The 115,343-nt window shown below is 55.5% G+C and carries 103 protein-coding genes and 1 pseudogene (2 of these 104 only partly in view); 37 read left to right on the top strand and 67 right to left on the bottom strand.

Annotated elements, in window-relative coordinates; translation table 11 throughout:
• The 3 genes from ATK06_RS08310 to dut all read right to left on the bottom strand — a co-directional run.
• Positions 1–1,122, bottom strand: partial view of a class I SAM-dependent RNA methyltransferase gene (locus tag ATK06_RS08310; protein ID WP_282957064.1) — the 5' portion only. It extends 189 nt beyond the left edge of the window; the window shows 1,122 of its 1,311 coding nt (coding positions 1–1,122); it begins with the start codon at positions 1,120–1,122; the stop codon falls past the left edge of the window.
• Between the two features lie 116 nt (positions 1,123–1,238).
• A complete protein-coding gene (locus ATK06_RS08305) occupies positions 1,239–2,048 on the bottom strand; it encodes a DUF3710 domain-containing protein (RefSeq protein WP_048379147.1) in 810 nt (269 codons plus the stop codon).
• 139 nt (positions 2,049–2,187) lie between these two features.
• Positions 2,188–2,640: a dUTP diphosphatase gene (gene dut, locus ATK06_RS08300; protein WP_048379149.1), complete on the bottom strand. Its 453-nt coding sequence runs from the start codon at positions 2,638–2,640 to the stop codon at positions 2,188–2,190.
• Positions 2,641–2,915: 275 nt separating this feature from the next.
• Here dut and ATK06_RS08295 point away from each other — a divergent pair, with 275 nt between their 5' ends.
• Positions 2,916–3,473, top strand: coding sequence for a DUF3093 domain-containing protein (locus tag ATK06_RS08295; protein WP_048379150.1), 558 nt, complete (start codon positions 2,916–2,918; stop codon positions 3,471–3,473).
• 88 nt (positions 3,474–3,561) lie between these two features.
• On the opposite strand, the gene ATK06_RS08290 is transcribed toward ATK06_RS08295, so the two are convergent.
• Together ATK06_RS08290 and ATK06_RS08285 are read right to left on the bottom strand one after the other, a co-directional pair.
• A complete protein-coding gene (locus ATK06_RS08290; protein WP_048379152.1) occupies positions 3,562–3,855 on the bottom strand; it encodes a DUF4193 domain-containing protein in 294 nt (97 codons plus the stop codon).
• Between the two features lie 224 nt (positions 3,856–4,079).
• Complete coding sequence (locus ATK06_RS08285) at positions 4,080–4,937, bottom strand: inositol monophosphatase family protein (RefSeq protein ID WP_098389173.1); 858 nt, start codon at positions 4,935–4,937, stop codon at positions 4,080–4,082.
• A gap of 86 nt (positions 4,938–5,023) precedes the next feature.
• On the opposite strand from ATK06_RS08285, the gene ppgK reads away from it, so the two are divergent.
• Together ppgK and ATK06_RS08275 are read left to right on the top strand one after the other, a co-directional pair.
• Positions 5,024–5,791 carry a polyphosphate--glucose phosphotransferase gene (gene ppgK, locus ATK06_RS08280; RefSeq protein WP_048379156.1) on the top strand — a complete coding sequence of 256 codons (768 nt, stop codon included), beginning with the start codon at positions 5,024–5,026 and terminating at the stop codon, positions 5,789–5,791.
• Between the two features lie 245 nt (positions 5,792–6,036).
• Positions 6,037–7,605: an RNA polymerase sigma factor gene (locus ATK06_RS08275; protein ID WP_098389172.1), complete on the top strand. Its 1,569-nt coding sequence runs from the start codon at positions 6,037–6,039 to the stop codon at positions 7,603–7,605.
• 78 nt (positions 7,606–7,683) lie between these two features.
• On the opposite strand, the gene ATK06_RS08270 is transcribed toward ATK06_RS08275, so the two are convergent.
• The 4 genes from ATK06_RS08270 to ATK06_RS08255 all read right to left on the bottom strand — a co-directional run bounded on the left by ATK06_RS08270 (position 7,684) and on the right by ATK06_RS08255 (position 11,944).
• Positions 7,684–8,901 (bottom strand): DUF418 domain-containing protein, encoded by a 1,218-nt coding sequence (locus tag ATK06_RS08270; protein WP_169916286.1) that lies wholly within the window; start codon positions 8,899–8,901, stop codon positions 7,684–7,686.
• A 102-nt stretch (positions 8,902–9,003) separates the two neighbouring features.
• Positions 9,004–9,678 (bottom strand): DUF4190 domain-containing protein, encoded by a 675-nt coding sequence (locus tag ATK06_RS08265; RefSeq protein WP_053072608.1) that lies wholly within the window; start codon positions 9,676–9,678, stop codon positions 9,004–9,006.
• Positions 9,679–9,811: 133 nt separating this feature from the next.
• Positions 9,812–11,521: a DEAD/DEAH box helicase gene (locus ATK06_RS08260; protein WP_048379635.1), complete on the bottom strand. Its 1,710-nt coding sequence runs from the start codon at positions 11,519–11,521 to the stop codon at positions 9,812–9,814.
• Positions 11,522–11,704: 183 nt separating this feature from the next.
• Positions 11,705–11,944 carry a DUF3039 domain-containing protein gene (locus tag ATK06_RS08255; RefSeq protein WP_172607414.1) on the bottom strand — a complete coding sequence of 80 codons (240 nt, stop codon included), beginning with the start codon at positions 11,942–11,944 and terminating at the stop codon, positions 11,705–11,707.
• 60 nt (positions 11,945–12,004) lie between these two features.
• On the opposite strand from ATK06_RS08255, the gene ATK06_RS08250 reads away from it, so the two are divergent.
• The 5 genes and pseudogenes from ATK06_RS08250 to ATK06_RS08230 all read left to right on the top strand — a co-directional run bounded on the left by ATK06_RS08250 (position 12,005) and on the right by ATK06_RS08230 (position 16,647).
• Positions 12,005–12,535 (top strand): DUF3099 domain-containing protein, encoded by a 531-nt coding sequence (locus tag ATK06_RS08250; RefSeq protein WP_083985890.1) that lies wholly within the window; start codon positions 12,005–12,007, stop codon positions 12,533–12,535.
• A gap of 4 nt (positions 12,536–12,539) precedes the next feature.
• Positions 12,540–14,087 (top strand): DUF7782 domain-containing protein, encoded by a 1,548-nt coding sequence (locus tag ATK06_RS08245; RefSeq protein ID WP_098389170.1) that lies wholly within the window; start codon positions 12,540–12,542, stop codon positions 14,085–14,087.
• Positions 14,088–14,117: 30 nt separating this feature from the next.
• Complete coding sequence (dtd, locus tag ATK06_RS08240) at positions 14,118–14,558, top strand: D-aminoacyl-tRNA deacylase (RefSeq protein ID WP_048379157.1); 441 nt, start codon at positions 14,118–14,120, stop codon at positions 14,556–14,558.
• 109 nt (positions 14,559–14,667) lie between these two features.
• Positions 14,668–15,687, top strand: a pseudogene (locus tag ATK06_RS08235) (sigma-70 family RNA polymerase sigma factor); the annotation flags it as partial.
• Between the two features lie 273 nt (positions 15,688–15,960).
• Positions 15,961–16,647 carry a metal-dependent transcriptional regulator gene (locus tag ATK06_RS08230; protein WP_098389169.1) on the top strand — a complete coding sequence of 229 codons (687 nt, stop codon included), beginning with the start codon at positions 15,961–15,963 and terminating at the stop codon, positions 16,645–16,647.
• Between the two features lie 76 nt (positions 16,648–16,723).
• Here the strand turns inward: ATK06_RS08230 and ATK06_RS08225 are convergent, their stop codons facing one another.
• Entirely contained in the window at positions 16,724–17,866 is a 1,143-nt protein-coding gene (locus ATK06_RS08225) for a DUF4192 family protein (protein ID WP_111704142.1), read from the bottom strand.
• Between the two features lie 315 nt (positions 17,867–18,181).
• On the opposite strand from ATK06_RS08225, the gene ATK06_RS08220 reads away from it, so the two are divergent.
• The 3 genes from ATK06_RS08220 to ATK06_RS08210 all read left to right on the top strand — a co-directional run bounded on the left by ATK06_RS08220 (position 18,182) and on the right by ATK06_RS08210 (position 22,939).
• Positions 18,182–19,237, top strand: a complete 1,056-nt coding sequence (locus ATK06_RS08220) for a PAC2 family protein (protein WP_098389168.1) — start codon at positions 18,182–18,184, stop codon at positions 19,235–19,237.
• Positions 19,238–19,315: 78 nt separating this feature from the next.
• Positions 19,316–21,859 carry a DEAD/DEAH box helicase gene (locus ATK06_RS08215; RefSeq protein WP_169916283.1) on the top strand — a complete coding sequence of 848 codons (2,544 nt, stop codon included), beginning with the start codon at positions 19,316–19,318 and terminating at the stop codon, positions 21,857–21,859.
• Positions 21,860–21,979: 120 nt separating this feature from the next.
• Complete coding sequence (locus ATK06_RS08210; protein ID WP_048379165.1) at positions 21,980–22,939, top strand: hydrogen peroxide-inducible genes activator; 960 nt, start codon at positions 21,980–21,982, stop codon at positions 22,937–22,939.
• A 62-nt stretch (positions 22,940–23,001) separates the two neighbouring features.
• Here the strand turns inward: ATK06_RS08210 and ATK06_RS08205 are convergent, their stop codons facing one another.
• Complete coding sequence (locus tag ATK06_RS08205; protein WP_048379167.1) at positions 23,002–23,940, bottom strand: hypothetical protein; 939 nt, start codon at positions 23,938–23,940, stop codon at positions 23,002–23,004.
• 150 nt (positions 23,941–24,090) lie between these two features.
• Between ATK06_RS08205 and hrpA the strand changes: the two genes are divergently transcribed.
• Positions 24,091–28,014: an ATP-dependent RNA helicase HrpA gene (gene hrpA / locus ATK06_RS08200; protein WP_048379168.1), complete on the top strand. Its 3,924-nt coding sequence runs from the start codon at positions 24,091–24,093 to the stop codon at positions 28,012–28,014.
• Here hrpA and nrdR read toward each other — a convergent pair.
• A complete protein-coding gene (gene nrdR / locus ATK06_RS08195; RefSeq protein ID WP_048379169.1) occupies positions 28,011–28,463 on the bottom strand; it encodes a transcriptional regulator NrdR in 453 nt (150 codons plus the stop codon). The genes hrpA and nrdR overlap by 4 nt on opposite strands.
• Before the next feature lie 663 nt (positions 28,464–29,126).
• Between nrdR and lexA the strand changes: the two genes are divergently transcribed.
• Positions 29,127–29,819, top strand: a complete 693-nt coding sequence (lexA, locus tag ATK06_RS08190) for a transcriptional repressor LexA (RefSeq protein WP_048379170.1) — start codon at positions 29,127–29,129, stop codon at positions 29,817–29,819.
• Positions 29,820–30,053: 234 nt separating this feature from the next.
• Positions 30,054–30,833 carry a DeoR/GlpR family DNA-binding transcription regulator gene (locus ATK06_RS08185; protein WP_098389167.1) on the top strand — a complete coding sequence of 260 codons (780 nt, stop codon included), beginning with the start codon at positions 30,054–30,056 and terminating at the stop codon, positions 30,831–30,833.
• A 68-nt stretch (positions 30,834–30,901) separates the two neighbouring features.
• On the opposite strand, the gene ptsP is transcribed toward ATK06_RS08185, so the two are convergent.
• The gene (gene ptsP / locus ATK06_RS08180) at positions 30,902–32,584 is read right to left on the bottom strand and encodes a phosphoenolpyruvate--protein phosphotransferase (RefSeq protein ID WP_098389166.1); all 1,683 of its coding nucleotides are present in this window, start codon (positions 32,582–32,584) and stop codon (positions 30,902–30,904) included.
• Between the two features lie 258 nt (positions 32,585–32,842).
• Between ptsP and ATK06_RS08175 the strand changes: the two genes are divergently transcribed.
• The 3 genes from ATK06_RS08175 (at position 32,843) to ATK06_RS08165 (ending at position 36,346) form a co-directional block, all read left to right on the top strand.
• Complete coding sequence (locus tag ATK06_RS08175; protein ID WP_048379176.1) at positions 32,843–33,823, top strand: 1-phosphofructokinase family hexose kinase; 981 nt, start codon at positions 32,843–32,845, stop codon at positions 33,821–33,823.
• Between the two features lie 14 nt (positions 33,824–33,837).
• On the top strand, positions 33,838–35,910 hold the full coding sequence (locus ATK06_RS08170; protein WP_048379178.1) for a PTS fructose transporter subunit IIABC: 2,073 nt from the start codon (positions 33,838–33,840) through the stop codon (positions 35,908–35,910).
• Between the two features lie 163 nt (positions 35,911–36,073).
• A complete protein-coding gene (locus ATK06_RS08165) occupies positions 36,074–36,346 on the top strand; it encodes an HPr family phosphocarrier protein (protein ID WP_048379180.1) in 273 nt (90 codons plus the stop codon).
• A gap of 77 nt (positions 36,347–36,423) precedes the next feature.
• Here ATK06_RS08165 and ATK06_RS08160 read toward each other — a convergent pair whose 3' ends face one another.
• Both ATK06_RS08160 and hflX read right to left on the bottom strand, forming a co-directional pair.
• Positions 36,424–37,704 carry a uracil-xanthine permease family protein gene (locus ATK06_RS08160; protein WP_048379182.1) on the bottom strand — a complete coding sequence of 427 codons (1,281 nt, stop codon included), beginning with the start codon at positions 37,702–37,704 and terminating at the stop codon, positions 36,424–36,426.
• A gap of 39 nt (positions 37,705–37,743) precedes the next feature.
• Positions 37,744–39,231, bottom strand: a complete 1,488-nt coding sequence (hflX, locus tag ATK06_RS08155; RefSeq protein ID WP_083985891.1) for a GTPase HflX — start codon at positions 39,229–39,231, stop codon at positions 37,744–37,746.
• Positions 39,232–39,354: 123 nt separating this feature from the next.
• On the opposite strand from hflX, the gene ATK06_RS08150 reads away from it, so the two are divergent.
• Both ATK06_RS08150 and ATK06_RS08145 read left to right on the top strand, forming a co-directional pair.
• Positions 39,355–40,095, top strand: coding sequence for a hypothetical protein (locus ATK06_RS08150; RefSeq protein WP_098389165.1), 741 nt, complete (start codon positions 39,355–39,357; stop codon positions 40,093–40,095).
• Between the two features lie 21 nt (positions 40,096–40,116).
• Positions 40,117–40,641 (top strand): hypothetical protein, encoded by a 525-nt coding sequence (locus ATK06_RS08145; protein ID WP_048379187.1) that lies wholly within the window; start codon positions 40,117–40,119, stop codon positions 40,639–40,641.
• On the opposite strand, the gene miaA is transcribed toward ATK06_RS08145, so the two are convergent.
• Together miaA and ATK06_RS08135 are read right to left on the bottom strand one after the other, a co-directional pair.
• Positions 40,638–41,564 carry a tRNA (adenosine(37)-N6)-dimethylallyltransferase MiaA gene (gene miaA / locus ATK06_RS08140; protein ID WP_231913510.1) on the bottom strand — a complete coding sequence of 309 codons (927 nt, stop codon included), beginning with the start codon at positions 41,562–41,564 and terminating at the stop codon, positions 40,638–40,640. The two genes, ATK06_RS08145 and miaA, sit on opposite strands and share 4 nt — an antisense overlap.
• Positions 41,564–42,160, bottom strand: coding sequence for a hypothetical protein (locus ATK06_RS08135; protein WP_053072609.1), 597 nt, complete (start codon positions 42,158–42,160; stop codon positions 41,564–41,566). The genes miaA and ATK06_RS08135 overlap by 1 nt, the downstream gene beginning before the upstream one ends.
• 130 nt (positions 42,161–42,290) lie before the next feature.
• Between ATK06_RS08135 and ATK06_RS08130 the strand changes: the two genes are divergently transcribed.
• Together ATK06_RS08130 and ATK06_RS11120 are read left to right on the top strand one after the other, a co-directional pair.
• Positions 42,291–43,646, top strand: a complete 1,356-nt coding sequence (locus ATK06_RS08130) for a DUF349 domain-containing protein (protein WP_098389163.1) — start codon at positions 42,291–42,293, stop codon at positions 43,644–43,646.
• 8 nt (positions 43,647–43,654) lie between these two features.
• Positions 43,655–44,779 carry a hypothetical protein gene (locus tag ATK06_RS11120; protein ID WP_143341411.1) on the top strand — a complete coding sequence of 375 codons (1,125 nt, stop codon included), beginning with the start codon at positions 43,655–43,657 and terminating at the stop codon, positions 44,777–44,779.
• Here ATK06_RS11120 and ATK06_RS08120 read toward each other — a convergent pair whose 3' ends face one another.
• From ATK06_RS08120 to ATK06_RS08100, 5 genes are all read right to left on the bottom strand, one after another.
• Positions 44,780–45,439 carry an Rv2732c family membrane protein gene (locus tag ATK06_RS08120; protein ID WP_098389161.1) on the bottom strand — a complete coding sequence of 220 codons (660 nt, stop codon included), beginning with the start codon at positions 45,437–45,439 and terminating at the stop codon, positions 44,780–44,782.
• A gap of 92 nt (positions 45,440–45,531) precedes the next feature.
• A complete protein-coding gene (gene miaB, locus ATK06_RS08115; protein ID WP_048379196.1) occupies positions 45,532–47,082 on the bottom strand; it encodes a tRNA (N6-isopentenyl adenosine(37)-C2)-methylthiotransferase MiaB in 1,551 nt (516 codons plus the stop codon).
• A 75-nt stretch (positions 47,083–47,157) separates the two neighbouring features.
• Positions 47,158–47,757: a regulatory protein RecX gene (locus tag ATK06_RS08110; protein ID WP_048379198.1), complete on the bottom strand. Its 600-nt coding sequence runs from the start codon at positions 47,755–47,757 to the stop codon at positions 47,158–47,160.
• Between the two features lie 14 nt (positions 47,758–47,771).
• Positions 47,772–48,899 (bottom strand): recombinase RecA, encoded by a 1,128-nt coding sequence (gene recA, locus ATK06_RS08105; protein WP_048379200.1) that lies wholly within the window; start codon positions 48,897–48,899, stop codon positions 47,772–47,774.
• Positions 48,900–49,082: 183 nt separating this feature from the next.
• Positions 49,083–49,289 (bottom strand): DUF3046 domain-containing protein, encoded by a 207-nt coding sequence (locus ATK06_RS08100; protein WP_048379202.1) that lies wholly within the window; start codon positions 49,287–49,289, stop codon positions 49,083–49,085.
• Between the two features lie 95 nt (positions 49,290–49,384).
• On the opposite strand from ATK06_RS08100, the gene ATK06_RS08095 reads away from it, so the two are divergent.
• Genes ATK06_RS08095 through ATK06_RS08085 form a run of 3 tightly spaced genes read left to right on the top strand, consistent with a single transcriptional unit; the run spans position 49,385 to position 51,348 of the window.
• Positions 49,385–49,990, top strand: a complete 606-nt coding sequence (locus tag ATK06_RS08095) for a biotin transporter BioY (protein ID WP_048379204.1) — start codon at positions 49,385–49,387, stop codon at positions 49,988–49,990.
• A 30-nt stretch (positions 49,991–50,020) separates the two neighbouring features.
• On the top strand, positions 50,021–50,737 hold the full coding sequence (locus ATK06_RS08090; RefSeq protein WP_048379206.1) for an energy-coupling factor ABC transporter ATP-binding protein: 717 nt from the start codon (positions 50,021–50,023) through the stop codon (positions 50,735–50,737).
• The gene (locus ATK06_RS08085; protein ID WP_053072610.1) at positions 50,734–51,348 is read left to right on the top strand and encodes an energy-coupling factor transporter transmembrane component T family protein; all 615 of its coding nucleotides are present in this window, start codon (positions 50,734–50,736) and stop codon (positions 51,346–51,348) included. The genes ATK06_RS08090 and ATK06_RS08085 overlap by 4 nt, the downstream gene beginning before the upstream one ends.
• Before the next feature lie 4 nt (positions 51,349–51,352).
• Here ATK06_RS08085 and ATK06_RS08080 read toward each other — a convergent pair whose 3' ends face one another.
• Entirely contained in the window at positions 51,353–52,186 is an 834-nt protein-coding gene (locus ATK06_RS08080; protein WP_048379210.1) for a PspA/IM30 family protein, read from the bottom strand.
• Between the two features lie 170 nt (positions 52,187–52,356).
• Between ATK06_RS08080 and ATK06_RS08075 the strand changes: the two genes are divergently transcribed.
• Entirely contained in the window at positions 52,357–52,758 is a 402-nt protein-coding gene (locus ATK06_RS08075) for a helix-turn-helix domain-containing protein (RefSeq protein ID WP_083985893.1), read from the top strand.
• A gap of 62 nt (positions 52,759–52,820) precedes the next feature.
• Here the strand turns inward: ATK06_RS08075 and ATK06_RS08070 are convergent, their stop codons facing one another.
• The 13 genes from ATK06_RS08070 to ATK06_RS08010 all read right to left on the bottom strand — a co-directional run bounded on the left by ATK06_RS08070 (position 52,821) and on the right by ATK06_RS08010 (position 68,963).
• Positions 52,821–53,363 (bottom strand): CinA family protein, encoded by a 543-nt coding sequence (locus ATK06_RS08070; protein WP_231913512.1) that lies wholly within the window; start codon positions 53,361–53,363, stop codon positions 52,821–52,823.
• Positions 53,363–53,956: a CDP-diacylglycerol--glycerol-3-phosphate 3-phosphatidyltransferase gene (gene pgsA, locus ATK06_RS08065; RefSeq protein WP_098389160.1), complete on the bottom strand. Its 594-nt coding sequence runs from the start codon at positions 53,954–53,956 to the stop codon at positions 53,363–53,365. Before pgsA ends, ATK06_RS08070 begins: the two co-directional genes overlap by 1 nt.
• Positions 53,957–54,088: 132 nt before the next feature.
• Positions 54,089–55,099 carry a TerC family protein gene (locus ATK06_RS08060; protein ID WP_048379214.1) on the bottom strand — a complete coding sequence of 337 codons (1,011 nt, stop codon included), beginning with the start codon at positions 55,097–55,099 and terminating at the stop codon, positions 54,089–54,091.
• Positions 55,100–55,333: 234 nt separating this feature from the next.
• On the bottom strand, positions 55,334–58,483 hold the full coding sequence (locus ATK06_RS08055) for an FtsK/SpoIIIE family DNA translocase (protein ID WP_098389159.1): 3,150 nt from the start codon (positions 58,481–58,483) through the stop codon (positions 55,334–55,336).
• An 85-nt stretch (positions 58,484–58,568) separates the two neighbouring features.
• On the bottom strand, positions 58,569–59,210 hold the full coding sequence (locus ATK06_RS08050; RefSeq protein WP_098389158.1) for a TIGR03085 family metal-binding protein: 642 nt from the start codon (positions 59,208–59,210) through the stop codon (positions 58,569–58,571).
• Between the two features lie 88 nt (positions 59,211–59,298).
• Entirely contained in the window at positions 59,299–61,413 is a 2,115-nt protein-coding gene (locus ATK06_RS08045) for a ribonuclease J (RefSeq protein WP_098389157.1), read from the bottom strand.
• 2 nt (positions 61,414–61,415) lie between these two features.
• Positions 61,416–62,321: a 4-hydroxy-tetrahydrodipicolinate synthase gene (gene dapA, locus ATK06_RS08040; protein WP_048379224.1), complete on the bottom strand. Its 906-nt coding sequence runs from the start codon at positions 62,319–62,321 to the stop codon at positions 61,416–61,418.
• A gap of 69 nt (positions 62,322–62,390) precedes the next feature.
• Positions 62,391–63,014, bottom strand: a complete 624-nt coding sequence (locus ATK06_RS08035; RefSeq protein ID WP_169916281.1) for an FAD-dependent thymidylate synthase — start codon at positions 63,012–63,014, stop codon at positions 62,391–62,393.
• Positions 63,015–63,114: 100 nt separating this feature from the next.
• A complete protein-coding gene (gene dapB / locus ATK06_RS08030) occupies positions 63,115–63,861 on the bottom strand; it encodes a 4-hydroxy-tetrahydrodipicolinate reductase (protein ID WP_048379227.1) in 747 nt (248 codons plus the stop codon).
• A 166-nt stretch (positions 63,862–64,027) separates the two neighbouring features.
• The gene (locus tag ATK06_RS08025) at positions 64,028–66,358 is read right to left on the bottom strand and encodes a polyribonucleotide nucleotidyltransferase (RefSeq protein ID WP_098389156.1); all 2,331 of its coding nucleotides are present in this window, start codon (positions 66,356–66,358) and stop codon (positions 64,028–64,030) included.
• A gap of 179 nt (positions 66,359–66,537) precedes the next feature.
• A complete protein-coding gene (rpsO, locus tag ATK06_RS08020; RefSeq protein WP_048379231.1) occupies positions 66,538–66,807 on the bottom strand; it encodes a 30S ribosomal protein S15 in 270 nt (89 codons plus the stop codon).
• Positions 66,808–66,900: 93 nt separating this feature from the next.
• Complete coding sequence (locus ATK06_RS08015; protein ID WP_048379233.1) at positions 66,901–67,869, bottom strand: nucleoside hydrolase; 969 nt, start codon at positions 67,867–67,869, stop codon at positions 66,901–66,903.
• A 68-nt stretch (positions 67,870–67,937) separates the two neighbouring features.
• On the bottom strand, positions 67,938–68,963 hold the full coding sequence (locus ATK06_RS08010) for a bifunctional riboflavin kinase/FAD synthetase (RefSeq protein WP_098389155.1): 1,026 nt from the start codon (positions 68,961–68,963) through the stop codon (positions 67,938–67,940).
• A gap of 71 nt (positions 68,964–69,034) precedes the next feature.
• Here ATK06_RS08010 and truB point away from each other — a divergent pair, with 71 nt between their 5' ends.
• Positions 69,035–69,928, top strand: coding sequence for a tRNA pseudouridine(55) synthase TruB (gene truB / locus ATK06_RS08005; protein WP_048379235.1), 894 nt, complete (start codon positions 69,035–69,037; stop codon positions 69,926–69,928).
• Positions 69,929–69,956: 28 nt separating this feature from the next.
• Here truB and ATK06_RS08000 read toward each other — a convergent pair whose 3' ends face one another.
• The 9 genes from ATK06_RS08000 to rimP form a co-directional block, all read right to left on the bottom strand.
• Positions 69,957–70,655 carry a 4'-phosphopantetheinyl transferase family protein gene (locus tag ATK06_RS08000; protein ID WP_098389154.1) on the bottom strand — a complete coding sequence of 233 codons (699 nt, stop codon included), beginning with the start codon at positions 70,653–70,655 and terminating at the stop codon, positions 69,957–69,959.
• 1 nt (position 70,656) lies between these two features.
• Positions 70,657–71,475 carry a metallophosphoesterase family protein gene (locus ATK06_RS07995; protein ID WP_048379239.1) on the bottom strand — a complete coding sequence of 273 codons (819 nt, stop codon included), beginning with the start codon at positions 71,473–71,475 and terminating at the stop codon, positions 70,657–70,659.
• 43 nt (positions 71,476–71,518) lie between these two features.
• Positions 71,519–72,853, bottom strand: a complete 1,335-nt coding sequence (locus ATK06_RS07990; RefSeq protein WP_048379241.1) for an MATE family efflux transporter — start codon at positions 72,851–72,853, stop codon at positions 71,519–71,521.
• Positions 72,853–73,854, bottom strand: coding sequence for a DHH family phosphoesterase (locus ATK06_RS07985; protein WP_098389153.1), 1,002 nt, complete (start codon positions 73,852–73,854; stop codon positions 72,853–72,855). Before ATK06_RS07985 ends, ATK06_RS07990 begins: the two co-directional genes overlap by 1 nt.
• A gap of 18 nt (positions 73,855–73,872) precedes the next feature.
• The gene (rbfA, locus tag ATK06_RS07980; RefSeq protein ID WP_048379649.1) at positions 73,873–74,310 is read right to left on the bottom strand and encodes a 30S ribosome-binding factor RbfA; all 438 of its coding nucleotides are present in this window, start codon (positions 74,308–74,310) and stop codon (positions 73,873–73,875) included.
• A gap of 226 nt (positions 74,311–74,536) precedes the next feature.
• Positions 74,537–77,335 carry a translation initiation factor IF-2 gene (infB, locus tag ATK06_RS07975; protein WP_048379243.1) on the bottom strand — a complete coding sequence of 933 codons (2,799 nt, stop codon included), beginning with the start codon at positions 77,333–77,335 and terminating at the stop codon, positions 74,537–74,539.
• Between the two features lie 129 nt (positions 77,336–77,464).
• Positions 77,465–77,839: a YlxR family protein gene (locus tag ATK06_RS07970; RefSeq protein ID WP_083985894.1), complete on the bottom strand. Its 375-nt coding sequence runs from the start codon at positions 77,837–77,839 to the stop codon at positions 77,465–77,467.
• Between the two features lie 144 nt (positions 77,840–77,983).
• Positions 77,984–79,042, bottom strand: coding sequence for a transcription termination factor NusA (gene nusA / locus ATK06_RS07965; RefSeq protein ID WP_048379245.1), 1,059 nt, complete (start codon positions 79,040–79,042; stop codon positions 77,984–77,986).
• 11 nt (positions 79,043–79,053) lie between these two features.
• Positions 79,054–79,638, bottom strand: coding sequence for a ribosome maturation factor RimP (rimP, locus tag ATK06_RS07960; protein ID WP_048379246.1), 585 nt, complete (start codon positions 79,636–79,638; stop codon positions 79,054–79,056).
• Positions 79,639–79,675: 37 nt separating this feature from the next.
• Between rimP and ATK06_RS07955 the strand changes: the two genes are divergently transcribed.
• Positions 79,676–80,569: a hypothetical protein gene (locus tag ATK06_RS07955; protein WP_098389152.1), complete on the top strand. Its 894-nt coding sequence runs from the start codon at positions 79,676–79,678 to the stop codon at positions 80,567–80,569.
• 81 nt (positions 80,570–80,650) lie between these two features.
• Here ATK06_RS07955 and ATK06_RS07950 read toward each other — a convergent pair whose 3' ends face one another.
• Entirely contained in the window at positions 80,651–82,411 is a 1,761-nt protein-coding gene (locus tag ATK06_RS07950; protein ID WP_048379249.1) for a proline--tRNA ligase, read from the bottom strand.
• Positions 82,412–82,442: 31 nt separating this feature from the next.
• On the opposite strand from ATK06_RS07950, the gene ATK06_RS07945 reads away from it, so the two are divergent.
• Both ATK06_RS07945 and ATK06_RS07940 read left to right on the top strand, forming a co-directional pair.
• On the top strand, positions 82,443–83,171 hold the full coding sequence (locus tag ATK06_RS07945) for a YaaA family protein (protein ID WP_098389151.1): 729 nt from the start codon (positions 82,443–82,445) through the stop codon (positions 83,169–83,171).
• Between the two features lie 13 nt (positions 83,172–83,184).
• On the top strand, positions 83,185–84,438 hold the full coding sequence (locus ATK06_RS07940; RefSeq protein ID WP_048379251.1) for a protein adenylyltransferase SelO family protein: 1,254 nt from the start codon (positions 83,185–83,187) through the stop codon (positions 84,436–84,438).
• 49 nt (positions 84,439–84,487) lie between these two features.
• Here ATK06_RS07940 and mqo read toward each other — a convergent pair whose 3' ends face one another.
• Complete coding sequence (mqo, locus tag ATK06_RS07935) at positions 84,488–85,990, bottom strand: malate dehydrogenase (quinone) (RefSeq protein ID WP_098389150.1); 1,503 nt, start codon at positions 85,988–85,990, stop codon at positions 84,488–84,490.
• Positions 85,991–86,326: 336 nt separating this feature from the next.
• Between mqo and ATK06_RS07930 the strand changes: the two genes are divergently transcribed.
• The 4 genes from ATK06_RS07930 to ATK06_RS07915 all read left to right on the top strand — a co-directional run bounded on the left by ATK06_RS07930 (position 86,327) and on the right by ATK06_RS07915 (position 89,858).
• Complete coding sequence (locus ATK06_RS07930) at positions 86,327–87,334, top strand: alpha/beta hydrolase (protein WP_169916279.1); 1,008 nt, start codon at positions 86,327–86,329, stop codon at positions 87,332–87,334.
• An 11-nt stretch (positions 87,335–87,345) separates the two neighbouring features.
• Positions 87,346–88,725, top strand: coding sequence for a mycothione reductase (gene mtr / locus ATK06_RS07925; protein ID WP_048379253.1), 1,380 nt, complete (start codon positions 87,346–87,348; stop codon positions 88,723–88,725).
• A 219-nt stretch (positions 88,726–88,944) separates the two neighbouring features.
• Complete coding sequence (locus ATK06_RS07920; protein WP_098389148.1) at positions 88,945–89,406, top strand: hypothetical protein; 462 nt, start codon at positions 88,945–88,947, stop codon at positions 89,404–89,406.
• Between the two features lie 41 nt (positions 89,407–89,447).
• Positions 89,448–89,858 carry a hypothetical protein gene (locus ATK06_RS07915; protein ID WP_048379256.1) on the top strand — a complete coding sequence of 137 codons (411 nt, stop codon included), beginning with the start codon at positions 89,448–89,450 and terminating at the stop codon, positions 89,856–89,858.
• A 120-nt stretch (positions 89,859–89,978) separates the two neighbouring features.
• On the opposite strand, the gene map is transcribed toward ATK06_RS07915, so the two are convergent.
• From map to dxr, 4 genes are all read right to left on the bottom strand, one after another.
• Positions 89,979–90,857 carry a type I methionyl aminopeptidase gene (map, locus tag ATK06_RS07910; RefSeq protein WP_048379259.1) on the bottom strand — a complete coding sequence of 293 codons (879 nt, stop codon included), beginning with the start codon at positions 90,855–90,857 and terminating at the stop codon, positions 89,979–89,981.
• A gap of 112 nt (positions 90,858–90,969) precedes the next feature.
• Positions 90,970–92,148: a flavodoxin-dependent (E)-4-hydroxy-3-methylbut-2-enyl-diphosphate synthase gene (gene ispG / locus ATK06_RS07905; protein WP_048379260.1), complete on the bottom strand. Its 1,179-nt coding sequence runs from the start codon at positions 92,146–92,148 to the stop codon at positions 90,970–90,972.
• A gap of 115 nt (positions 92,149–92,263) precedes the next feature.
• A complete protein-coding gene (locus tag ATK06_RS07900; protein WP_048379261.1) occupies positions 92,264–93,475 on the bottom strand; it encodes a M50 family metallopeptidase in 1,212 nt (403 codons plus the stop codon).
• 59 nt (positions 93,476–93,534) lie between these two features.
• On the bottom strand, positions 93,535–94,713 hold the full coding sequence (dxr, locus tag ATK06_RS07895; RefSeq protein WP_048379262.1) for a 1-deoxy-D-xylulose-5-phosphate reductoisomerase: 1,179 nt from the start codon (positions 94,711–94,713) through the stop codon (positions 93,535–93,537).
• Between the two features lie 216 nt (positions 94,714–94,929).
• Here dxr and ATK06_RS07890 point away from each other — a divergent pair, with 216 nt between their 5' ends.
• A complete protein-coding gene (locus ATK06_RS07890; protein WP_048379263.1) occupies positions 94,930–95,376 on the top strand; it encodes a DUF2631 domain-containing protein in 447 nt (148 codons plus the stop codon).
• 117 nt (positions 95,377–95,493) lie between these two features.
• Here ATK06_RS07890 and rlmN read toward each other — a convergent pair whose 3' ends face one another.
• The 6 genes from rlmN to rpsB all read right to left on the bottom strand — a co-directional run bounded on the left by rlmN (position 95,494) and on the right by rpsB (position 101,051).
• A complete protein-coding gene (gene rlmN, locus ATK06_RS07885; protein ID WP_098389147.1) occupies positions 95,494–96,597 on the bottom strand; it encodes a dual-specificity RNA methyltransferase RlmN in 1,104 nt (367 codons plus the stop codon).
• A gap of 79 nt (positions 96,598–96,676) precedes the next feature.
• A complete protein-coding gene (locus tag ATK06_RS07880; RefSeq protein ID WP_098389146.1) occupies positions 96,677–97,558 on the bottom strand; it encodes a phosphatidate cytidylyltransferase in 882 nt (293 codons plus the stop codon).
• A 91-nt stretch (positions 97,559–97,649) separates the two neighbouring features.
• The gene (gene frr, locus ATK06_RS07875; RefSeq protein ID WP_048379651.1) at positions 97,650–98,204 is read right to left on the bottom strand and encodes a ribosome recycling factor; all 555 of its coding nucleotides are present in this window, start codon (positions 98,202–98,204) and stop codon (positions 97,650–97,652) included.
• 79 nt (positions 98,205–98,283) lie between these two features.
• The gene (gene pyrH, locus ATK06_RS07870; protein WP_220271480.1) at positions 98,284–98,970 is read right to left on the bottom strand and encodes a UMP kinase; all 687 of its coding nucleotides are present in this window, start codon (positions 98,968–98,970) and stop codon (positions 98,284–98,286) included.
• Positions 98,971–99,230: 260 nt separating this feature from the next.
• Positions 99,231–100,058: a translation elongation factor Ts gene (gene tsf, locus ATK06_RS07865; RefSeq protein WP_048379266.1), complete on the bottom strand. Its 828-nt coding sequence runs from the start codon at positions 100,056–100,058 to the stop codon at positions 99,231–99,233.
• A gap of 198 nt (positions 100,059–100,256) precedes the next feature.
• The gene (gene rpsB, locus ATK06_RS07860; RefSeq protein WP_098389145.1) at positions 100,257–101,051 is read right to left on the bottom strand and encodes a 30S ribosomal protein S2; all 795 of its coding nucleotides are present in this window, start codon (positions 101,049–101,051) and stop codon (positions 100,257–100,259) included.
• Between the two features lie 439 nt (positions 101,052–101,490).
• Between rpsB and ATK06_RS07855 the strand changes: the two genes are divergently transcribed.
• Complete coding sequence (locus tag ATK06_RS07855; RefSeq protein WP_048379268.1) at positions 101,491–101,934, top strand: M23 family metallopeptidase; 444 nt, start codon at positions 101,491–101,493, stop codon at positions 101,932–101,934.
• Here the strand turns inward: ATK06_RS07855 and ATK06_RS07850 are convergent.
• From ATK06_RS07850 to lepB, 7 genes are all read right to left on the bottom strand, one after another.
• Positions 101,931–102,815 carry a tyrosine recombinase XerC gene (locus ATK06_RS07850; RefSeq protein ID WP_048379269.1) on the bottom strand — a complete coding sequence of 295 codons (885 nt, stop codon included), beginning with the start codon at positions 102,813–102,815 and terminating at the stop codon, positions 101,931–101,933. The genes ATK06_RS07855 and ATK06_RS07850 overlap by 4 nt on opposite strands.
• Before the next feature lie 54 nt (positions 102,816–102,869).
• Positions 102,870–104,051: a DNA-processing protein DprA gene (dprA, locus tag ATK06_RS07845; RefSeq protein WP_048379270.1), complete on the bottom strand. Its 1,182-nt coding sequence runs from the start codon at positions 104,049–104,051 to the stop codon at positions 102,870–102,872.
• Positions 104,048–105,592 carry a YifB family Mg chelatase-like AAA ATPase gene (locus ATK06_RS07840; RefSeq protein ID WP_098389143.1) on the bottom strand — a complete coding sequence of 515 codons (1,545 nt, stop codon included), beginning with the start codon at positions 105,590–105,592 and terminating at the stop codon, positions 104,048–104,050. The genes dprA and ATK06_RS07840 overlap by 4 nt, the downstream gene beginning before the upstream one ends.
• Positions 105,582–106,013, bottom strand: a complete 432-nt coding sequence (locus tag ATK06_RS07835; protein ID WP_048379272.1) for a YraN family protein — start codon at positions 106,011–106,013, stop codon at positions 105,582–105,584. Before ATK06_RS07835 ends, ATK06_RS07840 begins: the two co-directional genes overlap by 11 nt.
• Positions 106,014–106,412: 399 nt before the next feature.
• The gene (locus tag ATK06_RS07830) at positions 106,413–106,721 is read right to left on the bottom strand and encodes a DUF2469 domain-containing protein (protein ID WP_048379273.1); all 309 of its coding nucleotides are present in this window, start codon (positions 106,719–106,721) and stop codon (positions 106,413–106,415) included.
• Positions 106,711–107,436 (bottom strand): ribonuclease HII, encoded by a 726-nt coding sequence (locus tag ATK06_RS07825; protein WP_083985896.1) that lies wholly within the window; start codon positions 107,434–107,436, stop codon positions 106,711–106,713. The genes ATK06_RS07830 and ATK06_RS07825 overlap by 11 nt, the downstream gene beginning before the upstream one ends.
• A gap of 57 nt (positions 107,437–107,493) precedes the next feature.
• Positions 107,494–108,342 carry a signal peptidase I gene (gene lepB, locus ATK06_RS07820; RefSeq protein ID WP_408608292.1) on the bottom strand — a complete coding sequence of 283 codons (849 nt, stop codon included), beginning with the start codon at positions 108,340–108,342 and terminating at the stop codon, positions 107,494–107,496.
• Between the two features lie 23 nt (positions 108,343–108,365).
• Between lepB and ATK06_RS07815 the strand changes: the two genes are divergently transcribed.
• Positions 108,366–110,210: an ABC transporter ATP-binding protein gene (locus ATK06_RS07815; protein WP_048379274.1), complete on the top strand. Its 1,845-nt coding sequence runs from the start codon at positions 108,366–108,368 to the stop codon at positions 110,208–110,210.
• An 87-nt stretch (positions 110,211–110,297) separates the two neighbouring features.
• Here the strand turns inward: ATK06_RS07815 and rplS are convergent, their stop codons facing one another.
• Complete coding sequence (gene rplS / locus ATK06_RS07810; RefSeq protein WP_048379275.1) at positions 110,298–110,639, bottom strand: 50S ribosomal protein L19; 342 nt, start codon at positions 110,637–110,639, stop codon at positions 110,298–110,300.
• A 156-nt stretch (positions 110,640–110,795) separates the two neighbouring features.
• A complete protein-coding gene (locus ATK06_RS07805) occupies positions 110,796–113,090 on the bottom strand; it encodes a Tex family protein (RefSeq protein ID WP_098389142.1) in 2,295 nt (764 codons plus the stop codon).
• Positions 113,091–113,126: 36 nt separating this feature from the next.
• Between ATK06_RS07805 and ATK06_RS07800 the strand changes: the two genes are divergently transcribed.
• Positions 113,127–113,756, top strand: coding sequence for a DUF4232 domain-containing protein (locus ATK06_RS07800; protein WP_169916277.1), 630 nt, complete (start codon positions 113,127–113,129; stop codon positions 113,754–113,756).
• 28 nt (positions 113,757–113,784) lie between these two features.
• On the opposite strand, the gene ATK06_RS07795 is transcribed toward ATK06_RS07800, so the two are convergent.
• A protein-coding gene (locus tag ATK06_RS07795) for an IS30 family transposase (RefSeq protein ID WP_048379854.1) crosses the window boundary here: on the bottom strand, positions 113,785–115,343 show its 3' portion. 82 nt of this gene lie beyond the right edge of the window; only the last 1,559 of its 1,641 coding nucleotides appear in the window; the start codon falls outside the window, past its right edge — the gene reads right to left on this strand; it ends in the stop codon at positions 113,785–113,787.

Here is a 115,343-nt window from a genome sequence, read left to right as displayed (position 1 = left end):
TTGGGCTTCGGCAACAGCCTCGATGACTTCATCTCCTGCTCCTGTTCGTGGCGGATCGATGACGACAAAGTCTGGGGTTGGAAGCTGGCCTACGATTGCCTCGACCCGGCCGTGCTTACGGTAAGCGACGAAATCAGAGCGCTGGTCTTCCGGAATGCTATGCATTGCCGTCTCCCCAGCGTAGGCGGCAACGGTGGCCTCGGAATAATCAACGGAGTACACCTCAGCAGCCGCAATCTCATGAGCAGCCACTGCACGGTGCATGGGAGGAACGAAGAGGCCGACGCCTCCGTAGAGGTCCCACCCAATCGCTTTCTTTACGGCCTTCGTAGGACGCCACTTTTCTGACAGCCACTGCTCGATGACACGAGTGTAGAACTCAGGGGCGGCAATGTGTGCCTGCCAGAATGCGGTTGCCGGAAAGCGAAACTCAACGTCGCTAACAATTTCGGTCGCGTAGCCGTCACCTTCGATGATGTCTTCAACGTGTTCCACACGGCGCCCGCGACCGGTCTTTTTGGCTTCAATGACACTTCGGTTACCCAGGGAGTCCAAGGCAGCGATGATTTCAGATCCTGGAGTGAACGTACGTGCGTTCTCGCCCACGATACCGTCGAGAAGCCCTGGTACTACCTGCGAGCATTGCACCGGGACAATGGTGTTACCGCGAACCGCACGAAAACCGGCGCGGCCCTGCTTATCGACGCCCAACCGCACCCGAGTGCGCCACCCGCGGTCAGGTTGCAGCGCCACAGTCTGCATATAGGCAAGGTTGTCCAAGCCAGATAGTTTCTCTATTTCCTGTTGCGCGGTGTGCGACTTGATGTCGGCTTCGTCTGCAGGCGACATTTCGTGGAAATCACAGCAACCAGCGCCTGCGGCAGCTGCCTCGCACCTGGATTGAACTCGAAAAGCGCTAGCCTGGATAACGCGGCTGACAGTTCCGCGCGCAAAGCGTTTCTTTACTTGTGTGATGTCGATTTCGACCTCATCGCCTGGAATGCCACCCGCAACGAAAGTAATTCGACCATCGATGTTAGCGATTCCATCTCCACCGACAGCCATACGCAAGATCTGAACGGTGCGCTTGTCACCTTTCTTCACATCTGGAGTAGACGGCAGGCCAGAGCTCTCACGTCCAGAGCCGTCGCCTTGCTCGGTAGTCGAGGCATGGGCGTGCTGAGTGCCAGTGTTGTCTGTCATGTGGAAATTGTTCCTCGCTGTAATCGTGTGCGTGTTTATTCTGCTGGCGTATCGCTGTCAGCGGTGGCAGAACTCTGCTGCGCTGCTTCCCGCTCTTGCATGTTCTTCTGGATTTGTTCAACGAGAGCCTGCGGTAGCGCAATTGGAAGTGAATTGCCGGCAAGAATCGGATTGTCGCCACGGTACACGAAGGTTCGAGCTGCGAGTTCACGTGCCAAGGTAGTCAAGTTTGCGGCACGGTCAGCTGGCCCCATAAGGGTGAAACGAAGCAACCACCGAGGACCTTCGACGCCGATCATACGGACTGCAAGTTCATTGGCGCCGGCGCCTACGATTTCATGGCCCCACGGTCCTTGCTCGATGTGAGTGGTCAATCCGTCATTATCCATTTGCGAGCGCAGCTCTGGTACAGATTCTTCCCACTGACTAGCTACTTTTGGTGCCGCAAACGCGACAGGCGTGATGCGACCGTACGTTGTCACGATATGAAGCATCTTCGGGCCGTTTTCACCCATTTCCACCTGTACTTGGGAGGATTTCGGCAAAGGGAGCTGCATCGATCCTAAATTAAGTACGCCATTTGCAAAGTCCGAGAAATCAAACTGTGTGATATCAACACTATCCCCATCGAAAGGTCCGGTTTCCCCATTGACTGCATCGTGTTCGACCGCAACTGGACCGAGACCTGTCTCCTCGTCTCCTGACGCGGCATCAGGTTCGAGGTCTGAGTCGACAGCTGGCGGTTCGTCGGTAACGGGCATGCTAACGCCGGTATTTTCGTCCGGTCGCTCCTGCGATTGCGCGTGCTCATCGTGTTTTTTCTTTCCGAAAGGCCACAAAGCCATGGTGAGAGTCCTTCCCTTAAACTGAATGATTTTCTCGTGTTGTCTTATCGCGTAAGCTGCGTAGCCTCCACGATACGTCGAATAGTAAATCGCGCACTTCTGCTAATGAGTTTGATTGACGCTATGTGCGGGGTTCGCGTTAATCGTGCAAACCAGTACTACCGTGGCCCCCAGAGCCACGTTCGGTTTCTTCTAATTCGTTGACCTCTTCAAAGTCAACTAGTTCGACTTTCTGCACCAGCAGTTGGGCGATCCGCATGCCCGGAGTGATAGTGAATGCGTGCTCGGGGTCAAGGTTAACCAAGCTAATTTTCAATTCACCACGATAGCCAGCGTCGATAGTCCCCGGAGTATTGATCACGGTAATGCCATTCTTCGTGGCCAAACCGGATCGCGGGTGCACAAGCCCGACTGTCCCGACGGGTAGCGCGATGGCAATGCCGGTGCCCACCAGCGCTCGCTGTCCCGGCTCCAGCGTCAACTCTTCAATACTGTATAAGTCAGCCCCGGCATCCTCGGCGTGAGCACGGGTGGGAATATGCGCTGCAGGGTGCAGTTTCTTAAAGCGAATCGTTGGCGTGTGGGAATCCATGGCTACAGACTACCTGCCGCCCAAGCGACATCACGCACAAGGCCTTAGGGGCAGCAAAGGAGCACGCAAAGGGATCAAAACACTTCACGACGTCCATCCGGCGCACCACCGCAAAATGAAAATTATGCGTCACGAAATCTGCACGATTCTCGTCGCAAAGCAACCGCAGAGCCTTGTCTGGCTTGTACCCACCTATCCCGAAGCTAGGAGAGGAACTTCAGATGGGTTCAGTACACTAGGGAAGAGCTTGCAAGAATTGTTCGTACGGAAGGCGTATGCGGGTGTCTAATAACGAGGAACCGAACGTGGTCGCGCAGCCTCAGACAGCGGAACCGAGCACAGTTTTATACCGGGAGCGACAGTGGGTTCCCTGGTATTGGTGGATTTTTGCTTTTATAGTTGTGGGCATCCTCACAGCACAATTTGCCCATAACCGATCTTTTGCGTGGCTCATTGGGCCTTTGGTTATTCAGTCAGCAATCGCAGTATGGGTCTTGGTCTGGCTGTCTAAAACTACCCTGATCGTGGAAGAGGATACCCAGGGAACGCGGTGGCTAATCGCTGAATCAGCGATTTTGCCAGACGACGTGGTCTCAAGGTCAATTGCAGTCCCGGAATCAGCGCGACGCAATGCGATGGGAAGACAGCTCGACCCGGCCGCGTTCGTGGTATCTCATGGCTGGGTAAAAGAAATGGTGATGCTGGTCCTTGACGATCCTCGGGACCCCACGCCTTACTGGCTGGTTGGGACGAAAAATCCCACGAAGCTCCTTCGTGCTTTCTTACCAGAACAGGCAGAATTCGCGGTGAAACCGCTCACTCAAAAAGCTTAAGAGGCATACCTTCCGCGTTTGGCGGGAAGTATGCCCCTTGCGTTCTTGCACCGCTCCCTGTGCCGAACAACGGTACAGAGAGACTTTATTATTCGCAGTCGAGACAGATCATAGACCCATCATCTTCGACGTAGGCGATGCGCTTCTTGGACTGGACCAGGAAGCAGGAGGCGCACGTGAATTCATCGTCTTTGCGCGGAACTACGGAAACGTTGATTTCTTCGCCACTTACGTCCATCAGTGGCGGCTCGAAGGAGTCAACGATTTCCCCATCATCATCCATGCTGGAGTTGCTGGCCTCTGCAGCCTTCAGTCCTTCAAGGGAGTCTGCGTCGAGCTCGTCTGCGACGTTGCCGCGTGGACTATCGTAATCAGTAGCCATAGGTTCACTTCCCTAGATTTCGACGTTGGCAACAACCAGCGAGAAGGCTAAACCAACGAGTAATTTTTTTACTTCTTGGACCGGCATAGTAAACCATGTTGAGCCCGCTGTCACATTAACTGCATTAACCGATCAAAAGAGCAGTTCAGAGGGGCGGACCTCAACCATGCAGGTAAGGTCGCAAGAGCAGACCTACCTAAAAGGGCTTCCCTGAAATTGCCCTGCTAATTCTCTTCCGATAGATCAAGTACTGCAGGCACACCGATTCGCCGCGCGGCACGCTGCCATGTTTCTTCGAGCCCCGGCGCCCAAGCAGACACCATGTACCACTGTGTTTCCGGCATACCAAGCGGAGGTCGCAGTACTCCGGCTCCAGCCTCCTGAGCAATCAACGCACCGGCTGCCCAGTCCCACGGGTGCGTCCCGTGTTCGTAGTAGATGTCAACAGAACCTTCTGCCACTCTGCAGAGGTCAAGGGCTGCAGATCCGATGCGACGAATATCGCGGACCGCGGGCAATAAACGCGCAACGACCTTGCCTTGCTGCTCTCGTGCAGAGGATTCGTAGGAAAAGCCAGTAGCTACCAAACTTTGTTCCACGTCGTGGGCGCGTGAAGTATGGATACGTTGCCCATCGCGAAATGCTCCTCCACCTCGTGACGCTGAATAAGACTGCCCAGTCGCTACGTTGACGACCGCACCGGCAATCAGTTCATTTCCTTGTGCGACTGCAATTGAGACTGCGTAAGCGGGTACACCGTAAAGAAAGTTGACGGTCCCATCGATCGGATCCACAATCCAATGGCGTCCGCCTGCGCCCGAACGGTCGGTTCCCTCTTCGCCCAGGATCGAATCATCGGGAAACTCTTGGCTAATCCTGGCCACAATCAGCTGTTCTGCAGCTTTGTCTACTTCCGTCACAGGGTCAACCTTGGAAGATTTGGTAGCAGCCACGGCCGATTCCATGCCCCGATGAGCAAACTGTAGCCGCTGCGTCCGTATGAGGTCAGCCGCTTCTTCAGCCAGCTTGAGGCAAAATTCTTTAAGATCGTGGGGTTTCGGAGCAGATGTGCCTAGTGTCATGGATTCTATTGTTGCACGACGTGAGTTTTACGCGCTGCATTCCTGTTGCCAGGTGATACGTAACTATTTTTTGTACACTAACAGCCATGACACAGGATGCTACTTCTACTCGCGGTTTTGGTATCGATATCGGTGGATCTGGGATCAAAGGTGCCATCGTTGATTTTGCAACCGGTGAATTTGTGGGTGAACGGCTAAAAATCGCCACTCCACAGCCCGCGACTCCGGAGAAGGTCGCGGAGGTTGTTCGTACGCTCGTCGAGAAGTTCGAGTGGAAGGGACCCGTAGGGATTACGCTGCCTTCCGTAATCAAGCATCAGCACGCGCGTAGCGCGGCAAACATTGACGCCAGCTGGATTGGCACCAACGTCCAAGCGCTTTTCCAAGAAGCCTTAGAGCGCACTGAGGTGATGGTGCTTAACGACGCCGACGCCGCGGGACTCGCTGAAGTGAAGTACGGTGCCACATCTGCACGTACTGGCACTGTTTTGTTCCTTACCTTAGGTACCGGGATCGGGTCGGCGTTCCTCAATAACGGGGTTCTTTTCCCCAACACCGAAATTGGTCACCTCTACGTCGATGGCAAAGAGGCCGAGCACCAAGCCGCTGCGTCCGTAAAGAAAAACAACGACCTCTCATACAAGCAATGGGCAAAGCGGTTAAGCAAAGTCCTGAGGGAGTACGAGGCGCTGTTCTCGCCAGACCTCTTCCTTATCGGAGGCGGAATCTCGCGGAAAGCAGAAAAATGGGTGCCGTTGTTAGACGTCGAAACCCCGGTAGAGCCAGCTATGCTGTTGAACCGGGCAGGGATTGTTGGCGCTGCCCTGGCGGCACGCGAAGGCATCGAGCCATAGAACATCAAGGCGGGCGACTATTCTCAGGGGCGCACGTCACCATACGTGGTTGGACTGGTACGCTGTGGACGTGGTAAACACGACCAGCTTAGTTTGACCTATACTGGGCGATTGTTCATTACGGAAAGCGCCTTCAATGCACTTTGAGCTTCACGGTGCTTCCCGTAGGCGGCAGCCGCGTTTGTTCGCGCACACGCTGCCTTTAATTGTTGGTATAAGCAGAGTTCACTGGCGAAAGGGCGTACGTGGCAGTCAACGAAAATACAGAGAACGCGGCCCCAAACAATGAGGCGGGGAACGGTGCAACTGCACCTCGCAAGGCTGTAAAGAAGACGGCGCGCAAGACCGCACGGAAGACCGCGCGCAAGGCAACAGCGCGTACTGCTACGACCACCGCTGCTGCAGCGGCGCAGGTCGCTTCTACCCCACCTGCAGAGGCCGAGGCAGCTCCTGCACCGGTCCCTGAGGAAAAGGAAGCTGCTCCGGCTAAGAAAGCCACCCGCAAGGCTGCGAAGAAGTCTGCAAAGAAAACAACTAAGAAAACAACCAAAAAGGCCACCAAGAAGGCTACTCGGAAGTCCACCGCCAAAAAGACTTCGAAAAAGGCAACCAAAAAGGAAACTTCGCCAGCTGTTGAAGAACAGACTGTAGCGGATGAAGAAGTTCTCGAAGACGAGTTCACTCACGACGATGACGAGCAGGACTACGATCCCGACCTGGAGCACGACGACGAGGATTTCCAGGATGATGCCCTAGTCGATGATGAAATCGCAGAGGACGACGACGAGGACGAAGATGACGGAAGCGATTCTTCTGTCTGGGACGAGGACGAATCAGCCGCTCTGCGCCAGGCACGTAAGGATGCTCAGCTTACTGCCTCTGCAGACTCAGTACGCGCTTATCTGAAACAGATCGGCAAAGTTGCCCTGCTCAACGCTGAGCAGGAAGTCTCCTTGGCTAAGCGGATTGAGGCCGGCCTTTACGCCGACTACCGCATGAACATGATGCAGGAGGCGTTTGATAACGGCGACAAAGAAGCCAAGCTGACCCCTGCTGTGAAGCGCGATCTTCGTGCGATTGCTCGTGATGGCCGCAAAGCAAAGAACCACCTACTTGAGGCCAACCTTCGCCTGGTGGTCTCGTTAGCGAAGCGTTATACGGGCCGCGGCATGGCATTCTTAGACCTTATCCAGGAAGGCAACTTGGGTCTGATTCGTGCCGTCGAGAAGTTCGACTACTCCAAGGGCTACAAGTTCTCCACATACGCAACGTGGTGGATTCGCCAAGCTATTACCCGCGCTATGGCCGATCAGGCGCGTACCATTCGTATTCCAGTCCACATGGTGGAAGTTATTAACAAACTGGGACGCATCCAGCGCGAGCTACTCCAAGACTTGGGTCGCGAGCCAACTCCACTTGAGCTGGCCAAAGAGATGGACATCACCGAAGAGAAGGTACTGGAGATTCAGCAGTACGCCCGTGAGCCAATCTCACTGGACCAGACGATTGGTGATGAAGGCGATAGCCAGCTAGGAGACTTCATCGAAGATTCGGAGGCAGTGGTTGCCGTTGACGCGGTGTCCTTTACCCTGCTCCAGGATCAACTGCAGGACGTTCTGCACACCCTCTCTGAGCGCGAGGCTGGCGTTGTTCGACTCCGCTTTGGCCTTACCGACGGCATGCCACGCACTCTCGATGAGATCGGCCAAGTCTACGGCGTGACCCGCGAACGTATCCGCCAGATCGAGTCGAAAACAATGTCTAAGTTGCGCCACCCAAGCCGTTCCCAGGTTCTGCGCGACTACCTCGAGTAGTCATCCCGTTTTGTTAAATAAGCCCGTTCTGGAAGTTTCCAGAACGGGCTTAAACATGACAACGATTAACTCGGTGATCTAGCATTCTGCCTTGCTGCCGGAAACAGGCGAACGATAATCGAGCGTCGGTGTCCAGCGTTGAGGGAGACCTTGTTTACCGTAACTCAGCCTCCTATGGAGCTTTTCTAAAGGCCCAGGAATTGCATTAGCTTCCAGAATCCAAGCAATCAGAGCCGTCACCAACCAGACCCCTATCGCTAGCAGCGATAGTTTTGTAGCTCCCCACCCTTCCGTGAGATTCAAAGTAAACGGATACACAAGGATGAAGAACAGGATTGACTGCCCGACGTATCCGGACATGGAGCGCTTACCCAAAGCACTCACCGGCTGGAGGATTAGCGGCAGCCGGCCACCGGCATCTACTAGGCGCTGTAGGCCCGAACATGCAAGCGCGAAAAACGCGAACAACCCTGGCCCCGTTAATGGACCGAATGCGGTGTTAACCAAATCTAAGGTTATTGCCCACTGTGCTGGAAGCACACCGATCTGCGCTAAGCCGAGAGGAAGGCCAATTCCGAAAGAAATACCAAGCATGAGGGCGCACCATGTCCAAAGTGCACGTGAGTTCTGCGCTGTCACGCGCCCATAGCCTCTTCGGGCAAAGATAAGCCCCACGAGCATCGGAGGCAGAATCATTGGAAGCTGTGTTACTAATCCGAATGAAGACATCAGCAATCCGACAAGTCCGGCAAGCAGGGCTTCGCCGTAGCTGTTCAAGGTTAGCCCAAATTCTTCTGCAAGATTGCCTGTACTGCCTAGTGCTTCGACATCGAATACTGCTAACCCGGCAGCTAAACCGAGGAAAATAATCACATTCAACGCGTACAGTAGACCAGCTATCCAACCCAATGCCTTGTTGCTCAAGCCGATAAGCAACGCAATAAGGATGCCTGTTAACCCGTACGCCAGCATAATGTCGCCGTAAAAGAGAAATAGGCAGTGGACGGCTCCGATTGCAGCCAGTAAGCTATAGCGCTTCGCAATAGCTGTTTTCGCTGCACCACGCGGGAAACAGCGACGTTGCAGTGAATTGCAAATCAAACCGATACCAAATCCCAGAAGGGTGCAAAATAGTGGCAGACCACGGACATGCACACCAACAGCACCTATAACAATGGTGACTGCGTCGGCGACTGAACCGTCGTAGACCACAGGGCTATCTGGATTAGCATGAGGTGAAGCATCGTTTTGCCCCCAAGCTGTGACGACGTTCGCTAAGGCGATACTCAGCAGCATGAAACCCCGGGCAACGTCTGGGAAGACGAGCCGGGGTTTCCTGCCCTGAGCACTGTAATGAGTGGTAGTGACCATAACGTGTGCTCCAGATGGTGTAACTGTCTAGCGTAGCGTTTCGGCGTCCACCCCAAAGACGTCAGCGATACATTGCTCTTGTTCCGCGCCAGACAGGTCGGCGCAGGCTTCGCCAACCTCGGTAAACAATGCGATCATGCCAAAGATAATCACGGCACCGATGACAAAACCGAGAATGCCGGTTATCAAACCGCCAATAGCCATTCCCTTACGTTGGCCAGGTCCCTGGAAATTCTTCGCCTTAACCAAGGCGACAATCCCCACAACCACAGCGATGATGCCTGCGAGAATACCCAGCAAAGGGCCGATTCCGATGATAATAAGAACTGTCGAGCTTACTAACGAGAAGATACCCAAACCGAGAGACCAGGGGCTCAGTTTATTCCGAGCCTGATTAGCAAGTTCCCATCCGCCAGCAGCCACAGGAGCTTGGTCTGGGATTGCCCCATAAGGCTGGTAGGCAGGCTGTGCGCCTCCATCTGCGCCCTGAGGTGAAGTAGGGGTAGAACCTGGGTACTGAGGAAAGTCCGGGTACGCGCCTGAGGTAGTTTCTTTGTTTTCTGCTTGGGCGTTACCGTGACCAGATGCTGCGTCATTCCGGTCATCCGCCGAAGCAAATGGATTCGTGTGGTTAGCTTCGTTGGCTCCGTTAAAAGGATTAGTGTTACCTTCTTCGTTGGGGTTATTAAATGGGTTCGTCAAGGTGCACCTTCCTACATCACTTCCCCCTCGCTTCACGCAAGTGGCGAGGGCTCACTGCACCCATGATACGGACCGCCCATACTGCTGTCTACAGGCTGCCCTTTCGTTGCCGAAGATTTCCGAATCGCCGGAGTCACCATTTGCGCAAGTAAGCTATGCGTTCACGAATCTGTTCAGGCGAGCAAAGAGCAGTCGGAGGTCCCCCACAGGCACGACGCACCTCATTATGAATTGCGCCATGCGCGCGCCCAGTGCGTGCGGCTGTGATGGAAACCAAAGCATTCAGCTGCTTTCTCAACTCTGGCAGTTCCTCTGAGGAGACTCTCTCACGAGCCTTTTGGGTTCCTTCAGCGTTGCGCGCGGCCTCTTCTTTGCGCTTGCGTTCCTCAGCCTCAGCCGTGCGCGCATCGAGTTGTTCTTTTTCACGCTGTTTGAGCAGCGTCCTCATCTGCTCAGCGTCCAAGAGGCCAGGAAGGCCTAGGTAATCGGCCTCCTCCTGGGAACCGGCAATAGTTGCAGTACCGTAGGTCGATCCTTCATAGATTAGGGAGTCGAGTTCCGCATCGGCACCGAGTGACTCGTAGGTGTTTTTCTCGTCAGGCTCGGTTTTCTCCCGGTTCGCATCGGCAAGGAGGTCGTCGTCAAGTCCATCTTGGGGGCGGTGTGGCTTGCCGAGCACGTGGTCGCGGGATTTCTCGAGCTTCGCAGCCAAGTCCAGAAGTACGGGAACTGACGGGAGGAAAACAGAAGCGGTCTCCCCCGGTACTCGCGACCGAACGAAACGACCAATGGCCTGTGCAAAAAAGAGTGGCGTAGAAGCGGACGTCGCGTAAACTCCTACCGATAGACGCGGAACGTCAACACCTTCAGAGACCATGCGTACCGCGACCATCCACTCGTCGCGAGAAGCAGAGAATTCGTCGATCCGCTTCGAGGACCCCGGCTCGTCGGACAGCACTACGGTCACGGGAGTAGAAGAGATCTTTTCCAAGAGTGCCGCGTAGGCGCGGGCTGTAGTGGTGTCTGATGCAATGACCAACCCGCCCGCATCGGGTACGTGGGTACGCATTTGTTCCAGTCGCGTTTGTGCCGCGCGGAGAACTGCGGGCATCCAATCGCCATGTGGGTCGAGTGCCGTCCGCCATGCTCTGGCGGTTTGTTCTGCGTTGAGCGGTTCACCGAGACGTGCCGCGTACTCCTCCCCTGCACTGTCCTTCCAGCGCGCTTCACCAGAATACGCAAGGAATACGACTGGCCGCACAACACCGTCGGCAAGAGCATCAGCGTACCCGTACGTGTGGTCAGCTTTGCTTACCAGGTGCCCCTCTCCGTCCTCCTCGTACGTAACGAAGGGGATTTGGGCGTCGTCCGAGCGGAATGGCGTACCGGTCAGGGAAAGCCGGCGTTCGGCGTCAGCGTAGGCTTCTCGGATGCCATCGCCCCAGCTCTTGGCGTCGCCACCGTGGTGGATCTCGTCAAGAATTACAAGGGTACGCTTCGCGGTGGAAATGGAATAATGCTTGAACGGGTGCAGGGAGACCTGGGCGTACGTCACCACGACACCGTCGTAAGTGGGATTAATCTTGTCCGCGTTAGAAAAATCTGGGTCTAAGGAGATTCCCACCCTCGCAGCCGAGGCCGCCCACTGTTTTTTCAAGTGTTCGGTAGGGACCACCACTATGACGCGGTCTACCGTGCGATTATCTAACAACTCGGTTGCTACGCGCAGCGCAAACGTTGTTTTACCAGCACCTGGAGTGGCCACCGCAAGGAAGTCCTTAGGCCTGCTCAGCAGGTACTTGGTTAAAGCTTTCGACTGCCACGTACGCAGCTGCCCTTTAATGCGTGCACTCACCGTCTGTAGTGTCCCCTTAGTCTTTTTGCGGTAACTGCCACCGTAATTCGAAAGGGCCCCAGAAATATCCGCGGGCCCGGGTGGTATCGAAGTATCGAGTATAAGCCTTCTGCGCCTGGGCGTGGGATTCTCGCAGGTGCTCCCATTTACTGCCCGGCGCGCGCCAAGCGGCTACTTGCGACGTAAGGTTTTATAAATCTGCTCGCACTTTGGGCACACGGGCGAGCCGGGTTTTGCTTGTTTCCGTACGGGGAAGGTTTCGCCGCAGAGTGCTACGACCCGCTTTCCTCCGATGGCGGATTCGACGATCTGGTCTTTCTTGACGTAATGGAAAAACTTGGGGGTGTCATCGCCTGTAGTGGTCGATTCCCGAGTATCTGGACGTGTAATTGTTTGAGTTGAGCTAGTCACGTTCTCCATCATGCCCCACGGGGCTGCTCCTCCGCATGGAAGGGTATATGGTTAAGCACTATGCAGCTTGACGACGGGAATGCGAAGCCTGGCTCCGCACATTCTGGGGACCAGCGTTCTTCCGATGAATATAGCCCCGTAGATATTTCTGGGACTGCGGACAAATCCCGTCGTTTTGCACGCGCGTCTGAGCTGATTACCGATGCAAAGAAGAGTTCGTATCAAGATCGTCTTCATCGGGAACGAGTGTACGGAGTCCTTCAGCTTGTGCGTCTTCCCCTTTTGGTTGCTGCGGTTGCAGTGTATTGGGTATGGGGTTGGTGGATTTTAGCGCTAGTACTAGCGGTTATTTCTATACCGCTGCCCGGTATTGCTGTAGTTATTGCAAACGGTAAAGGCGAGCCGGTGGATAAGCGTGAGCGTAATATCTACAAGCCTGCTGCTTACCGGGAGGCTGTGGCACAAGCACACCTGGAATCCGCTGCTGGGACTGCGCTCCCTGATTCGGGGGTTACGGGGCCCGCCGCGTTGGGGAGTACTCCTCATGAGATAGTAGACATCACCGAAAGCGAACCTCCTGCAGAAAGATAGGTTGATGGGCCAGTACGAAGATTCTCCTTTGGCATCAGTTGCGTCTCGTCTCGGAGAGGCTTTCCGTGATCTCGGGTTCGGTGAAGATGGTATTGCGGGCGCGTTGGGACCTGCTGCGTATGCGGCGTTGTATCGCGGTGAGCCTGGCGCCGTGTCACGCGCGCTCAGTTTTATCACTCCAGAATCGTCACATTGGCCAGTGTCAGTGCTCACGCGGCTTTTTGTGATGGGCGAAGAAGTGCTGTGCGGCGACGTCGAAAAGCTTCTTGGCGGGGATCTTGTAGCAGAACTGGTTTCTGAAGACCTACTGGTGATCCGCGGGGGCCGTGCAACTGCCGCTGTGGAGATACGGCCCCGGACCATCGACGGAGAAGTGAATTACGTTTTCGCCGATTTCGATGCTTCCATGAAAAATCATGTGCCTGGTAAGGATCATGTTCTGGGTGTAGGCGCAGCCAGCCTATCGCTCCTTCAAGCCGTTCCCCGGACGCCTGTGTCCTCAGTCCTTGATCTAGGGTGTGGGTCCGGAATCCAAACTCTCGGACAACTCCCTTATGCGGGTACAGTCACTGCAACCGATATTCATCGCCGGGCGCTCAGACTTGCTGGCGCCACGTTGGCCGCCTCAGGGCGATCGAATTATGAGGTCCTTGAAGGATCGTGGTTCGAGCCGGTTTCAGGGCGAAGTTTCGAACGCATCGTGGCAAATCCCCCGTTTGTGGTGGGTCCGGCGGCGGTTGGACACGTGTACCGCGATTCCGGATTAGGTCTTGATGGTGCCACAGAAGCCACAGTCCGCGGGGCTGCCAAGCATCTCGCCCCGGGCGGTCAGGCATTTCTCCTAGGAGCATGGGCGCACGTTGCCGGCGAAACGTGGCAGCAACGTGTTGCTCGGTGGCTTCCGCTTACGGGTGTGGCTGCCTGGGTTCTCCAACGAGATGTGGCAGACCCTGAGATGTATGTGTCTACCTGGCTCCGTGATGAATCCATTGATCCTCGCTCGGACCTGGGTAAGCAACGAACTCGTGATTGGCTCGACTTCTTTGCTGAGCACGATGTGACGGGGATTGGTTTTGGGTGGATCGGCCTCGAGGCCATAGGTCAACAACCTACCGAGGTTGTTGCTGAAGAACTCGCGCAACCCTTCACTGACCCGTTGGGCCCTGAATTCGCAGAATACTTTAAGCGCGCCGGGTGGCTGCGCCAACGAACCAGCGCTGATATTCTCTCATCCCAGTTGTGCGTGCGACCGACGGTAGCCGTCGATGCAGTGTCGGTCACTGATACGGATACTGGCCTGGGTTTCGCTCCAAGCGTTACGCGTATTTCCCGCTTAGACGGGCCCTTGTTCAACCACGAAATCGACAATCATCTCCAGGCAATCGTTGCTGGTTTACACCCCCAAGGTTTGAATCTTGAGGATGTCATAGAGCTTTACGCCGCGGCGCAAGGCCTTGATGCAGCGGCGATTACCGCAGACTGTGTCGCCGCGATTGTTGACCTCATCCGACACGGCATAGTGCTGCCGGCGGACCTGGTGGAAATCGTTTAAACAGCCCGTCTTTTGTAGGGAGGAAGCCCAGTGAAGGCCGTACTTACTCGCGTTACCACTGCGCATGTCGAAGTGGAAGGAAAAATCGTCGCTGCATTCGAGGCTCCAGATACGGGAGGAATCCTCGCACTTGTGGGTGTTGGACACGACGATACTGAAGAAGATGCCAAGACCATGGCCCGTAAAATTGCGGAGCTGCGTGTGCTTGACGGTGAAAAATCCGTGACGGACTGCGACGCTCCCGTGATTGTAGTCAGCCAGTTCACCCTCCAAGGGGAAACTAAAAAGGGACGCCGCCCGAGTTGGTCGAATGCTGCGCCAGGATCTGTTGCGCAACCGCTTTTCGACGCCGTCGTGGACGATCTCACAGCGCGGGGCTTGTCTGTGGGCACCGGCGTGTTTGGAGCCATGATGAACGTGCATTCCGTCAATGCAGGTCCGTTCACCGTGTTAGTGGATACACAAGCGTAGCTTAAGCCTCCGTTTACCAGGTCCAACCTTGGTGCTCACCTCCCCAAAAGGCCAGGTTAACGAAGACTTTTCTCAATCGGGAACTAAAACCCGATCACGTTCGTTATACACAACAGATTGGCGATTTTACGAGGAGGTACGCATGAGCACCCGCGCTTACGCAAAAGAACAGAAGAAACCTGATAAGGGCAGCCGCCGGAATCAGACTAACGACAATCCGTCAGCCGACCTCGTACGCGTTTATCTGAACGGAATTGGCAAGACCGCTCTGTTGGATGCGGAAGAAGAAGTCCAACTGGCACAGGACATTGAGGTCGGACTTTACGCTGAATATCTACTTAACCACCATTCCAAGGATCTCACACGCGCCAAGAAGCGTGACTGCAAAGTCCTTGCACGCCAGGGTAAAAAAGCACGCAGCCATCTCCTAGAAGCTAACCTCCGCCTTGTGGTTTCTCTTGCTAAACGCTACACCGGTCGTGGAATGCCACTGCTGGACCTGATCCAGGAGGGAAACTTAGGGCTCATCCGCGCAATGGAAAAGTTTGACTACGCGAAGGGCTTCAAGTTTTCTACGTACGCCACCTGGTGGATTCGGCAAGCCATCACTCGAGGCATGGCAGACCAGTCCCGCACAATTCGCCTCCCAGTCCACCTTGTGGAACAAGTCAATAAGATTTCACGTATCAAGCGCGAGCTTTACCAATCCCTGGGGCGCGAAGCTACCAACGAAGAACTTGCTGAAGAATCCGGGATTGAGGAATCTCGGATTGAGATGCTGCTCCGCCAGTCGCGGGACCCCGTGAGCTTGGACATGCCCGTTGGTGCAGATGAGGAAGCTCCCCTAGGTGACTTCATCGAAGACTCCGAAGCCGCCGATGCCGAAGCTGCCGTCGTCGCTTCGCTGCGTCACACCGACATCCAGTCGGTCATCGCAACGCTGGAGCCACGCGAACAGGATGTCATCAAGATGCGTTACGGCCTTGATGACGGTGTCCCTCGCACGCTCGACCAGATTGGTCGTCGCTTCGGGCTCTCGCGTGAACGCGTACGCCAGATTGAGCGCGAAGTGATGAGCAAGCTACGCGACGGGCAGCGTGCTGAAAAACTTCGCGATTACGCGCAGTAAGCTTCTGCGATAAGTTCACCCTCATAAAACAGCGTCTTATCCTGCCATTTCCTATCACGCCACGTGAGTAGGGTTTTCGCAACATAACCGTTGCCAAATAGTTAATGTGGCTAAATGCGACGAAATTCAGTAAAGTCAACCGCATAACGAAATACCGGTGCAGACAAGGGCACTCCGCTGTCCAGCGAAACGTCCATAGGAAGCACCGTATTCGTAGCGACTGAGAACATCCCCACATCATTAGATTATTTAGGTTTAAGAAGAGGTCACGGCGTGAGAGATTTAGTAGATACCACCGAGATGTACCTACGAACTATTTATGAGCTCGAAGAAGAAGGCATCACTCCTCTCCGTGCTCGGATTGTTGAACGTCTTGAGCAGTCCGGTCCTACTGTCAGTCAGACCGTAGCCCGCATGGAACGCGATGAGCTGCTCAAGGTTCTACCCGACCGCAGCCTCCAGCTGACTGAGGAAGGTCGCCAGCGCGCTACATCGGTCATGCGCAAACACCGCCTGGCGGAAAGGCTACTTACCGACGTACTCAAGTTGGACATCCACAAGGTCCACGATGAAGCGTGCCGTTGGGAACACGTCATGAGTGACGAAGTCGAACGCCGCGTCTTGGCAGTGTTGGACCATCCCACGCACTCCCCTTTCGGTAACCCAATTCCAGGTATCGAAGAACTCGGTGTCGACGCAGAACCTGCACCGGAAGCCGAGGGCATCCGCCCTATCGATCTACCTTCGGGTGAGACTAAACGGGCACGGGTCCTACAGCTCAACGAAATTCTGCAAATGGACAACCGCCAATTCCGCGCATTCCACGATGCCGGCATTCGCCCTGGCACCGAAGTGGAAATTTACAACGAAGACGGCCTGATCACGATTATCCGTGGAGATAAGACGATCGAGCTTAACGAAGGCCTCGGTCATGCGCTTAGGGTCGAAGTTCTCGACTAATAGCGGCAAACGCGCCGTCGAAAAGCTCAAAGCCCCAGTGATATCCACACAACGGATATCACTGGGGCTTTGAGGCTTACATCAGTACGTCGAGGCGTGGGCGCACTCGGTACTGGTCACATATAAACGCGTATGCGTGCTCTACCGCTCGTGCGATTGCGTCCTCTCTTCCTTGCTCCATAAGCGAAAGAAGTAGCGAGCTCAAAGAATGCTCCCGGTACGTGCGGCGGACCTCCTCTAAAAGTCCGTAAGCATAATCCGACATTCCGATATTTATCGCAGCAACCGCACAAATACTTAAAGCGTTAGCCCAGGCCGGTCCTGACGTAGCTGTCGCGACATCGGAGTAAACGCACATCACAAATTCAGGCATGGCCACCGCGAGGTTCAGTGCTACGTCTCTGAGCAGTACGTTATCAAGCGTGAGATACAACAGGTGGGTAAGATCCTCGGGTGTTGGGGCGATGTCATTCAGTGTCTCTGCACCATAGTTCTTATTCAGCCCACAGAAGATATTACCCAAGGCTTCGATAGCCTGTTCCAGTTCCTTACTGCACCCCATTACCTCTAGTTCGGTTTCGATGCTGTCTCGGAAATCATGCGCACGCTTTCTACTTGCCGCCACATCATAAGGGCAATCCACCAATGCCTGCGAAATCTTTACCAGTCCTGCGTCTGCAGCAGCTGGGGACGCATTTCCTAGCTTGCCCAGATACAACGGATTGCCGGCCCCGGCGATCAACTGGTGTGCCCACAGGCACTCCCCAGGGCGTAGTGCGGAAGTCGCCCAGATGCCACGGCACGTAGAACTTAGCTCATCTTCGGGTTCAATCACCATGAGCGGCTCAATGAAATCTCGTAACGCCCAATTCGTAGCCGGGCACTCCGAGAGCACTACACACGCCCAATATGCGCCGCGTGTAAGTTCGAGAAATCTTTCCTTCACCCCCAAAGCGGAATCTGATGCTTGGTTACCGCCAGCGTAGAGGTGGAACGCCTGTGTGTTACCTAAACCTCCGTCTAAATCTTGCGATTTCGGCCAGGTCATAACGATGACTGTGCCAAGCTCCGTAGTCTCGAAAGCCCCAATGAGTGACGTAACCAGTGTGACCGGATCCGAATGCTCCGTCCGGTCAGCTCCACGTGCTCCAGCGCTGTGTTGTTGTAATACAGTGTGCTCTTCTCCGCCATGCATGAGGCGTCCTAGTGAATATGTCATGATTCCACTGTGAAGCCGCTACCTGCACAGCACCAGGAGAAGTTTTTCGGCCTGTTTAAACTACTAGCGCGCGCTATTGTTATCCACAACATGAAGCCGGCCGTCCAAGCGCGGGAACCAGTGGAGACCGAACATCGTCTAATACGCTTTCTCGTGTCAACGCTGATTCCAGTAGACTGACAGTCTTTCCTGCCCATTGCACGGACCCTCCTATGCCCACAAAACGGAGGGAATGTTGGGGCGAAGATTTACGTTGTAATTAAGTACCATAGATAACAGCCGCTGTGTACATGACAGTGACAGGAGTGACTATTTATGTACGATGAACAACCTGCAATGTATGACTTAGAATTTCCCTCTCCAGAGATTACGAACCCCGCTCCGGATGGGCCCACATTAGTAATCGCTTTGGACGGTTATGCTGACGCTGGCCATGCTGTGGGTGGCAGTGCAGATCATCTTTTAGCAGCGCTTGAACACCGCCCAATAGCAACGTTTAACGTTGATGAGCTGATTGACTTCCGCTCACGACGGCCTGGTGTCACCATTAGCGATAGCGAAATTATCGATGTTGAGTCGCTTGAATTAAGCATGGACGTTGTTCGCGATAGCCGTGGCCAGAGCTTCCTGCTCCTTTCTGGGCCTGAGCCTGATCTCCGGTGGGGTGCCTTCAGTCAGGCCGTCGCTGATTTAGCGCAGAAATTTAACGTAGACAAGGTAATCGCACTCTACGGAGTCCCCATGGCCGTACCGCATACCCGCCCTACGGTCGTCTCAGGCCACAGCAATAGCCCTGAGTTGATTCAGCGCGTTGTCAATTGGGACGGTCGTTTTCAAGTACCCGGATCAGCATCCTTGAACTTGGAAAAAACACTGGCAGACCGCGGGCACCGAGTCGCGGGGTATTCCGTGCAGGTTCCCCACTACATCACGCAGTCACCATATCCCCGAGCGATGCTCAAACTTCTGCAAACTGTAGAGGTCAATGCCCAACTACGATTCCCCCTGGGGACGTTAGAAGCAGACACGGTGCGTATCGATGAGCAGCTCGCGGAACAAACTGAAGCCTCTCGCGAGATTCAGCAAGTCGTCCACGCCCTTGAAGAGCAATTTGACCAGGAGGCACAACGCCATCGGGAACGCAACCCTCAGGGCATTCTTCCTGGTGAAGAAAATCTTCCCACAGGGGAGGAAATCAGCGCTGAGTTTGAGCAATTCCTCGCCGCTATCGACGCCACCGGTCTCCCCGGCCCGTCGCATCAGGTTTCTCATGATCCGCATTCAACTGGAGACGACCATCACAACCATGATGTTAGACGCCACGGAGAATCGCACGAGGATTCTTCTTCTGAGGACGAACCCGGAGAGTAGTATTCGCGGGCCGTTGCCAACCTAAAGGGATGCACGTCCCTGCGCCTTCGGGTTTGGTTAACCGGTAGGGTAAATGATGTGTTCCTCACTGAAATGTTGCCCGATCTTGCCGAAGTCCCCGAAAGCCTGGTTGATGAATCCATCTTCGAAGGCTTCCGAGTATGGAATAGCCAGCGAGGATTAAGCTTCTATCCAGCACAGGAAGAAGCAATCCTGGGCTTATTGGCTGGTGATAACGTCATCTTGGCAACCCCAACTGGCTCCGGAAAATCCCTCGTTGCTGCTGCAGCGCACTTCATTGCTATGGCGCGCGGCCAACGGTCTTTCTACACAGCCCCGATCAAAGCCCTCGTGAGTGAAAAGTTCTTCGCGCTCTGCGAAATTTTCGGCGCAGAAAACGTGGGCATGATGACCGGTGACGCGACAGTTAATGGTCAAGCCCCCATCATCTGTGCTACTGCAGAAATCGTAGCCAATATTGCGCTGCGCGACGGTAAGCAGGCACGCATCGATCAGGTAGTGATGGATGAGTTTCACTACTACTCCGATCCCGAACGTGGCTGGGCCTGGCAAGTTCCCCTACTGGAACTGCCACAAGCACAATTCCTACTGATGTCTGCGACTTTAGGCGACACAACTTTCCTGGAAAAAGACCTCACGCGTCGCACTGGACGGGACACGAATCTCGTGGCGGGCGCAGAACGGCCCGTACCGCTGAGTTTTGAGTACGTGTATACGCCGGTCCACGAGACCGTCGAGAAGCTTTTGGAACGGGGCGAAGCCCCTATTTACGTAGTGCACTTCACGCAACGAGAAGCAACTGAACGCGCACAAGCCCTAACTTCACTTCAGCTGCTCAGCGCAGAGGAAAAGGAAAAAATCGCCGAAGAGATCGGTACTTTCCGCTTTACGACGACATTCGGGAAGCAACTATCGCGCCTCGTCCGGAAGGGAATCGGCGTCCACCATGCAGGCATGCTTCCGAAATACCGGCGACTGGTCGAACGCCTCTCGCAAACAGGACTGCTCAAAGTCATCTGCGGCACGGACACCCTCGGCGTGGGCATCAACGTACCAATCCGAACAGTCCTGATGACCGGTCTTGCTAAGTATGACGGCACTCGTCAACGGATCATTAAATCTAGGGAATTCCATCAAATTGCGGGACGTGCTGGACGTGCTGGTTATGACACCCACGGAACCGTCGAGGTGCAAGCACCAGAACATGAAATTGAGAATGCTCGGCTTCGCGAACGCGCAGGACAAGACCCCAAAAAATTAAAGAAGCAACGTCTCAAACATGCCCGCGAGGGAGAAGTCACCTGGTCAAAGAAGACCTTCGACCGTCTGATTACCTCTGAGCCGGAGCCGATGAGCTCTCAATTTAGGGTGTCCAATTCGATGGTCATTAATCTACTCGGACGCACCGGGGATACGTACGACCACTTCAAGCACCTTTTGCGCACTAATCATGACACGCGCTCCAAACAAAACTCGGACATTCTGACCACCGTGGAGCTAGTTCGCGGTTTGGTCAATGCTGAGATCGTGGAGAAGGTCGACCCAACGCACCCTGACCCCACAGGTCGGACCTACACACTCGCCAAGGAGATGCAGCGGGACTTTGCGCTCAACCAACCATTGGCACCATTCGCGTTAGCAGCTTTAGAATTACTCGATCCGGAATCCGATACGTTTGATCTAGATGTGATTTCGGTATTCGAATCGATTCTGGACAACCCGCGGGTAATTCTCAATGCACAGCAGAAGCAAGCACGCGGTGAAGAGATAGCAGCGCTCAAGGCTGATGGCGTGGATTACACCGAACGCATGGCGCTGGTTGAAGACGTCACGTGGCCACAGCCTCTTGCCGAGGAACTAGAAGCCGCATACGAGACTTTCACTGCGGGCGCACCGTGGGCTCGGGAATTCGACATCACCCCGAAGTCTATTGTCCGCGACATGATTGAACATGCCATGACGTTCTCGGATTTCGTGGCAACCTATCAGCTTGCTCGTTCTGAGGGCGTAGTCCTGCGGTACCTCACCGATTGTTGGCGCACACTCAAGCACACGGTCCCGGACGCATACATCTCTGAGGAACTGGACGAGATCATCGAATGGCTTGGCGAGATGATACGCCAAGTTGATTCATCGCTCGTCGATGAATGGGCGATGCTGGCGGACCCGGACACGCCTCTTTCCCAGGATGTGGTGGAACACGAGCGCGCGTTTGGCGTCACCGATCCCGACGCGTTGACTGCCAACAAGCGTGCTTTCACCCGCATGGTACGCAACCTTATGTTCCGTGTCGTCGAGTTGTTTGCACTAGAACGTGAGGAGCAGCTTGAGGAGATGTTCGATTATCTTGACGATGCACCTGACTTCGGTGACGCAATGGACGCCTACTTCGATGAATACGACGACGTCGACTTCTCCCCCGCGGCCCGTGGGCCAGAATATTTTAGGCTTAACGACGACGGCCGTGCGTGGGAAGTTCGCCAAGTTTTGAAGGATCCTGACGACGAAGGCGGTTTCGCCTTTACTGCAATGGTCGACCTTGATGCTTCCGACGCACATGGCGAGGTACGCCTGAGCTCCTTGCGATTTGACGCGTCCTAACTTTTTCATGTAACGACGTTGAGCTTCGACGCAGGTAGAGGCATGATTTGCGAACTTTAATCTCCATACCAAGCGGGGACGTATCGACCCTGAATGAATCAATAGGTTATAGTTACAAACATGCCAAATAAAGAGTACCGCCCGACCCTCGCTCAGATGCGAACATTTGTCACCATTGCTGACAATAAGCATTTCGGGACAGCCGCACAGAAATTAAATATTTCGCAGCCATCTTTATCCCAGGCATTGGTGGCATTGGAAAGCGGGTTGGGAGTGCAACTGATTGAACGCTCCACGCGTAAAGTCATCGTTACTCCAACTGGGGAGGCACTCCTGCCCTATGCGCGAGCAACACTCGACGCAGCAGACGCTTTCCTATCGCATTCACGTGGCGTCGATGGTGAGCTGAAGGGGCCACTGACGTTCGGTGTCATTCCCACGATAGCCCCGTACTTGCTGCCGTATCTTCTACCACTCCTGCAGACTGAATTCCCTGACTTGGAACCGCAGATCGTGGAAGACCGCACCGAACATTTACTGCAACTGCTTCGCGATGGACAAATCGATTTCGCGATCATGGCCCTCCCCTCCGAGGCAGCCGGCATGGTGGATGTACACCTCTACGATGAAGAATTTTACGTAGTCACGCCAGAGGACCACCGCCTTGCAGGCCGCAACGACCTCACGCTGAACGCGCTCGACGAATTAGACCTGCTGCTGCTTGGTGAAGGCCATTGCCTGCACGATCAGATTCTCGATTTATGCCGAACAGCCCATTTGAACCCGAGCGAAGCCGCGAATGCTGTCTCCCATGCGTCTAGTCTGACCACTATTATCCAGCTCGTGGCAAACGGTTATGGCTCAACCCTCGTTCCAGCTAGTGCCGTTGGAGTGGAATGCAATCGCAAGGGGTTAGCCACAGCCTCATTTGCGCCTGATGTAGTCGCTCAACGCAGTATTGGAATCGTCTACAGGTCTTCTAGTGCCCGTTCCGATGAATACGAGGCGTTGGCGAAGACCATCAGCCAGGCTTACGACAGGGCCCTGGAACAATCTGACTTTAAGCGCGTAAAGCCCTAACGTCGGATAGCACAAGGCGCGGAGCTCTCCACCCTAGAGCTCCGCGCCTTTCTTGTCTTCATTTACTGCTGCTGCACCTGAAGTTTCTGGATTCCATGGCGCGCAAGTAGCCCTTGCGCAATCATGTACGCCGGCAGAATCACAAGAGCACCGAGGCCAAGCGTGATCATCATGCCGAAGCCCATCAGTACCGCTATGGCAATAATAAAACCGATAAGTCCTCCGTAGTTCTGCTTACCGACTGCAAAGGATTGCTTTAACGCCCCGAATACCGTTGCGTCTGGGTAGGCGGAGTAATAGGTCCAAAACATCAGGAAAGGCTGAATGAGCACACTGACGATAAACGCAATAAACCCAGCCAGCAAGAAAACCCCGAAATTTGTTGCTCCGAAACCAGTGGGAGCAAGAATAAGCAGGTAGACAATTGAACCGAAGAGACCGTTCAGGATAGACGCAACCAGCGGGCGCCAATATGAGTGGACTCGGAAAACTTCACCCCAGGAGATCTGTGCTTGCACGGCGTTGAGATTCGCCGCATGCACCATGAACGGGGTCAAAAGCACACTTGCTAGGCTGACCCCGATTTGAAGCGTAAACGAGACCTCCGGGATTTCATCGGTCGCTGGATCGATGTTTTGCAGATTCTGATACGTAGACACGACAGAAAGGCCACCAACGAGTATGAATAGCGCCAAGCTACCTAAAATCCATACCGGCCAGTTCCGGAAGGTTGCGCGGAAACCATACTTAACAGCCCCGACGTAATCTAAGCTAAGCGGACGAAGCGGCTGGTTTTCTCCGGCGACGCTACCAGCTGGGAAGTGTGGAGCTTGAGTCTGTTGATTCTGGGAACCAAAAGACGGCTGATCTTCCGGATGATCTGTACTTGGGTACGGAGCGAAACCCTCATAGGGGTTTGCAGGTTCCTTTGGCAAATTCTGGGACGAGTCAGACTCTTTGCCTTCAGGCTCGTCCGAGGGATCGTGTGGTGGGTGTGTCATCGTGCTGCCTTCCGTTGTCCATCAGAGCCTATAAAAGCCCGCAATACTATGTTTAGGGTCATGGTACAGAAAATTAACATTCTTGAACACCCCCTGGTTTTCGCCGGGACACCGTAACGATCGGTAGTCGGCTAGACTCTATACATTGTCATGACTTCCCCTCATAATTCGGATTCTGTTTCCACCCCGCAACGCTCAGAGCTCTACGCTGCGCTCGATGAAGTACGCCTACGCGACCGCCCGGTTTTTCGGCGCCGCCTCAAGAAAGCACGGTCGCCACACGCGCTCCAAGCCATTGGTTCTGATATCACCGAGGCGCAGCGCAGGGTACAGAACGTCGATAAGCACATTCCTGAGCTGACTTTTCCAGAAAACCTCCCGGTTACAGCGTTTCACGACGACCTGGCCCAGGCGATTTCTGAAAACCAGGTAGTTATCATCGCCGGTGAGACCGGATCCGGCAAGACCACGCAAATTCCAAAGATCTGCCTCGAACTTGGTTTAGGGCGCAAGGGACTGATTGGGCATACGCAACCACGACGTTTGGCAGCACGGACCGTCGCAGAGCGGATTGCCGACGAGCTTGGTCAAGACATTGGCGAATCTGTAGGTTACGCGATTCGCTTCGACGATAAAGTTTCCGATACAACCGCGGTCAAGCTGATGACCGACGGCATATTGCTGTCTGAAATGCAGCGTGACCGGAAACTCTTGGCCTATGACACGCTGATCATCGACGAAGCTCATGAACGCTCACTGAATATCGATTTCCTGCTTGGTTATATCAAGAGGCTGCTCCCCCAGCGTCCGGATTTGAAAGTGATCATCACCTCCGCGACGATTGACCCTGAAAGATTCGCCGACCATTTTGCCGCTGCCGACGGCACTCCGGCTCCTATCATCGAAGTCTCGGGGCGTACTTTCCCAGTGGAAATCCGGTATCGACCGCTTGAAATCGTGGAGGGCGACCGCGTCCGCGACATCGACCCAATCGAAGGTTTACTGGCGGCGCTTGAAGAACTCATGGCCGAAGGCCCCGGAGATATATTGTGTTTCTTCGCCGGCGAGCGTGATATTCGTGATGCCATGGACGCCATCGAGGGTAAACATTGGCGTGGCGTCGAAGTCACACCACTCTTTGGCCGGCTCTCTAACCAAGAGCAGCATCGAGTTTTTAGTCCGCATAAAGGTCGTCGCATTGTTCTGGCAACAAATATTGCAGAAACATCCCTGACGGTTCCAGGTATCAGGTACGTCGTTGATACTGGTCTCGCCCGCATCTCAAGGTACTCAACCCGGACCAAAGTACAACGTCTCCCCATCGAACCGATTTCGCAAGCGAGCGCGCAACAGCGTTCGGGTCGGTGCGGTCGCGTGGCGGACGGTATCGCCATTCGCTTGTACTCCGAAGAAGACTTCCAATCACGACCGGAGTTCACCGACCCAGAAATTTTACGCACGAATCTTGCTAGCGTCATTTTGCAAATGGCCGCACTGCGCTTGGGAGACATCCGCGAATTCCCGTTTATTCAGCCGCCAGAGCACCGCGCTATTCGCGACGGAGTCGCGTTACTTCACGAAATCGGTGCAATTACGCAGGAAGAACGCGAAGGACAACCGGTTCTCACCGCAATCGGTAAAGTTATTGCGCGTATCCCAGTTGACCCGCGTATGGCACGCATGGTTGTAGAGGGCCATCTCAAAGGTGTACTTGATGCAGTCATCGTGATTGTCGCTGGACTCACCATTCAGGACATTCGCGAACGACCCCTTGAGTTCCAGGCCCAGGCTGATCAGCTTCATGCGCGGTTTAAGGATGACAGCAGCGATTTCATTAGCTATCTCAAATTGTGGGACTACATCCATGAGCAGCGGGCGCAGCTCAGTGGAAACGCATTCCGTAAGAAGCTGAAAGCGGAGTATCTGCACCACATGCGGTCGCGGGAATGGCGCGATTTGGTTCGCCAGCTTCGCGACGTTGTATCTGACCTCGGATGGAAAGAAACTACCCACACAGACTCAGCCCGCGACCGGGACCTTATCCACCAGTCGCTGCTATCCGGACTGCTCATGCATATTGGTGTTCGTGAAGGGCAGACCCGCGAATACCACGGAACGCGCAACACGCGATTCATGATTTTCCCAGGCTCTTCACTTTCACGTAAACGTCCAGATTTCATCATGGCAGCAGAAATCGTCGAAACGTCGCAGCTATGGGCTCGAGATGTTGCCGCAGTCGATCCCACATGGGTGGAAAAACTAGGCGCGCATCTACTCAAGCGGACGCATTCTGAGCCGTTCTGGTCCCGCAAAAGGGGTGCCGCAATGGTTCACGAGAAAGTTTTACTTTTCGGAGTCCCTCTCGTGGCAGATCGAGAGGTCCCCTATCACCGCGTTGACCCCGAAGCAGCACGTGACATGTTCATTCGTCATGCGCTTATCGACGGTGACTGGAACTTCAATCACCGGTTCCTCCAAGATAACGCGCGCAAATTGGACACCGCGGCTGAAATCGAGGACAAGGCCCGTCGACGGGGTCTCGTTGTAGACGAAGACGCCTTATTCGACTTCTATGATGCTAAACTACCGTCCACCTCTACTAACGCAGCAAGTTTCAACAAGTGGTGGAAACGAAAGAAACAAAAGAACTCTCATTACTTAGACTTTGACCCAGATCAGCTTCGCACTGATCAAGCGGGGCAATACACCGAGGAGCAATTCCCAGACACATGGCGATCGCGTGAGTCAGACGTAGTATTTGAACTCTCCTATATGTTTGATCCAGGCAGCCCCCGAGATGGTGTCACGGTACATATTCCAGTCCCGATGCTTGCCGGCATAGACACCGAACAATTTACCTGGCTCGTCCCAGGTATGAGGGAAGAATTATGTGTGGAACTTATTCGTACGTTACCGAAGGTACAGCGACGCACAGTCGTCCCGGCTCCTGACTTCGCGCGTAGAGCACTACCTAACTTAGATCCGACACAAGGAACTGTTGCGGAAGGTTTGGCCGCTTCGTTACAAACGCTCGGTGTTACCGGCATAGGAGCTGAAGATTTCCAACCGGAAAAACTCCCCGACCACTTAAAAATGACCTATGCTGCAATAGACAAACGTGGCAAGATTATAGATAGCGACAAAAATTTAGCTGCTCTTCAAAAACGCCAAACTGGTCACATCCGCTCTTCTGTATCGAAACTATCCCGTAAGCAAGAATCTATCGTTGCTCAAGAATGGACGTCTGAGACGTTCGGGGCACTAGACGAAACGGTCACGACCAAGGTCGATGGTCACGATGTGACGGCGTACCCTGCTTTGGTGGCCACTGAGGATGGTTTTGCAGTCAAGGTTCTCCCGACCAAGCAAGACGCAGATGCTGCGATGATCACGGCGACGCTGACAATGCTGCTCCGCGAGGTCACAATCAACACTAAACAGATGGTTAAGGGCCTGCCCCTAACGCAGCGAGTGGCGGTGGATAACTATCCTCATGGCGGTGCTGAGGGCCTAGTTAACGAGGCCCGCGTTGCATCAGTACGGGACGCGCTTGTTGAAGCTGGTGGTGCCGTCCGATCTCCGGAGGCATTCGCGGATCTCAAGCAGACAATCATCCCGACTATCCCAGCACGAGTCCGTGCGATGGTAGTGGCCGTTGCTCCCGCATTGGCTGACTATGAACGACTAGCAGAAGAACTTAAGCAGTGGGACGGCGAAGCCATTACCGACATGAAGAAACAGCTTGAGTTTTTATTGCCGCCACAGGCCTTAGTAATCCATGGACAAGGTCGCTTACGACATTTGGGGCGATATGTAAAAGCTATGGTGTTGCGCTTGGACGATATCAATCGCGACCCCGACCGAGATGCGGATCGCCAAGAAGTTGTGAATTCTCTCGAGCAACAATTAGAGGCCAAGGTGAAAAAGTTAGCGCCAGGAGCTGCGAAGACTACGCGTGTGAAAGATATCCAGTGGGACCTCCAAGAACTACGCGTGAGCCTTTTCGCGCAGCGTTTGGGAACCGCCAAGACAATCTCGCCTCGCCGTATCGAAAAGGCTATCGCCAAGCTTTAGTCTCGTTGTCTCCTGCGCATCAACCGAATCTCTCTCTCGAAATCTTCGGCATCTTCAAACGATTTGTACACCGAGGCAAATCGAAGGTATGCGACCTCGTCTAACTCCCGTAATGGATCGAGTATTGCCAAACCAATCTCATTGGCGTGAATCTGGGAGCTACCGTGACTCCGCACTTTCTGCTCGACCTGTTGCGCGAGGACTTTAAGCTCATCGTCGGATACGTCGCGGCCTTGACATGCTCGTCGAACGCCAGTAATCACTTTGTCGCGGCTAAAAGGCTCAGTGACCCCGTTTCGCTTAACCACCAAAAGCACCGATTTCTCGATGGTGGTAAAGCGCCCTTCGCAGGAGGAACACTCCCGGCGGCGACGGATGGCTGCCCCGCGTTCGACTATGCGGGAATCTACAACCCGCGAGTGGTCATGGTTGCAGAATGGACAGTTCATGGTGGCTTCCCCTTGAGATAATAAGTAGTGAAGGCAAGTACACCCACTGTATAACTAGCGAATCGAAGTATCGAAAGTCTGACCATATATAGACATCTCGCCGCTGAGATAAGGGTCAGAATCGTCACCTCCGAACAGGAATGAACCGAGCACAATAAAGAGTCCAAACAGCGCTCCTCCACATATCGCGCCGTAATTGCCCTTACTAGAGGCTCGTTGTTTCGTTCGATGAGCGGACAATTCGCTGCCTCCAGATTGCACATTGTTTCCATGTATACCGGGAACCAACGGAGATAGCGTTCGAACCCTCCCGGAAGACCCGTACTCAAAGGACCGGCATTCCGGACCCCACTCAGCGACGCGCGGAGCAGTCGGACGAACCTCTCCACCAAAGTTCCTGTTAGCGCGATAAATAGCAGTAGTCATGATATCTCCTTCAAGCATTGCGAGGGTCAGTGTAGATTTACCGTCAGACGCATTTACAAGTCTTTCGCCCAACCGTTCGAGGTTCGCCTCTGTGTTCGATTTATAGCACACGCGTCCACACCTGTCCAACCCCGAACGTAAAAGCAGAGCGTGGTACACATTTTCGAATGACTAGTGTAGGATGGCCGTAAATCTATAACCCGAATGCTTCGACCCCAGAGTAGAAAGTGAAATTCAGTGAACAAGAAGAAGTCGTCCAATCCGAAAGATCTGGACCCTAGTACCCTTTCAGAACGTCAACGTCGCATCTTGGAAGTAATCACGGATGCCGTCGTTCTACGCGGTTACCCGCCAAGCATCCGAGAAATTGGAGATGCCACCGGACTTCAGTCGACATCTTCGGTGGCATATCAGCTTAAAGAACTGGAAAAGAAGGGATTCCTGCGGCGCGACCCCAACAAACCTCGCGCAGTAGATGTGCGTCACCTACCATCCGCACAGCGCAAGGCAGCCAAGAAGAAAAACCAGGAAACCTCCACCCCGGAGAATGCCGCGGTAACAAGTTTCGTTCCGATGCTTGGTTCGATCGCCGCAGGCGCGCCAATTTTGGCCGAAGAAAACATAGACGAATATTTCCCACTCCCCAAAGAAATCGTCGGCGAAGGCGACCTCTACATGCTCAAGGTATCTGGAGACTCCATGCGAGACGCCGGAATCCTTAATGGAGATTGGATTATCGTTCGCCATCAACCAGTAGCAGAAGAGGGAGAATTCGTCGCGGCCCTTATCGATGGCGAAGCCACCGTGAAAGAATTCCATAAGGATGCAACAGGAGTATGGCTCATTCCCCACAACGAGGCTTACCAGCCCATCGCTGGCAATGATGCCGAAATTATGGGCAAGGTAGTCTCCGTCCTACGCAAGCTCTAGGCACCTGACGCGTTATCAAGTCGTCAAGATTGCCTCTACAACGGGCCCCTTTCCTGGCGAATGGCACGTGTACCCAGCGAACACGATCATTTCCGGGCGAATAAAAGAAAAACACGCCTAATGCCAATGAAAAAATATGCCAAACGTGGAATAATGGGCATATTAACAATGATATGGGCACGGAAATGTTAGTTTAAGCCCGAAAGGTACATTCAAAACGGAAAGGATGTTCCGATGTATGCGGAAGAACGGCGTCGCCAAATTGCGTCGCAAACCGCTATTGAAGGGCGCGTAAACGTCACTGAACTAGCGGATCGCTTTGACGTAACCGCTGAAACCATACGCCGAGATCTCGCTGTGCTAGACCGCGATGGGATCGTCCATCGCGTCCACGGCGGTGCCGTAGCCACTCAGTCGTTCCAAACCACAGAGCTTCCCCTAGATGCTCGTCTTCGGTCCGCACCGACGGCTAAATCTGCGATTGCCAAGGCAGCTCTGGATTACCTTCCTCCAGCGCACGGGGCAATGTTCCTCGACGCCGGTACAACTGTTACAGCTTTAGCATCTCTCATCGCGGACACTCAACGCCCACTCCAATGGTCGGTGGTTACCAATAGCCTGCCTATCGCGCTCAACATGGCAAACAAAGGCCAACCAGACATCCAGTTGTTGGGCGGTAGTGTCCGTGCCATTACCCAAGCCGTTGTCGGCGATACAGCACTTCGCACCCTTGCGCTTATGCGAGCAGACGTCGCTTTCATAGGCACCAATGCCTTAACGTTAGACCACGGCCTCTCAACGGCAGACGCCCAAGAAGCAGCAATAAAGTCCGCTATGGTCACCAACGCGCACAAAGTCGTAGTCCTATGTGACTCTTCGAAAATCGGCAACGACTACCTCGTCAGTTTCGCCTCAATAAAAGATATTGACGTGGTGATTACTGACGAGAACGCGGCGCCGAGCGTGGTTGAGTCCCTACGCGACCGCGGCATTGAAGTGGTACTAGCCTCCTAAAGCATAAAAACAAATAAGGGCTTGTCCGGTTTCCCGGACAAGCCCTTCAGCTTTCTAGAAGATGTCTCCTAACGGTTCAACAGTTCGCGAACCGCTTCACGTGCAGCTGCCGCATCTTCTGCTTGCATGGCCACCTCTGCCGCCTGCTGGCAGACGTCCAAACTGGTTTCAGCCAAACGTGCACCCACTCCAGCGATAGCAGTCGAAGCTGCAGATAGAGAGTTCACGCCCAAGCCAGTAAGAACACACGCCAAGTAAGGATCAGCTGCTGCTTCACCACAAACTCCTACAGCAGTTGCCGTCTCTTGCCCCACAATGCAGGTGTGCTGAATCAGACGAAGTACTGCTGGCTGCCATGGGTCAGTCAGGTACGCCAAATCAGGCGATAGGCGGTCCGCCGCCATCGTGTACTGCGTCAAATCATTGGTACCGATGGAAACGAAGTCCAGGTGTGGCATGATCTTGTCGGCCATCAAGGCTGCGGCTGGGACCTCAATCATGGCGCCCGCGACAAGATTACGTTCACGACACAGGTCTGCGAACCACTTCGCTTCGCTCGCGGTAGCCACCATAGGTGCCATAACCCACGTAGGAGCATTCTCGCCGCGGTTCTGAGCCGCTTGAGCGATTGCATCCAACTGGCGAGTCAGCAGGCTTTCATTATCTCGTGCAATACGGAGACCGCGAACGCCCAGTGCTGGGTTCTCCTCTTCCTTCATATTCGCGAAAGCGATTGGCTTATCCGAACCTGCGTCCAAGGTACGGATGACAACCTTTGACTCTGGGAAAGCATCAAAAACTTTGCCGTATACAGAAGCCTGTTCGTCCACGGTTGGTTCGTCCTGAGCAGACAGGAAGCTCATCTCAGTGCGGTACAGACCGATGCCCTCGGCCTGGGTCGCTGCAGCCAGACGGGCAGCATTGCCATCTTGGACGTTAGCGAGTAGCTGAACACGATGCCCGTCAGACGTCTGCGCTGGCCCGACCCACTGTGCAACCTTCGCTGCACGCTCCTCAGACTCGGCCACCAAGACGCGAGCTTCTTCTGGATCAATATCAGTGGTTATGAGACCTCGGGAGCCGTCGACAAGCACGGAGATACCTGCCGCAAACTCTGTGAGAGCCTCCCCGACAGCGACGACACAGGGAAGGTTGAGCTGTCGTGCAATGATTGCAGTGTGACTGGTCGGGCCACCGAGCTCGGTAACCAATGCCTTGTAGTGGTTGACGTCAAGAGCCGCGGTGTCAGCAGGAGAAAGATCGTCAGCACAAAGAACTGCTTCGCCGGAAATCGTTGGCAAACCTGGTTCTTCTTCACCGCGCAGTTCAGCGATGACTCGGTCACGAATGTCTTTCAAGTCAGTGGTGCGTTCCGCCATCACACCACCAGCTGCGAGGAACATGTTTACAAACTTGTCCGTTGCTTCAACGGTTGCGTATTCGGCATCCATTCCACCACGGATGTTCTTACGGATGGTCTTGCGCCAGCCGCGGTCGCGAACCATGCCAGCGGTTGCAGCGAGCACCTCTGAGGCGGCGCCATCGGCAGATTTAGAGCGTTCTTCGAGGCGATCGGCCACGATGTCTGCTGCCGAAACGAAGCGCTCATATTCAGCTTCGGTGTTTTCTTCAGAGATTCGTGACGGCTGCGTAGGCAGCGCGGGACGGGGGCGTACCCATACGATTTCGGCGTATGCCACGCCCGAAACTACCCCAGTACCTTGCGCAGAAAGCGTTGTCGAGTTAGTCATGTTCACTACCCTAGTACTAAAACCACTGAATGTGGGACGAAAAAACCAATCAATCTCAAAAAAGTCGCCAAAATCACCCACACAACCAAACTTAAACAAACATTTACGGTTGACAAACCAACATATTCAGACAAAGATTGAAGACGGATAACATACAGTCACGATGCCCCTGAAACACAGTGCTTGCGCAGTGACCATTATTTACAGGGATCATCGTGCGACCCGCCGGAAAATTCCGGATTTAAGGAGCGAACGTTTGTGATTCTAACGTATACCCCAAACCCGGCCATCGATGCCACGATGAGCCTCAATGAAGAATTGGAACTTGGGTCGGTAAGCAGGTTGGCCAGCGTGACTCGCGTGGCGGGCGGAAAGGGAATCAATGTTTCCCACGTAGCACACAAAGCAGGAGTTGCTACCCGCGCTTTGTTCCCCGCTCATAGCGATGACCCCTTCGTAGCGCTGCTAGCGCACACCGAGGTGCCATACACTGCAATCAACATTGCAGGTAGCATCCGCACGAACACCACGATTACCGAACCGTCTGGCAGGACTACCAAATTAAACGGCCCAGGACCTGAGCTCAACGCCGACGAGCGTGCGGACGTCGATAAGCAACTCCTCCACGCAATCGAAGAGTTCTCCCCCACCTGGGTTGTCCTTGCAGGCTCGTTGCCACCCAGCATTCCCGATACCTGGTACGGCGATTGTGTAAAGGCGATTCGGCAAAACTTCCCCGGTGTGAAGATTGCGGTAGATACCTCGGACGCACCGATGGAAGCCCTGGGAAGCATGCTTCCCGACGCCGCGCCGGACCTCATCAAACCTAACGGTTTGGAACTAGGCCAACTCGCGGGGATCGACGGAGTTGCGGCAGAAAAGGCCGCCGAGCAGGGTGACTACAGCTTGATTGCCGATGCTGCTCGCCAAATGCACACCGCGGGCATCACCAACGTGCTGGTTACGCTGGGTTCGGCTGGAGCTTTGCTCACCACCGCAGATGGCAGTTGGATTGCTACCCCACCACCTATCACGGTGCAGTCGACCGTCGGCGCTGGCGATTCTGCACTCACCGGTTTTATCCTGGCGAACATTGCAGGCAAGACCCCAGATCAGTGCTTGCGCGATGCCGTCGCATACGGCTCCGCAGCAACAGCCCTCCCGGGAACTACTGCCCCTTCGCCAGAGTTACTCGATCGTGAAAACACTGCTGTTCACGCCGTGAATAGCGCAGACTAATCAAGGATCAACTCATGACACAACAAGTCATCACACCAGAGCTAGTCAATCTTGACGTTGACTTCGGTGCGACCACCGACGACGTCATCGAACGTCTCGCGCAATCAGTCGCAGCTGCTGGTCGCGCAAGCGACGCCGCCGTTCTCGCTGGCGATGCCAAAGCCCGCGAGTCAAAGTCCGGTACCGGCGTACCAGGCCAGGTTGCAATTCCGCACTGCCGCTCCGAGGCTGTCGAAGTACCAACCTTGGCCTTCGCACGCCTATCCCAGCCAGTTGACTTCTCCGGCCCAGACGGAGACGCTCAGCTCGTCTTCCTTATTGCAGCCCCAGCAGGTGGTGGCAAGGAACACCTCAAGATTCTGTCAAAGCTCGCACGCGCGCTAGTACGCCCAGCTTTCTTGGAAGGTCTGCGTAACGCCTCTACTCCAGAGGAAATCGTTACCCTAGTGCTCGACGTCATCAACGCAGCCCCTAAGAAGAAGGCAACCGCGCCTGCCTCCGCTAGTGCGGCTCCTGCTGCTGCAGCTGCCGGTGCAGCAGCCCCTGCTCCAGCCGCAGACGTCACCCGCATCGTCGCCATCACTGCGTGCCCTACCGGTATCGCGCACACCTACATGGCCGCAGACGCGCTCACTCAGGAAGCTGAAAAGCGCGATGACGTTGAATTGGTCGTCGAGACTCAAGGCTCTTCTGCCGTCACCCCGGTCGATCCGGCAATTATCGAAGCCGCAGACGCCGTCATTTTCGCTACTGACGTCGGAGTCAAGGATCGTGCTCGCTTTGCTGGCAAACCGGTCATTGAATCTGGCGTGAAGCGCGCTATCAACGAGCCAGGCGTCATGATTGACGAGGCCAAGAAAGCAGCTGCCAACCCGAACGCACGCAAGGTAGCTGGCGCAGGTGAAAAAACTGCGGCCTCCGCTGAAGAGTCTGGTGAAGGCCTAAGCTGGGCAAAGAAGATCCAGCAGGCAGTCATGACCGGTGTTTCCTACATGGTGCCGTTTGTTGCTGCAGGCGGCCTCCTCCTTGCTCTCGGCTTCCTCATTGGTGGCTACGACGTCGCCAATGGTTGGCAGGCGATCGCAACCAGCCACGGCCCAACAAACCTTCCTGGCAACGAAGTAATGGTTGATGGCGAGCTCGTCACATTCGATCGAGCTGGCTGGGCTCTCTATCTCGGCGCTGTACTATTCGCCACAGGCCAAATGGCCATGCAGTTCATCGTCCCCGCACTGTCCGGTTACATTGCGTACGCAATGGCTAATCGACCAGGTATCGCTCCTGGTTTCGTCGGTGGTGCGATCTCCGTACTTCTCGGTGCGGGCTTCATCGGTGGTCTCGTGACCGGTCTCATCGCCGGCGGTGTCGCTGCGTGGATCGGTTCTTGGAAGGTTCCTCGCTGGTTGGCTTCCCTGATGCCAGTTGTCATCATCCCGCTGCTGACTTCTTTGGTCACTGGTTTGGTCATGTTCTTCCTGCTAGGACGTCCGCTCGAAGCACTGATGACCGGCCTCCAGGACTGGTTGTCGTCCATGTCCGGTTCCTCCGCAATCCTGCTGGGTATCATCCTGGGCTTCATGATGTGTGCTGACCTCGGTGGCCCAATCAACAAGGCTGCTTACCTATTCGGTACTGCTGGCCTCTCTACCGGCGATCCAGCTTCGATGCAGATCATGGCAGCAGTCATGGCAGCAGGTATGGTTCCACCTATCGCACTGTCGATTGCAACGTTCATCCGCAAGTCGCTCTTCACCCCCGCAGAGCAGGAAAACGGCCGCTCCGCATGGCTCCTGGGCCTGTCCTTCGTTTCTGAAGGCGCAATCCCATTCGCAGCTGCTGACCCACTGCGTGTTCTGCCATCTTCCATGGCTGGCGGTGCTGTAACTGGCGCACTGATCATGCTCTTTGAGGTCGGCTCCCGAGCACCTCACGGCGGCATCTTCGTGCTCTTCGCCATCGAACCTTGGTGGGGCTTCGTCATCGCCATCGTCGCCGGTGTTGCTGTCACCACCGCTCTGGTCATCCTGCTGAAGACCGTCTGGAAGACTAAGGCACCGGAAGCTGCTGCTGCCGCAGCCGCTGCATAATCCTCCGCTAGGGTGGGCCGAGCAGTCCAGTGAAGGTCCACCCAACCCGTTGCGTAAAAATCTGGCAAAGATAGCATGCAGCGGGTAAAATTCCCCTATGAACCACTATTAAATGTCTTCGTCGCGTTAACAACGCGAAGACAATTAAGCGAAAGGACTTCTCATGGCTTCAAAGACCGTAACCGTCGGATCCGCTGTAGGCCTGCACGCTCGCCCAGCATCCATCATCGCTGACGCAGCTGGTGAATTTGATGAGGACATCTACCTCACCCTCGTTGGCTCCGATGATGACGATGACGAAACTGATGCCGCTTCTTCGCTCATGATTATGGCTCTGGGCGCAGAAAAGGGCGACCAGGTCACCGTCACCTCTGACAACCCAGAGGCAGTGGAAAAGATTGCTGGCTTGATCGAGCAGGACCTCGACGCTGAGTAATCTCATGTGAACTGACACATGCAAATGCTCCCGGATGGATTCCATCCGGGAGCATTCTTTATGCCATTTGTTGGGAATTACCAGCGAGCTGTGGCGCCTTCGCCCAACGATGTGTACAGCTTCTTCATCAGCGGGTAACCGACGATAATACCAATTGAACCCCAGGCGATACCTTCGAGTTCAACCGGGCCGATGGACAGCGTCAAGTTACCGATGCCAGCAATCAAAGCTACAGCAGCGGCGGTCAGGTTTACCGGATTGTTGAAGTTAACCTTGTTGTCCTGCCAGATACGGATACCAAGCATGCCAATCAGACCGTAAAGTACCATCGTCGCTCCACCGAGTACACCAGAAGGAATCGTAAAGATCAGGGCCCCGAACTTGGGAATGAAAGCAAGTGCAATGGCTGTCAGCGCCGCCACCCAGTACGCGGCAGTGGAGTAGACGCGCGTTGCAGCCATCACGCCGACGTTCTCGGCATAGGTGGTCGTGCCGGAACCGCCGCAAGAGCCAGCAAGTGTAGTTGCCAAACCGTCGGCGATGAGCGCATCACCAGATAGCCCGTCAAGATTGCGGCCAGTCATCTCAGATACTGCCTTCACATGGCCCACGTTTTCTGCCACGAGGACAATAATGACAGGCAGGGTGACCAAGATTGCGGACAGTTTAAATTCTGGGGTATGGAATTCTGGAACGCCTATCCAGGATGCCTCGCGAATTGCATCAACGGCATCATCTCCGATGTTTCCGGTGAACGCAGCGAAAACCCAACCAATCACGACGCCAATCAGGATTCCCAGTCGCGCCACCATTCCACGGCCTGCAACGGTGGCTACGATAATAGCTATCAAGGTGACCACTGCGACCGCTGGCTGTGATTCCACATTAGCCACCGACGTCGGCGCCAAGTTTAAGCCGATAAGCGCGACAATCGCACCGGTCACCGCCGGTGGCATGACGGCATCAATCACTTTCCGTCCTGCTAGCTTGACGACGACGCCCACTGCAATCAGCGCCAAACCTGCGACAACAACGCCACCGATCTGTACCGGGATACCCTGCGCTTGTGTCGCTGTCAACGGTGCGATGAAAGCAAAAGAAGAACCCAGGTAACTGGGCAACTTATTACGAGTAATCAGCAAGAAGATGATTGTGCCCAACCCTGAAAACAGGAGTGTGGTATTTACCGGGAAGCCAGTAATTGTGGGAACAAGTAATGTGGCGCCAAACATGGCCACCACATGTTGCATGCCGATTCCGATGGTTCTGCCCCAACTCAAGCGTTCGTCAGGGGCAACGACGTCACCGGGTAAAATTTTCTTACCGTCTCCGTGGACGGTCCATCCTAGGGAACTCACAAGTCTTCATTATGAACCTTGTGCGAACCAAAGAGGTAATTAATGTCGAACGGCGTACTCTTGCACGCTACGTGCCAGCTCTTCCGGCAAGCGAACTTCGAGGACAGTGCCTTCGGCTGTATATTCCTCGGACAAAATTGTCGCATATTCGTGGAGACGCGCAACGAGGTCTCCCCGATCAAACGGGATGAGAACTTCTAATAGTGTGTCTCGTTCATTCAGGAAAAGTTCGATTCTGCTCTCGAGTTCCCCGATTCCAACACCAGTATGTGCTGAGACAAAAACCGCGTCCGGAACATGGTGGCGCACTTCCGCCAGAATCAGCGGATCGGCCTTATCTGTTTTGTTCACCACGATGATTTCTGGCGGCAACTCCTGCCCTGTCTCCCGAGAAATATCGGCGAGTACCCCATTAACTGCTTCGATCTGCGTCAACGGGTACGGATCCGATCCATCAACGACGTGCAGGACGAGGTCGGCTTCGAAGATTTCTTCCAGAGTGGATTTGAAAGCCTCAACGAGCTGGGTGGGAAGATGACGAACGAATCCAACAGTGTCGGTAAATATGATGGAGCGTCCATCAGACAGTTCGGCTTTGCGCGTTGTCGGGTCAAGTGTCGCAAAGAGGGCGTCTTCGACAAGCACGCCGGCGTCGGTAAGCGCATTAATCAGCGACGACTTCCCAGCGTTCGTATACCCGGCAATAGCAATCTTGGGAGTCAATGAACTTTGACGTCGGGCACGCTTGACCTCTCGGGAGGTCTTCATCGCTGCGAGTTCCTTGCGCAACCTGGCCATATCCTGGTGCAGGCGACGTCGGTCTGTCTCAATTTTCGTTTCACCCGGACCGCGCAGCCCCACTCCGCCATTTGAACCAGCGCGGCCGCCGGCCTGACGCGAAAGATTACCGCCCCAACCACGAAGACGCGTGATCAGATATTCCATTTGTGCCAGTGAAACCTGAGCCTTGCCTTCTTTGGATTTCGCGTGCTGAGCGAAGATATCCAAAATCAGCATGGTCCTGTCGATGACCTTAACGTCAAGGGCATTTTCCAATGCAACAATCTGGCCCGGGCTCAGCTCACCGTCGCAAATCACGGTGTCCGATCCAGTGGATTGGACAAGGTCGCGAAGCTCAGCAACTTTACCGGACCCGATGTACGTTCCTGGATCAGGCTTATCTCGACGCTGGTACACCATGTCAAGGACTTCAGCACCAGCTGTTTCCGTCAGCGCTGCCAGTTCATTCATCGCGGCTTCGACTTCAGCTAGCGTTCCTTCAGTCCACATACCTACCAAGATGACTTGCTCAAGGCGGAGTTTGCGGTACTCGACGTCAACGCCCTCGCCCAGGTCTGTGGTACGCATCGTCGTAGAGCGGATGACGCGCCTGAAAGAGTCACGCTCTTGCAGATCTTGCTCACCGGTGGTGGGCACAGAAGATTGCCCGGAATAAGAAAGGTTTTCATCCGGCTCCGGCAAAGGTGAAAAGTGGGAAGATACGGATTCTGGATCATGTCTGGTCATTAGGCGCCATTATCGCACGCTCTGCGTCCGGTTGCCACTTGCTACTTCAGCACGTCGTCCTGCTAACTATTGTGTGCGTTAGTTTTCTTGGCCTGGTTGCGGTGTCGGCTAGACTCTTCGACTATGAGCACTGACTTGTTGAGCATCGGCCTGGGATTCGACACGTGGCAGGAGGCAGTCGAGGCGGCAATTGCCTCAAACCGCCTGGCAGTAACTGGCGAGGTTCGTGGTGGGCAGCTAATACAATTTGAGGATCCATCAGGGGCACAAATTAATATTCTGGCCGTGGAACCATTTGCCACATTTGCGTCTTTCGAGGCATCCACTCAAGTATTTGCAAACCTGCAGATGATGACCGATGTAGTGGCAATGTGCGACATCGTTGACGGGGCTACCAATCCATTGGGGACCGTCATGGTCAACCTGGCTCAAGGTCCTCTGCTCACCGAGGAACCTCCCATGGAGTTCCAGCAAATGGGTCTCACTGCCCTATGCCTGTCGTCTGAGGTCTACGCCTCCGACGTGGAGTACGAAAATGAGACCGGCAAGATCCCTGGCTTCGTTCACTCGCCCGGCGTTGAGGTCGTCGCAAGTGGTACACCACAGGCGCCGGATGCGTCAGTTATCTTTGCGGCCACCGTGCTCGAAGCCGAATATCGAACAACACAGCTCACTGGCCAGCGTTTCATTCACGCCACTGTCGACGGCCCATTCTCCTTCGACGTCTGCCTACCTAATCTCCCCCAGCTTCCTGAACCTGGGAATGTCATCGCGGGGAAAGCTGTGCTCTCAGGGTCTCTGCTCGCTCCAGTCGGTGGTGGTTGCGGAGGCTGCGGCGGAAGCTGTGGCTGCGGTGGACACTAAGCCCCGTAGGCAGAAAATACAGTGAGAAATCTGCACACCTCAGCATCTATCGCAGCGCTTATCATCCTGGTATGTATCACAGGCATGGGTCTCGTCTACTCGCTGAAAGCGCTAGGCTTCGTGCTAGCGGTAGGCCTAGGAGTGCTTGCTTATATTCTCTGGAAACAATGGGCGCCAGAGCATGCTGAAGCGCAACGCCTACGTCTTGCTATAGCGGACACCGCCGACGAGATACGTGATGTCCTGGCAGAATTCGACCGTTTTTGTCATGATCCGTCCCCGGAATATCTAGCCGATCGCACCTTGTACCGGCCAGAGTTGACTAATGCCGATACCCGCGACGAATGCATCGGCCAATTCCACTTCGTTCGGGGTACGGCCGAGCGTTATTTAACTCGACTAGATGCTCACCTGGCTTCCCCACGGATTTTGGTGCCCCAGCTGGAAAAATTGCTGACACTTACGGATCAGAGACTGTACCAACTGCAGTGGTCCTGGACCGAGGCTAGGGCGCGCGCCCGGGAGCTTGGGTCGGGAGAAGGCTAAAAGCAGTAGTGCCCTGCTAGGCGGAGAGTTTCCGCAGTTTGAGCGAATGTGTCGCGGCTAGCGTCAATCCACTGAACCCGCGGGTCACGCTTAAACCATGCTTTTTGTCTACGCACGTATCGCCTAGTCCCCATTGCAGTCCGCTCCTCAACTTCAGACCAGGACAAATCGCCGGCCCGTGCGGCTAACACTTGTGCGTAGCCTATCGCCCGGCCGGCAGTGGAATCAGGCAGTAGCCCGGCCTCGTCGACTAATCGATCGACCTCGTCGATAAAACCAGACTCAAACATCAGCTGCGTGCGCTGCTGGATTCGCGGATTAAGCCACTCGGGCGTCGTCGCTAACCCAATAATGTTGGTACCCCACCGTGCAGGGGCATCAATTGGTGGTTGTGAGGCCTGGAATGGTTTGCCCGTCAGTTCAACGACTTCCAAGGCACGCACAGTGCGTCGCGGGTCTTGGTCTTCGATTTTTTCCGCGGCCACTGGGTCGACCTCGCGGAGTTTTTCATGCAGCGCCGCTATGCCGTGTTCGCGTAGAAAGGCTTCGTATTTTGCCCGGACCTGTGGATCTGTGGGGGGAAACGTCCAGTCGTCGATAAGCGACTGCACGTAGAGCATGGAACCGCCAACCAAGATGGGAACCTTGCCGCGAGCCATGATGTCCTGCACATCAGCGACGGCTTCCTGCTGGTAGCGGGCAACGGAGGCCGTTTCGGTGACGTCAAGGACGTCGAGCTGGTGATGCGGGATGCCTTCGCGCTCAGCAACGCTTAATTTCGCGGTACCGATGTCCATTCCTTTGTACAACTGCATCGAATCAACGTTGACTACTTCCCCTCCGAGCGCGTGAGCAAGGCGAAGGCTGAGTGCGGATTTACCGGAAGCAGTTGGGCCGATCACCGCAATGGGAGTGAGTGCCATTAGTTGTCCTTCCTCGTCCATACCGAGACGTACCGACCGACCCCAGACGTGTGGTCGGCACACACCAGCCGACGTTCCCACGCCCCTGATATCTCGGCCAATTCCATAAACGGCTGAGGTTCGATCACACCACGGTCGTGAAACCACTGAGGACTTGCCGGAGCCACACCAGAGCCCAATAAGGCTCTGATTGCCGAATCCGCATCGGCAGCGCCAGCAACAGGACCTAGGGGTGCACGTTGCGTCATTCCTGCGGAGCCATCAGCAACCACAAGCGCGCTCTTACCGGAAACCGCAGATAGCTTATCGACGCTCGCCTGAACCCCAATGTCTGCCCCGTCCAAGAAGTATCGTGCCACCAACTCCGCGCTATAGTGACCGCCACTAACCTGAACATCAGCACCCCACGCACGGAAACTCCCAGCGTGACCGGTGTACCAGCGCGGATCCTGCGACCCCACCACCGTAGTAACGGCGCCCAAGGCCGGCAGCGCAGAAGTGATGGCTTCACGAAGCTGCGCAGCTGCGACATCACCAGCCCCAAGTTCGGGAACCAGGGTCAGAGAACCGGGGATGAGAACAATTGTGGATAACACGGATTCAACCCTAGCCGGAACTCACCGCGCGGCGGTCTTTGCCGGTACATTAGTAGGAAGTTCATAAACCGTTAAGCCTTCACCTGGCTTAACGGTCTAGGTAAGCACTAGGAAGTTTAAGGTCACCAGTATGAGCACAACGCCGAACCCTTCGCCACGATCCATTCCGACCCCCGGTCAACTGGCTGGAAAGAAGCCAGGCGTTAGCGGGAATTCCCCGCGCACGACCCCCACCCCAGGGACTGTTGCTGCGGCTGGTCACCGACAAAAAGATCCGAAATCTTTCGGCCGTGTTGATACAGACGGACGAGTCTTCCTCACCACTTCAGATGGTGAGCGTGAAATCGCACAGTGGAAGGCTGGCTCCCCAGAAGAAGGATTAGCACACTACGCCGAACGTTACACAGACCTAGTTACCGACGTTGCCCTATTAGAAAGCCGTCTCACCGCCCACCCGGCGGATGCTCCACACCTCCGCGAATCGGCTCAAACACTATTAGCCGAGCTGCCGACCGCCGCCGTTGTCGGTGATGTTGATGCACTTCAGAAGCGTCTAAGCACATTCATCGCACGCACCCAAGCGGCTGAATCTCAAGTGAAGGAAGACAAAGCCGCAGCCCTGGACAAGGCTATCGCACGCAAGGAAGCAATCATCTCCGAGGCCAAGGACATTGCAGACAATGCAACGAATTGGAAAGAAGCCGGTGACCGCATGAGTGCGCTTCTCGACGAATGGCGCACCATCCGCACCATCCCCAAGAAAAAAGACGATGAACTGTGGAAGCAGTATTCTCGTGCACGCGACGCCTTCAACCGGCGCCGTGGATCCCACTTTGCAGACCTGGACAAGCAACGTGCTGCAGCAAAGAAGCGCAAAGAAGAACTCATTGAACAGGCAGAGGCTCTCCAGGATTCGACGGAATGGGGTGAGACGGCCCGCGCAATGAGCGGACTCATGCGCGAATGGAAGAAAGCTGGGCGTGCCCCACGAGATGTCGACGACGCTCTGTGGAAACGCTTCAAAGCCGCGCAAGACGCCTTCTTCGCTGCGCGACATGCGGACGCAGCTGCACGTGACGCTGAGTTCGAATCTCACGCCCAGGCAAAGGATGCTCTACTCGCCGAATACGAGCCACTTATCGATCCAGCCGCGAACCTAGGACAGGCACGGACCAAACTCAACGAGCTGCGCGAAAAGTGGGAGGAAATCGGTTACGTTCCGCGCGCCAAGATGCGTGAATATGAAGACAAGATCAGCGCGATTGAAAAGCGTGTCGAAGATGCCGAAAAGTCCCAGTGGCGACGCACCGACCCCGAAGCACAAGCGCGGGCTGACCAATTCACCAAGCGCGCTAACGAGCTTCGCGAACAAGCTGACGAAGCAGACGCAAAGGGTAACACCAAGAAAGCCGCAGAACTGCGAGCCCAAGCTGAGCAGTGGGAACAGTGGTCCAACGCCGCACACAGCGCCATCGAAGACCGTTAACGTAGCACGTGACTGCGCCTACCGGAGCATTTCGCATACGACTCGGCAGTGATGCTGCCGAGCACATTTCCTATGCATGTTTCCTCGCTTCCCTGCATAGCCAAGAAAGTACCGGCGACGTATGGGCTGCCATTTCACCGGACGACCTCCACTGCCAATTGCAGCTCAGTGAATCTGGTGCGCCTGGCGCCGCCCACGTAGAACTCTGGAACCTCGGGCAATTAGGTAACGCAGAGGACTTAGGGTACGCGGTAATTATCGCCCCTACACAGGAATCAACGTCTGTGTTGGCCTTCGACATTATCCCTGACGTAGCGTTTCAACCATTACCCGGGCTACCTAGAGACACTGAAGTCGAACTGAGCGAAAGCGTCGTGACCGCTGCAGTAGACGTTGCGCTCCAGAGGGCCAACGCCTTGCGGCGGTCGGTCATCCAAACCTCTGTCCTCCATCCGGTGGATCACGCGAGCGGCTTTGTCCCTCTCATACATTCCCTGTGCGGACACGGGTTTTCCATAGTTCATAAGGAAAAGCACAACGTGCTCAGCGCCCGGTCCATGGAGTCACAGCAATTTCAGGCTCCGGATTATCCACACGGCGTTGAATGGATTCATCTGAGTAATTGGGACCAACGCAGCGACCTCGTAGAGGGTATCTGCCGTCTGTGGGAAGAAGCAGACACTGACATCCCGCGCGGTGAACTTGATTTCACTCCGGCTCCATGGACGCCCCAGCGACTTGTAGAGGCCCGCGAACGGGCACTCGCGGACGGATCTGAAACTCTTTCGGTTGTCGCCTGGCATCCCAACGACGGCGTCATCGCGATTTCCACAGCTCTATCTGCTCCTGGCGTGAATTGGGCAGCCGCCGAACTAGGAACGACGATCGTCACCCGCGCGTACCGGCCTTCTTCCCTAGGCTTACATCTCGTGGCACAACTTGTCGCCAGCATCGAACGCGCGCACACCCAAGTGTCAGGGAACACGACCCCGTCGCGCTTATACGCAAGCGCTCCTGACCCAATTCGCGACGAGGATGCCTACCCCATGGCGCGCGTCCTCGAAATTCTTAACGCGAGCCCTATATGCGCAGAAACACATCTCCAGATGCGCCTCGACCCCCCAGCATCTTAACTACTTCTGACCGTCGGCTTCTTCCTCTAACCTGCGGTGGCGTTCTGCGGCTCGAGCTCGGCGGTCATCACGGTTACCTTGGTCAACGTCAACAGTCCTATCCTGATGCGCTGCCGTTGCTTCAGCCTGAACAGATTCCACAGGATCAACGACCAAGGTGGTAGCGCGAGCTTCAGCTAACCTCTGCTGTGCCGGTGAACGGCGCAAAGCCACCATCGAATAGATGAACACCACCATCACCGCGATAATAATCATGAGGATGAAGCCCACATGCACGCCCATGGCCGCCTCTACACCCGGACGCGTCAAACGCAACCACAAGGCAAAAAGTGACGTGAATAACGCAATCGTTGCAACAATCCACGAAGCTAAAGCAACCGATGTATTGCGCAGCAGCACGGTCATGGCACTCAAAACGCCAATACCGATGAAGCCTAACCACACGAAAACGTATTCAGTGAGCTTCACGTTGGCGGCCGTTGCGGCGTCGGAAAGCAACACAATTTCCCACCCGGCTACCCCAGGGATGAAAGGGAGAAAGAGCGCAACCCAATAGGCCAGCACCGCACCGGCGAGAGCATAACCATAATTTCCAAGCCAGATTGTCTTAGCGGCGCGACGCTCCTCAACGGCGAGTGTTGCAGGGGTAACTTCAGGCACGGACACGTCCTTTTCACATTGTGGTTCGTACTACGCAGATGACCGCGAGCCCTCCCTAGTCTAGCGAACTAGGGTACGGAGCCTACGTGGATTTAATTGCAACCGCATGCCGATGCCGGCGCCGGTGCCGGAATAGTCTCCGGCTGGCCAATTTTAGGCAGCCCAAGTCCCACACCAATCGTGCCCGTCTTGGGCGACTGTCCGGCTGCGAACATACCGCCGGCTTTCGTCTGGCGGTGACTCTTCACTCCCCCGTCTGCAATCAGGAAGAATGACTGTGCTTCTGTCACATCCACTGTAACTACGTCGCCGGGACGGATAGTTTCGCCTGAACGTCCGTCGACAAACGTCGGAGTGAAGTGAACGAGCCTGCCATCACGCGCCCGACCGGACAAACGGTGAGTTTCATCATTTTTCCGGCCACCTTCCGCTTGCACGATGAGCTCAACTTCGGTGCCTATTTGCTTTTCGTTTTCCTCACGTGAAATACGATCTTGCAATTCGACGAGCCGTTCGAAACGTTCTTGGACAACTTCTTTCGGAACCTGATTGTCCATGTCTGCCGCTGGAGTCCCAGGGCGGGGCGAGTATTGGAAGGTGAACGCAGAAGTAAAACGGGCCTTTTCTACGAAATCCATCGTTTCTTGGAACTCTTCTTCAGTTTCACCAGGGAATCCGACGATAATATCTGTCGTAATAGTTGCACCCGGCAACTTTTCCCGAACCTCGTCGAGAATACGCATAAATTTGGTGGTCCGGTATGAACGGCGCATCCGCTTCAGCACAGTGTCAGAGCCGGACTGCAGTGGCATGTGAAGCTGCGGACAGACATTCGGGGTTTCTGCCATAGCGTCGATGACGTCAGAGGTGAATTCGGCCGGGTGCGGGCTAGTGAAACGTACGCGTTCTAGGCCTTCGATATCTCCGCACGCGCGCAGGAGTTTGGAGAAGGCGGATTTGTCACGCTTGAGGCTCGGGTCTGCGAAGTGGACGCCGTATGCGTTCACGTTCTGGCCTAGCAGCGTAATTTCCGAGACTCCTTGATCTACGAGGGTCTTTACCTCGGCAAGGATGTCTCCAGGGCGACGATCTGCTTCTTTGCCACGTAGCGACGGCACAATGCAGAAGGTGCATGTGTTGTTACATCCGACGGAGATTGATACCCATCCTGCATACGTGGATTCGCGCTTGGCAGGTAGTACGGATGGGAAGTGGTCGAGCGCTTCTTCAATCTCTACTTGGGCCTCCTCGTTGTGGGCAGCGCGTTCGAGGAGAGTTGGCAGTGCACCTATATTATGCGTGCCGAATACTACGTCGACCCACGGTGCTTTTTTAATGACGTCGTCGCGGTCTTTTTGAGCTAGACAGCCGCCAACTGCAATCTGCATTCCGGGGCGAGACTCTTTAATCTTCTTCAAGCTGCCGAGAGTGCCGTAGAGTTTTTTGTCCGCATTCTCGCGGACAGCGCACGTGTTAAAGACTACAACGTCCGCATCATCGTTTTCGTTTGCAGGGGTGTAGCCTGCGGTTTCGAGGAGGCCGGCGAGGCGTTCTGAATCGTGTACGTTCATCTGGCAGCCGAATGTACGTACCTCGTATGTACGTGCGGTGCCGGGATTGTCGCTGAGTCCTGCTGTATTCACATCGTGGAAGTCTAGCGAGTAACCCCGAATGTGCCCAACCGCCCTCCCAGATCGTTTTCTGGGAGGGCGGCGAGTTTATTCGGTGAGTTCTTGTATACGTGCGTCTAAGTATTCTCGCGCAATGCTCATACTTGAACCTGCGGGGAATCCCCTCCGCGCAAGTACTCCCACAACTTTGCGGAGTTCTTTGTCATAGGCTTTGCGGTCTTCTGGGACTGTTTTAACACTGCGGGCTTTTTTGTAAGCCAGTTGCCGGGCGACGTCTTCTTCTTTTTGCGGGTCAACTTCCGCTAGTACCGCTGCTCGGATATCGGCGGCAACGCCCTTCTCACGGAGTTCTTTATCCAATATGCGGGTCGATTTCCCTCGACGCTCTAGGCGCTGCCGGACCCATTCACGGGCAAAGGTCTCGTCGTCTAAGAGTCGGGAATCGGTGAGGTCCGCGAGCACTTCCTCGATGACGTCAGGATCGGAGTCTTCGAGGCGTTCTTTGAGAAGCGAGCGTAGTTCATGAGTTGACCGGGCGCGATAATCGAGGATTGTCAATGCTCGCTCACGTACTGTCGTCTTTTCAGCTTCAGCTTCGTGGTCGAACAAGCCTGTCCCCTTCTCGGGGTCGTAATTAGCCAGTTCTTCACGAAGCTGATCGAGCGCTTGCTTCTTGGAGGAATCCATATACGGTCAGGGCACTAGGCCTTCGCGTTCTCGCTTGCTTCAAGGTCGTCTTCATCATCAAAATCCACGTTTGGGACCATGTCGACTGGCTCATCGCTCAGAGCATCATCCTGGTTTGCGTACTCACCAACACCAAGCTTCTGCAGAATCTTCTGCTCGATTTCATCGGCCAACGCTGGGTTGTCCTTCAGGTTGAGGCGGGAACGTTCCTTACCCTGCCCCAGCTGGTCACCGTTATAGGTAAACCACGAACCGGCTTTCTTCACAATGCCGTTTTCTACACCCATATCGATAATCGACGATTCACGGGAGATTCCTTCGCCATAGATGATGTCGAACTCAGCAATCTTGAATGGTGGGGAAACCTTATTCTTCACGACCTTGAGACGAGTGCGGTTACCTACCGCATCTTGTCCATCCTTAAGTGTTTGGATACGGCGGACGTCGCAGCGTACGGAAGAGTAGAATTTCAAAGCCTTGCCACCCGTGGTGGTTTCCGGCGACCCGAACATCACACCAATCTTCTCACGCAGCTGGTTAATAAAGATTGCGGTGGTGCCAGAGTTGTACAGCGCACCGGTCATCTTGCGAAGCGCCTGACTCATAAGGCGAGCTTGGAGACCGACGTGGCTGTCACCCATTTCGCCTTCAATTTCTGCCTTCGGAGTCAAAGCGGCGACGGAGTCAATGACGATGATGTCGATTGCACCGGAACGAACAAGCATGTCTGCAATTTCTAGAGCCTGCTCACCGTTATCCGGCTGGGAAACCAGGAGCGCGTCCGTATCCACGCCAAGTTTGCCAGCGTAATCTGGGTCAAGTGCGTGCTCAGCATCGATGAACGCTGCGATGCCACCCTCTTTTTGGGCAGAAGCAATGGCATGCAGAGCCACAGTAGTTTTACCGGAAGATTCTGGACCGTAGATTTCCACGATGCGCCCCTTTGGAAATCCGCCGATTCCGAGAGCCACATCGATGGCCGTATTGCCGGAAGAAATTGCGCGGACGGGCGGGCGGTTTTCATCGCCAAGCCGCATAACGGCTCCCTTGCCGAAGTCCTTCTCGATCATCGAAAGCGCTGCGTCAAGAGCCTTCTGGCGATCGTCACCAGCAGCCTTCGTGGTTTTCTTCTTCGTAGCCATAATTTCCTTTCATCGCTGCCTACAGCAGCCAACTTTATTTACGTTACGCGGTTAATCTATTAGACGCCTGCACGGTCGTGCAGGTTCCCTCCGTACTTCTGCCACACACTAACGGAACGGGCAGACACGCCAAGCACTGACAGCCACCATACACAAACACGTGTTCGAGGGCAATCGGCCCAACTACTCGTCGCGACCCAACCGGCGGTCGGCCGGAACCTCAAAGTCATCGCACAATTGACCCCATACGCGATTAGGGTCTACGCCATCGTCGATAAGCTGCTCCGCGGTTCCGCCTAGCCCGGCTAAAAAATGTGAGTGATAAACAAAGTCCGCTTTAACCGTGCCAAACTCATCTTCGATTAATTGAAAAAATTCCGCTAGACGCATAGTCGCGATACTACCCTTTCTCCGGCAGAGCTAACGGAGACCACCATGTACCCCCATTTTGGAGGTTGAACATTGTTCAATGTAGCGTGTTTTTCATGTCAAACACTTCACCGAACAATGTTCAAGATCAATCTCGCCGTCGCCTGACTGACCTAGCATATTGCGCCGTATTCGCTGCCCTGATTATTGCATTGGGCTTCCTTGTTATCCCCGTCGGATCCGCGGGCATCCCCATCGTTTTGCAGAACGCGGCCATTATTGGTGCTGGTCTCGTGTTAGGACCGCGTCGCGGTTTCTGGACAATCGTAATCTTCTTCGCCCTCGGCCTCGTCCTCCCAGTATTGGCTGGCGGACGCACTGTCCTAGCAGCTTTAGCTGGCCCTTCAATCGGCTACCTTGTCGGATACTTTGTGTCAGCGGTAGTTGCGGGCGCCATCGCATACACTGCCCCTCAGGGTCGAGATAAAGCCGTTCAGCGCGTCATCATCGTCATCGTCGCTGCTTTTGCCGGCCTGCTGTTTCAGTACGTCCTAGGGGCAATCGGCCTGATGTTCCGAGCAGACATGAACGTGGGCGCTGCTGCCGCCGCCCAGCTACCGTTTATCCTTCCCGATAGTGGCAAGCTGGTCGTTATGATTATCGTAGCTTTGGCAGTTCACGCAGCTTTCCCAGCTTTGCGCCAACCAGCTGCACGCGCCTAAACCCTTCAATTCCCTCTCACCCAGGACATTATGCCCACCCTCACACTTCGCGACGTATCTCTCACCGTTCCCGAGCGCACAATACTAAAATCAATCACCCTTAAGTTAAGCGAACACCGCATCGGGATAATTGGGGCGAATGGCTCCGGTAAATCCACGTTGGTTCGTTTATTTAATGGCCTTGTCTCCCCCACCCAGGGTGAGGTGCTTCTCGACGACATCAACGTGGTCAGCCATCCCAAGAAAGCGCGCGCGAAGGTGGGTTTCGTGTTTTCCGACGCGGAAAACCAAATCATCATGCCACGGGTATACGACGACGTGGCATTCTCGCTGAAAAAACAGAAATTAAGCTCCATCGAAAAGGATGCCCGCGTCCTTGAAGCTCTACAACACGTCGGTCTGGAGGGGCACGCAGACGATTCTCCCCACACTCTCTCTGGCGGGCAGAAGCAACTTTTAGCGCTATCTGCTGTCCTCGTTGCGCATCCAGATATCATTATCGCAGACGAGCCGACGACCCTTCTCGACCTGCGCAATCGCCTAGCGCTCAAAAAGCGTTTCATGCAGCTCCCACAACAATTAATTGTGGTCACGCACGATCTTGAGTTCCTGTCTGGATTCGACCGCGTTCTATGGGTTGACGAAGGACGTGTCATCGAAGACGGCTCCCCTGAAGAAGTCATCGCACAGTACGTGTCGAAGATGCACGAAACTGACCGTCTCGAGGATGAAGGATACGTTCAGTGAATCCTGCGGGTCTTCCTTTAGGACACTATGTTCCCGGTCCGAGTCCGATTCACAATGTCGGGCCAGGGTTGAAACTGTTGTCCCTCGTGGTTTTCATCGTCGTCGTCACGTGGTTCAACACCTCTTGGTGGGTTTTGCTCGTTGCTGCATGTTTACTGTCTGCTGGCTATGCGCTGGCGCACGTTCCGGTTAACGTTGCGTGGAACCAATTCCGGCCACTACTGCCCATTCTGATCCTGCTTGGGGCGTTTCAGTGGTGGCAGAACAGTTGGCAGTACTCCTTGTCTGTAACTGTCGGACTGGCCTTATCTGTAATGGCAGCATGCTTGGTCACGTTGACTACCACAATCCCCCAGCTTGTGTCAGCCATTGAAAAGGCAGTCGCCCCGCTGGGCAAACTGGGCGTTCCAGTCGGCAACGTGTCGCTTGCTTTGATGCTTACCATCCGGGTTATCCCGCTAGAATTTAAAATTATTCACGACGTCATGGAAGCTCGCGCTGCCCGTGGTGCAGGGTGGAGCATACGTGCTGTTTTTAGCCCCGTTCTTATTCGTTCCATCAAAAAAGCCCAGGACCTCAGTGAGGCTCTCTGGGCTCGAGGGGCAGAGTAGTTAATTACTCGCCACGTAGTTCCCGCATACGCTGCTGGACTGCGTCATGCGAAACCTGGGGCTGGGAGGACTGGCCTTCGCCGAGCGCCTGCTGCTTCTGGTTTTCTACCGCAGGAGTATTACCGTTCATCTCTGCACGAATTTCTTCTAGACGGGAGTGACCAGCCATTCGCACCGAAGAATGCTTGACCTCGTTCATACGAGCTTCAACTGAATTCTCAGCCAGTTCCGCCTGCCCAAGAGCATTAGCGTAACGACGCTCAATCTTGTCGCGCACCTGATCCAAATTCGGCGAAGCATTGTTGGCCAGCGAATTCATCGAGTTTACTGATTCTGCAACCTTCTCCTGCATCTTCGCCTGCTCAAGCTGGCTAAGGAGCTTAGAACGTTCTGCAACCTGTTCTTGGAGCTTCGCAGCGTTACGTTCTACTGCCTGCTTAGCTTGCTCTGCTTGACGCAATGCCTGATCGTGCAGAGTCTTCGTATCCTCCACAGATTCTTCAGCCGAAACAAGCTGCACCGCAAAAGCCTCTGCTGCGTTTTCATATTCCAGGGCCTTCTGCTCATCACCTTCAGAGCGGGCCTTGTCCGCAAGCTTGAGAGCCTGGCGAGTGTTGGCCTGCAGTTTCTCAATGTCAGTGAGCTTTCGGTTCAACTGCATTTCGAGCTGCCGCTGATTGCCGATAACAGCAGCAGCTTGCTGTGAAAGCTCGCGATGTTGTCGCTGAGCTTGCTCCATGGCCTGCTGGATCTGAACCTTAGGGTCAGCATTTTCTTCGATCTTGTTATCGAACAGAGCCATGAGGTAGTTCCAGAGCTTCTTGAACGGATTAGCCATGGTGAAAACCACTCCTTGAATACGTATAAATCGATTTTGTTCCAGAGTACCGCGCCTTATTCTACAGTGACGAACCCGTGGCACATGGTTTGTGTAACTCCACTGAGCTGCCAAAAATTTCTTTGGCTCTGATGGGAACAAATTCTGTGCACTAACCGTTATACAGAATGATGGCTACTCAAACTTCTCTTTATGCACGCCCGCACGGCACCTCCGCCGAGGTTATGGGCGCGGTCCGCTTCCCCGAACCATTGTTGCGGGAAGCTTTAGGCGAAGCACTCCGGTCCTTCCGTGCAGAAAAGCACACAACTTTACGTCAATTGGCCAAGGCCGCAAACGTCTCGCCAGGATACATTTCAGAACTCGAACGTGGCCGCAAAGAGGTATCTTCGGAGCTGTTGGCCTCGATTTGTTCAGCGCTCGATGCGAGTGTCGCGGATGTTCTCATCGAAGCCGCGTCCACGATGGCTCTGGCAAACGTGAACGTGTCTGCAGAACTCAATTCACCTACTGCACCGCGCGAGATTTCCGCACAAAAGATTGAGCGACCACTTGCTATGGTCAACGGATAGAATCCTATCTTGCAAAGAAGCCGGAGCTGTACGAAAGCTCAGGCTTCTTTAGCGTTAAGGGCTTACAGGCTATTGAGAAGTACAGTAAGGCCTGCAAGGACCGCAGCATTCCGGATATCTTCCCGACCGCCCCTGAGACGCTCCCCCACTCCCAGTACGGATGCTGCAGTGTATGACCTAGTGTCCCCTGGACCAGAAATACCAACCCAGACTTCGCCGACAGGATGCCCATCTTGGCCCGCCGGCCCGGCAACTCCAGTGAAACTAAGCGCCCACGTGGATGCACACTTCTCGCGCGCACCAGATGCCATATAGCGGGCGGTGACGGCGGAGACTGGACCCTCAGAGTCCAAGACGTGGCGCGGAACGCCTGCCAGTGAGTTCTTCAACGCGGTAGCGTACGTTATAAGGCCACCACGAAAAACAGCAGAAGCACCCGGGATAGAAGCTATCGTCGCGCCAGCGAGTCCAGCGGTGAGTGATTCACAGGTGGCAACCGTCTCGTGCCGCTCAGACAGTGCTGCGACAAGCTCTTGGGCGGTAGATGTTAAATCATTAGATCGAACTCGGTCGTTCCCGTTGGATCCCATGCCCTGGCCAGGCATTAATTATTCACCTTTCGCGCATCCACGAGGTACTGGATACCGGTAACTACCGTAACCACCACGGCAATCCACATCACGATGTCCGTTGGGATATCCAGCCACGAAGGAAGCGGGCACAGGTACATCCCTAGGCCGAGCGCTTGAAGCGCGGTTTTTATTTTTCCGCCGCGGCTTGCAGGGACAACAACGCCACGTCGCAAAGCAACCATGCGCCAGAGCGTGATACCAAGCTCCCGAATGACAATGAGCACAGTAATCCACACAGACATAGCGCCGATCGCATTCAGGCATACCATCGCTGTGATGGTGAGCGCTTTGTCAGCAATCGGATCGGCGATCTTGCCAAAATTAGTCACCAGACCACGGGCACGAGCGATGTCGCCGTCGAGCTTGTCGGTAATCATGAGCGCCACAAATACGCCGAAAGCCGCCCACATCCATGGGAGATGCTGATTATCGCCCCGCAAAACCAACCAAGCGAACAGTGGAATAAATATGATGCGCAGGCTAGTGAGAATATTCGGCAAGTTCCAATTTGAGACCTGCTGCGGTGCGTCGTGTGCACCACCCGCTTGGGGTTTCGTCTGATTCATATCCTGAGCACTCACACTGGCAACTGTACCTTCATAATTTTTTTGCCGTCACACTGCCTAAAAATTTAGCCCCGCGCAACCACCTTAATATATGACGATGAAGGGGTCTCGCGGGGCAGAGCCTCGGAAATTTTAGGCGGGTTCCGATTCCTTAATTGTCTTAGTCCCTCGCCTATCCCTAGCTGATTTAATCAGCGAAGCTATCACTGTGACCGTCAGGATGGCGACGATTACACCAAGCGAGATAAGCGTTGGAATCTCTGGGACGGAAACATCATCACCGCCGTTAATAAACGGCAGGTTGTTGTTGTGAAGAGCGTGCAGAAGCAGTTTCACGCCGATGAAACCGAGGATGAGAGAAAGGCCGTAGGACAGATAGACCAGGCGATCCAGCAGGCCATCCAACAGGAAGTACAGCTGACGCAGCCCCAGCAAAGAGAACGCATTCGTGGTGAATACGAGGTAGGCCTCCTGGGTCACGCCGTAAATCGCAGGAATCGAATCCAGGGCGAACATCACGTCGACCACACCGATAGACACCAGCGCAATCATTAATGGGGTGAAGTGCTTTTTACCCTTCTTGTGGGTAATCAGGTGATCACTTTCGTAGTGATCGGTAACCGGGATGACCTTGCTAACCAGCTTCACCGCCACCATGTCCTTGGGATCTTTTGGTGGGGCATCCTTGACTTCGTCGACAAGCATCTTCACTGCTGTAAAGATGAGGAAGATCGCAAACAGGTAGAAGACATCCGACCATGCATTAATAATCGACGCACCCAGGAGGATAAAGATCAGGCGGAAACCAAGCGCCAGCGCAATACCAATGAGCAGAACTTTCTGCTGATATTTTCTGGGTATTTGAAAAGCCGCCATAATAAGCGCGAACACGAAGAGGTTGTCGACGGACAACGATTTCTCCAGGATGTAACCAGTAAAGTACTCGATGCCGTGCTGGTGATCCCAAACAATCCAGACAAAGACGCCGAAAATCACCGCAAGTGCGATGTACACCACGGACCACGTCGCCGATTCTTTCATCGTCGGCTCGTGTGGGGTGCGCACGTGCGAATAGAAATCAAAAACGAAGAATCCAAGAATTACCACGATGGTGATAATCCAGACCCACAAAGGCACACTCATATGCAAAGACCTCCGGTCTACGGAATGAATACTGACCGGAGGTCTCCCCCGCCTGCTGTCCAGGCCGGCACGACCGGGAAGCGTTTAACTTCCGTGTTGACGATCAATGCCGTTTATAGGGTACTCCCCTCCATGGGGTGCCACTATATACTAATTTGCTCGCCCCGACGCATATACGCAGGCAGGTCGCCGCATTAATGCTTTGCGACGACCTGCCTTTCGGTTTCCATTGCTCTAGAAGGCTCCGGAGGTTGGGTTATACGTTGCTTGGACCACCTCAGGGGAGTCAGGTTCAGCGGAATCGCTTTGAGGCGTATCACCGGTTTCCTGGACTTCCTTGGGTGCTTCAGCTGGGTCGGCACCCTTGATGAGCCACAGTGTTGTCTCCAGCTCCTCAGGTTTGACCAAAACTTCGCGGGCTTTAGAACCTTCGGACGGCCCCACGATGTCGCGGCTTTCCATCAGGTCCATAAGGCGACCCGCTTTAGCAAAACCGATGCGCAACTTACGCTGGAGCATCGACGTGGACCCAAGCTGCGATGTCACAACCAACTCGACAGCTTCGAGGAGGTCGTCCATGTCCTTGCCGATGTCGTCGTCAATCTGCTTCTTCACCGGCGCCTTTTCCTCCGTCACACCTTCGGTGTAATCAGGCTGCGCCTGAGCCTTAGCAGCATCAACAACTCGCTGGATTTCCTCATCGGTGACGAATGCACCTTGCAGTCGCTGTGGTTTGCCAGCCCCCTGCGGAATGAACAGAGCGTCGCCCATGCCAATCAACTTCTCCGCGCCGCCTTGGTCGAGGATCACGCGCGAATCCGTGAGCGAGGATGTCGCAAACGCCAGACGCGACGGTACGTTGGTCTTGATAAGGCCGGTCACGACGTCCACAGATGGGCGCTGCGTCGCAAGCACCAAGTGAATGCCTGCTGCACGAGCCTTCTGAGTGATGCGCACGATGGAATCTTCAATTTCCTTCGGAGCTGTCATCATCAAGTCCGCCAACTCATCGACCACACACACGATGAACGGGTACGGGCGGTATTCACGCTGGGAGCCCAATGGCGTCTGGAATTCCCCGGTCCGGATCTTTCGGTTGTAATCCTTGATGTGACGAACGCGGGCGGACTTCATGTCCATGTAGCGCTGTTCCATCTCCTCGACCAACCACTGGAGGGCCGCTGATGCTTTCTTCGGCTGCGTAATGATAGGCGTAATCAGATGAGGGATGCCCTCGTATGGGGTAAGTTCAACCATCTTGGGATCGACCAAAATAAGGCGAACTTCTTCTGGGGTAGCGCGCGTAAGCAAGCTAATCAACATCGAGTTCACGAATGCGGACTTACCGGAGCCAGTCGAACCAGCCACCAAAAGGTGGGGCATCTTTTGGACGGACGCAGCGACGAAGTCACCTTCAATGTCCTTGCCCAAACCGATGAGCATCGGATCCTTGTCCGCCATGACCTCAGGCGCTTCGAGAACGTCCGCAAGGCGGACCATTTCGCGATCCGCATTAGGGACCTCAATACCCACAGCGGATTTGCCGGGAATCGGGGTAAGTAGGCGGACATTGTCGGTGGCGACGGCGTACGCCAAGTTGGACTGAAGATTGGTAATCTTTGAAACCTTCACACCCGGGCCAAGCTCAACTTCGTAACGCGTCACTGTTGGACCGCGCGAGAAGCCCGTGACGGCGGCGTCGACCTTGAATTCTGCGAAGACTTCGGTAATCGCTTCAATAATGCGGTCGTTGGCTTCCGAGCGCGTCTTCGGTGGTTCACCTGCGACCAGAAGTTCCGTCGACGGCAGATCGTAATCCATCGGTTCAATGATGCGCGCCGACGCTTGCTGATCTGCAGCCACCTCAGCAGGAACGGGTTCAGATGGGATGACCGCAGTCGAATTTTCAACTGGGGGTGTTGGCACGGGACGTGCAACGGGGGCCGTAGGCGCCGGACGTGAGGCCTGCTCACGGACTGGCTCCACCTGCTGCACGGGCACCGCGTCATCTTCGGGGACGACAGGGATTTCCCCGGTCTCTTCGACGTCGTGTGCTTGTGGCGCATCCTGTGGAGTGACTTGTCGGGCCGACTTCTCTAATTTTTCTGCCGGCGCCATGTCGAACAGGGTGTGGTTTTGTGCGTCTTCGTCGGATTCCTGGCTGCTGAAAGTCACGCGACCTGCTTCAGCTGCTTGTCGACGTCCCACTGTCGCCGCACGCCCGTCGTCTACTGGTCGCGGCGCTGGGCGGCGACGCGGGTTGGTAGGCGGAGCCACCCGCACACGCGCGCTAGGTCGTGGAACCTTCCTGCCTTCGAGCTGGGCGTCGACATGGGAGTACGGATCGTCATCAATGTCTGTGTCATCTTCATCTGTAGCGTCGCCGCGGAGTTGTCGGAACCAGCTCATGAATGCGTCGTAGGTTTGGCGCACTGTCACGCCCGCAGTCTTGAGTGCTCCGTAGATGATAAAGAGGATAAGAATCGGGATTGCTACGCCTTGTAGTCCTGCGGCTAAGACTCCGCCGGTATAGGCACCGATAGCTCCACCAGCTACCCTTCGCTCCTCCCATGAGCTCGGGTTGCCAGCAAAAACGTGGATGAGGCCGAGCATTGCAACGACGATGATAGTCACGCCCACGGCTTGACCAGCCGCACCGTGAACGCGCTCACCTCGTTGCAGCATCAACGCGATGGCGGATGCCACCAGCGCAATAGGAAGGACGAACGCACCAGCGCCGATGATCGAATGCGTAATCATCGCGATGAATTCGCCAACTGGGCCTGCGATGTCGAGCCATACCGACGCGCCTAAAACAGCGGCCAGACCGATAAGTGTCAAACCAATCGCGTCGGAATGCTCATCTAATTTTTCCCAGATTTGGTCAACTATTGACTCCTCATCATGACTATCGAAGTCCTGGTCTTCCACAACCCTCGTGTCTTCGTCAGTTGCGGAAAGCGTCCCTGACTCAGTTGTTTGTTTCCGGCGAGATCCGAACAAGCCAAACCTTTTCTTTCTTGTTTGTGAAGACCCGGTGTCTTCTTCGTCGAAGTATGCGTCTTCAAAATCGACGCCATCATATTCTTCGCCGTTTCCGCGCCCCGCAATTTTTCGCGTCAGCCCTCCAAAACCTGAAGCAACAGACGAGAACGCAGATGCCACCCCTTGGCTCACTTGCCGAACCGCAGAACCTGTCCGTTCGTCGCTAGTTCCGGCTGCACGGAACGCCGCGGTGGGCGGATACTCGTCTGTGTAGCGAGACCCACCTGCCGCAAAATCAGACGAAATTACTCCTCGGCGACCCGCAGGCCGCGAGGAGTTGCTCGTGTTATCCCTGGAGGATTTTCGCTTCCGCCGAGAGCTGGATGGAGACACAGTCATGCGCTAAACCTTAGTACTGAAAGTACCAAGTTTCACATTCGCCACACCACTTCACCCGACAAACAATAACAACAGGCAGTCAAGCCTATATGCCTGACCGCTTCAGGGAATCCACATCGCCACTAACAGTGACGTGGCATGCACTCCGGCCTGCGGCCCACAACAAAATCTCTCCTGCTTGACCTGCCACACGCACTACCTGGTCCCCTTTATGTGCGACACCTTGGCCTCCACGGATAGTGACTGGACGTGCTCCATCGGGTAGCAAGATAATAGGGGTTTGCGATCCCCGCAAAGTCATCTTCGCGAACATAGTGGCGGCAGAAAATAGCTTTTCATTGCTGTGCTCACTGAAATCACGTGGCGGCGGCACTTCCCCGCCGTGCGCTGCCCTCCCCCGGCGCACGTCTTCCAGGTGGATAAAGTGCTCGGCCGCGTTAGCTTGGGCATCAATGAGCTTAAACGGCGATAAAGTTGGCGGGCCAGATGCCCATTCTTCGACAACTTCGTCGTAATCGCGATCTTTCACCCCATCCATCGTGGATTGGAGGTGCGCCTCCAAGAACGGCAGAAACATCCCGGCAATAGCGTCCATCCGCCGCTCCCGCACCCATAGGTGCGCCGCTAAATCACGGGTAAGCCATCCTTCACATAGTGTGGGTTGGTCAGGGCCAACTTCATGGAGTATCTGGGCTAGACGGCGACGTTCTGCAGCTGCAAAAGACATTGTTGCCACTATACGCGGAAAGCCCAAGAAGCTTCTCGGAAGAAGCTACCTGGGCTTTATCTCCAGAACTTAGGAGTTCTAGTGCATGTTATTGGGACTCTCGTGAGTTCTGGACATCGGAATCATCGTTGTGATCAATGTCTCCGGTCATCGGAACGACCGTCGGCAGAATCATTGGCTCACGACGCCACTTCTGCTCGACAAAGCGTGAGACCTTGCGTCGCAGCTGCTGAACCATACGGTATGGGTCATTTTCCCCTTCGGCTGCGAGATCATTCATGACCTTTTCCACGAGCTCGCGTACTTGCGGGACCATGTCCTTATCGTTGTCCGAGTAACCGCGGGTTTCCACCGTCGGAGTCTCAAGCAGACGCGAGGTCCGGTTGTCGATAACCGCGGTGATGTTGATGAGACCACCTTCAGACAGCGAGGTTCGGTCTGCAAGAACATCACTATCGACCTCGCCCATCGTGGTGCCATCGACGTACAGGTGTCCGACTGGGAGTTGGCCTACGACCTTTGCACGGCCGTTGACAAGGTCAACCACAACACCATTTTGTGCCAACACCGTGTGGTCGCGACGCACGCCAGTAGAAATAGCTAGTTCCTTGTTCGCACGGAGGTGGCGCCACTCGCCGTGAACAGGCATGACGTTCTTCGGCCGGGCGCAGTTGTACAGGAATAGCAACTCGCCAGCGTAACCATGGCCTGAAGTGTGGACGCGAGCATCCTTACCAGTGACTACAGTCGCACCAATCTGCGCGAGCATGTTGATGACACCGAATACAGCTTCTTCATTACCCGGAACGAGAGACGAAGAAAGGATGATTAGGTCACCTTGCCGCACCGTAATCTGACGATGCTCACGACGCGCCATGCGTGACAGCGCAGCCATCGGCTCGCCCTGAGTTCCGGTAGTGATGAGAAGGACCTTGTGGCCCGCCATCTTGGAAGCCTCGTCCATGGTGACAATGGTTCCACGGGGAGCCTTCAGGTAACCCATCTTCTCCGCAATTTCCATATTGCGAATCATGGAACGGCCAGTGAAAGCAACCTTTCGACCCGCTTCCACCGCCGCATCCACAGCAGCCTGCACGCGGTACACATTCGATGCGAAGGACGCCAAAATGACGCGTTGCTTGGCATCCTTGACAAGGCGCTTAAGCGTAGGACCGATTTCGGCTTCCGACGGCGAGAAGCCTGGAGTCGTGGCATTCGTAGAGTCCACAAGCATCAGGTCCACGCCTTCGTCGCCGTAACGGGACAGTGCAGGCAAATCAGTGGGCTTGCCACCGATAGGGGTCTGGTCCATCTTGATATCACCGGTCATGACCACTTGGCCTGCACCGGTCTTAATCACGATGCCGAGGCAATCAGGGATGGAGTGGTTTACATTCCAGAACCGAACGTTGAATGGGCCGCGGTTTTCCTCGGAATTTTCGTTGACTTCAATGAGGTTCGGACGCTGCCGGTGTTCCTGGCACTTAGCTTGGATGAGCGCCGCGGTGAAGCGTGAGGCAAGGATTGGGATATCCTTGCGCAGCTTCAGCAGCCACGGGATGGCACCGATGTGGTCTTCGTGTCCGTGTGTGATCACGAGTGCATCAACGAGGTGCAGTTTCTTCTCAATCGGACCGAAGTCGGGGAGGATCAAGTCCACGCCTGGTTCGCCCGAGGATGGGAAGAGCACGCCACAGTCTACGAGGAGGAGGCGACCGTTGTACTCGAAAACGGTCATGTTACGACCGATTTCGGAGATACCGCCGAGTGCGTAGATACGCAGGCCGTTCTTCGGTGCCTTAGGTGGTGCAGGCAGTCGCTTGGTCAGGTCTGCGCCCTGCATGGACTTCACTGGGTTACGGCGATTGCCATGGTTACCACCATTGCCACCGTTTCCACGGGAGCCTCGGCCACCGCGGGAACGTCCACCGCGTGAGCGGGAGCGGCCACTCTCGTTGTTGGAGTCGCCACCACGGCGTCCCCGCTGAGAATTATTCTGTTTCTCGGACTTCTCAGATTTTTCAGTGTGCTTTTCCCCGGAATGATTACGCGAATCACCCGCGTCTGCATTGTGTGCAGCGCGGGTGTCGGCAGACTCCGTGGTGTTAGCGTCCGGTGCTTGGAATACCGGAGCTGCGTCCCGGGCTTCCGGTGACCCTGACTTGCGGGTGACCTTCCGGGAACGGTTACGGGATTCTGTCATAGCTATAGAACTTCTGCTTTCTCCATATCGCGGCGAAGCTCCTCAATCTGATCTGCAGTTGGTGCTACGACCGGAAGTCGTGGCTCTCCAACCTCTATGCCTTGGAGACGCAGGCCTGCCTTCGCAAGCGTGACGCCACCAAGGCGCGCCTGAGCGCGGACCAGGGGGTTGAGTTGAGCATTGATTTCTCGTGCGCCGACGAGATCGCCTTCATTAAATCGGTTATACAACTCACGAAGCTGACGAGGTGCCAGGTGACCGATGACTGAAATGAAGCCGCTTGCCCCTAAAGAGAGCCATGGGAGATTCAGCGGATCGTCACCCGAATACCACGCCAAGCCAGTTTCATCCATCAGCTGAGTTGCTTGGGTGATGTTTCCTTTTGCATCTTTCACAGCCTTTACCGTGGGTAACTGCGCCAAAGTTTTAATAGTTTCTGGTGCTAGTTCTATACCGGAGCGGCCAGGGATGTCGTAGAGGCAAATAGGTACATCCGTTGCATGTGCAACAGCGGTGAAGTGTTCAACGACGCCACGTTGTGATGGCTTCGAGTAGTAAGGGGTCACCACGAGCAGTCCGTCTGCGCCCGCATCAGCGGATGCTTTAGCCAATTCGACGCTGCTTCGAGTGTTATTCGTCCCGGCACCGGCGATGAGTTTCGCACGGTCCCCTACTTCGTCTTTCACTTCTGAGAGCAGGCGCAGCTTTTCTTCCACGGAGGTCGTGGGAGACTCGCCGGTAGTTCCAGCGAGGATTAGTGCGTCGCAGCCGTTATCAACCAGGTGCGCGGCAAGCTTTCGGCCAGCTGCTACATCAAGGTCACCGTTCTTATCAAACGGGGTGACCATTGCTACTGCAACTGTGCCGAAAATGTCGGACCCGATCTTCGCTGTCAAACCTGTACTCATGACTCTTGAGGTTACCCGCTTTGAGCCAAAAAGGTAACAACGGGGCTGAGGTGGCGCGGTACAGCCTACTTATTCAAAAATATGCGGTTCATCTTTGACGTTCGGAAAAACGTGTGGTGCATGTTCGTGTAGGAGGTCACTGACCTTTTCGGCCAACGCAACTATTTCCTTGTCGTTGTAGGACGCTTCGGCATCGGCGCAGAACTCGCGCCACGCGTGTAGTGTTCCCGTCATCACGATTTGTGTTGCCATTCCTTGTGGCTGAACCAGCCGTGATGCTTGTTGAGCTCGAATATTATGCAGGACGGGGTTGGTATCGGCGCTGCGATTATGGTTCAAGGCACCGGTAAGTTCGTGCGCTGCGAAAGCGGCGTCGTCAGCTGCCCCGAGGACAAGTGAATCCAGGTGATCGTCGTGAAGCACAGTCTCCGGGACTGTTGCCTGTTGCTCTGTCTCGGTCAGCGATGGCTGTGTGATTGAAAACGCGCGATTTTTTAATAGCGTATGGGAGGCAGCCCAGCTTAAACCGCGTATCCACATGGTTGCACTCGCATGCTCAAGGAGTTCGGTACGTCGCATTTCCAGGACTGTGCGGACGAAGGATTCCTGCGAGCGCATGTGCGCGGGTACTGCTTCCGGGTTCTCCACTGCTCTATGCGCCACGCGGCCGGCAAATTCCACCATTGTTTCCATGGTGGTCGTTCCTTTCGGCTGCCACGCCGTATGCGGTGGGATGGCAACGTGTGTCCAGCCGATGAGTTCAACCGAGAGCTTTTCTACCCGCGCCATCTCGTTATAGCCCCAGGTAGGAGTCCAAACCTACAGTGAGACCGAGGTTCTCGGAAACGTTACGAACCCCCAGTAGCACCCCAGGTACGAAGGAAGTACGGTCGTAGGAATCCTGCTTGATAGTCAGGGTTTGACCTTGGGTCCCGAAAATAACCTCTTCGTGGGCATTCATCCCCTGCATGCGGACGGCATGAACAGGAATACCTTCAACAAACGCTCCCCGCGCCCCGTCGAGGGACTGTTCCGTTGCATCGGGAGCGGGGTCCATGCCGGCTTCTCGACGAGCGGCAGCAATACCCTCCGCAGTGTGAACAGCAGTACCTGAAGGTGCATCAAGCTTGTTGGGGTGATGGAATTCGATGACTTCAGCGGATTCGAAGTACTTCGCAGCCTGGCGAGCAAAGTGCATCGTCAACACGGCAGAGATCGCGAAGTTTGGTGCAATAAGCACTCCCACCTCAGGATTGTCTTCGCACCAAGCGCGTACCGTATCAAGACGCTCTGCTGTGAAACCGGTTGTTCCTACCACCGCATGGATGCCGTGCGAGATGTAAAATTCCAGGTTATCCATGACAGCAGCTGGGATAGTGAAATCAATAACCACCTCAGCGCCAGAGTTGACCAATTCTTGCTTATCGTCGTCGTGGTCGAGGGCTGCTACGAGTTCAAGATCGTCAGTTGCTTTTACGCCTTCAACCATTGTTGCGCCTACCCGGCCTTTAGCACCCATTACAGCTACTTTGATTGCCATCTGCACTCTCCTTCAATTTTTACGAACGCAACCCATTGTAGGCATGCAACACGGCGAGCGGGCCACGGCTGTCCTGGAAATGCATATAGCCACCACCTGAACATTTCAGGCGGTGGCTATACAGATCTACTGCGTGACGTCATCCACTAAGGATACATCGGCTGGATTAGTCCTCATCCTCTTGAACAGGAACCAGGGAAATCTTGCCACGGTTATCGATGTCTGCGATTTCCACCAAGATGGTATCGCCAACATTGACCACATCTTCAGTCTTCTCAACGCGCTTACCGCCGCCGAGCTTAGAAATGTGTACCAAGCCGTCACGGCCCGGGGTCAAAGAGACGAATGCGCCAAAAGCAACGGTCTTCACGACTGTGCCCAGGTAACGCTCCCCCACCTTCGGCAGCTGTGGATTAGCAATGGCGTTGATCTTTTCAATCGCCGCGTCTGCGCCTTCACCAGTTGCAGCAGAAACGAATACAGTTCCGTCATCCTCGATGGAAATCTCGGCTCCGGTTTCCTCAGTAATCGAGTTAATCGTCTTACCCTTCGGGCCGATCAGTTCACCGATCTTGTTTACCGGGATGGACAGGCTAGTGATCTTCGGAGCAAACGGGCTCATCTCGTCTGGGCCGTCAATGATCTCTGCCATCGTATCCAGGATGTACAGGCGAGCATCACGAGCCTGCTGCAGGGCATCAGCCAGAACCTTCGACGGGATACCATCGAGCTTGGTGTCCAGCTGCAGAGCGGTAATGAAGCCACTAGTGCCGGCGACCTTGAAGTCCATATCGCCAAACGCGTCTTCCGCACCCAAGATGTCGGTAAGCGCAACGTATTCCTTCTTACCGTCAACCTCACCAGAGACCAAGCCCATGGCGATGCCAGCTACCGGATCCTTCAGGGGCACACCGGCATTCAACAACGACAGCGTGGAAGCACACACAGAGCCCATGGACGTCGATCCGTTAGAGCCCAGTGCCTCGGACACCTGGCGGATCGTGTACGGGAAGTCCTCGCGCGTAGGAATTACCGGCAACAGCGCACGCTCAGCCAACGCACCATGACCAATTTCGCGGCGCTTTGGAGAACCAACACGACCGGTCTCACCAGTGGAGTATGGCGGGAAGTTGTAGTGGTGGATGTACCGCTTGGACTTCACTGGAGTCAAGGAATCAATGTGCTGTTCCATCTTGAGCATGTCCAAGGTGGTAACACCCAGGATTTGGGTTTCACCACGCTCGAAGAGCGCGGAACCGTGAGCGCGCGGAATCAGGTCCACTTCGACACCCAAATCGCGGATGTCCTTGACACCACGACCGTCGATACGGAAGTGGTCACGGAGAATCATTTCACGCACAATTTGCTTCATAAGTGCGTTGTACGCAGCGCGGATGTTCTTGGAAGCAGCTTCCTCGGTGAGGTCTTCGTCTGCAGACAGGATGTCGTCGATAAGCGCTTCTTCAACCTCAACCATGTATTCATTGGTTGCGTCGTCGCGGTCCTGCTTGCCTTCGATGGTCATCAGCGACTTCAGCTTCTTCGCAGCACGCTTTTCCACCTTGACGAATACGTCATCGGTGTAAGCCGGGAAGAGCGGGAACTCACGGGTTTCCTTTTCCACATTCTCCGCGAGCAACGCCTGTGCCTTACACAGCGCAGCGATAAATGGCTTCGCCGCCTCGAGGCCCTGTGCCACGATCTCTTCAGTCGGAGCCGGAGCGCCGTCGGCGATGCGTGCAACCACGTTTTCACCAGCGCCAGCCTCGACCATCATGATCGCGACTTCATCCTGAGACGACTGATGTCCACGACCGCGTCCGCGACCACGGCCGCCCTTCTCGCCCTCGACGATGCGTCCTGCGACGACGATGTCAAAGAGCGCTTGCTCGTGCTGTTCCTGGTTAGGGAATGCTACCCAGGTACCTTCTGGATGATCCTCATCTGCGATGAAAGCCATGCGCACGCCACCAACTGGGCCCGAAACAGGAACACCGGACAGCTGCGTTGCAGCGGACGCGCCGTTGATCGCTACGACGTCGTAGTACTCAACAGGATCCTGGGAGAGGACAGTAACAACAACTTGAACTTCGTTGCGCAGGCCCTTAACGAAGGTAGGACGCAGCGGACGGTCAATCAGGCGACACGCCAAGATGGCATCCGTGGAAGGGCGCCCTTCGCGGCGGAAGAAGGACCCCGGTATACGGCCTGCGGCGTACATACGTTCTTCCACATCGACAGTCAGCGGGAAGAAGTCAAGATTTTCACGCGGCTGGCTGGATGCCGTGGTGGTTGCCAACAGCATCGTGTCTTCGTCCAGATACGTGGTCACGGAACCGCCAGCCTGGCGTGCCAACTGGCCGGTTTCGAAACGGATCTCACGGGTACCAAAATCCCCGTTATCCAGAACTGCTACGGCCTCATAAATACCGTATTCTTCGTCATGGTGGAATTCCACCTTATGGTCTGCGTGGTGAGCATTGTTTTGCTTAGCCAAAAGAAAAGCCCTCCTGAATTAGGCCTTAGTAGTGTGGCGATCGTCGGTGCCGCCATTTTCGATTCACATCGTTTGAGTGACAGGCTCATACTAGCAAAAGAAAATCCCCAGTACAGCCCTCAGCCCGCACGGGCTGGGTTGTACTGGGGAAAAGGAAAACCTTTTGCAGGTGAGCGCTCTTAGCGGCGCAGACCCAGGCGAGAAATCAGATCACGGTAACGGTCGACGTTGGTGTCTGCCAGGTACTTCAGCAGACCACGACGGCGGCCAACCATGAGCAGCAGACCACGACGGGAGTGGTGATCGTGCTTGTGGAACTTCAGGTGCTCGGTCAGGTTGTTGATACGCTCGGTGAGCAATGCAACCTGAGCCTCTGGGGAACCGGTGTCCGTCTCGTGCAGGCCGTACTCAGCCAGGATCGACTTCTTCTTCTCAGTGCTCAAAGCCATGAGTATTCTCCTTGAATTATTTCAGTCCACATGAAAAATCGCCGTGACCGGCGCGGTGGCACTGCTGTGGACCGCAGTTACCAAAACCGCGTGCTATTTTAGCACACTTCCGATGCGCTGCATGAATTCTGCAAGGAATCGGTCTACGTCCACCGCAACTGCTGCTCGGGCTGTCTTGTGCGGATCGTTGAGTCGTTCCTCATCCCCAATGGTGCGTCCGCGCGTTTCGCCTTCAACGTCGACTTTCAGGTTGATGGGCAGCAGGGTCACCAAGCTGGGATCAACTGCGACCGCAACCGCCAAAGGATCGTGGAGCCCACAGCCGCCCAGGTATGGTGCCGTAGTTTCGTAGGCCTTGATGTAGTAGTCCGTCAGATCCGCATAAGCGTGTGCGGCATCGGTGCCCAGTGCACGCCACTTCTGCGTATCGGAATAGGTCAGCAAGGTTTGCAGGGTGACGTCAAGACCAATCATGGTGACATCAGACGCGGTGCGGAACAAGGTATTCGCAGCATCTGGGTCCTGGTTAATGTTAGCTTCTGCCCAGGGCGATACGTTGCCCGGAACCGTGAGGGCACCACCCATGATGACAATCCGTGCATGCTCCGCGAACGTAGGATCGGCCTCGATAGCGTGGGCCAGATTTGTCATCGGACCGGTGGCAACAATTACAAGGTCATCTCCATGTTCGCGGACGGCGGAGGTAAGGAATTCGATTGCGTCGCCATCTTCTGGCTGACGCTTCGCATCCGGCAACTCGACCTCACCGATGCCGTTTTTGCCGTGAATGAAGGCAGAAATCTCCAGGACTTCAAATCCATCCTTTTTCACAGCATGCGGCTTGCCTGCATAAACTGGGATATCGGTGCGTCCCAGGAGCTCGAGCAATGCGAGGTCGTTGCGCACACCGTCGGCAGTCAGGACATTTCCGTACGTTCCTGTCACACCAATAAGTTCGACTTCGGGTGAACCAAGCGCGTATGCGATAGCGAGGGCATCATCAACGCCAGTATCGACGTCGAGAATCATCTTGCTCGGGCGTGGCTTGTCAGTTGTGGTCATGGGGGCTCCTTTACATGAGGTGTGTGCCTGCAACGATACAACGCCGGAGGCAGTCACGCGGAGCCTGCTTAAACAGCAGAGCCTTCCGCGGGGTGGTTGCTCAAGATTTCTCGCACTGTTTCAACGTCGCGGGCCATGTTCTCCAAAAGTTGCTCGACGGAGTCGAACTTGACCATGTCGCGGACCCTATCCACGAATTCCACGCGTGCGGAATTCCCATAGAGGTCAGCGTGTTTATCCAGGACAAAGGATTCGACGCTACGCGGGTCCGCGCCGAAGGTTGGGTTCGTCCCAACGGATACCGCGGCCATGTACGGAACTCCGGGTTCCATGTCGCCGTCGATAGGCTGCTTATCGACGACAGTCAACCACGCGGCATACACTCCGTCGGAAGGAAGCGCCATTGATTCTGGGAAGTACAGGTTGGCCGTCGGGTATCCCAATTCTGCTCCCCCGCGGCCAGCACCGTGCACAATTTTCGAGGTCACACTAAACCTCCGACCGAGAACCCATTGTGCGCCACGCACGTCGCCTCGTTCCAGATATTGCCGAATCATCGAGGAACACAAACGAGCCGCGTCAGGCTCTTCAGTGATGCATGCAGCGGAATCCATAGGCGGACAGTCTTGCAGCAGGTCTATAACCTTCACGTCAACACCGTATTTCACGCCCAAATCCCGCAGCGTCTCCGTGGTTCCTTGCGCATTTTGGCCAAAGGTAAAGTTCTCACCCACGAACACTGCTTGAGCTTTCAACGTGTCCAAAAGTAGGGAGCGGAAGTACATTTCCGGGGAAAGCCCCGCCAACTCGTTGGTGAAGTTGATGACCAGTACGTGGTCAATACCTAGGGTTTTGGCGTATTCAGCGCGTTCCGACACCGTTGTAAGTTGCGGTGGAGTTTTCTCTGGCAAGAACACTGCAATCGGGTGTGGGTCGAAAGTAACCAGCACCGAAGGAATTCCACGTTCATGAGCCTCTGCTACGGCCGCAGAGATAAGCGTTTGATGTCCGCGGTGCACGCCGTCAAATACACCGATTGTTGCCACGCACCCCGGAAAATCCGACGGTACAGCGATTTGTCCTTGCCACATCATCACGTGTCCACAGTACTAGTTTTTGTTTGCCTTTTGTTTTCACAGGTTCGGCGCCGGTTAGGATGGTGGCCATGTCTGATTCTCTCGCATCTTCGGGTCTCGTTGTCGTCGATAAGCCTCAGGGCATGACTTCTCACGACGTAGTGGGCAGGATTCGTCGCATTATGGGCACCAAAAAGGTGGGACATGCAGGGACTCTTGATCCGATGGCCACCGGTGTTTTGGTCCTCGGCGTGAATCGCGGGACCAAGTTCTTAGCCCATCTCGTAGCAGAGACAAAGAGCTATGCTGCGACGATGCGGCTGGGGGCAGCGACAGATACTGACGATGCTGAAGGTACCGTCCTGCATTCGGCTGGCGCGGCAAACCTGACAGAAGATGATGTGCGCGCGATACTGCCCGATTTCACTGGAGATATCATGCAGCGCCCAACGCAGGTCTCAGCGATCAAGATCGATGGGAAGCGAGCGTACCAGCGCGCCCGCGACGGTGAAGACTTCGAGATTCCTGCTCGACCTGTAAACGTCAGCCGTTTCGAGATATTGACCAGTCGCCGGGATGGCGAGTTTTTGGACGTGGATGTCGAAGTCGATTGCTCCTCCGGTACCTATATTCGGGCGCTGGCCCGAGATATCGGCGCACGGTTGGGCTGCGGCGGCCACCTGACTGCACTGCGCCGCACAGCCCTGGGACCAATCACTATCAACGACGCGCTCAGTCTGAAGGAATTGGAAGAATCACCGCGGTTGAGCTTGACCATGGATCAAGCCCTGCCCCGCTTCTACCCCACACTGCCAATTACTGCCTCGGAAGCGGAGGCTTTGAGTATGGGCAAGTGGCTAGATCCCAAGGGCATTTCCGGGATCCACGCGGCTATCGCACCGGACGGCAGGGCTATCGCACTGGTAAAGGAAAACTCCAAGCGCTTATCGACGATCTTCGTGGCACGCCCGTCGACGCTGTGATAAGGGCTTTCACGTTCGGCGCTCAGCGCTATACGTTGAGATACCGGTAGGAAGATACCCGCTCGATGGTTGCAGTCACGATCAGATAGCCTTCCACGCTTGCCCACCTTCCGACGACCAATGGCACCGGTGTCGGGCGCACCAACAAATAAGCAACAAGCGTGCCATCTGCGCGGATATCAATTTCTGCCTGATGGAAATCCAACCAGCGTTCCGTAATTGGGAACCAGGCCTTATAGAGAGCCTCTTTTGAGCAGAAGAGGAGCCGGTCGGGATGAGCAATCCCATGTTGACGCAATTGCTCGAACTGACGTTGTTCGCCAGGGCGTGCCACGATATCTATGATTTCTTCAGGAAGTTCCTGGTCGGGCTCAGCGTCCAAACCGATCGACCGGATATGGCTCGTAGGCACGACCACAGCTGCACGAAGTCCATTCGTGTGCGTCATAGACCCAGCGAAACCGTCCGGCCACAGCGGCATGCCCCGTGTACCACGCAAGATTGGGGTTTCTTCGCTGTATCCTAATTCCGCCAAGGCCTGGTGGGCGCACCAGCGTGCGTCACCAAACTCAGCTTTGCGGGCATCCACTGAATGCGCAACGAGAGTGCGTTCCAACGGGTGGAGGCCATCATAGTTTTCCAGATTGAGCTGATCGTGCTTGGCATCTTTGAGGGTGCGAACATAGCAATACGCGGAGGACTCGGGGAAAAGGCGCTTGGGTAGCATATCAATCCTCTCCTAGCCGCATAACGGGATATGGCCACGGTTGCGCTTGTCGGGCTGGCTCTACTTCCCGCCGGCGCCACTCACGCGGATACCCCAGGGAAACCTCGATGTGTTCGACCCCGTCAACCTCAATCGTACGTGGCATGTGCAAGTGCCCGTAGATAACTGCCCGCGCCCGGTACCGCACCGGCCAGGTTCGCGTATGCCGCGTACCGCACCACAATGCGAGTTCGGAAAAACGCAGCGCCATCGTAGGCTCCTGAACAAGTGGCCAATGGTTCACCAATATCGTCGGCCCCGTCACCTTGGATAACCGCCGAATGGAATACGTTAGGCGCTCCCAACACCATGCGCGAATGTCCACGAACGGTGCAATTGCGAACTCGTCATTCATCACCACGTGCTTCGCCCGTGCTTGCGCGACCGCCTCTTCAACCGTGAGACCCGCGACGCGAAAACTATAGTCGTACAACGTAAAAAGGGGGACAATCGTCGTATCTCCGAACACTGGGTATGGGTCTTCAGGAGTTATGACACCCAGCTGACGGCAGCCGTCGACAAGCTCATAATACTTATCGCGCCCCTTACGCTCGTCGCTGCTGCGCGAAAACAACTCGTGATTTCCAGGCACCCAAATAACTTGCGCGTAACGACGAGCCAACCTCCCCAACACCTTCAAGACCACATCGGTGCGCTCGGCAACATCACCCGCGACGATTAACCAGTCCTCCGGGTTCTCAGGACGTAAATTTTTAACCCGCTCCCAGTTCGGCTGTGCAGCGGCGTGCACATCCGACACAGCCCACAAGGTTGCTGCCACACGCCCTCCTTCGATTTTCCATTAAACCGGGACTACATCTGTGTTATACCCTAGCCCACCGCATGGACCGGAAACGCCAGATAACTGCTCCTAACCGCAGAGCGATAAACGCCACCAAACCGCACCACACGCCCACGAGGCCGCCGTCAACAAGATACGAAATCCACACACCCGGCAAGAAACCGAATATGACGGCTCCGATGGAAATGGTGCGTAAAAACGCGGCGTCAGAGGCACCCAAGAGCACCCCGTCGAGCGCAAACACGACACCCCCCATAATGATCATCGCGATCATCAACCACCACGGCCCGTGAATCGCTTCCAGGACTGATTCATCAGGAGTGAAAAGCCGAGGTAGCGTGGAATTTCCCAATGCGAACAGGGCGCCAAGAATAGCTGCAAAGCCCAGCGAATACTGAACAACCTTCTTCCCCACCGCACGAGCTAGAGCCACAGTGCCACCACCAAGAGCTGCACCAGTCAAAGTCTGCGCTGCAATCGCCAACGAATCCAGCACCAAGGTAATGAAGTTCCACACTTGGATCATGATTTGGTGGGCAGCCAAAGACGCTGTACCAAAACGCGCAGCCACCGCCGCTGCCGACAGGAAAGCGATTTGGAAGGATAAAGAACGCACGATGAGGTCACGTCCCATAATCAGCTGTGACCAGATGACTTTACCTTTCGGAGCCCAACTCCCCTCATGCCTACGCAGAAGGGCGCCGAGGAATCCCACACAAATGATGCCCATCCCGATGACGTTCGCATATGCCGAACCGACGAAACCAAAGTGATTGACAAGCAATGGAACGAGCACAATCATCGGAAGCATTCCGCACAGCGTAAAAATCAACGGAGCGCGCGTGTTTTGTATACCGCGCATCCAGCCATTGCCCGCCATAATCATAAGCGTCAGCGGAATAGCGAAGGCAGATACGCGCATCCACGAAGAAGCTTCAGCTGCAACTTCCTCATTACCAGTGAGCCAGAGTGCGAACCTCGGTGCACCGAAAAGCATGATCGCCAGCAGCGTAAGCCCAACACCAACGGCTACCCACGTCGCCTGTACACCTTCAGCGACAGCCTCCTTTATCTTGCCTTGGCCGAACAATCGTGACGAACGGGCAGTCGTCCCATACGACAAGAATGTCAACTGGGTGGTGACAGTGGACTGAATGGTAGTCCCCGCAGACAAAGCCGCAAGTTCAAAACTTCCTAAACGGCCAACGACTGCAGTGTCGTATAACAAGTAGAGTGGTGTGGCCGCCAAAACGCCTAACGCAGGCACTGCGAGTGAAAAGATTTTCTTCGGAGTGACCTGCGAGTGCTCATTTTTATCGCGCGAGGATGATTGGGGATTTACTACGTTGTCCGACACTAGATTGCTTGATTACTTTCTTGCCACGCATGGACAGCGGAAACAATATCTTCGAGGACAGCCGTAGCCTGTCCCTCACGAACAGCTGCGGCAGCCTTAGCATGACCCCCGCCACCGAGAAGAGCTGCAAGGGCAGAAACATTGTAGGTGGCGCTTCTAAAAGACACCGACCACCGGTCCGCAGCGATTCCTTTCAACACCACACCGACGTCAGCGCCCCGGATAGAGTTTGCGTAATCGACGACTTTCTCCACAGCCGTCTTAGAGCGCCCGATCGTCAGCTCATGGGGCACAGTCAATACTGCTAGGCTCATGCGGTCGACTTGGAGAACATCAATGGTCTTCAAAACGTTCCCGATTAACTGGACGTCGGTTGCCGAGACGTCGTCGATAAGCTGCCCACTAATCGTGCGCGGATCGAGGCCGAATTCGAGGAACCTTGCTGCCAGGCGATGCATCTGCGGGCGCCCCCAACGGAAGTTACTGGTATCAGTAACCAGGCCTGCGTACAGGCTGTGGGCGATGTCTTTTGTGAGCTCGACACCAAGAATATCCAGGAGCTCCGTTACGATGACCGAAGTAGATTCTGACTCCGGAGAAATATAGTTCCACCTGCCAAAACCTGGATTGGTGTCATGATGGTCAATCACCGCAACCTTATCCCGATTTTCGTGTATGTACGGCGCTAGTCGGCCCGTGCGGGGAAGGTCCCCACAGTCCACCGTGACCACTAGATCCGGTTCTTCAGCAAACCGAGTAGCTAGAACTACTCGGTCCGCTCCCGGGATCGTGTAGAGGTTTTCGCTAAAACGGCTTTCTTGCCCGATGTAACCCGTAACTTTTTTCCCTAAGGAACGTGCACCACGCACCAAACCAGTCACGGAACCTATCGCATCTGCGTCAGGACGAATATGGCCGATGACTGCAATCGTCGATGCGGCGGCAATGGCATGTGCGATGCTCTCTAAATCGCCACGGGTCGCGGTTATGGAACGGGACACTACGCAATCTCCACGGCGTTATTCATCTTCGTCAATCTTGTATGGATTTGCGTCACCAGCAGGGGTAGCGTTTTTCTTTTGCTCCGCTAACTGGGCGTCACGCTCACGGGCGCGTTGAAGAACTGCTTCGAGGCTTGCCGATGCCTCTGGCACCGTATCGATTTCAAAACTCAGAGTCGGCGTAAAACGCACCGAAAGTTCATCGCCAACGATCTTGCGCAACTGCCCCTTCACGCGCTCAAGACCTGCAGCCGCTGCCTCGTAGTCAGGTTCAGCGCCCACGCTGTCCCCCATTACGGTGTAGAAGACCGTCGCGTCATGGAGGTCGCCGGTCATGCGAGTATCAGTAATAGTTACTCCCGATACCCGCGGGTCACGGATTTCACGTTCGAGAGCGGTAGCAACGATCTGCTGAATACGTTTTGCCATGCGTGACGCACGCGAGTTGTCTGCCATCATGCACCTACTTTTCCATTGTGGTGTCGCCGCTGCCCTAAGGGCACTAATCCGGCCGAAAGATTGGCCAGTGGGACACTATGTTCAGAATCTCGGCCAGTATACCTGAGAGCCTGAGAGACCGGCGACCACGAACTGTCAATCACAGGCAAAGCCCAGGCCCGATAACAACCGGACCTGGGCTTTGAACCTCAATAAATCAAGGTGTTTGCACGACCAACGTGGTTTACTTGTCGCGCGGAACCTCTACCATCTCGTAGACCTCGATCTTGTCGTCAACCTGGATGTCTGGGTACGAGAGGACCATACCGCATTCATAGCCATGGTTGACCTCGGTGACGTCGTCCTTCTCACGACGCAGCGAGGTAATTGTTGCGTCCTCAGTCACGACGTTGCCATCACGGATGAGGCGGGCCTTAGCATTGCGGCGCACCTTGCCGGTTTCAACCATGCAACCCGCGATAAGGCCGACTGCGGAGGCCTTGAAGATAGCACGGATTTCGGCGGTACCCACTTGACGCTCTTCGTAAATTGGCTTCAGCATGCCCTTGAGAGCAGCCTCAACCTCTTCGATTGCCTTGTAGATAACCGTGTAGTAGCGAATATCTACGCCTTCAGCATTTGCCTCTTCCGTTGCCTTGCCTTCGGAACGAACGTTGAAGGCGATAATCACGGCGTCGGAAGCGGCAGCCAGGGTGACGTTCGTCTGGGTCACAGCACCGACGCCGCGGTCAATGATGTTGACCTGGACTTCGTCGTCAACCTCAATCTTGAGCAACGCATCTTCCAGGGCTTCGACAGAACCAGCGTTGTCGCCCTTGAGGATGAGGTTGAGGGTGGACTGTTCCTTCAGCACCTCGTCCAGGTTCTCTAGGGAGACGCGCTTGCGTGCGCGAGCAGCCTCTGCAGAACGACGACGTGCGTCACGCTGGTTAGCGATCTGACGTGCCACACGGTCGTCTTCGACCACCAAGAGGTTATCGCCGGCGCCGGGGACACCATTGAGACCCTGCATCTGGACCGGGCGGGATGGTCCTGCTTCTTCGACATCGTTGCCGTATTCGTCGACCATGCGACGTACGCGACCATACGTATCGCCGACGACGATCGAATCGCCGACGCGCAGCGTACCGCGCTGAACGATGATGGACGCGACCGGACCACGACCGCGGTCCAAGTGAGCTTCAATGGAAACGCCCTGCGCATCCATGTCAGGGTTAGCGCGCAGATCCAGAGCTGCATCGGCGGTCAGGCAGACGGCCTCAAGCAGCTGATCAATGTTGGTGCCCTGCTTTGCGGAGATGTCCACGAACATGGTGTCGCCACCATATTCTTCTGGAACCAGCCCGTATTCGGTGAGCTGGCCACGAATCTTCTCCGGAGAGGCATCTGGCTTATCGATCTTGTTGACCGCCACCACGATTGGGACGTCGGCAGCCTTAGCGTGGTTAATAGCTTCGACGGTCTGTGGCATCACGCCATCGTCGGCAGCGACAATCAAAATTGCGATATCCGTAGACTTCGCGCCACGGGCACGCATTGCGGTGAAGGCCTCGTGACCTGGGGTATCCAGGAACGTGATTGTGCGATCGCGACCATCGACTTCAACGTCCACCTGGTATGCGCCGATGCCCTGGGTGATACCTCCGTGCTCGCGACGGCCAACGTTTGCATTGCGGATAGTATCCAGCAGGCGCGTCTTACCGTGGTCGACGTGACCCATCACGGTCACGACTGGTGGACGCTTGGCAAGGTCTTCCTCCCCACCTTCGTCCTCACCGAACTGCAGGTCGAAGGATTCGAGGAGCTCGCGGTCCTCGTCCTCAGGAGAGACAACCTGGACCACATAATTCATTTCAGCGCCGAGCAACTGCAGGGTTTCTTCAGAAACCGAAGCAGTTGCAGTGACCATCTCACCAAGGTTAAACAACGCCTGTACCAGCGACGATGCGTCGGTGCCGATCTTTTCAGCAAAGTCAGACAGCGATGCACCGCGACGCAGACGCAAGGTTGCGCCGCCGCCATCTGGCAATGCAACGCCACCAATAACGTTTGGCGCCTTCATTGCCTCGTATTCGTTACGCTTCTGACGTTTCGACTTACGTCCACGCCGTGGCGCGCCTCCTGGACGGCCGAATGCACCGGCGGTACCACCGCGACGGCCTCCACGGCCTCCACGGAATCCGCCGCCTGCGCCTGGACCACCAGAGCGACCGCCCTGACCGCCACCGCGACGGCCACCACGCCCTGCGGAGGCTGCCTTTGCCGGCATCTGTCCTGGGCTCGGATGCGAAGGCATCATTGCGGGTGACGGACGACGACCTCCCTGGGAGCTCTGCGAAGAACTACCCTGGCCGCCCTGGCGCTGCGCACCGGAGCGTTGCTGGTTGCCGCGTGTTCCACCCGGCCGTGGCATTGCAGAGCGCCCTTCTCCGCGGGAGCCGCCAGGACGAGGAGCAGGTCGCTCGGAGCTACCGGACGAAAATGGGTTGTTAGCAACCTTCGGTGCACGACCGCCTGGCTTCGGGCCTGGCTTCGGCATCGACTTCGGCGTTGGACGTCCTGCTCCTGGTTTGGGTGCCGGCTTGGCTTCGCTGGTGGCTCCCGCTGCAGGCTTTTTGGCTGCAGGCTTAGGTGCAGCCTTCTCCGTCTTAGCGGTGGGCTTGGGGGCACCTGGTTTAGCTGCGCCTGGTTTCGGCGCAGTTGACTTAGCGGCAGGTTTAGCTGCGCCTGGCTTCGGCGCACCGGGCTTCGGCGCGGCCTTTGCAGCTGGTTTTGGAGCCGAAGGCTTAGCCTGCGACTTTTCCGCTGGGTTCTTTTTCTCTGCAGGCTTGTCAACCGGCTTTTCTTCTACCGGGCCATGCTCTTCCTCATACAGTGCCCGCATCTTGCGGATTACTGGAGGCTCGATGGTTGACGATGCCGTTTTAACAAACTCGCCTTGTTCTTCAAGCTTTGCTAAAAGCTGTTTGCTTGTCACGCCGAGCTGCTTGGCAAGCTCGTGGACTCGTAGCTTTCCGGACACTTTTCTCCTCTTAGTTCGTGCTAGAGGCCTCGGATAAAAGTGTCCAGAGGCCCCTAGACAGTGTTGGTGACGTTCATTGTTGATGACTCATCATTTGCTCATCAACGATCGTTTTCCTGGTTATTCATGTCAGTTCCGATCCTGTCTTCCTTGTGCTTCTTCTACACCGGCACGTGTGGTGGGGTGTAGAGAGTGTGCAGCAAGATAGTCGTGCACATGACTTGTATCTAGTGGGCCGTGAACTCGCAGCGCTCGCTGAATGGCTTTGCGCTGAATAGCGAGCTCCAATGTCGCGAGATTTGGAGTAATCCACGCTCCCCGCCCAGGCTTGACGCCCTTGGGATCTGCAAGGATGCGACCGGTTTCCCCTGGTTCACTGACCAAGCGAAGTAGTTCACTCCTTGGAGCGGTAGTACGTGTGGCTATACAGGTGCGCTGAGGAAGAGTACGAGCACTCTTCGGTGCGTTAATCACCTGGGGCAAACTGCTCCACCACTTTCGCATTCTTCAAAATACTTCTGACATTAGGCCGCCTAACAGTCTACGCCATGCCTAGAAAAAATGGAATTAGCGGGACATTACCCATAAAAGTGTTGGGTAATATCCCGCGAAAGCCACTCCCCGCCACGGCGAAGTGGCCTACCTACTTTATTGCGCCGCGATGTCGTCCTCTGGGGCGTCGGAAGAGTAGTTTTCCGCTGCATCCATCTGTTCAGCATCAGAGTGAATGTCAATCTTCCAACCCGTGAGGCGGGCAGCGAGGCGAGCATTCTGCCCTTCCTTGCCAATGGCCAAAGAGAGTTGGTAATCAGGTACTACAACTCGTGCTTCCTGAGCCTCCTCATCGAGGATATCGACACGGACCACCTTGGACGGGGATAGTGCGTTAGCCACATAAACGGAGGGGTCGTCGGAATAATCGATGATGTCGATCTTCTCTCCGTTAAGTTCCTCCATAATCGCCCGTACACGCTGGCCGCGTGGACCAATGCACGCGCCCTTGGCGTTCAAGCCCTTTGCGCGCGGCACCACTGCGACCTTAGAACGGTGGCCTGCTTCACGAGCAATGTTGATGATTTCCACCGAACCATCCACGATTTCTGGAACTTCGAGTTCGAACAGACCGCGGATCAACTCCGGGTGGGTCCGGGACACGTTGATTTGCAGGTTGCGTGGGGTGCGCTGCATGCCCACAACGTACGCTTTAACGCGATCGCCATGCTTGAGACGCTCACCAGGAATCTGCTCCGCAGGGAGCAAAATACCGTCTTGGGCTTCGATTTCAGTGCCGAGTTCCATCACAACGATGCCGCGCTGATTTGCACTGGCGTCACGCTGAACAATGCCGGAGACGACGGTGCCTTCTGTTGCCTGGTACTTGTCGTATGCCTGGCCTGCTTCAGCTGCCTGCATGGCCTTAACGATTGCGTCACGTACCGCCACGACTCCGATACGTGCGAAATTCCGAGGGGTGTCGTCATACTCGCCGATTACTTCGCCTTCGGCGTCATGTTCTTCGACAACGACACGGACTTCACCAGTCGTCTGATTAATGTCAATGCGTGCACCGGTGGGTTGCTCGTCGGAAAGCTCACGGTGCTCCTTGTACGCGTGAAGCAGTGCTGATCCAATTGTGTTGAGCAGCTCTGGAACGGAAATGCCCCGCTCTTTCTCAATGCTCTGCAACGCAGTCATGTCAATATTCACTTGTGCTCCTTTTAGAGAGTGTCGTGCCCTTCGCCCAACGGCAATGCGTTAGGGGCAAGTTCTTCGTACGGCTGGTGGGCAAGTTCCTTTTGGTTTTCAGGAACTTGCGCAAATTCCACTTCTACCACTGCGTTGCCCACATCCGCTAATCGCAGACGCCACAGCGATGGCTCTTTCTTTTCTTGGCCCACCAGAATGACGTTTTCTTCACCTTGATCAAGCTGGCCGATACGACCCTTGTGGGGCTTCTTGTCCGGAGAATCTGCAAGCGCAACCGTGACCAGCCTGCCGATATTGCGCCTCCAGTGACGCGGTTGCGTCAGGGGGTGGTCAATGCCCGGGGTGGAGACCTCAAGCTGGTAGCCAGCGCCGAGATTCAATTCGCGGCGTTCTTCGGCAGCGTCGAGGGCATCGGAAATCTCGTTGGAAACTACTTCCAAGAAATCCAAATCTGGCCGTTTATCAGCATCAAGGTAGATGCGAATCTGCGATTTCTTACCTGCGGGAACGGGTTTAATGCCTTCTATATCGAGCCCGTGACTCTCCACGATGGGCGCTATGACTCGGGAAATTTCGTCGCTCTGTGGGAATGCCATAGCCCTACCTTAGCTGGCTAACGGTAGGGTGAAGCAGGTGGTCTACATCAACCGAGAAAATGAAGTCGCCGCACTCAATCCGAGGACGCGTGGTCACGTGCGACGCGCCGCGGCTGCCGTTGTCATGACAACGGCAATCGGGATGACATTGAGCGGCTGTTCGCTCGCCGAACAATTTGGGCCGAAGCCGAACAAAGAGCTTGCCGCGTTGTACCAAGACGCGCGTAACGACGCAGAAGTATTCGCCCAAACGAACCCAGGCCTAGCAGGACTGCGGGCTGATCAAGCTGAAGAGTTGCACGCGGAAATTATCCGCGTCTGTGGCCTCCGCCAAGACGGTACAGTTCCTAAAACCTGTGATGATCACGCTATCGCTGACCAGGTTTCCAGTACGCCGATGACCCTAGAGCTGAGCGAAGATCCTAGTCCCTCTTATAGTTCAACGATCATCTCCGCCCCCGAGTCTTCCCGGGCTCTTTTGGTAGCCCAGGCCACGGATTACGCAGTACAGCAAGGGCGAGACGACGTCACAACTATCGCAGCTCAGGTCAAAAGCGATGAGGACGCTGCGAAGTCGCTGAACAATGAGAACGAACAGCAGATCCTCACCACTTTGGCGGAGTTTGAGGCTGGCGCTGTCTATGGGCTAGAGGCGTCGCAGGCGTTCGTAGGTGACGAAGCAGTCGCGGGCATCCTCGAGGATGCCCGTGCTCGTCTGGCTGCTCTGAATGCACTGTTGACCGTCCCAGTGGTTCCTGCAGCGTCCTATGAAGTCGCCGGCGAGCCACCGACCGATGACACCACAGGATGGGCATTCGTTCACCGCATTCAGGCGGAAGCCCAAAAAGCATGGACCGATGCAGCTACGAAAACTCAAGCCCCAGCGTTGCTCACGACGTACATCGCTGGCGCGGCCAATGCGCGTTCCTAAACGGAGGCCGCACAGAGCGTCATAGCGGAAAGTCCGGCGAGGTCAGCACAACCACACCGGACTTTCTACTCAATTCAGAAGCTATTTACCTGCAACGAGAGAAATCAGCGTTTCGGCTGCTTCCGCGACCGGTACGTGCTTGGTCTCTCCCCCACGGATGCGTAGCTCGATGGTGCCCTCGGCGTAGCCACGACCCAAGATTGCGATGAACGGCATGCCCAAGAGTTCGGCATCCTTGAACTTCACACCTGGGGAAACCTTCGGGCGATCGTCGTAAAGCACTTCGATGCCCTTGTCCGACAGCGTCTGCGCCAGCTCACCTGCGGCAGCTTGTGCTTCTGCGTCTTTGTTGGCGGCAACGACGTGCACCTTGTACGGAGCAATCTCGACGGGCCAACGCAGTCCCTTCTCATCGAGGTGCTGCTCGGCGACTGCTGCCAGAGCGCGGGATACACCGATGCCGTACGAGCCCATGGTGGGAACGGCGCGCTTGCCGTTTTCGTCAAGAATCTGGACGTCGAGGGCTTCGGTGTACTTCCGTCCCAGCTGGAAGATATGGCCAATCTCGATGCCCCGTTGCAAGGTCAGCGTACCGGATCCGTCTGGCGCCGGATCGCCTTCCTTGACCTCTGCAACTTCTACGTATCCGTCGATTTCGAAGTCGCGTCCCACAACCATGTTGGAGAGGTGGTGACCATCTTCGTCAGCACCGGTAACCCATGCGGTACCGGCAACGACGCGAGGATCAGCAAGCAGGCGCAATCCCGCCTTATGCACGCCACCAGGGCCGACATAACCGCGGACGAGGTCTGGGTGTGCGGCAAAGTCTGCGTCGGAGGCCATCTCTACCTCTGCTGGGGACAGAGCTTCCTCTAAGCGCTTGAGGTCAGCCTCGCGATCGCCAGGAAGAACAACACCGACGATTTCAGGCTCATCAACGCCAGGGGTCGTCAACTTAACCACCAGGCACTTGAGCGTATCTTCCAGGCGAACGGGATGGCCGTCAACCTGCAGCCCCGTTTCCTTTGCCCATTCCACCAGTGCATCCATGGTGTTTGCTTCCGGGGTCTTGTGCTTCTGCGCCTCGGGCTGGCCGTCGATAGCACGCTCCTCACCCGGAACGGTGACCACGGCTTCAACGTTCGCGGCGTATGTGCCATCGGTAGAGCGGACGAAAGTGTCCTCACCGTACTCGGAGACCGCGAGGAACTCCTCGGAAGCAGAACCGCCCATGGCCCCGGAAGTTGCCTTACAGATGACGTATTCCATACCCAAGCGGTCGAAGATGCGCTGGTATGCAGCACGGTGCTTCTGGTATGCCTCTTCCAGGCCAGCGTCATCCATATCGAAGGAGTAGGAATCCTTCATAACGAACTCTCGTCCACGCAGAATACCGGCGCGCGGGCGCGCTTCATCGCGGTACTTAGTCTGGATTTGGTACAGCGTAACCGGGAAATCCTTGTACGAGGTATAGAGATCCTTCACGGTTGCGGTAAACATTTCCTCGTGTGTTGGGCCGAGAAGCATATCGTTTTCGCGGCGGTCCTTGAGGCGGAACAGTTCGTTTCCGTATTCGTTCCAGCGGTTGGTCACCTCATATGGTTCGCGCGGAAGCAGTGCGGGAAAATGCAGTTCTTGGGCGCCGATGGCGTCCATTTCTTCGCGCACGATTGCTTCTACATTGCGGAGCGCTTTCAGGCCGAGGGGAAGCCAGGAGTAAATCCCCGGTGCCACTCGGCGGATGTAGCCAGCGCGAACGAGAAGCTTGTGGCTTGGAAGTTCCGCATCAGCGGGGTCTTCGCGCAGGGTGCGCAAGAATAATTCTGAGAGGCGAGTAATCATGTGCACTGACTTTACCCGTAGGCTATTTCCTATGTTGATTGTGCTGCCCCCTTCTGAGACAAAGTCCACCGGTGGGGATCATCCGCCGTTAAATCTCGCAGAGCTTTCCTTTCCTGAGTTAAATCCCATCCGGGAAGACATAGCACAGGACTTGGTCGCTCTCACAGGGCCCGACGCCCTGACTGCGCTTGGCATTTCCAAAAAACTCGCCGGCGAGGTGGAGCTCAACAACCAGCTATGGGAACAGCCGACAGCCCCCGCAATCACCCGGTACACCGGGGTGCTTTACGACGCCCTCCGGCCCCAAGACCTGACCTCACAACAGAGTTCATCGATCGCTATAGGCTCTGCTCTTTTTGGGGTCGTAGGTGCTCACGATATGATCCCCCACTACCGACTTTCCGGTGGGACGAAACTGCCTCGTCGTAATGACGCCGCCCCGGCGCCCACGATGAAGAAGCGGTGGGGTTCGGCTATCACCGAGGTCTTGGCTGATTATCCGGGCTTGATTGTGGATCTACGCTCAGGCACCTACCAAAATTTAGGAAAGTTGAAAGGCGCGACAACACTCCGGGTAGAAACTCCCGACGGCAAGGTGGTCAGCCACTTCAATAAGCACTACAAAGGCGTACTTACCCGGGAAGTCTGCCTGAGCGGTGAATCGCCAGAAAAGGCGGAGGATTTTTATGACCTCACACGCGAACTCGGGTTCGAAACCCAACTTTCTGGCACCACCATCACGATGACTGTCGAACGTTAGGCGCGGACTTTTTATGGCGCCACGTCTTGCACTCGATCACGACTTCGTTGCCGCTTTCCCCGAACTCTCGGTACGTACTAATCCGGAAGAACATCCGGAGCTTACGCCCGTCGTCATCAATGATTCATTGGCCACGGAACTAGGGCTGGACAGCGATTGGTTGAGGAGTCCAGAAGGTGCACAATTCCTAGCGGGGCACCTCACCGACACTTTCGCCACAGCATATGCCGGCCACCAGTTTGGTTCCTACTCCCCCATGCTAGGCGACGGCCGCGCCCTACTTTTGGGGCGTGTCTTTCCAAAATCTGCTGAAACTGGACCAAGTTGCGAGCTGATGTCCAAGGGCACTGGCCCCACCGCATTTTCTCGTCGCGGTGATGGACGGATGGTGTTGCGGCCAGCTTTGCGTGAGTACCTGGTCAGTGAAGCGTTGCACGCTTTGGGCATTCCTACCACGCGGTGTTTGGCTGTCCTCACGACTGGCTTAAAGGTGATGCGCCGCGAACTGGAACCGGGCGCGATCGTCGTGCGTGTTGCTCGGTCGCATGTGCGGGTGGGAACGTTCGAGTACGCCATTCGAACGCGGCAGGATTCAGATCTCGTCGACCGACTTATTGAATACTCCCGCAACGAGTTGTACCCCACAGCTACCAATGCCGAGGAGCTGTTTGGCCAAGTCTGCCAGCGCCAAGCTGCACTTGTGGCGTCATGGCTGCGTGTCGGGTTCGTTCACGGGGTGTTAAACACTGACAATATTTGCATTTCGGGCGAGACGATTGATTTCGGCCCGTGCGCTTTTGCAGATACGTACGATCCAGGGGCGGTATTCAGTTCCATCGACACCCATGGTCGGTACGCGCTTGGAAATCAGGTTCCAGCTATGCAATGGAACCTCGCCCGTTGGGCCGAAACGCTCCTGCCACGCATTGGCGTCGATACTGCACAGGAAATATTGCACGACTTTCCTACAGCTGTGCGGTCTGCGTTAGGCAGTGATGCCGCTTTGCTGGACCGCATTGCTGGCACCGACACGGATCTTCTTAGCTATCGGCGTGCCCATAATAGCCCCCATACGCCATGGTTCATTCCACGCAATTGGCAGCTTGAACATGCCCTCAACCAAGCGTTTGCGGGTGACATGACTGAATACATGCGCCTCTACCGTGCAGTGACGCACCCATACGATTGGCACGATGAATTCGCAGATTTAGCTTCCCCGGTAGAAGCGGAGGGCAATCAGCCGTTTATTACTTTTTGCGGCACATAAAAGAAAGACTCACCCAGAAAATTGTGGGTGAGTCTTTGCCGGTGGTGTTTTAGAACTCCTGAGGGTTGTCCAGTTTTAGAACTTCCTGCGAGTGCGTCCATACCTTTTCAAACAGTTCTGGCTCACGGGATAGGGGCTGGCCGTACGAAGGGAAGAGTTCGTACAGCTTATCCGCCCAATCAATCATGTACTCGCCGAAGCAACGTTCGAGGAGCTCGATCATCGCGGCCGGAGCGATGGATGCTCCTGGGGACGCACCGAGCAGGCCTGCGATGGAGCCCTCAGCATTGTTGACCAACGCGGTACCGAATTCGAGCGAGCCAAAACGTGGTGCTGGTGCCGGCTGAATAACCTGCACGCGCTGACCAGCGACAACGGTCTCCCAGTCTTCATTGCGAGCATTTGGGACGTATTCGCGCAGAGTGTCCATGCGGTCGTCGAAATCCTTGAGAACTTCGGACACGAGGTACTTCGTAAGATCCATCTCCTGGACCGCAACTCCCAAATAAGACGGGATGTTGTCCGGGCGAATGGACTTGAAAAGATCCAGGTACGAGCCCTTCTTCAAGAACTTCGGCGACCAGCCTCCGAACGGGCCAAACAGCAGTCCGGTCTCACCATCAATAACGCGGGTATCTAGGTGCGGCACAGACATAGGCGGAGCGTTCTTAGTTACTGCCTTGCCATACACCTTGGCGTGGTGCTGCTTAATCAGTTCCGGGTTGGTGCAACGCAGCCACATGCCAGAAACCGGGAAACCAGCTATGCCACGAACTTCCGGGATTCCCGCTGTACGCAGCAGGTCCAGCGCGTAGCCGCCAGCACCAACGAATACGAAGTTTGCGCGGACTACGCTCTGGTCGCCTGTGTGGACGTTCTTGACGTGGACCTTCCACTTCTTCCCATCGGCTTTAATTTTGGTTACTTCGCTGCCGTAACGGATTACAGTTCCCTGCTTGGTTGCATTGTCCAAGAATTGCTTGGTCAGGGCACCGTAGTTGATATCAGTACCCACATTGGTCCAGGACACTGCAACCTTGTTGGAGAAGTCACGCCCTTCAGACATCAGTGGCAATTTTTCCTGGAACACAGCGTCATCATCGGAGAACTGCATTCCTGGGAATAGCGGTTGGGAAGAGAGAACCTCATAGCGGTGGCGGAGGAAGCGGACTTGCTCTTCACCCTGCGCAAGCGAGACGTGTGGAATCGGGTTGATGAACTCTTTCGGATCACCAAGCTGGCCGGTTTCTACCTGGTGTGCCCAGAATTGGCGTGACAGCTGGAACTTTTCATTAATCCCAACCGCCTTGGTGATGTCAATCTTGCCGTTTTTCTCTGGGGTGTAGTTGAGCTCGCACAAAGCTGAGTGGCCAGTGCCTGCGTTATTCCATGGGTAGGAGGATTCCTGTGCTGGCGCGTCGAGCCGCTCAAAAATTGCTTGCGTCCAATTAGGTTCGAGTTCTCGGAGGATAGCGCCCAAGGTGGCACTCATGACTCCGGCACCAATTAGTGCAACGTCGACTTCATCTGTAATTTTCGTGGTGTTCGACATATGGCACTTCCCTCTACGTTTCGCCATTAATCTCACCGGCGCCGCCACACCGTGAAGTCTTTCCAGAGCCAAGAAGGCCTGCATATGACTATCGAGCATGGCGAGCGCCGGTATCTGGTTATGTGACATTACAGCATACGCGTCATGCTTTTTATGCGACGTACACCACCCGTTGACATGCAATTCCCGATGAAACATGGGGGTATCCCCATCTTTTTGCTACCCCCGAGCCGTGCACTCACCCATCCCGCAATGCCAAATCTGAAAAGACGACTCTCAGTTTCGCAACTAGCCCAGTCCGTTGCCGGCGTTGTTTCCCTTACAGTAGAAGGAACCATGAACCACTCGGCACAGTTTCACGACACGTCGTGGACAGAAGATGTCCTCGGCCCTGATTTCCAGTCTCTAACCCTTGACCTTGGGCCAGATTATGATGAGCCCGGCAACGCTGTAGCTACGCTCGTCCGATATCATCCGGCCTACGGCGTAAGCGGGTGGGGTTCACGCCCGGCTTTACTGTGGGTGCACGGCCTCAGTGATTACTTCTTCCACCGTCACGTTGCGGAGTACTTTCATAGGCACGGCTTTGCTTTTTATGCCGTCGATTTGCGCAAAGCTGGACGCTCGGAGCGCCCAGGCACTAGCCCACACTATGTGAGCAATTTGCGCCATTATTTTCCTGACTTGGACGCTGCCACCTCCGTCATCGCACAGCAGCACACAGCCGTTATCCCGATGGCTCATTCCACAGGTGGCCTTACCGTCTCCCTGTGGGCGGCGAATCGTACCGGTGCACACACGCGAGCCGCACAGTACATGCCTGGTGTCATCCTGAACAGTCCCTGGCTAGATTTGCAGTTCCCTACCCCCGTTGCGACAGCCGTCCGGATGGCGTCGAGAAGCGTGGGAAAAATCGCGCCACGTTTGCCTATCCCCGATGACAGCCTGGGCGCGTATGGCCAATCGCTCTACCAGGGCGCGCACGGACACTGGGATTTCAATACGGAGTGGAAGCCACTGGGCGGGGTGAAAAAATACGCGGGTTGGATGCGCGCCATCGTCAATGGCCAAGAAGCGGTTCACGATGGATTGACGCTTCCCATGCCGGTTCTCACTCTGTGCAGCACGAGGTCGTTTAGCCCTAAGGAATATTCCTCGGCGTGCGACGTTGCTGATGTTGTGCTTGACGTCAACGACATCACACACTGGGCGGCCAAACTCGGGAGCCCAAGTACCGTGACTCCGATTGAAGGGGCGCGGCACGACGTTTTCTTATCCCAACCGCATGCTTTGAATAACGCACTGAAAACTACACTGACCTGGCTAGAGAGCCTGAATATTTAAGGAGCGCAACCATGAACACCCATTATGACCTCATCATTATCGGCACCGGGTCGGGCAATTCACTTCCCGACGAGCGCTTCGACGACAAACGCATCGCCATCATAGAAAAGGGCACGTTCGGAGGCACCTGCCTAAACGTAGGCTGCATCCCCACCAAGATGTACGTTTACGCCGCCGACGTCGCCTACGAGGCACGCCATGCTGCAAAACTTGGGCTCGATATCGACTACAAAGGCGCGGACTGGGACAGCATTGTGTCCCGCATTTTCGCCCAGCGGATTGACCCGATTGCTGCCGGCGGAGAGGCATACCGTCGTGGTTCTGAAACCCCCAACATAGACGTCTACGACGGCCATGCCACCTTCACCGGGCCAAAAACCATCACCACAGCACAAGGCCCTACTCCGGTTACTATCACGGGCGACCAGATCGTCATCGCAACCGGTTCACGTCCAGTAATCCCAGAAGCCGTTGCTGCATCCGGCGTTAAGTACCGCACCAACGAAGACATCATGCGGTTAGAGAAACAGCCAGAGTCGCTGATTATCTACGGTGGCGGATACATCGCAATGGAATTTGCGCACGTCTTTGACGCCCTGGGAACGAAGGTGCACATCGTGGCACGTTCTCCACAACTACTACGGCATGTAGACGACGACATCGCCACCCGCTTCAATGACCTCGCCTACGAACGCTTTGATGTCCGTGGTGGCCGAACTATCGCAGACCTAACGCAGGAAGGCGATCAGGTTGTGGCCACGCTTGACGACGGCACCACCATCCACGCAGACGAAATCCTTGTAGCAACCGGCCGAGTTTCCACAGCTGAGGGGCTCAATCCTGAAGCAGGAGGGGTTGAACTTAAAGACGGACGAATCGCTGTAGATGAGTACGGTCGCTCTGTCTCCGCAGACGGGGTTTGGGCACTGGGCGACGTTTCTTCCCCCTACCAACTCAAACACGTGGCTAACGCAGAAGCACGGGCCGTTCAGCACAACCTCCTTCACCCCGACGATATGCGGGCACTTCCCCATGACCTGGTGCCAGCGGCCATTTTCACTCACCCACAGATTGCCACCGTCGGACTTACCGAAGAAGAAGCACGCGAACAAGGCTTGGACATCGCGGTGAAGATTCAAGCGTACGGAGACGTTGCCTTCGGGTGGGCTATGGAAGATACCACTGGCATCGTAAAACTCATCGGAGACAAATCCTCCGGGCGCCTAGTCGGGGCGCACCTCATGGGACCACAAGCCTCGACCCTGATCCAACAGCTCATCACGATTATGGCGTATAAAATCGACGCCCGCGAGGTAGCACGGAATCAGTACTGGATCCACCCGGCATTGCCCGAAGTTATCGAAAACGCCCTGCTTGGACTTCCTTGGTAACTATTAACTCCGGCAAATATATAGGTGGGAGAAAAGATAAATTTTTCTCCAATTATTCGATTTTGCTGGCAATTGAGTGTAAGGCCCATTACGGTGTCACAGTGTAAGACTGTGGCAATCAGTCTGAATTACAATTACCCAGGTTGCTGGGTATACATATTCGCCACACACTATCCACTTCACTAGTGTGTGATGGTTCGACCAAGATTGGAAAAATACATGCGCACTCTCCGCACTACAGTAGTTGCAGCAGCTTCCGTTGCAGCTCTGACCCTGGGCACCTCCGCAGCTGTCGCAGCCGAGACCCCTAATGCCAACAACTCTTCCTCCACCACGACCACCGGTGCACAGGAAAACAACGGCTCCTCCAAGAAGGAAGAGAACGCCGGTGCACAGGAGAACAACGGCTCCTCCAAGAAGGATGAGAACGCCGACAACACCAATTCCGGTTTCAAAGAGGGTGGCACGGGCAGCTCCAAGATCGGTGCACGTCTCGATGCTGACAAGCCTGCTGACGGCCAGGCTATCTTCGGCTCTTCCAAGGATCTTAACTCCCAGCCTGCATGGGCTAAGCTGGTCTACGCTCTGACCTGGCTCGGTGGCATCGGCTCCTTCCTTGGCCTCATCGCTGGTCCGCTGTACAACTTTGCTGTACACGGCCTCCCACAGATCAAGTTCTAATCTCACTCCGCATCTGAATAGAAACCAAAGAAGGGTATACAATGCGTAACATCCGCAACGCTGCTGTGGCAGCAATTGCCGCATCCGCAATCGCACTGACCGGCACCACCGCAATTGCTCAGGAAAACACCACTAACCAGACGCCTAACTACTCCCAGCTTGAGGACTTCGGCAAGACCGAGCCAGTTGATCAGAACGACGTCAACGAGGCTCTCAAGAAGGACATCGCTAACGGTGGCTCCTCCCACATCGGTAAGGTCCATGGTTCCGACCAGCAGGTCACCGGTGTAGATCTCCTCGGTTCCTCTGTCGACAAGGATGCAGCAAACTGGGCGAAGATCTGGCGCGACGGCACCACCGTTGGTGTTATCGGCGGCATCCTCGGCTTCATTGTTGCTGCTTTCAACCTGGCTAAGTACCAGGGCCTGATTCCGCACAACTTCCCGTTCTAAGCCCTACTTTCTAGGTCTTTTAACGTCATCCGCACCCTTAGGGGTGCGGATTTTTATGTACGTAGCGCAGTAAGCGGCCGTAAGGACTCCCATCCCTACGGCCGCTTGCGCTTTTCGTGTTTAAGCTTTTCCAGAATCTGGAATCGTCAAAATCTCGTTACCATCTTCGGTAATAACCAAAGTGTGCTCAAACTGCGCAGTGAACTTGCCGTCACGGTTCTGCACGGTCCAACCGTCATCCCAAATGTCGTAATCGAGGCTTCCGAGGTTCAGCATAGGCTCGATAGTCAACGTCATACCAGGCTCCAAGACCTGGCGATATGCGTCGGAATCGTAGTGCAACACAATAAGCCCATTGTGGAACGTAGTGCCTATGCCATGTCCGGTGAAATCTGTGACAACGTTATAACCAAAGCGCTTGGCGTAGGATTCGATGACACGTCCGATAACGTTAATCTCACGGCCCGGTTTTGCCACCTTAATACCGCGCATCATTGCCTCATGAGTACGTTCCACCAGCAGGCGGTGCTCCTCAGAAACATTACCGGCCAAGAAGGTAGCGTTCGTATCGCCGTGGACGCCATTTTTGTAGGCGGTGACGTCAATATTGACGATGTCGCCATCCTCAATGACCGTTGAATCCGGGATGCCGTGGCACACGATTTCATTCAGCGACACACAGCTTGCTTTCGGGAAGTGGAGGTAGCCCAAGCACGAGGGGTACGCACCATGGTCACACATGTACTCGTGCGCGACCCGGTCTACTTCGTCAGTGGTGACGCCCGGAGCAACAATCTTGCCGGCCTCCTGAAGCGCGTTCGCAGCGATTTTAGAGGCCTCACGCATCGCCTCAATGACCTCGGGGGTCTGGACGAACGGTTCGCCAATGTTCTCTTGAGCTGAATCTTTCCACACGTATTCTGGGCGCTCGATCGATTTTGGAACATCTCGGATGGGGGTGGGAGTTCCAGGGGTCAGTTTTCCTCGTAATTCAGACATGCCACCATGGTAGTCCCCGTACTTACCCGAGCCACGGCTGGGTTACATGGCACAAAAAGATAACCGCCTTCCCGGTTGCGAGGTGGGGGAAGGCGGCTTTTCCTGACAGATACTACTGAGTGACCTTCACGGTTGCGGCAGAACCAAGAGTCTGCGCGGCTTCAATCTCGGCTGGATCCATGTCCTCGATAAGCTGTGCGGCCTCTTCAAGCAGGGTCTCCACAATCTTGGACTCGGGGACAGTCTTAATTACTTCACCCTTGACGAAGATCTGTCCTTTACCGTTGCCAGATGCCACACCAAGGTCGGCGTCTCGAGCTTCGCCTGGGCCGTTAACGACGCAGCCCATAACAGCAACACGGAGCGGTACGTCGAAGCCCTCGAAGGCAGCCGTGACTTCCTCAGCCAGGGTGTACACGTCAACCTGGGCGCGACCACACGATGGACAGGAAACGATTTCCAGACCACGAGGACGCAGATTTAGGGATTCCAGAATCTTCTCCCCTACCTTGATCTCCTCGACGGGGTCAGCTGAAAGGGAAACGCGGATGGTGTCGCCGATGCCGTCGGCAAGCAAAGAGCCGAAAGCTACGGCAGATTTAATAGTCCCCTGGAACGCAGGGCCCGCTTCCGTGACACCGAGGTGCAGCGGATAATCGGTCTGGGCGGCGAGCTGACGGTATGCCTCGACCATGATTACAGGGTCGTTGTGCTTGACCGAAATCGCGATGTCACCATAACCATGTTCTTCGAAAAGACCCGCCTCCCAGACTGCAGACTCTACGAGTGCCTCCGGGGTGGCCTTGCCGTACTTCTCCATGATGCGCTTGTCTAGGGAACCAGCATTGACGCCAATACGAATCGGGATGCCGGCGTCTCCTGCTGCTTTAGCTACTTCCTTGACACGGCCATCGAATTCCTTGATATTGCCGGGGTTCACACGCACGGCCGCACACCCTGCTTCAATCGCAGCAAAAATATACTTGGGCTGGAAATGGATGTCAGCAATTACCGGAATCGGAGATTTCTTCGCGATGATTGGGAGCGCGTCGGCGTCGACAGTCTTAGGGCAGGCGACACGCACAATGTCGCATCCCGTAGCAGTTAACTGTGCGATCTGCTGCAGTGTTCCGTTGATATCGTGGGTCTTCGTTGTGGTCATCGACTGCACAGAGATCGGGTGGTCCGATCCCACCCCCACGCTACCTACCTTAAGCTGGCGGGTTTTCCGGCGTGGCGCCAAAACAGGTAGCGGTGCCTCCGGTAAGCCGAGACCAATAGGGGTAGACACAGTAAGAATCTCCTTGCAAAACTACATCTGGATAAACGGTGCTATTGCCCCTCGAGCATACACCTTAAACAACTTCTCACGCGCTCTGGCTGCGCAGCAGTCCATCGCATTACGCCTAACCGAAAAGACGCACTGGATTCACCACATCCGCAACGACAAACAGCACACCGACAGTCAAGAGCGCTGCAGCAATTGCGTACGTAATCGGCATCAGACGCGTGTAATCAGCAGGGCCCGCGGGCGGTAGGCCACGGAGACGACGTACGGCATCGCGAATTTTCTCGTACACAACTACTGCCACATGTCCGCCGTCAAACGGGGGCAACGGGATCAGATTAAACAGAGCAAGGAAGAAGTTCAGCGAAGCAAGCATCAGCCAGAACATCGACCACAGCGAACGTTCAACAAATTCGCCACCCACCCGCGAAGCGCCAACAACACTCATTGGCGAATCAACTTCCCGCTCTGCTCCGAAAATGCTTAATGCAACGCCAGGAATTTTGGCAGGCAATTGGACAAGCCCCTTGACCGTGCCCTCCAACAGATCACCGGAGTATTTAAAAGTGGCGCCTACCGCCTCAGCTGGGCTAAATACCTTGATGGCATCAGGGATGGCGCCTCCGACGATTCCTATTGCACCAAGCGTGGTGGGTGTGCCGTCGGCAGCGTATGCGGTGACCTCCGCGACGGGAACGTCGATGGTGGTGGGGGTGCCGTCGCGAAGCACATCGAGAGTTACTGTTTGCCCGGGCTTGTCAATGACGTAATCACGTAACTGGACGAATGCCTCTAACTTATTACCATCGACTGCAACGATTCGGTCGCCGGCCTTGACACCAGCCGCACCAGCGGGGCCAGGTCCTGAACAGGGCTCCGATTCACCGACGGCATTGCGATCAGCCACGCATACCGTTTCCCCTGCTATCGGTGTCATATCCGCATACGGGTTCGGGATACCCGAAGTCACTGCCACGCCGAAAATGATTGTCAGACCGACGAGAATGTTCATGGCAATTCCGCCGAGCAGCACGGCAATCCGCTTCCACGCGGGTTTGTTGCGCATCGCAAACGGGGCTTCTTCAGGCGTGACCTCATCCAATGCAGTCATGCCGGCAATTTCGCAGAATCCCCCAAAGGGAACCACTTTGACGCCGTATTCCGTTGTCCCCTTCTGAGTCGACCACAGCGTGGGCCCAAAGCCAACGAAATACCGCCGGACGCGCATTCCGCTCCATCGGGCTACGGACAAGTGCCCAAGTTCGTGCAGCGCAATCGTCGCAGCAATTCCTACCGCAAACAAGACCACGCCCAATAAGTATACGAGCACCGAGTCCCCTTTACACCTCGACTCTTTCAGAAGCACATAACGCTAGCACCCTCCGCTAACTAGAGGCCAGCGAGATACTCCTGAGCTGCAGCGCGCGCTTCTTTTTCAGCATCGAGAATCATATCGACGCTGGTAATTTCTGTAGCCCAGTGCCCCAGCTTCTCGACGACATACCCCACCGTGTCAACGATCTGCGGAAAGTGAATCTGACCATCCAAAAACGCAGCTGCTGCTTCTTCGTTAGAAGCGTTATAGACAGCTGGCATGGCTCCTCCAGCCCGAGCAACAGTACGCGCAAGCTCTACTGCAGGAAACGCCTCGTTGTCTACCGGCTCGAAATCCCATGAGAACGCCTGAGAGAAATCAACAGCCGGCTCAACTTCTGCAACTCGATGCGGCCAATTCATCGCCAACCCGATCGGCAGTTTCATCGATGGAACAGAGGCCTGCGCGATCGTTGCACCGTCTGTGAAAGTCACCATTGAATGGATGATCGATTGTGGGTGGACCGTCACATCAATGGCGTCTGGGTCGACGCCAAACAAGAGCGCCGCCTCAATGAGCTCCAACCCCTTGTTAATTAAGGTGGCGGAATTCAAGGTATTCATCTGACCCATAGACCACGTCGGATGAGCAGCGGCCTGCTGTGGGGTAACCTCCCACATTTCTTCGCGCGACCAGCCGCGGAAAGGGCCACCCGATGCAGTGAGAACTAGTCGCGCTACTTCCTCATCGCGACCAGAACGCCAGCACTGCGCCATCGCTGAATGTTCAGAATCAACCGGGATTATCTGACCAGGAGCTGCCTGCTTTCGCACGAATTCGCCACCGGCAACGAGAGATTCTTTGTTCGCCAGCGCTAAGGGAACACCCGCTTGGATAGTTGCAAGCGTGGAGTGTAGACCCATCGATCCGACCAAGCCATTCAAAACAAGGTCGACATCCCCATCGGCTAACGCTGCTTCGACGAGCTGATGCGCTGAATTCGGTCCGACCACTACCCCATCGCCCAGATGCGTAACGACGGTATCTGCTGCCTTTTCCGACGCAATAGCTACACGGTGCGCGGGCACACTGTGGCGCTGGGCTTGTTCTATAAGGAGTTCCGGGCTTCGGCCACCAGCCGCCAAACCGGCGACGCTAAAAAGATCTGGGTTTTCTTCAATAACTTCCAGAGCCTGAGTGCCAATTGAACCAGTAGAACCGAGAATGAGAATCCGCTTTTTCACACATCCCATTGTGCCCTGTCGTACAGTTTCCTGCTCCACCGGCCTATTACCGCACAAAGTATGAGGGTTAAACAAAAGATTGAGTTTTAGGCATTCGAGCAGGTGCGAAGTGGGGTCAGCCGTGGACATGTGGCACAATAAGAGCAGTATTGTGCGTGGTAGATAGCCCCTTAACCGGGCCCAATTGCACAACTCGCGTAAAAACACTGTAAAGGAGCATTGGCCGTGGCTGATTCCCACACGATTGAGCCTGAGATCTACAACGGGGTCTCTACCTTGGACGAACCATCTGCAGCATGGGGCTGGCACGACATCGGAGGGCGCGCCATTCAGATTGCGGGCTGGATTTCCGTCGCTTTGCTGCTGCTGATGAACTTTGGCAACCACCACGGCCACGTAGAAACCATCTGGCTGTGCACCTTGGCAGCCGTTATTGCGCTCGGCCTGATCATTCACATGGTCCAACCGAAGTTGAAGAACCGCCGCACCCTCACTGCGCACAACAAGCCGGTGGGTTACAAAGAACGTGCTTGGAACTATGAGCAAGCTACGCTGTCCGGTCCTTACGCCGAGCTTAGCGATTCCGAGCTGCGCGCACTCAACATCGATCCAGCACGCGTAGAGCACCTCCGAGTCGCCCCATCACAGGGCAAGCACGCACTGGATAATTAAACGCTTCTTACGCAAACGGGCGGACCTCATCGTTGAGGTCCGCCCGTTTTGTTATGGCAGAAACCGGGTGAGGCCATAGGGCTACACGCCCCTACGGACTCACGTAATCATCCATACTTACTGCGACATTTCGTCAGCCTTTAACTGGCCACATGCTGCAGCGATCTCCGAACCCTTTGTATCGCGAACAGTGCACGTAACGCCTTGTTCCTGAACACGTCGCACAAATTCGTCCTGCTGTGCCTTAGGCGAGGCGTCCCACTCACTACCCGGTGTTGGATTGAGTGGAATGACGTTAACGTGAACCTTAGGCCCCAGTGCCGCATGCAGCTTTTTACCTAACATGTCGGCGCGCCAGCCTTGATCGTTCTTATCGCGAATAAGGGCATATTCGATAGACACGCGGCGGCCCGATTTGTCGGCGTAATACCGTGCCGCATCGAGAACTTCTGCGACCGGCCAGCGATTATTTACCGGGACTAGTTCATCACGGAACTCATCATCAGGTGTGTGCAGTGACACCGCAAGCCGGATGGACATTTCTTCGTCAGCTAGCTTGCGGATCGAGGGTGCCAAACCGACGGTGGATACAGTCACGCCACGTTGAGAAATTCCGAACCCTTGAGGCGCAGGAGCAACGATCTGCTTCACTGCTCCGACAACGCGTTTGTAGTTCGCTAACGGCTCCCCCATGCCCATGAAGACGATGTTAGACAATCGCGATCCCTCAGACTCCATTGTGGCTGCCGCATTGCGCACCTGTTCCACAATTTCAGCCTGGGAAAGGTTGCGATCCAAACCGCCCTGTCCCGTCGCGCAGAACGGGCAGTTCATTCCGCAGCCAGCCTGGCTGGAAATGCATAGTGTCGCTCGGTCGGGGTACCGCATGAGTACCGATTCCAACAGGGTGCCGTCGTGAAGACGCCACAAGGTTTTTTGCGTCTCGCCGTCGTCGGTCGTTTGATCTCGTAGCGGTGTCATCAACGTCGGGAAGAGCTTTTCCTTGACCGCTTCGCGCTTGCTTTCTGGAAGATCTGTCATCTCCATGGGGTCGGCTTCATAACGCGTGTAGTAATGCCGCGCGATTTGGTCCGCGCGGAATTTGGGTAAGCCAATCTCTGCCAGAGCGTCGATGCGCTCTTCGCGGGTCATATCAGTGAAATGTTTCGGGGGCATGCCACGCTTGGGGGCAGCAAATTGTAGTTTTACGGGTGTAGCCATGGGCGACCTAAACATGATGAAGTATCTCGTGCCAACCGACTAACGCCGGTAACGCGAGATGCGGAACGGGATTGTGTATCTATAGCAAAGAAGAACTTACCAGGATTGTCAAAATCAGCCATGTCACCGTCGCCGCAGGAAGCATTCCATCGAGGCGATCCATGAGCCCGCCGTGCCCCGGCAGCAAGGCTGACATATCTTTGATTCCCAATTCGCGCTTGAATTGGGATTCCACAAGGTCACCTAACGTAGCGCACACAGCTAGAAGGACGCCCAGAATAATCCCCAACCACGCCGCAGTCCCGAAGATCCAGTGAATAGCCACCGCGCCCGTGATTGCCGCGGTGATAACAGACCCTGCAAAACCTTCCCAGGACTTTTTCGGGCTCACAGCCGGTGCCATCGGGTGCGAACCAAAGAAGACTCCCGCGACATATCCACCGGTATCGGAGGCGATAACGCACGCCATGAAGGCGATGATCAGGGCGCTTCCGGAGGCGTGCGGGGCGTCGATAAGCATGATCATTGCCGCGAAACTTGCAAAAAGCGGCACCCACGTCAGGACAAAAATGCTCGTCGAAAGATCACGAAGATAGTTTTTCGGTGCGGCATTGGGCCCGTTAATGAAAAGACGCCTCACCATTACAGCCATGACCGAAGCCACGAAGCCTGAGAGTGCACCGACGACGCCGAAAGGCCACGAAGCCCACACAACGAGCTGGCCCCCGGCAATGAGTAGAAGGCGTGGGACCTGGTAGTTCTTTTCCCGCAAACGGGTAGTTACTTCCCACGTGCCAAGCCCCGCGGCCAGCGCTACGAGCGGGTACCATCCGGCCGGGCCGACGTACAGGGCTAAGAGAACAAGTGCAACGAGCCCCAACGCGACCGGGATAGCAGCTTTGAGGTTACGTCCCGCAGAGTTTCGGGGCCCTAGGGTAAAGCGTGGTGATTGTGAAGTCATGCCAACTCCTTGGGCCTCTATGAATCCAGTAACTCGAAAGGGACGTAAACGGAAAAAGGTGTGGAAAAGAAGACTGAAGCTTGGTGCAGCCTTAGACTTCCATCAGTTCCTTTTCCTTGTTCTCAACGATTTCGTCGATCTCTGCTACGTATTTTGCAGTGGTCTTATCGAGCTCCTGCTCAGATGCGCGGATTTCGTCCTCGCCGGCTTCGCCGTCCTTTTGCATCTTCTTCAGAGCTTCCATGCCAGAACGACGAACATTACGGATAGCAACCTTGCCGTCTTCGCCCTTAGACTTGGCCAACTTCACCATGTCGCGACGGCGCTCTTCAGTCAACTGAGGAACGGTGACGCGCAGGACGAGGCCGTCGTTAGTTGGGTTTACACCCAGGTCCGAATTACGGATAGCCGTTTCGATGGCGTCCATGACGGAAGGCTCATAAGGCTTAATCAAGAGCATGCGTGGCTCGGGGACAGAGATCGACGACATCTGCGTAATAGGTGTCAAGACACCGTAGTACTCCGCCATAACACCGTTAAACATGTTCGGGTTAGCACGTCCAGTACGGATTGTGGAAAGGTCCTCACGGGTGTGCTCAACAGAGTTCGTCATGCGCTCTTCGGCGTCGAGCAAAATTTCTTCCATATCAGCCATAGTTATTCTCCTTGTACCTTTGGTTATCAATACGCGAGGGCGCGAGCACATACACACCGCCCTGGGCAGTCTATGAACTTACTAGTGTACCGATTCGCTCGCCGGCGCACGCGCGTGCGATATTTCCTTCGGTCAGCAGGTTAAACACCAGAATTGGCATGTCATTGTCCATGCACAAGCTGAATGCAGTGGCGTCAGCGACCTTGAGGCCCTTTTCGATAGCCTCCCGTGGAGTAATCGATTCAAACAGCTGTGCGTCCGGATTCTTGCGTGGGTCGTCATCGTAGACACCATCGACGGCTTTTGCCATGAGCAGCACTTCCGCACCGATTTCCAGAGCTCGCTGCGCTGCAGTGGTGTCGGTAGAGAAATAAGGCATGCCCATACCTGCGCCGAAGATGACTACACGGCCCTTCTCCAAGTGTCGGGAAGCGCGCAGCGGAAGGTACGGTTCAGCGATCTGCGCCATGTTGATGGCCGTCTGAACACGCGTATCGACGCCACGCTGCTGCAGGAAATCCTGAAGTGCCAAACAATTCATGACTGTGCCCAACATGCCCATGTAGTCAGACCGCGCACGGTCCATTCCGCGTTGCTGCAGCTCGGCACCGCGGAAGAAGTTACCGCCGCCAATGACTACTGCGACCTCAACTCCAGCGGAAGCGACTTCGGCGATTTGCTTCGCGACGTTGTCGACAACGTCAGGGTCAATGCCGACCTTGCCGCCGCCGAACATTTCACCACCGAGTTTGAGCATGACTCGCTTGTAGCCGTGACCGCGTTTGAGGGCTTCTTCAGTACTCACTGACTTTGCTCCTTGCACATTAATGTTGCTGCTGACAATTCTCGGTGTTTCATCCTACCGTCTCGCGGTTCGTTCACCTAGTACGACTCCACCACACTGGAGGACTGACCACTCATTCATCGTCTTCACTGGCGAAAAGGGCAGAAAAACGCCCTGTGCTGGAAACCAACACAGGGCGTCGTAGGTGCATTCACACCATGAATGCGATTGGCTTATGCCTGGCCAACCTCGAAGCGTGCGAAACCGGTAACGGTGATGCCAGCTTCGTCAGCAACCTGCTTGACGGTCTTCTTGCTGTCAGCGACGGAAGCCTGGTCCAGAAGGACAACGTCCTTGTAGAAGCCGTTGAGACGACCCTCAACGATCTTCGGGATAGCCTGTTCTGGCTTGCCCTCTTCGCGGGTGATCTGCTCCGCGATGGAGCGCTCTTTCTCAACAACCTCAGCTGGAACATCCTCGCGGGTCAGGTACTGAGCCTTCATCGCAGCAATCTGCATTGCAATACCGTGGGCAGCCTGCTCAGCAGCTTCGCCTTCGCCGGTGTAGGCAACCAGAACGCCAACTGCAGGAGGCAGGTCAGCAGAACGCTGGTGCAGGTATACAGCTACGTTGTCGCCGACAAGGGTGACTGCACGACGAAGCTCGAGCTTCTCGCCGATCTTTGCAGACAGTGCCTCAAGGTACTGTGCTGCGGTCTGCCCCTCAACCTCAACTGCTGCGAGCTCTTCAGCGGAGTTAGCCTTTGCGTCTGCTGCAGCCTTCGCGATGTTCTCAGCAACAGTGATGAACTCCGCGTTCTTTGCAACGAAGTCGGTCTCAGAGTTGACCTCGATCATGGTGTTGCCGGATACAGCAACCAGGCCTTCTGCAGCGTCGCGCTCTGCACGCTTTCCGACGTCCTTTGCGCCCTGGATGCGCAGGATTTCAACAGCCTTGTCAAAATCGCCTTCGGTCTCTTCCAGAGCCTTCTTGCAATCGAGCATGCCGGAGCCGGTGAGCTCACGGAGCTTCTTAACATCTGCGGCAGTGTAGTTCGCCATGTGGAGCGATCCTCCTTGTTATTTAGGTTCGGTAACCAATGAAAGATGGTAGTCGAATACTTCGCACTGTGTCGTGTGCGGAAATCTCTTGCGGGCGGGTGAACCCTACCCTCATAAAGCAAGCACCCCTGGCGGCCGAATACGCGCGGCCTGCGCTGTGTTCTCGGTCTATCCAGGGGTTTAGCTAAGAAGTGAGTTTTACTCAGCGGACTGCTCAGCAGCTTCTGCTTGAGCTTCTTCCTTCTTCTCAGCTTCTGCAGGTGCGTCGCCAGCAGCTTCGCGCTGTGCTGCAAGCTGACGCTCTTCGCGTGCCTGCTTACCAGCAACAACAGCCTCGCCAATGATGTGGGTCAGCAGGTTGACGGAGCGGATTGCGTCGTCGTTGCCCGGGATTGGGAAGTTGACATCGTCTGGGTCGCAGTTGGTGTCAAGGATCGCAACAACTGGGATGTTCAGCTTGTGCGCTTCTGCAACAGCGATGTGTTCCTTGTTGGTGTCAACGATCCAGAGTGCGGAAGGAACCTTGGTCATGTCGGCGATACCGGTCAGCACGCGCTCGAGCTTCTGACGCTCGCGGGTGAGCATGAGGATTTCCTTCTTGCCGCGGCCTGCGTAGCCGTCCTCTGCAGCGTCCATAGCCCGCAGTTCCTTCATGCGTGCAAGACGCTTGGAAACGGTCTGGAAGTTGGTCAGCATACCGCCGAGCCAGCGGTGGTTGACGTATGGCATGCCAACACGCTCTGCCTCGGTCTGAACTGCTTCCTGAGCCTGCTTCTTGGTGCCAACGAAGAGGATGTTGCCGCCGTGAGCAACGGTCTCCTTGACAAACTCGAAAGCTTCGTCGATGTAGCCGAGAGTCTGCTGCAGGTCAATGATGTAGATGCCGTTACGGTCGGTGAAGATGAAACGACGCATCTTCGGGTTCCAACGGCGAGTCTGGTGGCCGAAGTGGACACCAGCATCGAGTAGCTCACGCATGGTTACAACTGCCATGGTTTTAGCCCTCTTTCTTCAAGTCTAGATTTTCGGTTAACGTCCACGTAGGTTTTGTCAGCTTGTCCTACGACCTGGCGGAAAGCGTTATGCACACCCAACACCCTGGTAAACAGGGACCACGTCGGGAGTGTGCTTCCTTTACATCAAGGAAGCCGCGTAAATAATCTGTCCGCGCGAAGTCAGTGCATGGCAAAAACACACACTGCTAGCGCCACAACTTACTCCAGCAGCCCGCTTATTCCAAACTGAAACACCCGGTTGGGCCGGAATTATCCACAGCAAACCTCATGAGTCACACTGGCACCATATTCCACAGCTCGCGCTACCGCCATGCGCAGACTCGAGAAAATTCCCGCACACTGGCTTTATGATCAGCACACACTCTAAGCACTTTCGTTTATTTGCCTGTTTTGTAGTCGTCGGCGCCCTGATATCCATGCCCACGAAGGCTTACGCCTACGTCAATCCTGTAACCGGCGACAGCACCGCACGTGGCGTCACTCGTGGTTTCGCCCCGCCCCCAAAACCGTGGCTGGCAGGACACCGGGGCGTTGATGTGGAGGCGCCACTCGGAGCACCCATCCTGGCTGCAGAAGATGGTGTGGTTGCTTTCGTCGGGGTCGTCGCTGGAACCCCTGTTGTTTCCATCGACCATCCCGACGGAATCCGGACCACGTACCAACCGGTCCTCGGTACCGTGCAAGTAGGAGCCGACGTCAGAGAGGGTCAAGTTATCGGTACATTGACCGCCGATACCCAACACTCCGAAGGCCTGCATTGGGGTGCACGCCCAGGAGGCCAGCAAGACCTATACCTCAATCCGCTTTCTCTACTAGACGCTCCTGCAATCCGTTTGAAGCCAACACGGGGACTCGTCTAGGCACGCGGGTGTGCCTGTTTGTACAGATTTTTCAGACGTTCCGAGCCGACGTGCGTATAAATCTGTGTTGTCTGCATTGAGGAGTGCCCGAGCATCTCTTGAACTGCACGTAGGTCTGCGCCCCCTTCTAACAGGTGAGTCGCAGCGGTGTGCCGTAAGTCGTGTGGGCTCAGACCATGGACTCCAGCGCCGTTCGCGGCCTTATCTACGATTCGACGCACTTGACGGTCATTAATTCGCCCGCCTCGGGTTCCTAGGAAAAGAGCTGGGGGGCTTTCAACGTTGGCGAGCTCTGGGCGACCTTCTTCAAGCCATGCCCGTACCGCTTGCAGCGCTGTCGTACCACAGGGAACGACTCTGGTCTTGTTTCCTTTACCCACCACGGTCATGGTGTTCGTTTCCCACTGAATATCGCGCATATCTAGTGCGCACAGTTCACTGACCCGCACCCCGGTAGCGTAGAGCACTTCAAGCATCGCCTTATCCCGCAACGTTTGGGCGTCATCTTTAGATTCCGGGTGTTCTACGATTTCGGAGGCTTGCCGAACACCCAGCACAGTTGGGAGATGACGGCCAGTTTTCGGGGTTGCTAATTTGGCTGCAACATCCTGGTCAAGGTATCCATTCTTCGTTGCCCAGGTAGAAAACGCCCGGGCGGCGGCTATGCGGCGTGCAAGAGTCGTCGCAGCGATGCCATCGTCGACCTGTTCGGCGAGCCAGGAACGCACCTTGCTTAGCGTGAAGTCCGCAAACGAAGGCACTCGACGCGCAAGCTGGAGTAAATCCGAACGGTATGCGGTAGCCGTGCGTTGAGAACGCCCCTTGACAAGAACAAGATACTCGGCGAAATCTTCAACGGCTTCGGCTACCTGAGCAGACATAGTCCACCACTATAGTCCCCGGCGCGCTCCCCCGGCCTGGGTGAGGGGCGCGGCTTAATCGTCGGTTGGGCGACGTACCCAGGTGCCGGCGGTGACGTCGATAAGCTCCTTTTTGTGCAGTGTGACTAGGAGGTGGACGGTAAGTGGCAGGCTGAATCCTGCAGCGGCTGCAATTTTTTCTGCTGTCAGGCCGGTCTCGGGTGGGATGGCGTCGTAGATGCGCAGTTCATTCCTGCTGAGTTGTTGGAGAGCGTCGGGTGCGAAGTCGAGTTCGTATTGGGCGTCGGGGTCGACGGTTGAGGATGAGTCGAGTAGGGAGTGAATGTCGTCGGCGCCGGTGACTAGTTGGGCGGCGCCGTCGCGGATTTTTGTGTTGCAGCCTTGGGAGCCTACTTCCGTAACTGGCCCTGGGATTGCCATGGTGACTTTGCCTAGTCCTGCCGCCCAGCTGAGGGTGTTCAGTGCTCCTGAGCGCCATGGTGCTTGTGTGACTACGGTGCCTTGGGTGAGCGCTGCGACCAATCTGTTACGGGTCAAGAAACGGTGGCGTTGTGGGGTGAATTCCGGTGGGTATTCGCTTATCACTAGTCCTGTGCGAGCAATGTCTTTGAATAACTCGGTGTTGCGCACTGGGTATATGCGGTCTAATCCGCACGCGGCGACTGCAATGGTTGGGCCGCCGGCGTCGAGTGCTGCGCGGTGTGCGATGGCGTCAACTCCTAGTGCGCCGCCGGAGATGATTGTGTACCTGTAGTGTGTGAGGTCCGTTGCGATTTTCCTCGTGACGGCTTTCCCATATGCGCTGACCGCACGGCTTCCGACGATTGCTAGTGCCTGTTTAGTCAATGCTGCCAGTGATTCTTGTCCGCGGACCCACAGGACGTGCGGTGCTGCTGCATCGGATTGGTACGTTTTAATGTGCGGGCTTTCCCCTGTCGCCGCGTAACCGAAGGCAAGGTCAAATTCTTCTTGTGGCCATTCTGGGTGGCCTGGATGAATGAGTCGAAAGCCTTGTTCGTTGGCGATGCGGCAATCAAGGTCGGCCCGATTCCAATCATGCCGGGCTTCGGTCTCCCCCAATAGTGCGCCTAATCTGGAGTCTCGGCGCACGATTGCGTTTGCTAGATCAACGGGCTTCCAATCGTGTTCTAGCAGGGTGTTCATCGCTCGGCTTGGTCCTTCGACGACCCTGCTCAAGTAGGCCCAGGCACGTATTTCCTGAGTGGTGTCTGTCATGCTGCGGCCACCTCCGCGTACGGCCCGTGCAGGTCCATCGCCTGCATTACTTCTTCTACGGTTGGCACGTCTGCGTGTGCCAGGTCTGCTAGGGTCCATGCGACTCGTAGAGTTCTGTCTACGCCTCGTTGGGTGAGGTCACCTTGTGCCAGATAGGTGCTTAGGACCAACATTGCGTCTTCAGTTGCTGGATAATCGCGGCGTAAAGTACGCGAATCTATGGTGGCGTTGGTCATGGTGGCTTTGTGTGCTTTGCGCCAACGGAACAGTGCACGGTCGCGAGCATCGGCGACGCGTGCTGCGATGGTTGCCGAGCTTTCTGCCCCATCATCGTGGATTACCGCACCTTGCGAATCGATGTGGGTGACGATGTCGATGCGGTCCCGGATGGGTTCTGCAATATTGTCCAAATAATTCATGCGTTTTGTTGGTGTACACGTACAGTAGCGCGGGTCAGGGTTTCCGCAGGGGCACGGGTTTGCAGCCAAAATGAGCTGGAAACGGGCTGGGAACGTGACCTCCCTATGCGAACGCACTAAAGAGATTGCTCCCTGTTCCAGCGGGGTGCGCAACGTATTTAAGATCCGGGCGGGCATCTCTGAGGCTTCGTCGATAAACAGCACTCCCCTATGCGCCAAGCTGACTGCACCAGGTGTGGGGCGATTACCACCTCCGATTAACGCAGCGGGGCTAATCGAATGGTGCGGCGCGACAAATGGTGCATGCCTGACTGGGCGCGTGGTCTTGCCTGCGACTGAATGGATTGTGGTGCACTCGATGGTTTCTTCTGGATTCAGTTCTGGGAGGATTCCCGGGATACGTGCGGCAACCATCGATTTTCCTGATCCTGGGGGCCCGATCATCATGAGGTGATGCCCGCCAGCTGCCGCGATTTCGGCGACGCGGCGCCCATGTGGCTGCCCCGCAAGATCCGCGAAGTCAGGGTATTGGGGGGCTGGCTCGTAATGCGGATGCGCCTGGGCGTAATCGACAGCGGTGTGAAGCTGCACCCCGGTGAGCGCCCATTGGAAGGCTTCCTTGACGGATTCCACAACGTAAATTCCAGAATCTGGCAGCAGGGCGGCCTTATGTGCGTTCTCGGCTGGGATGAGTATGGTGTGGAATCCTGCTTTCCACGCGGCATGGATTGCGGGCAGCACGCCTTGTGCCCTGCGCACCGAACCATCCAGTCCCACTTCTCCGACGATGAGTGTAGACCGCAATCGTTCGTGGACATCCGGGTCGTCTGCTTTGGCGGTGAGGACAGCCAACAGGATTGCCAGGTCTAAGTGCGCACCGGATTTAGGTAAACCAGCCGGGGACAAGTTGATAGTAATTTTTGTCTTCGGCCACGGCAGTTGGTGATAGACGGCTGCGGTCTTGATGCGGTCGCGAGACTCCCGCACCGCGGTGTCGCCCATACCGACCATGTACATGCCGGGAAGACCTGCTCCAATGTTTGCTTCTACTTGGATTACATGTGCTTGCACTCCATGGAGCGCATAGGTGTACGTGCATCCGAGTTGTGGTTTAAGCGGCACCGCACTCCACCCCCTGGTACGAATCCACGTTAAAAAGCCAGTGCTTCTCCCCACCGAGACCGACGTGATGTCCCATGACGGTCAGCGCTACCACGTCAAACCTGCATTCCACCCAGGGACGGGACCGTAACCATTCGGTCGCTGCCGCGCGGAGTTTGCGCAGTTTCCTGTGGTCTACGGATTCCACTCCCCCAAAATCGTTCGTGGTCCGAGTTTTTACCTCGATGAACACCACCGTATTGTCCACGTCCTGGGCGATGACGTCTATTTCCCCGCAGCGGTAGCGAACATTCATGTCTATAATCCGGTAACCGCGGTCGCGGTAGTATCCGGCCACGAATGCTTCGCCCTGACGGCCCAGTTCTTGCATCCATTGGTTTTTCAGTTGTGCAGTATTCCCGCGTGTATGAAGCTGAGTCATCCCCTGTCCCCCATATCGTTTCGTTTCATTGACGCGGTGCCCGGCCCGGATGTTCCCCGAGTAGACCTTGCACGGACTAACACTTCCCCGATCCGTTTCGGCCGGGCACCGCGTATCTTCCCCTCCCCGTTAAGACTTTCAACGGGGTGCTTCTCTTTTCTGAAGCTGACTTCAGTATGGACCGCACGCCCGTTCAAGGGTTAGTTTTCTTAAGAACTTTTCCGCCTCGTTGCGTTGAGTCTGTGGATAACTCTGAAAACACCCCAGTTATCCACAATCGTCGTATAAGACATTGCTTATCGACGTCCTCCCGTCCCCACACCGCCTCCCTAAAACAAAAACCGGGTGCTCTGCGCGCGTTGGCGGCTTGCACCCGGGAGGTCGTCGAGAAGCGTGAAACTAGTTCTCCGGCATCATGAGGTCTGGCTTGTCCATCTCCTCGATGTTGACGTCCTTATACGTAATCACACGGACGTAGCGGACGAAACGCGCTGGACGGTACATGTCCCACACCCACGCGTCTGACATGCGAACTTCGTAGTAGACGTCATTACCGCTGGTATGCGGGATGAGTTCAACGGCGTTAGCTAGGTAGAAACGACGTTCCGTCTCCACGACGTAGGAGAACTGGCTGACCACGTCACGATATTCGCGGTACAGGGACAGTTCGACGTCGGCCTCATAATTGTCCAGATCCTCAGCGCTCATGGCTGTGTATGTTAGTCGGTTGTGGCCCCCAACCGGGGAGGGCGCGCCACTGCCGTGCAACAGCCTGCTGGTATTCGACCAGTTGCTGGGGTGGTGCGGCTACGGCTGCGACGTTGGAGTAACTACGCCTGTGTTCCGGGCTTGCTCCATACTCCTGCAGAGCTTGGGTATGTGCCTTCGTCCCATAGCCCTTGTGCTTGTCAAAGTGGTACTGCGGATACTGTGTGTGGATTTCGTCCATGAGGTTATCGCGATGCACCTTTGCTAAGACACTGGCCGCCGCGATGCACCGCGCGTGGGCGTCTCCACCCACGACCGGCAAGTGCGGTTGGGGCAGCCCCGGGATATGCCATGCGTCGGTGAGCACATAGCCAGGCCGTACCCCCAGGGCTGCAATTGCTGCGCGCATGCCTGCAACGTTGACCGTGTGGATTCCCCACGCATCGACTTGTGCTGCGCTGAAATCCACCACCGACCACGCTAGTGCCACCTGCTTAATTACTGGTTCTAATTCGGCACGACGCACAGGGGTTAATTTTTTGGAGTCCGTCAGCTTTGCTAGGCGGGCATCGGGCTTGTCCGGGAGAATCGCCGCGCCGATTGTGACCGGGCCTGCACAGGCGCCACGACCTGCCTCGTCGACGCCACACACTGGCCCAAGCCCCGCTTTACTGAGCGCAACCTCGTATGTCCGCAAATATTTAAGCGTGCGCATTAGACCCCTGAAATATCACAAATGCTCTAGCGTTTCCCGCATTGTCCCGAGAGGTCTTTAGGCTGCATCCTGGATATCAGGATCAGAGACTACTCCGATGCGGTCCAGCGGCCAGAAGCGGAATTCTACCTTGCCACGCACGTTGTCGAGCGGGATTGTGCCCTGGTGTTGGTCCCCAACGTGATAGCGCGAGTCCAGAGAATTCGTGCGGTTATCCCCCATCATGAACAGGTGATCATCGGGCACGGTGATGGGGCCAAAGTAGGGTCCGCCACACGCTTCAGATCCTGTCGAAGGATCGACCGGGAATTGGGTGGGCTGCAGGGTAAAGGATTGGTCGGTCGGCTGGCCATCAACCATGACGGAAGGGTCGCCTGCCTGGCAGGATACAGTCTGTCCTCCGGTCGCAATCACACGCTTAACCAGAATGTTCTCATCTGGTGCGACGATCCCGATGTAGGAGCCCAAGTTCTGCAGACCCCGAATAGCGGGGTTCTCACTGCGGTTAGTGGTAAAACCCTGGTTCCACGAGTCCGTGCCTTCGAAGACAATGACGTCGCCAGGTTCCGGTTCAGTGAAGTAGTAAGAAACTTTCTGTGCTGCAATACGGTCACCGTCGCAGCCTTGGCATCCATGCAGCGTAGGTTCCATAGAGGCGCTGGGGATAACGTAGACGCGGCCGATGAAAGCGTGAATCAGCGCAACGGCCAAGAAAGTTACAACGATAAGTACGGGGATTTCGATGTACCACGGCGTTTGTTTTTTGGCTTCGTCGTCGGTTCTCTGGGTGGAATCGCCTGCAGTTGTGTTCACGGAGTGCCACTTTATCACTAAGCGGTCGGGACTCTGGAGGAAACAGTGTTCTGGCATGGTGCGATACTTCAGTAGAGTGTCCGTATTACGCATTCACCGCCCGGAAAGGTAGCACTATGGCTGAAACTCACGCCACGCAAGCGGAAGGTAGAAAACCTAAGCGTGGCACGTTCCGCTCGCTGATGTCCATGTTGACCCACCACAAAGGGGCGCTCGCCTTTGCCATCGCGTTAAACCTGGTGTCTGCCGGGCTGTCCCTTGCGCAGCCAGCGGTCATCAACATGCTGATCACAGCCTTCGAAAACCGTGAGCCGAACGCAGGCATTAGTGCGCAGACGGTTACTCCTGTTTTTGGCCTGTCTGTCGGCCAGATTGCTACCTTGCTCGTTGGCTTGTTGCTGTTTTCTGCCGTTTCATCTGCGTTAGAGAACTATGTGCTGGCGCGTACCGCCGAGGCAGCTGTCTTGCAAACACGCAGGAATTTGATTTCCCGGCTGATTCACCTGCCCATTCGTGTTTTTGATAAGCACCACACGGGCGATCTTGTGACTCGCCTGGGTTCTGATACGACTCTCGTGCGCGCAGCATTCACAGGCGGACTCGTGGATGCGATTGGCGGCACTGTCACTATGATTGGCGCGATTATTCTTATGGCGCTTATCGACGTCTACATGCTACTTCTCGTCCTCGCGGTAGTACTCGTGGCGTTGGTCGTCGTTATTTTTGCTTCGCGCCTGGTACAGAAGCACACGAAGGCTGCGCAAAAATCTGTGGGTGATCTAGGTGCGGGAATGGAACGCGCGCTGGTTGCTATCCGCACGGTTCGTTCTGGGGGAAAGGACGCCGAAGAGACGACGAAGCAGCTCCTGGATGAAAACGCCGATGAAGCATTCGTCCACGGCCGCAGTATTGCTCGTGTACTCGCGCTCCTTTCGCCGGCGACCGGCATCGCGTTGCAGGGCGCATTTTTGGCAGTCCTCGGCATTGGCGGTATGCGTGTTGCCGCCGGGTCTATTGGAATCGGTGACTTGGTGTCTTTCGTGTTGTACCTGTTCATGGTTGCTTCACCGATTGGCATGATTTTCTCCGCCGTCACCACGGTGCGCCAGGCAATGGGTGCGCTCGAACGCATTAACCAGATTCTCGACGAAGACCCCGAAGACGTCTCCGGCGCACCGCTTGCCCCTCGCCCGGGTGCCCCGGCAGTCGAGTTTGCCAACGTAGACTTCACGTACCCTGCGAGCGCAGATCCCAACGACCCGGATGCCCCTGTTGTGGAGAACCAACCGGTGCTCCACAACGTCTCCTTCACACTGCCGCACGGGACAAAAACCGCCATTGTGGGTTCTTCTGGCTCAGGTAAATCCACCACTCTTGCTCTTTTGGAGCGCTTCTACGACGTCGATTCTGGCACCATCTCAGTATTTGGCAACGACGTTTCGGAAATTTCGCGCCACAGCCTGCGCGACAACATTGGTTACGTCGAACAGGAACCCGCCATTCTTGCGGGTTCTGTGCGTGAAAATCTCCAGTTGGCGGGCCAGACCGTCACGGACGAAGAACTGTGGGAGGCATTGGAGCAGGTCAACATGGCCGAACGTTTCCGCCGCGAGGAAGGCCTTGACACGGTTCTCGGCGAACGCGGTATGACCCTTTCCGGTGGGCAGCGGCAGCGTCTTGCACTCGCACGCATGCTGTTGATGAACGCGCCACTCATGCTTCTCGACGAGCCAACGTCCGCTGTTGATTCCCGCAACGAGCAGCTCATCTTGGACGCAGTTGAGGCGACTGCACAGGGACGTACCACGATTATTGTGGCCCACCGTTTGTCTACCGTGACTGACGCGGATCAAATTATCGTCCTAGAAGACGGTCGCGTTCAAGGTATAGGGACGCACGCAGAGTTGATGGACAACAATGACATTTACCGTGAACTAGCAACGCGTCAGCTTCTCACATAAGCAGCTAACCAGACGCATAAGGAGGGGCACTCACCATCGCGGTGAGTGCCCCTCCTTAAAAGTTGCGCGCGTTAGGCTGCCAAATAATTAGCGGCGTTCCTTGATGCGTGCTGCCTTACCGCGCAGGTTGCGCAGGTAGTACAGCTTCGCACGACGGACCTTGCCGTGGCGCTTGACGGTGATGGACTCCAGGTTCGGGGAGTGTACCGGGAAGGTACGCTCAACACCGATGCCGAAGGAAACCTTGCGGACGGTGAAGGTCTCGCGGATGCCAGAACCCTGGCGGCGGATGACAACACCTTCGAAGAGCTGGGTACGCTCGTTGGAACCCTCGATGACCTTGACGTTCACGCCGACGGTGTCGCCTGGGCGGAATGCAGGGATATCATCGCGCAGCTGTGCTGCATCGACTTTGTCGAGAATATGCATGGAAAAATCCTTTATATTTCGGGATAGAGGACCCTGGCGGCTCTCCCCTGTACAGGGTGCTCGACCGGTTCGTATCCGTGATCACGTATGCGTTCCCACCCCACTGCTGGGGTAGACAACTGGAACAGTATGCCACACCACCAGCACGGAGGGCAACTATTTTCCGAACCCGGCGCGCCGCAATGCATCCGCCATGGACCCTGCCCCTGAGTTGTTGTTTTTATTTCCGCGCTGCTGCCGTTTTACCCCGGGTTTTCCCTGTTTACGGGATTGTTTACCTGCGCCTCGCTGCGTGGTGGGGGCGGGGTCGTCGTCAAGCCTGAGGGTCAGACCGAAACGTTGCCTGTCTACGTCTACGTCGGTGACTTTCACTTTGACCACTTGGCCGGATTTAACAACGTCGTGGGGATCGGAGACAAAGTGGTTAGCCATGGCAGAGACGTGGATGAGTCCGTCCTGGTGGACTCCGACGTCGACGAATGCGCCGAAGGCGGCGACGTTGGTGATTGTGCCTTCGAGCACCATGCCGGGGCGCAGGTCTGAGATTTTTTCAATACCTTCGTGGAAGGTTGCGGTGACGAACTCTGGTCGGGGGTCTCGGCCGGGTTTGTCCAGTTCGGCGAGGATGTCCACGACGGTGGGAACGCCAACTGTCTCGTTGGCAAAGTCGCGTGCGTCAAGCTGCGAGAGCACCCGAGTGTTGCCAATCAGTTCTGCGACGCTGAGGTTGGTTGCGGTGCTCATGGAACGCACGACGTCATAGGATTCCGGGTGTACGGCGGACGCGTCGAGCGGGTCTTTGCCACCGTTGATGCGCAAGAATCCGGCGCATTGCTCAAAAGCTTTCGGCCCGAGACGTGGGACTTTCTTCAGTTGGCTGCGGCTTTCAAAGGTGCCGTTTTCGTCGCGGTAAGCCACGATGTTTGACGCAATAGTTGGGGTGACGCCTGCGACTCGTTCGAGGAGCGGGACTGATGCCGTGTTGAGGTCCACGCCCACCGCGTTGACGGCGTCTTCAACCACACCGTCGAGGGTGCGTGCGAGTGCTTGTTGGTTGACATCGTGTTGGTACTGGCCCACCCCGATGGACTTGGGGTCGATCTTGACTAATTCTGCCAAGGGATCTTGGAGCCGGCGGGCGATGGATACCGCTCCACGCAGAGAAACGTCCATGTCCGGGAATTCCTTTGAAGCGAGTTCGGAGGCAGAGTACACGGAAGCGCCGGACTCGGAGACCACAACCGTTGTGGGCTTGGCGCCACCGGCCTGGGCGATGAGGTCTGCGACTTCCCTCCCTAGTTTCTCCGACTCGCGCGAGGCAGTCCCGTTGCCTACGGCGATTAGTTCCGCGTGGTAGGTCGCAGCCAATCCAGCGAGTTCGCGCACCGCTTCGTTCCACCGGTTTTGTGGTTGGTGTGGGTACACGATGGAGGTTGCCTCCACCTTGCCGGTGCTATCGACGACCGCACACTTGACCCCATTGCGGTATCCCGGGTCCAGCCCCAAAACTGATTTTTGGCCGGCGGGCGCGGCTAGTAGCACGTCTTTTAGGTTGGTCGCGAAGACTTTGAGGGAATCCTCTTCCGCGCGTTCCTTGAGCCGCATGCGTACATCGACACCCGAGGAAACAGCCAGCTTTGTCTTCCATGCCCAGTGCACAGATTTAGCCAGCCACGGGTTCGCATGCGTATCGACGTCCATCCGGCGCGCAATCATCCCCTCGTACAGGGCTTCATCGCCGGGGTCGAGCTGCAGTTGAAGTACGCCCTCGGCTTCGCCACGCAAGAGCGCGAGGATGCGGTGGGCAGGCAGGTTTGTAAACGGTTCAGAAAAGTCGAAGTAGTCCTTAAACTTGGCGCCTGCCTGTTCTTGGCCTTCCACCACGCCCGCATGCACTTGACCTTGCGTGTACATGGTTTCGCGTAATTCTCCGACCAAATCCGCGTCGGTGGCCACACGGTCGACGAACAAGGCTCGTGCGCCCGCGAGTACTGCGTCAGTGTCCGCGAAGCCTTCGGTGATGTAGTTCCCCGCTAATTCTTCGGGGTTACGTTCGGGGGCGTCCAGGATGGCGTCGAGAAGCGGTTCAAGACCGGCGTCGCGGGCGATGTCCGCTTTGGTCTTGCGGCGCTTTTTAAATGGCAAGTAGAGGTCTTCGAGACGAGCTTTCGTGGTTGTTGCCTCAATAAGTGCTTTGAGGTCATCGGTGAGTTTGCCCTGTTCCTCGATCGCGGCCAAGATCGTCTGCTTGCGGTCTTCAAGCTCGCGGAGGTAGGTGGAGCGTTCTTCGATGTGTCGAAGTGCCGCATCGTCGAGGCCACCTGTCGCCTCTTTGCGGTAGCGGGCAATAAATGGAACCGTATTGCCTTCTGCAAGGAGTTGTAATGCGGCGGCCACGTGGTTTTCATCCACGCCCAGTTCATGTGCAATAACAGCTGCGATCGATACCATTCGGGCAATTCTACGCCACGCGCCTACGATGGGCTCATGCGCCAAATATTTCCGGCACTGCTCTGCATCCCGCTGCTCACCGCTTGCGGAGCCGCCACCGGGCCTGAGAACGCCCCCATCGGGTCAACAACGACTGTCACAACGGCCGCTACCACGACGCACACAGCCACCCCAGGACCTTTCCCCGCCGCTACCCCAACTGCGGATTACGCGTGGCCGGCACGCCCCGAAGACGACGGCGTGCCCTCCTGCCCCGCCGAAATACTTTCGAGTTCCTTGTCAGCATTTGATACCCACGACGACGGCGGGTTCTACACAATAACGGTGTCCAACACGAGCGACGCCACTTGGTGCGGGGTCAAAGATTTCCCCAAGCTGCGTGCTCTAAGCGGTGGCACTCAGGTCGGCCGCATGGCTCATATCAACGGCCTCATTCCCGAGACGATCCCTCTTGCTGCCGGCGAGAGCGCCTACGCGCATTTTGAATTACGGGGCGGGAAACCCTGCTCAGCGGAAGCAAAAACTGTCGATTCCATCAACATGCAGTGGCCACGCGAAGACACCATGCCCCTCCCTGAACCGTTGCCGGTGTGCACCGACTCGCATCAGGTTCCGCCTGTATTCATCACCGGACCGTGGGGCTCTGCGCCCACCCCGTACTCTTGAATTCTAGGGGTCGTTGCAACAACGACGATTAATCCCGTCTAATGCTACCGGTTTGTGCCAGAGCCTCTGCCATAACTTCCGCCGGAGTCTTCCATTGCAATGCTTTACGTGGTGTGTGGTTGTGGATATTGGCAATCATTTCAAGATCATGTGCGCTGTAGACTGACAAATCACTACTTTTCGGAAGATTCCGCCGGAGTCGCCCGTTAGTATTCTCGTTACTTCCACGTTCCCATGGTGAACCAGGATGACAGAAATAAATGGGTATATCTGTAGCCATCGTAAAAGCCTTATGACCAGCCATCTCGCTTCCCTGATCCCAGGTAATCGATGACCACATCGCTTCGTCGATCGTGCCAACTGTTTTCTTTAACGCTGCAAGTACCTCATCACTGCTATGGCGCCCAGGCAGGTGACCTAACACGACGAACCTGCTGACACGTTCCACCAAAGTGATCACTGCTGATTTGTTATTTTTGCCTAAAATGAGGTCCCCTTCCCAGTGTCCAGGCAAAATACGCTCAGCGACTTCTTCAGGTCGTTCATCGATCATGATCATGTCATCAACGAATCGTTGCTGAGTAGGAGTGTCAACCCGGGGGAGTCGTTTCTTGCGTTTCTTCCTACCCCGAGGCAGTGTCAAACCTAGCTCACTGAGCTTACCTTTCGACTGCAGGTAGAAAGCATCGTAGATAGTTTCGTGGCTAATACGCATGTCCTTGTCATCGGGAAAATCAACAGGGAGTCGATGAGCAATCTGTTCAGGCGACCATTGTGCCCGCAACCCATTACACACGTACTCCCATAATCGTTTATCTGCTAATAACTTGGGTAGTTTAGGACGCAGCCGACGTGCGCACGCTTTCAACTGAGCAGTTTCTGCACGATACGGGCCTTCCGCACTGCGATTGCGTCTAATTTCTCGAGCAATTGATGAAGCACTTCGCCCAAGTCGGCGACTGATTTCACGAACCGAGGTATGCTCACGCAGCAAATCAGCAATAAGTACTCGTTCTTCGAAGCAGATATAGCGAGCGCTAATAGGTTTGTATGGATCAACCCCATGTGGCAATGCCGGTGGACGCAATCGTCCAGAGTCAACGAGATCATGGCGTTGGCGCAGCGTGATCATAAGTCTTTTATACGTGATGGCATCGATACCAACACCGACGAACTCTTTGCGTGAGCCGTTTGTTTTAAACAGACCGCGTTCGAAATCTTGCCTCATCGATCTCTCAATACCGAGTGCACGCCCAGCATCACCAGAAGGCACACTTGCTAAACGTAGCCGGAGGTATTCCACACGAAGTTGAGTCTGCCGAACCCTGCGCTGGTACCTGCTTAAGCGGATATGACAGCCGGCATCCATTGCAATCGCATACGCAGCAGTGTCATTGATTCCGCATTGAACTGCCGCGGCGTGGACTGATTGTCCATGTCGAACACGTGTCAGGAACTCTTTGATAACCGGGGTGTTGTGATTAAGTGGTCGTTGTCTCTTGCGTGGTTCGATGAGTTTGTGGGCGTGGCAAAAATTTAACGCATGTCCGTAGTTACAGCCGATTTCATAGGCGGAGGAACGCACGC

Origin of the sequence: Corynebacterium renale (assembly GCF_002563965.1) — a bacterium.
GTDB lineage: Bacteria > Actinomycetota > Actinomycetes > Mycobacteriales > Mycobacteriaceae > Corynebacterium > Corynebacterium renale.
Note: the sequence above shows the minus strand (reverse complement) of the source record. Positions and strands in the feature narration are given on the sequence as shown.

Bases quoted from the DNA above. Each gene is read 5' to 3' on its own strand.
- ATK06_RS07850 (WP_048379269.1), bottom strand. From the start codon at position 102,815: ATGTCTGCTCAGGTAGCCGAAGCCGTTGAAGATTTCGCCGAGTATCTT.
- mqo (WP_098389150.1), bottom strand. From the start codon at position 85,990: ATGTCGAACACCACGAAAATTACAGATGAAGTCGACGTTGCACTAATT.
- ATK06_RS07825 (WP_083985896.1), bottom strand. From the start codon at position 107,436: ATGCGCACGCTTAAATATTTGCGGACATACGAGGTTGCGCTCAGTAAA.
- rimP (WP_048379246.1), bottom strand. From the start codon at position 79,638: ATGGCATTCCCACAGAGCGACGAAATTTCCCGAGTCATAGCGCCCATC.
- dapA (WP_048379224.1), bottom strand. From the start codon at position 62,321: ATGAGTACAGGTTTGACAGCGAAGATCGGGTCCGACATTTTCGGCACA.
- rlmN (WP_098389147.1), bottom strand. From the start codon at position 96,597: ATGGCTACACCCGTAAAACTACAATTTGCTGCCCCCAAGCGTGGCATG.
- ATK06_RS08285 (WP_098389173.1), bottom strand. From the start codon at position 4,937: ATGACACTAGGCACATCTGCTCCGAAACCCCACGATCTTAAAGAATTT.
- miaA (WP_231913510.1), bottom strand. From the start codon at position 41,564: ATGGCACTCACTCCCATTGCGGTGATCGGCCCAACTGCTTCCGGTAAA.
- lepB (WP_408608292.1), bottom strand. From the start codon at position 108,342: ATGCGTAATACGGACACTCTACTGAAGTATCGCACCATGCCAGAACAC.
- hflX (WP_083985891.1), bottom strand. From the start codon at position 39,231: ATGACCAGACATGATCCAGAATCCGTATCTTCCCACTTTTCACCTTTG.
- ATK06_RS08045 (WP_098389157.1), bottom strand. From the start codon at position 61,413: ATGACAGAATCCCGTAACCGTTCCCGGAAGGTCACCCGCAAGTCAGGG.
- ATK06_RS08035 (WP_169916281.1), bottom strand. From the start codon at position 63,014: ATGGAAACAATGGTGGAATTTGCCGGCCGCGTGGCGCATAGAGCAGTG.
- ATK06_RS07950 (WP_048379249.1), bottom strand. From the start codon at position 82,411: ATGATTACTCGCCTCTCAGAATTATTCTTGCGCACCCTGCGCGAAGAC.
- ATK06_RS08130 (WP_098389163.1), top strand. From the start codon at position 42,291: ATGAGCACAACGCCGAACCCTTCGCCACGATCCATTCCGACCCCCGGT.
- ATK06_RS07830 (WP_048379273.1), bottom strand. From the start codon at position 106,721: ATGAGCGCTGAGGATCTGGACAATTATGAGGCCGACGTCGAACTGTCC.
- dprA (WP_048379270.1), bottom strand. From the start codon at position 104,051: ATGACAGACACCACTCAGGAAATACGTGCCTGGGCCTACTTGAGCAGG.
- ATK06_RS08245 (WP_098389170.1), top strand. From the start codon at position 12,540: ATGGGCCAGTACGAAGATTCTCCTTTGGCATCAGTTGCGTCTCGTCTC.
- pyrH (WP_220271480.1), bottom strand. From the start codon at position 98,970: ATGCTCAAACTCGGTGGTGAAATGTTCGGCGGCGGCAAGGTCGGCATT.
- map (WP_048379259.1), bottom strand. From the start codon at position 90,857: ATGTCTGAATTACGAGGAAAACTGACCCCTGGAACTCCCACCCCCATC.
- ATK06_RS08090 (WP_048379206.1), top strand. From the start codon at position 50,021: ATGCCCACCCTCACACTTCGCGACGTATCTCTCACCGTTCCCGAGCGC.
- ATK06_RS07920 (WP_098389148.1), top strand. From the start codon at position 88,945: ATGCGCACTCTCCGCACTACAGTAGTTGCAGCAGCTTCCGTTGCAGCT.
- rplS (WP_048379275.1), bottom strand. From the start codon at position 110,639: ATGCATATTCTCGACAAAGTCGATGCAGCACAGCTGCGCGATGATATC.
- rpsO (WP_048379231.1), bottom strand. From the start codon at position 66,807: ATGGCTTTGAGCACTGAGAAGAAGAAGTCGATCCTGGCTGAGTACGGC.
- ATK06_RS07945 (WP_098389151.1), top strand. From the start codon at position 82,443: ATGTTGATTGTGCTGCCCCCTTCTGAGACAAAGTCCACCGGTGGGGAT.
- ATK06_RS08250 (WP_083985890.1), top strand. From the start codon at position 12,005: ATGCAGCTTGACGACGGGAATGCGAAGCCTGGCTCCGCACATTCTGGG.
- ATK06_RS08080 (WP_048379210.1), bottom strand. From the start codon at position 52,186: ATGGCTAATCCGTTCAAGAAGCTCTGGAACTACCTCATGGCTCTGTTC.
- ATK06_RS08210 (WP_048379165.1), top strand. From the start codon at position 21,980: ATGCCAAATAAAGAGTACCGCCCGACCCTCGCTCAGATGCGAACATTT.
- ATK06_RS08205 (WP_048379167.1), bottom strand. From the start codon at position 23,940: ATGACACACCCACCACACGATCCCTCGGACGAGCCTGAAGGCAAAGAG.
- ATK06_RS07915 (WP_048379256.1), top strand. From the start codon at position 89,448: ATGCGTAACATCCGCAACGCTGCTGTGGCAGCAATTGCCGCATCCGCA.
- rpsB (WP_098389145.1), bottom strand. From the start codon at position 101,051: ATGGCAGTTGTAACCATGCGTGAGCTACTCGATGCTGGTGTCCACTTC.
- truB (WP_048379235.1), top strand. From the start codon at position 69,035: ATGTCTGATTCTCTCGCATCTTCGGGTCTCGTTGTCGTCGATAAGCCT.
- ATK06_RS08185 (WP_098389167.1), top strand. From the start codon at position 30,054: ATGTATGCGGAAGAACGGCGTCGCCAAATTGCGTCGCAAACCGCTATT.
- ppgK (WP_048379156.1), top strand. From the start codon at position 5,024: ATGACACAGGATGCTACTTCTACTCGCGGTTTTGGTATCGATATCGGT.
- frr (WP_048379651.1), bottom strand. From the start codon at position 98,204: ATGGAAGAAATTTTGCTCGACGCCGAAGAGCGCATGACGAACTCTGTT.
- recA (WP_048379200.1), bottom strand. From the start codon at position 48,899: ATGGCTACGAAGAAGAAAACCACGAAGGCTGCTGGTGACGATCGCCAG.
- dut (WP_048379149.1), bottom strand. From the start codon at position 2,640: ATGGATTCCCACACGCCAACGATTCGCTTTAAGAAACTGCACCCTGCA.
- ATK06_RS07930 (WP_169916279.1), top strand. From the start codon at position 86,327: ATGAACCACTCGGCACAGTTTCACGACACGTCGTGGACAGAAGATGTC.
- ATK06_RS08055 (WP_098389159.1), bottom strand. From the start codon at position 58,483: ATGACTGTGTCTCCATCCAGCTCTCGGCGGAAGCGAAAATCCTCCAGG.
- ATK06_RS08015 (WP_048379233.1), bottom strand. From the start codon at position 67,869: ATGACCACAACTGACAAGCCACGCCCGAGCAAGATGATTCTCGACGTC.
- pgsA (WP_098389160.1), bottom strand. From the start codon at position 53,956: ATGAATCAGACGAAACCCCAAGCGGGTGGTGCACACGACGCACCGCAG.
- mtr (WP_048379253.1), top strand. From the start codon at position 87,346: ATGAACACCCATTATGACCTCATCATTATCGGCACCGGGTCGGGCAAT.
- ATK06_RS08095 (WP_048379204.1), top strand. From the start codon at position 49,385: ATGTCAAACACTTCACCGAACAATGTTCAAGATCAATCTCGCCGTCGC.
- ATK06_RS07805 (WP_098389142.1), bottom strand. From the start codon at position 113,090: ATGGTATCGATCGCAGCTGTTATTGCACATGAACTGGGCGTGGATGAA.
- ATK06_RS08060 (WP_048379214.1), bottom strand. From the start codon at position 55,099: ATGAGTGTGCCTTTGTGGGTCTGGATTATCACCATCGTGGTAATTCTT.
- ATK06_RS08220 (WP_098389168.1), top strand. From the start codon at position 18,182: ATGTACGATGAACAACCTGCAATGTATGACTTAGAATTTCCCTCTCCA.
- nrdR (WP_048379169.1), bottom strand. From the start codon at position 28,463: ATGAACTGTCCATTCTGCAACCATGACCACTCGCGGGTTGTAGATTCC.
- ATK06_RS08165 (WP_048379180.1), top strand. From the start codon at position 36,074: ATGGCTTCAAAGACCGTAACCGTCGGATCCGCTGTAGGCCTGCACGCT.
- ATK06_RS08070 (WP_231913512.1), bottom strand. From the start codon at position 53,363: ATGCCTGGCCAGGGCATGGGATCCAACGGGAACGACCGAGTTCGATCT.
- ATK06_RS08050 (WP_098389158.1), bottom strand. From the start codon at position 59,210: ATGTCTTTTGCAGCTGCAGAACGTCGCCGTCTAGCCCAGATACTCCAT.
- ATK06_RS07880 (WP_098389146.1), bottom strand. From the start codon at position 97,558: ATGACTTCACAATCACCACGCTTTACCCTAGGGCCCCGAAACTCTGCG.
- dapB (WP_048379227.1), bottom strand. From the start codon at position 63,861: ATGGCAATCAAAGTAGCTGTAATGGGTGCTAAAGGCCGGGTAGGCGCA.
- ATK06_RS07940 (WP_048379251.1), top strand. From the start codon at position 83,185: ATGGCGCCACGTCTTGCACTCGATCACGACTTCGTTGCCGCTTTCCCC.
- dxr (WP_048379262.1), bottom strand. From the start codon at position 94,713: ATGGGATGTGTGAAAAAGCGGATTCTCATTCTCGGTTCTACTGGTTCA.
- ATK06_RS07835 (WP_048379272.1), bottom strand. From the start codon at position 106,013: ATGACTCAGCTTCATACACGCGGGAATACTGCACAACTGAAAAACCAA.
- ATK06_RS08305 (WP_048379147.1), bottom strand. From the start codon at position 2,048: ATGGCTTTGTGGCCTTTCGGAAAGAAAAAACACGATGAGCACGCGCAA.
- ATK06_RS07970 (WP_083985894.1), bottom strand. From the start codon at position 77,839: ATGCGAAAGTGGTGGAGCAGTTTGCCCCAGGTGATTAACGCACCGAAG.
- ATK06_RS08290 (WP_048379152.1), bottom strand. From the start codon at position 3,855: ATGGCTACTGATTACGATAGTCCACGCGGCAACGTCGCAGACGAGCTC.
- ptsP (WP_098389166.1), bottom strand. From the start codon at position 32,584: ATGACTAACTCGACAACGCTTTCTGCGCAAGGTACTGGGGTAGTTTCG.
- ATK06_RS08150 (WP_098389165.1), top strand. From the start codon at position 39,355: ATGAGCACTGACTTGTTGAGCATCGGCCTGGGATTCGACACGTGGCAG.
- ATK06_RS08225 (WP_111704142.1), bottom strand. From the start codon at position 17,866: ATGACATATTCACTAGGACGCCTCATGCATGGCGGAGAAGAGCACACT.
- ATK06_RS08295 (WP_048379150.1), top strand. From the start codon at position 2,916: ATGCGGGTGTCTAATAACGAGGAACCGAACGTGGTCGCGCAGCCTCAG.
- ATK06_RS07855 (WP_048379268.1), top strand. From the start codon at position 101,491: ATGCCCACGAAGGCTTACGCCTACGTCAATCCTGTAACCGGCGACAGC.
- ATK06_RS07800 (WP_169916277.1), top strand. From the start codon at position 113,127: ATGCGCCAAATATTTCCGGCACTGCTCTGCATCCCGCTGCTCACCGCT.
- rbfA (WP_048379649.1), bottom strand. From the start codon at position 74,310: ATGGCAGACAACTCGCGTGCGTCACGCATGGCAAAACGTATTCAGCAG.
- hrpA (WP_048379168.1), top strand. From the start codon at position 24,091: ATGACTTCCCCTCATAATTCGGATTCTGTTTCCACCCCGCAACGCTCA.
- ATK06_RS08000 (WP_098389154.1), bottom strand. From the start codon at position 70,655: ATGCTACCCAAGCGCCTTTTCCCCGAGTCCTCCGCGTATTGCTATGTT.
- ATK06_RS07815 (WP_048379274.1), top strand. From the start codon at position 108,366: ATGGCTGAAACTCACGCCACGCAAGCGGAAGGTAGAAAACCTAAGCGT.
- ATK06_RS08110 (WP_048379198.1), bottom strand. From the start codon at position 47,757: ATGGATTCCTCCAAGAAGCAAGCGCTCGATCAGCTTCGTGAAGAACTG.
- ATK06_RS08270 (WP_169916286.1), bottom strand. From the start codon at position 8,901: ATGCTGCTGAGTATCGCCTTAGCGAACGTCGTCACAGCTTGGGGGCAA.
- ATK06_RS08075 (WP_083985893.1), top strand. From the start codon at position 52,357: ATGGCTACTCAAACTTCTCTTTATGCACGCCCGCACGGCACCTCCGCC.
- ATK06_RS08100 (WP_048379202.1), bottom strand. From the start codon at position 49,289: ATGCGTCTAGCGGAATTTTTTCAATTAATCGAAGATGAGTTTGGCACG.
- ATK06_RS08170 (WP_048379178.1), top strand. From the start codon at position 33,838: ATGACACAACAAGTCATCACACCAGAGCTAGTCAATCTTGACGTTGAC.
- tsf (WP_048379266.1), bottom strand. From the start codon at position 100,058: ATGGCGAACTACACTGCCGCAGATGTTAAGAAGCTCCGTGAGCTCACC.
- ATK06_RS08010 (WP_098389155.1), bottom strand. From the start codon at position 68,963: ATGATGTGGCAAGGACAAATCGCTGTACCGTCGGATTTTCCGGGGTGC.